Below are 115343 nucleotides of genomic sequence, written 5' to 3' on the forward strand. Positions count from 1 at the left end.
ACTTGTCCATGTCCTTTTTATAGCGCGCCCCAAAAACAACATTTTCAAAGCTCTATTGACTTAATTTCCTTTTCACTAAGGCCTGTCAACTTAGCAACATTGGCATAATCCATTCCTGTTGCCAGCAAATTACGAGCGACTAGCAGCTTACCTTCCATAATCCCTGCGGCTTTTGCACCCTCAACCATAGATACCTCATCATGCAAATATTTCTGTCTAGCCTCATACAACCGTCTGGCTTCAGAATCCTGACTCAAATATTGCAAAGTGTCCATGGCCTTTTCTAATCCGGGTTCATTCATCTTAAGCACCTCCCAATGTGATGTATCGGCACCTTTCAGAAACAACAGCCAATTGATTAGTCCGCCTTCAGATGGAACATTACGTTCATCTAGCTTCGGTAATTCCAAGAAATGCACCTCAATGTCATCAATTAAGGATATCCCTGTCCTGTCTTCCCGCAGGTGAAATACGTTATGATATTGCTCATTTTTCAAGAATGAATAATTCAGGATGTTGATCGTTACACATTTCTTCAACTCTAAATACTTCTCACCCTCACTGAGTTGACTGGCATACCTTTTGCTCCAATAAAAGAGTGTTCTTTTCTCTATGTCATACTTATTAAATAACTGCATCTCTATATCAATCAGCTTACCTTCAGAGGTCTTGGCATAAACATCAAAAATGGATTGTTTAATCGAGTGGATCATCTTTATCCGTATAAGGATTAATCAGAATAATCTCAGTCAGCGGTGGCTCGCCAGCTTCAGTAAAGATCCTGTTAAGAAAGGCCAGCAGCACATAAGCTTCTACGGTTATAGTCATATCCTCAATACCCCGCCGAATATTCCCTTCTCTCTTTTAAATTAACAATATCCTGACCCGTTGGGTTCTGAAAAACGCGAAGTCCAAACAGAGGGATAACCGCAAAAATGTGATCAAAGATATCCGACTGGACGGACTCATACACCCCCCAGGTCGTCTCATTGCTGAACGCATAAATTTCTAAAGGCAGTCCGCTGTCTCCTGGTGCTAACTGCCTGACAATGAGCGTCATATCCTTATGAATTTTGGGATGATTGCGCAGATATTCTTGGACATATTCCCGGAACACCCCGATATTCGTTAGTTGTCGCCCATTCACTTTGCTCTCCCTATTGATATGATGTTCCATATTATAGGCGTTAATTTCATCTAATCTGGTCAGGACATAATCGCTAAGATAGTGAACCTTTTGGAACTCCTCAATCATTTCTTTGGTACAGAAACATATGCTGCTTGTATCAATACAGACACTTCGTTTAATCCTTCTGCCCCCGGAGGCTTCCATCCCCCGCCAATTTTTAAAAGAGTCTGAGATCAGGGCATAGCTCGGAATCATGGTAATGGTTTTATCGAAATTCATCACCTTTACCGTATTCAGCGTAATATCAATTACATTGCCGTCGGCATTATATTTAGGCATTTCAATCCAGTCGCCTACACGAACCATATCGTTAGAAGATAATTGAATACCTGCTACCAAGCCCAATATCGAATCTTTGAAGACTAGCATCAGAACAGCGGATAACGCGCCCAGTCCACTAAGCAGAATCAGCGGATTCTGACCCATGAGGTTAGAAATCACCACAATCGCACCAATAATATACAGTATAATCTTCGCCACCTGAATGTAGCCTCTGATCGGTCTCATCTTGGACACTTCATACGTACGATAAATAGCATCGATAGCATCAAGCAAGGCATTAAACACCGTGATCGTTACAATAATCATATAAGCTAAGGCGAACTTTACAATGAAAGACTGATACAGCGGAAAAATAGGCGCAGCATAATAGATGATAAAGGCCGGAGCGAGATGCGACAGCTTGTGAAATACTTTTTTCTCCAAAAAGAAATTATCCCACGTATACCGGTTGTTATGAATGATATGGATGATGATCTTCAGTACGATTTTTTTGGCAACAAGATTAGCCACTATAGAGAGTAAAGCAATACATAAAACCATAATGATGTTCGAGAGATACACAACCATCTGCTCGCTCATTCCATATCCTGCTAGGTGCTCTTGTATAAAATTCATCATATCCTCCTGACTGGGTGCATAGTAGCCTACAATTATAGAGGATTGTTAGGGGTTATGCAAAAATAAAAATACTTGCAACGCTCAATTTAGTACTGTATAGTTCTAGTCATGACAAAGGTAAAAATAATGAATCAAAAACGTGTGATTGAAGTCGCGGCAGCCTTATTTTTAGAAAAGGGATTTGCTTATACAAGCATGGATGAATTAGTACGTGTAAGCAAAGTGTCCAAATCTAATATGTATTATCACTTCGCTGATAAGGAAGAGTTGTTAGCAGGGGTCGTGGATTATTGGATTGAAACGTATGAGCGTGCAATGGATGAAATCCTTTCTCAGAACCAATTATCAGTGGAAGAGCGTGTACAGATGTTTTTAAAGCATTTATCGCAGGGAGTTCAGTCAAGAGACTATAAGGGGAGCTGTCCGTTTATTACCCTTTATATTCAAACCCCGGCTCAAGCTACGCACATAAAGGAAAAAATAGGGCTCTTTTTTACAGGCTTACAAATGAAAATCTCTCTATTACTTAAGCAAGGAGCAGAAAAAGGCGAGTTTAGAGAAACAATTCATATTGACGAGGTAGCAGCACTTTTTATAACGAATCTGGAAGGAGCGCTGTTTCTGTCAGAGACATTGAAGGATGCAACGGTGATCACGAGAACCGCCAGCCACTTTTTCAACTTGCTTCGATAAGAAGCATTTTTTTTACACAAAATTAGTACCATTCAGTACTAAAAAGGAGCGCGGATAATATGAGAACCATATTTTTAACAGGTGGAACAGGTTTTATCGGGAGGCAACTTGTGGAGGAGCTTCTTAAAGAGGATGTTATGATTTTTCTTTTAGTGCGGTCGAAAAGTAAAGCAACACATGTCTTTCAGGAAAAAGGTATTTTAATCGAGGCAGCCATGCACTTTATTGAAGGTGATTTGACGAAAACAGATTTAGGTCTAAGTGACGAAGATAAGGAGATAGTACTACGCACGGATGTTATTATTCACGCAGGCGGACAAATGGATATTCAAGCGACAACGCAAGAAGCAACCTCTGTATTTTTAAACGGTGCCAAGCATATCAATGAATTCGCTAAACGTATCCACCAATTGAAAGGGTTGCAGCAATTTATTCATGTAGTTGGATATATGAGCCCCTTTGATGATACTAATAGCAAGGTTGCGATTGATGTGCTTCAAGAAGGGCATGACTATTTGAAAATAAAAAATCCGTATGAAAGAACAAAATTTTTAGCAGATCTGTATATTCGCCAGCAGGCATCCGCAGTAGGCTATCCGCTGTCTGTGATTAACCCGCCAACTGTAGTCGGCAGCAGTACAACAGGGAGTACGGAGCAATTAGCCGGCTTAGGCTTGCTTGTGGAGAGTATGCGCAGAGGGCTGATGCCAGTTATCCCTGGAGGCAAAGGATATAAATTACCGCTTATTTCAAACGATGCGCTTGCGAAGTTTATCGTTCAGGTTGTTAAGCGGGAGCCATCGTCTATTCAAACCTATACCCTTGTTCCAGACCAACCGCTGGACCCGGATATATCTGAATTATTAGGCGTTATGTCAGAAAGTATGAATATGGCTGCACCTACAATCTCTGTGCCGCTTCGCTTCATGAAGGCACTTATGAACAGCGGGATCAGTAAAATCACACAAATTCCATCGGATGGACTGAACTTTATTACAAATAGAACCTTTTCAAATGATTCATCGAAAAAAATCATGGGAGAAGATTGGTTTACTAAGACGAGTGTTATGAATTTTTTCCCGGCCGTAGTAGCAGATTTGGATTACCGCCTGATGTACCCAAATGACCAGCATAATCATGCATATGAACGAACCTTAATCGGAAACACTGTGATTTATCAAATACCAGGTGAGGGTAAGCCATTTATTTTATTCCACGGTTTGCTCAGTGATGGAGCCGATTTATTTCATTTAGGACTAGAGCTTCATGAAAAAACGGGGCGACCCGTATGGATTCCAGATCTTCCGGGTTTAGGACGTTCCCCTTTTAAGCGGGAGACAAATCTTATGGATCTCTATTTGAATCTAGTGAAGGAGTTATCAGGAAAAGCCACTCATGGCGCACATTGGATTGGCCATTCCTTCGGAGCGGTTATTCTGCTGGAAGCGTTAGCGCGAGAGTACCTAGATACGAAGAATACGATTACTTTACTTCAGCCGCCTGTTACGAAAAAAAATTCTAAATCGTTCAATACTCCTCAATTGTTGGACAAATGGGCATTGAAGTTAGCAACTGCTAATTCATTGGAACGTTATTTAATTGGTAGTGGTCTGTTTGAAAATACGGAAAGCCTTCCGAAACATTATATTGCCAAAGTACGCAGCAGCTTTACTTCGCCTAGAATTGTAAATACCACTCTTAAGCTCAACCGTTTTCTATCGAAAAATTATCAGTGTGATTTCACCAATGTACCGAGGCCTAATCTTCATATTATTTGGGGAGATCAAGATCGGCGCTATTCTGCTCCAGTACAGCTTGGTGAGGTTGATGTTGTTCCCTATGGTCATCATTTTCCTCTTAGCCATCCATGGGAAACGGCTGGTTATGTGTTAGCGGAACAGTTTATAAATCGAGAACCGGAACCGGTCCGTCCATCCAGTTCAGCTGGCTATCCATCATGAACTGAACCGTCCAATGATGCTCTGCCTGATACCAGTTATTAAATTCCACAATACTCTCGTACAGATTCTCGACGGCTTCAGGCGTTCGTTCTTCCAGTACCCGATGGATGTCCGCCAACAAATTCTCCGGCTTCTTTTGGGCCCCTTCCAGAACCTTTAAGAACCACTTATAAGAAGGAAACAGCGTTTCGTTGTGTACCAAAATCAGCCTACCTGCGAAAAAGGCATAGTGGGTCAAACAGTAGTCGATTAATAGACGATTGTTGCGTTTCAGTCCTTCGTAATAATACCATTTCCAGGTTTCGAATTGTGCATAGAACTTCTGCATGTTCTCTGCCTTTTTCTCCACCGGATATCGGGGAGCGTCTTGGACCAACTGTTCCAACCCCTCGATATTGGAATAGGTAACGAACGCATCCTGGAATGCGAACTTAGCAGGATCGCTGCCGGATTCGGCCACTTGCTTGATGTAGGAAGCGGATACAACTTTTCCGTCCACGTAACCGCCTTCATAAGAACAGGATTCCGTTTCGAAATACCCAAGATTATGGATGGAACAAGCTTTCTTGTAATCCTCTTCAGAAAGGACGATCATAATGTCGATATCAGAGGTTTCGCCAGCAAAGCCATGCGCCACGGAACCTCCGATGATGATCCCTTGTACGTCGGGTCTGGCTTTAAGCTTGTTGGTGATGGTATCAATGGCAGCTTGATGATGGGGATACATAATACATCCACTCCTTTAAATTAATATAAGCATTAATTAGTAAGCCAATACGTTAATCATAAGTAAATAATATTCCACTTTTGAAATTCCCGCAATCCCCCGTAAAGGGATATTTGGTATAGTTGGGTTAATAACTTGTTAGTGGGGGAGAACCTATGGATGAAGTCGTTCGGGTCATATATTCGCCAAGCGAAATATCATTCTCACCGCAGAGAAGGAAGTACACATGCATTCAAAACTCAAAGAGCCTTGGCACATACTGGAGGATCAAATTAAAGGAATGCTGGAGAACGAGAAATTCCCATCTTTTCCACGTTTGATAGAATAAAACAAAAAGACACCCCTAAAGGTGACTTTTATTGATACTCCATATGAAGCCGAGGCCCTCTAATCCCGACATATCGTTCTCGTGCTACAACCTCAGGACGGGAGGTGTGAATAAAACAATACTCTCTGTGAGGGTCTTCCTGGTGTAATTCACTATACCGTTTCAATGCTTTGGTAGAGTCCTCGTAGGAATCGATCACGGACATCTCTTCAATAAAACGCTGGCCCTTCTTAGAATAGGCCTGAGTCGCCTCAAGAACGACCCATTCATTCGGAAACCGCTCCTGAACTTCATCCCATCGCATCTTGGACACCTCCGGTTAAATAATTACTATTATTATAGCATATCGGTTGGTATCGTCTAAACCAGAGTTAGACCTCCACCCGATCTTTGGAGTATGTAATGCCACATCTTTTTAAGTAAAAGTAATAGTGGATACCTGTGTAACCCCACAATTGGGCTGACTGAAAACTATAATTATAAACAACCACAGAAATGAAAAAAGACACCAATTAAGGTGTCTTTCACTGATACTCCATATGGAGCCGAGGGGAGTCGAACCCCTGTCCGAAGATAACGGCACATAAGCTTCTACGAGTGTAGTTACAGTTTTGATGTCACCCTAGAAGCCCCCCGTAACCGGGTCCCCTTCGGGTCAGCCTGATTATCTTCTTCAGCTCACCCCAGGCGGAGATGAGACAGCGTATTCCACTATTTGTTAGCCCCTAGCCCTGTCACATGGACGATGCAGAGTAGAAGCACGCACACAGTTTCTTAGGCTGCGAAAGCGTAGTTGTTTTGTTGTTTGCCGTTTAATAGGCTTTAGCGTTGATGAAGCGGACGCGTCCCCACTACTCGCTACTCATGCTCGAACTATCCCCGTCGAATCCAAGAACGGCCCCTCATTATAAAGGGCGCTTCGGATTAACGGATCAATCACAAGCACAAATGCTGATCCGGTACACAGCGATCTGACTTAAGATGGCTGTTCAGAAGCAAAAAATCTACTTACCCAGTATAACACATTTATCAACACTTTAACACGCGGGTTAAAGGAATTGAAGGTTGAATCTGGAACCACTTGGTGCGGGTGCAGCAGTCCGTCTACCTGGCAACCTTTTGTTTGTCGCGCAGCACACGCTGGATATCACGCTGAGCGTCTCGCTTTGCGGCGGAATCCCGTTTGTCGTATTCCTTCTTACCTTTACCCAGACCAATCAGCAGCTTGGCATAGCCATTACGCACATAAATCTTAAGCGGCACAATGGTGAAGCCATCCCGTTTGGACGAGCCCAGCAGCTTGTGTATCTGCTCCTTATGCATAAGCAGCTTACGTGTGCGCGTAGGATCGGTAGGATTGGCGCGGTTTCCCTGTTCAAAAGGACTGATATGCATGTTGTGGATATGAATCTCACCATTGCGGATCGTAGCGAACGCATCCCCTATGTTGGCGCGGCCATTACGCAGAGATTTGATCTCAGTTCCTGTAAGAACCAAACCGGCTTCATACGTGTCCTCAATAAAATAATCATGGGAAGCTTTCTTGTTTTGGGCAAGCACTTTCCCGTCTGCCTTTTTACCCATGAGCGTCACTCCTTAAATCGAATCAAAAGATCTTTGGATCTGACTCCTGTCGGTTCAACCAGCAAATTAGGAATCAACTTATATTGTAACAAAGCAGGTATTGTTCGCGCAAGCAAGCTGCGGGCCATGGAAGGAGCTTCATGATGACTCCGCAGCTTACTAACAGCCTGCTTGATAATCGAAAAAATTATTCTATTATACGTTCAAAAATAAGATCCAGCACAGAAGCCTGTCCACCTGCCAGCAAAGGCATGGGGACAAGGCTGTGCAGCTTCCAACCATCGGCAGCGTACCGATCAATTACCTGCCTGTAATCCTCCTTTAATTTTCCGCTTATCGTTCCCACCAGAATTGATACATAATTATATTCATATTTGGACATTATTTAACCTCCCTGTAAGTTCAGCTTCCCTATTGGATCATTTGCTGCACAAGCACTTCTCCATAACCGAATTGATTGTCCCGGCCCGGATCACCGAGATCAACAGCTTTTTGTTCCATTAATTTAATAATTTTATTTTTTGGGGGATACTGATGATACTTATCATAATAATTTGAAATGAGCAGCCCGGCAGCAGCCGATACCTGAGGAGCAGCCAAACTTGTTCCGTAGGAAAGAGAAAAGCCTTGTGGTATATTTAATATACTGTCGAGCGGTGAATTCGGCAGCAGTCCGGGAAAACTGGTCAGCATCAGATCTGTTACATCGACCTCTCCCGTTGTATCAAAGTTGTCACCTAAATAACCGCCGTATGCCACAAAATCGATGTAAGATCCGAAATTGGAATAGGGAGCCAAACGATTGCTCTTCGTTACCGCACCCACACTAATAACATGTTCAAGCATACTGGGAACATGGATTTCATTATATTCACTATCTGAACTGTTGAGAAAACGATTTCCAGAAGAAGCCACAATCATAACTTGATTTTTGTTTGCATAATCTGCGGCACGCTGATAAGCATCTAATAGAATTTGTCCTGCATGATCCATTTGAATGTAACTGCCGGCACTGATATTAATAACTTGGTTTCCATCATTAGTGGCCCGTACTATAGCACTCAGCAGATCAAAGCTGTTTCCTCCGTCTGTATTCATAATTTTATAGGGGACAATACTAATCTTAGGAGCCAATAGATTTAATATTCCTGCAACCTGAGTGCCATGTCCGCTTTGGTCCTGGATATTGCCGTCCCCATCCACATAGTTCCAACCATTTACCGAATTGACCATTTCCCCAAATTGCTCATTGGACAAGTCCACACCGCTATCCAGAAGAGCAATACTAACCTCGGGATTCCCCTGTTGTATATTATAAGTGGCATAGTTATTTGTCTGTATTTCAGCATACCACAGATAAGCATTAAGCTCTTCTATGCCGTCTAAATCCCAATTACTTCTGTTCTGAAACATATTCGCATCTGAAGATTCTGGAAATTCTTTATACCAGGATAAATCTATAATATTCTCTGCTTTTCTCACACACTTCTCCAATTGTTCAACATCACCCTCCAACCGCAAAAAGCCGATCTCCTGAATTTTCTTCACTTCAATTTCACTGTTGGCAAGTAACGATTCAATCTTTTTCAACTGCTTCGGCTTCTCCAAGAGTACAAATATTACCTCTGACCTGTCCGCATTCTCATTAACAGCATGGGTCGATGCTATAGGCTGCAGCACAAGGAGTATGAACAGCAAGAGCATAATAATAGCCGTTTTTTTATTGATCATTCTCAAATGGTTATTCCCCTTTCGTCCGTCAGTGAATACGTATTCTCTTGAAATTTGGCATAAAACTCTCCATAGAATTGACTTGTCTCCAGCAGTTCATAATGCGTTCCACGAGCCACGGTTCTCCCGTCCTCCATCACTATAATCAGGTCTGAATCCATTATGGTCGTAAGCTTGTGGGCGATGACAATCCGTGTACACTTTAGCTTTCTTAGAAAATGATCTATCCGTTTTTCATTCTGATGATCCAACGAGCTAGTAGCTTCGTCCAGTAATATGACAGAAGGCTTGTTAAGCAGCGCCCTCGCCAGAGCAATCCGCTGCCGCTGTCCTCCAGATATATTCATTCCGAGCTCAGATACCATTGTGTTAAATCCCATAGGCATCCGGACAATATCCTCATAGATTTCAGCCATCCTTGTGACATTTTCGATCTCTTCCATTGTGACTTCTTCATTGTACAATGAGATATTGTCTTTAATGCTCCTATTGAACAGGGAAGCATCCTGAGGCACTACTCCAATCTGCTTACGAAGTGCGCTTAAGTTCAATTCACGGATATCTTTCCCGTCAAAGGAAATCGTGCCGTCCGAAGGCATATATAAACCAAGAATTAGTTTAGCCAAAGTACTTTTTCCAGCACCGGATTTTCCGACAATCGCTATTTTTTGTCCAGAGGTGATATCAAGATTGATGTCATTTACCACCAGCTCACTGTGCTGACTGTATCGAAATGATACTTTCTCCAAGCGGATATTTCCTTTGAATTCTACAATAACTTCCTTGTCGTCATCTGTATGTTCAAGCGGCTCCTCCAATACGTCCTGCACACGTTCTAGATAAGCTCCGGTCAGTAACAATGCATTAACTGTCTGCACAATAGAACCGCTCATACTAAAGAAATTGTTAGAGAGCGAATAGAATGCTATCAGCTCACCTAACGAAAGCTGGTTATCGAATAATTGCATGGCCCCGATCCATAGCACAACCAGAGGGGACATCATTTGCAGCGTGCCGGATATGGAGGAGATTATATTCACAAATCCTTCTTTATTCTTATAAGCATTAATTAGCTGATCAAGGAAAGAGGCCCAGCGGTTATATGTTTCCTTCTCAATGCCTGCTGTTTTGATTCCAAAGATGCCATATAGAAATTCAGTCTGATAACTCTGAAGTTGAGAGGTCTTCAGAATTTCGTCCTGGTTGACCTCTTTTAGGCGGCGTTTGGTAAGAATCAATACCAATACATTTAACAACGATAATCCGACTACCAGAACAGTAAGAAGAGGAGACTTATTCAACATGTAAATTGTAATAAAAGTAATCGCGCTGAAATCCAGCATTCCAAGCACAATCCGAGAAGATAACATCTCTCTGATCACCCGGAGACTGCTGGCCCGAAATAGTAAATCACCGAACGATCTTAATTGAAAGAACTGATAGGGAAGCCGCAAAATATGAGAAAAGAAATGCTGCATCATTCTTCTATCAAGCACATTATTTAGGACTATAATAAATTTCCCCCGAAAAAGCTGAACTCCCCCCTGCACTATCGTCAGTAAGATGACACCCAGCATAAAAACAGACAACAATTGAAAATTATTGGCCGTAATAATGTTATCAATGAGATACTGAACTAAAATGGGCATACCCAGAGTTCCTAGCTGATAGATCACAGCCATTACGATGACAAGCGCCACTTTTTTAGGGATCTCCAACAAGTATTTGATGAACTTTCCCCATACTGAACCTTTTTTTTGCGGGACGACTGCTTCTGTTGGTAGCATTTCTAATACAATGGAATTGAAGCTTTTTTGAAATTGCTCGTGGGATATAGTACGCCGGCCTATAGCCGGGTCTATGATCCTTACAGTGTTTTTACTTATCTTATCAACAACTACATAATGGTTCTCTTCCCAATGAACAATTACCGGCAATTGCAGTTTAACGAGTTGGCTCATTTCCACCCGGAATACTTTTGCCTCAAATCCTAGTCTAACGGCCATATTCCGCATCGTATACATTGTAATTCCATCACGGCCTATACCTGCCATATCCCTCAATTCTCTTAATGTCTTATGCACATTGTACTTTCCTGCGACCATAGAAATACAACATGCTCCGCATTCCGTCTGCAGCATTTGCTCAACAAATGGTGTCCTCTTTATGAACATACAGCTACCCGATGGTGCGGAATGTCCAACGAAAGAATGGATGGAATAACGGGATCAATAAACCGGAGCAAGCCTAAGGCAATTCCACTAAGTCCGGTAAATAAACCAAGCGATTCGATATCAGGGTGCATTCCGGTCATCCAATGTTGTTCAGGAATCCGGTTAACCCGTATCTGTTCCACCCGATTGAACGGTTGCAATCCGGGAACCAGACAGTGAACATCCATCATTACATTGCGGTTACCTAAATCACCATGACACATCGAGTGTCCGATCGCTTCCTCTTTTTCTTCTGAAAGATCTTTTAATAAACGTTCAATCATTAAAACCTCTGGTGGCACGTTAGGCAACAAAGCCCCGATATGAGCCCGGGCCAACAGAATGCCGTATGAGCCATGACACCAGTAATCGGAGGATAACTCGTGTTTGCTATGCCGCAGGTCCAGCCATTTCCGGCTATCTTCCACATAGAACTGATTCTCGATGCGCAGTAATTCAATGATTACACGCTCAATTTCAGGTATCGGAAGCACACTCTGGACATGCGCTAGAGAAAAGGCAAGCCCGCTAAGGCCATGTGCAAATCCAGCAGACCTTAGGCAGCTATCCTGAAGGACGGAATTGTCAAGCTCAACCAAAAACTGATCTGTTAAGCTCTGCAACGCCAACCGAACTTTTTCACTTGGATAAACACGATAAAGATTAGTTAACACTTTCAGCAGACCCGCGTGACCTCTAATGATATCAATATCCTTTTCCGACGGAAGAAGCTTCTCGATGTAGGGCAACAAATCTACCGCTCTTTTAAACAATGTCGTGTCATCCCACAAACAACCCAAGTAGGAATACACATATATGAAAGCACCAATACCAAAAAAAGCAGAGGTAGAGTCCATATTGGCCATCCAGAATTTTTCCTCATTTATGATCTCATTCAAGATGGATCTTCCGGCTTCCTCATACTTCTCCGATTTCAAGGTGCTTCCCAACTGGGCATAACAGATTGCCAGACCTCCTAATCCGTCGTATACCCCCGGTGGAAGAGGTGATAAATAGATATCATCTTCATCCCCGACACTGGTACTAATCCAGAACGGACCTCTCCCTTTGGTATCATACAGAGCAGTTGACAATATCCGGTCAGCTATAGCAACAACCTCTTCTCTTACTGATACGGAAGAGGGAGACTGTGTGGAAAGATCAGGTTTACCTTTCCATACATTATCAATGAGTGTGGCTATTGAAAGAGAGATGTATCTCTCTTGCTTTAGACGATCTGCTTGGCTGAAGGAACGAATGCGGTCCTTGGTCAGGGAAAGGCTGGTCTCTTTGTAAAAGTCATCAAACGCTTCCCCTGCTCCATTATACAAGTGCTTACTGCCAACACGGAAAGTAAAGTAAGGAACATCATGGTTGATTAAATCATCTATTTCAGAACGTACGAAGATATGCGCACGGTCGGACCATTCGGTAATAGACCACATGTAGTCAAATAGACTCTCCCGGTCGATTCCCCTTTGCAAATACTTAGGGTGAATACTGGATTCCAGGAATTTACCATACACATGAGTAGGCCTGAAGACATGCCGCACCTCATCGTTCTCAAAGAGGTCTAACAAAGACTCGAATTCCTTCTTATGAGTTGCAATCAAACCATACGTTTCACGAAATCCTTCGAGCAGGTCTTCTTTATAGTTGAAAATTTCAATTTCTTGTCCATTGATGCCCGGAACATTAAGCTTACTCTGTGTTAAGATTTCGGCTTCGGCAAACAACATCACATCTGTGCCAAAATTGTCTATAGAATATCCCTTATTCCTCTTGGACAGCTGCCCACCCTTTCCAGCAATTCCGCTTAGATCGTAGTCAAGTACCTGATCATGCTTGAATTTAACAGGCAACATCATAGAGGACAACACTGAATTCTTCAGCTCCAGCGCGGTCACATGAAGTTCTTTATGATCCTGGTATAAATCAATTGTATTGTCGAACAAAGTCTCCAAATCAATAAGGACCGGATATTCACCCGATGCAATTAAATTCTCATTATGGAAATCAACAGAGCGAAAAGCATACAGCAGAGCCACATTTATACCTTGTCTGTAAAAAAAACGCTTTATCTGTTCTTCTTCCGTACAATCGCTATATGGAATAAACTCCTGCCACCCATAGTGTTCACGGTCAAGCACCTTAGCTGTACGTAAAGGATATTTCACACCATTGTCATTCAGCCAGGCTACAACTTCAGCAAAATGAACGTCAACCGCAAGCGAACGTGGCTTATACACCAATTTGCCGGCAGAGGTCTCAACGATTTCTACACTATGTCCTTTCTTGTGAGAATCACCCAAATCGCCCTGGAGACTGAGCAATCGTGGATGATGCATTCCAAACTCAGCTTTAATAGATACATAATCTTGTAAATAACGACTTGCAAGCGTTTTGTGAATCTCTATCAACTGGAGAAGACGTTCACAAATAATTCGCCCCAATACCGGATATATTTCAAAAATTTCGGCATAATATTTGGAATCACCCAGACATTGCTCAACATAATAAACATATCGTTCCTCTCCGGTATTCCCTTCCAGTATTCCCCCTAACCTTGCTATATTCAGTTCCGCAATAAGCATCTTGGTTGACAGCTTATCTATGTCGCTATGAATAATGGCAATTACGCTTTCGATGTATTGATGGACATCCACCATATCCTCCAATTGAGGATGATTCTGTGCCAAAGCTTTAAAAAATACCTCCAAAGAATGTTGGATGAACAGTACAAATGGAGTGAAATATGTAATAAAGGACTTATGAGGCAGCTCATATTTGATATCGGATACTGATTTAGGATTGTAAGCTAGAATCTCCTGAAGAGTCAGCACCCATTCCGGAGAATGCTGATCTGATAGTTCCGGATAGTTCCGGATAGCAAGCTCATAGTTTTGTTTAGTCAGTTGGAGTGAATATAGTTTATTATTCAAAGCCTTTTCAGAAATATCGTACGCAATACCCTCTCCCTCGGTATGAGCCATATTCGTTGAAAACGGCACTAATTCATGCAAATAGGCGCTTTGTTTAAACGCGGGTGTGAACTCTGTCATCATTATCATCCCTTACCCTCGAATTAAATAGAAGACTGCCACAAAGACAAGCTTCACGGCAGCCGCGGTGCAAAATCCATAAGCATCGTACGCCCCTAAGTCTTACACTAAAAGGATAGTTAAAGAAATTATTTTAATTCCAATTAGCAGCGGCTAGTACATTTAGTAGTTGGGCAAAGGCTTGCCGAAACCGTAACTCCCGCCGTAATGCATGTCCAGGAAGAGGGGGTAAGCGGAGTTGTCTCCGGATTCACATCGCCCGTTCCCCCGGTCAGCATTTTCAATTCCTCTTCATTGATTACTCCTACCAAATCACTAGATTTCAAAAAATCATTGCGAACTTGTGAATTATTCATGAAATATATCATCCTTTCAAATTTTATTTCTAGAATAATATGTAAGATTAGGGGTTGACTATCCTTTATGAAGTAAAATATACTATATTTGGAATTCCAAGTCTACCAATTTTTTAAAAAAAATGTAAAAGGGAGATGTCGTTATGAATTTCAACAATGAAATGGTGTCTGCATGGAAAAATCCAATGGCCAGAAAAAATGTTAGTGCTGTTCTTCACCCCTCCGGTGATGTATTAGCAGAGTTGAAGGAAGAGGATCTTCAGAATATTGCCGGAGGATGGAACACTAATACCCTGACTACAAGTACTAGCATCCTTGTCAGTATGACGCTTGGCAACAACGGCTGGGTTTGTACAGCCACCAAAGAATGTATGCCTAGCTGTAATTAAACTAATCAAGAATAAGCTGCGGACGGTTTTTTAGAATGCCGTCCGCTTCTTGTCATTCTTGAAGAAATGCCTTACTCGTCTTCATTTCAAATACCTTACTAGGTGTGTGCCAACTATGAATAATAAATATTTTACTTATAGTGAAAGAGAACCAATAGCAGATACAGACAGCTGTCTAGCAGTCAAAGAGAAGACCGCCTATTGGCGGTCATTGTTTAACGACGATGATGCGTGGCTTAACAAATCTGTTTCTATTTTTACAGGTGATAGCGTAGAAGCACTCGCCCATTCTTCACTTGCTGTGTTGATTGAGGGGAATTCCGGTGATTTGCATCCATTTGAGCATTGGATGGCGATTGAGAAAAGCTTCTTTTCTACTTTTCAATCAGAATTAATGGATGTTTCGCCTTCCGACACTCTTATCTTCGATGCCTTACTAACACGCTTCGCTTATGTAGCCGATAAAGAATTCGCTTCACAAAAGGTATACTTACCTGCCTCAATCAAAGAAAAAACCTTGTACCATTTAAAAGAAACCCTGCTCGGTATAGCCTATCAAACCCTTATTCTTGAATTGAATGTATTACGGGTTCAAGAACAATTAGCCGGCGATACCCCCGAAGAAAGATATGCAAACTTCAATAACCTTTTCCTGAATGATGTTTCCTATATCCGTTCATTATTTGAAGAATATCCCGTCTTACTACGGCTCTTATGTACAAAAACAGCTTATTGGATCGAAAATGTTGCCCAACTCTTGCAGCGCCTTAAGCAGGACATTGAACAAATCAAAGATCTTTTCAACATTCTGGGGGAAATTATTGATCTTGATCTTGGACTCGGTGACTCTCATGACAAAGGAAAAATGGTGGCTATCCTTCGATTTGATAACAACAAAAAAATTGTATACAAGCCTAGAAGCCATGAAGTGGATATTAAGTTCCAAAACATCCTTAGCTGGATTAATTCCCGGCAGCCGCCAAGACAATTGGCCACTTACACTATACTGAACCGTGAAACCTATGGATGGTCAGAGTTCGTCAAGTACCAGGAATGTGACTCACTTGAACAACTAAATGACTATTACATACGTTTGGGTCAACTGCTGGCCGTATTATACAGTATTGATGCCGTTGATTTTCACCATGAGAATATTATTGCCTGTAAGGATCATCCGATTCTGATAGACTTGGAGTCCCTGTTTCACCAGACTAAGTATATTGAGGTCTCGCTGGATACAGCCCTTGCCAAAGCACGCCACATACTGACACGATCAGTGAATTCCACCGGGCTTCTCCCCTTCAACTCCTATTATGAGAAAAAAGACAGCAACAGAGTGTTAGACTTAAGCGGACTTAGCGGAAAGGAAGCTCAGGAAGCTCCATTCAAAGCCTATCAGATTAAGCAATCTTTTCGTGATGACATGCACTTAGCCAAAGATTCCTTTGATATACAAGGGGCGCAGAATGTCCCGAAAATACAGGGTAATCCTGTTGAAATTGTTGATTATCTGGATTCCATTATGGATGGCTTCAAGCAGGTATATCAGCTAATTGATAGCAACAAAGCATCTTACCTTTCGCTTCTGACTATGTTCGAGGGCTGCCCTGTTAGAACAATCATTCGGCCAACCGCTGTCTACGCCCAACTGCTGAATCGAAGTTACCATCCAGATTTCCTTAGAGATGCCATTGACCGGGAAGTCTTTATGAGCAGATTGGAGAAAGCTAACGATGATCACATCACGAACCGCGATGTCGTGAAGAACGAATTGTCTGACCTTTTGGATGGAGATATTCCATACTTTCTATCCGCTCCCTCCCACACCTACTTAGAACTGACCAATCAAATAAGGATCAATAATTATTTTGAAAAACCGGCTCTGGCAAGAGTCCATGATAAAATCCATTCTTTATCGAACACTGATCTAGGCGAACAGTTGCATGTTATACGCATGTCTATCCTTGCCTCTTTTAACGCAAAGCATCACATTGATTCGCTGGTTCTCAGCAAAGAGACCGGGTCATACACAGTCCAAGAAGCAGACCCTGAAAGCATCCTTAGTTGTTCCAAAAGAGTAGGGCAGTATGTCCTGGAGCAATCTATCACTATCGAAGGCGGTAAGGATGTCAGCTGGATCAGTACAATGATCAAAGGCATTGATGAAATATCCTGGACAATATCACCTGTTAACTTGGATTTTTACAATGGTGTAGCCGGCATTGGCTTTTATCTTAGCTATCTCGGAAACCTGATTCCTGAAGATAACAGATTTGAAGACTTTACAGCACGATGCGTGAATACCGTTACTGATGCACTACACGAGTTGCGAAATCAAAATATTGATTGGACATCCTATTTTGAAGTAGGCGGATTCACCGGAATTACAAGCTATCTCTATTTCCTTCAACATGCATCAGTGAACCAACAGCGCCCGGAATGGTTCCAGACAGCATTGGAATTTCTCCCGCTTATCAAGAAAGCGATAGCAGAAGATAACCAATATGATGTTACCGGGGGAACTGCCGGTGCCTTACTGGTACTACTCTCCCTATACGAACAGCAACAGGAACAGGAAATTCTTGAGCTTGCTGAACAATGTGTTCGGCATTTGCAGCGCAACGCAACTGTGATGTCCACTGGCCTGGCCTGGCGTGATCCCTATCACCAGAAGTTCTATACCGGATTTGCCCATGGGTCTTCCGGCATTTTGGCTGCGCTAGCCAAGTTCAACAGACTCATGGAAGACCGTTCAGTTCAACGTACAATTGGGGATGGCTTGCAGTTTGAGCGTAGCATGTATGTCCCAAATGAGAAGAACTGGAAATCAATTGGCCGGGATCAGCTTTCTGTTGCCTGGTGTCATGGCGCTCCCGGTATACTGCTGTCCCGTTACATTCTGCGTGAATGCGGGTATCACGACGCGATCCTCCAATCCGAAATTGAAGCGGGAATTGACACTACGCTCAGGTTGGGTATAGATAATAACCGTTCTTTCTGCCACGGAGACTTTGGACAACTTGAGATTCTAAATAACTTCTCCAAAGAGAACCCTGCGGTTAAAGCAGCGACATCTGATCTTTCTGCCAGACTGCTTGAATACTATAATAAACATAGACTGAATGGGGGAGTGTCCCGTGGTGTGGAGGCTGTAGGTCTAATGCTTGGCTGGAGCGGAGTAGGTTTTGGGCTGCTGCAAGAAGCCTTTCCCGGCAAGTTGCCGCAGATTCTTCATTTATCCCCACCGGTTGGTATCAGACTGCAGTAATCTTTAGAGCAAAGTGCGAAGAAGCCGTGAATCCCATACCAGCTTCTTCGTACTTTTTGTCTATTCACGGCAACTATCGCAGTTATGATGTAATATCTCTTTGGGTAAAGGACAGAAAGGATATACACATAAATGCTATAAAATAAGCCAGCACTACGATCAGCGAAAAAGAAAGAGTCATTCCTTCAATCACTGGTGTGCCATCCAGATAAGTGGAAAAGTCGTAGTTGGTAAAAATTAAGTATTTTGTCCAATCGAATTTTGTTGCAAAAAATTGTGTTAACGTTGTTCCAGTGAAGTAGAGCAGCAAGGAGACACTTACCGAAAGTATTGCATTTTTAAACAATACGGATATGGTAAAAGCTAAGGTGGTGATCATTATTATCGTAATGAGTGTAGCTAAATATTTTAGACAGAGATAGGATACCATTGACATCTGTACAATTTCCCCGCCTTGATAGGCCAGATAGGAATTGCTCCCCCCCGTTCCCAGCCACAAATATCCCAGCAATGCTGCAAATATCAGAAATGTTATGAACAACAAAATAATACTAATCACCGTGGACACATATTTTAGCAGAAGATAGCTGCTTCTATGGACGGGCGAAGTTATAACAAATTTGATAGTTCCCTTTGAATGTTCAGCAGAAATTGCATTAGCACCAAATACAATAGCGACCAAAGTAATGATAGTGGTAACCGGTCTTAACTGATCAATGAGTGTAAATGCATCATACCGGGTGGTGGGAGGAATATTCTGATCCAGCCGGTACTGGTTCACAGCGATCTGCTCGGACAGAAAACGGTACATGGGCATAGTTGGTGACAGAATAGCCATCTGCTTCTGATCAGCCTGTATTTGACTCTCGACTCCAGCTCTCCAGTTACCATCTCCAACAATACTCTTAGAGCTACTGAAGCCCACAAGGACCGCATAAGCCACGGTAATAACGAACAACAAAAAGGTAATCAACCAAGTATTACGGTTGCTGTAAAACCGATACATTTCATTCTGAAGTAATCGCATCAGCTCGCCCCCATATCCGCATTCAACAATTCTATAAAATCTTCCTCCAACGTTCTTTTTTCCTGTTTCATCTTGAGCACCTCTATATCATGATGTTTCAACATATGGATTACCCTCATGATTTGTTCTTCTGGCAAAAAGAACGATAGCTCAGAGGCTCCCTTGCTCTTCTCTACGGTGTAACCTTCTCTTGTCAGCAGCATCATAGCCTGATCCATTTGCAGCTCGTCGAAAGAAAGAGTATAACGAAAATTATTGTTCGTTCTCTCATTCATCTTAATTTCTAGTAATTCTCCGTGGTTCATAATTCCATAGTAGTCACACAACATTTCTACCTCGGACAATAAATGGCTGGATAAAAAAATCGTCTTCCCTTGCTTGTCTGCCAGCTCCCTGAGCATTCGCCTCAGATCAATAATACCTTGTGGGTCCAAACCGTTGGTTGGCTCATCTAAAATGACCAGATCGGGATTATGCAACAGTGAAACTGCCAAACCAAGGCGTTGCTTCATCCCCAATGAATACTTTTTGACTCTTTGATTTGCACTCTCGCTTAAACCAAATGCCTTCAATTGGCGTTCAATATCCGCTTTATCCGCACTTTTACGAAAGGCAGAGATGTACTTTAAATTTTGATAACCCGTCATTTCCTCATAAAACGAAGGATTTTCTATTACAGCCCCTGTCTTTTTAATCGCACTTTTGAACTCAGACCGAATGGAACTGCCTCCAATGCGAACATCTCCCGAGCTCATTTTCATCATCCCAACGATGATCTTAATTAAGGTGGTCTTTCCAGCCCCGTTAGGCCCAAGTAGTCCAAATATTTTTCCTTTAGGAACCGACAAACTTACATTTTTTATAATATCTTTATTGCCAATTCTTTTAGAGACTTGATCAATAATTAGAAAGTCCAAATTCATTCCTCCCTAGTACCTGCTGGCCAACACTGTTCAGTTCCGTCTCCACAAGCCTACCCAGATAAAAAGACCTATTATAAAAGATAATGAAAATAAGATTGTCACCATATTTCGATACAGCTCGTAGCCCGGGTCGATCCATGAGCTAATCAGGATAATTAGTGAAAAACTGGTGCTCAAGATGACAAACATACTCCTGAAAAACTTGTTGAGAATATAGATTCCCCGTTCATCCCGGATATTAGAAAAACAGAGCAGTAGTATCCCTATAAACGACAAAAAACCCAGTACTGCAAAAATAGAATTCACACGAGAAAAAACGTCCACATTAATCTCCCCCCACATAATCAAACACTTCGTAGATGCTTTTCTGAAAGACATCAGCAATGCGGAAAGCCAGCTTGAGGGATGGCATATATTTGTTCCTTTCAATCGAGATGACCGTCTGACGGCTAACCCGAAGGGCATCTGCCAACTGCTGCTGCGTCCAACCCCTCTCTGCGCGCAACTCAATAATATGATGTTTTAAATTCTGATCATCTACCCCCATATTTACCATCCTCTTGTATTAGTTTACATTTTTATCATAATACCATTTTTTTCAAATGTAAAGCTCCCTTTACAATTAATTTTGGACGATTTTAAAAAATTGCAAAACAAGGGGTGTCCCATAAGCCAGGAAATGGCTGGGACACCCCTTGCTTTGGAGTTGGATGGACGTTTGCGCTCGGTGAGGACGCTCCGCGAACGAAACGTTGTTACAATCGCTGTGCTCCAGTTTCTGGATGACGAAAAATACGTTTTACTGGAGCAGTACTTTGTGGATGCTTAAAACAAGCTGCAAATGACCAAAAACGCAGAGCAGCGATTCTCCAATAACGGGAGAATCGCTGCTTTTTTGAATTTTAAGCTTTTCAAGATAGAGGCCTGTCTCCGCTAGTATACTTTTGGGACAGTCCATTTTTTTCTAGTCCACGTTCTTTTTTCTTTTCTTACGCTTAGCTTTCTGCGCATCCGCGGCCTTATCAGTGCCCGGCGTCACGGAAGGTCCAATGAACACGCCGCCTTTCTTCTTCTTGCGGCTGCCCTTGCCCTCCGGCGCTGCGCCGCGCTCGCCTTGCCCCAGATCCTCGCGGCTGCGGAACCGTGTGCTCGCGTCTACGCCGCGCAGCTCACCGCCCGCCTGCTCAGACCCGCCACCGCTCGGCGCGCCGTAGCCGCCCTTGCCCGAGCCAAAACCGAAAGCGATGCCGCGTCCGCCGGCACCGCCACCGGCCTCCGCGCTGCGGCCTCTGCCGCCCTCGCGCGGAGCGCCAGACCCGCCGGCTTCGCCCCGGCGGTCCGCCTTCGCGCCGCCCGCTGCGCCAGCGGCGGCAAGACCACGCCGCGCTGCCGCTTCCGGCCCGCGGCCGCGCTTGCGGCCGCTGCCTGCTGCGCCGGCGATGTCCCACGCCGCCGCTCCGTCTGCGCGCGGCCCGTTCCCGGCGCCTGCCGCAGCGGCGCCGAGGCTTCCGCCCCCACCTGCTGCGGCAGGGGCACCGTTCTTTCCGGCCGCGCCGAAGCTGCCGCCCGAACCTGCGCCGCCCTTCTTCTTGCCGGCGCCGTTCTTGCCCCCGGCAGCAGCGCTGCCAGGCTTACCTTTACCGCCACGGCCCTTGCCGCCTCCAGCATTACCGGCGAACGGCTTGCTGAAGCCTCCGGCGCCCGGACGGCCGCCTTTGCTGCCCCGTCCACCGTAGCTCCGGTGATCTCCCGCCGCGCGCGGCTTCATATCGACCAGCTCGAAGTCGATGGTGTGGTCATCCATATTGACCTTGGCTACGCGGATCTTCACTTCATCGCCGATGCGGAAGACCTTGGAGGTACGCTCGCCGATCAGCGCCATATGAGCTTCATCGAAGTGGTAGTAATCATCCGTCAGCGCACTGAGGCGAATGAGACCTTCGACCGTATTGTCCAGCTCAATGAACATCCCGAAGCTGGTCACGCTGCTGATCATGGCTTCGAATTCCTCGCCAACCTTGTCCTGCATGAACTCCGCTTTCTTCAGCTGCTCGGTATCCCGCTCGGCTTCAACAGCCACACGCTCACGCTCCGAGGACTGCTGGGCAATATCCGGCATCCGGGAGGCCAGGTATTCGTGACGCTTCTCGCTTAGAGCTCCGCCATTCTCAAGGACCTCACGCATAACGCGGTGAATGACCAGATCGGGATAACGGCGGATCGGTGAGGTGAAGTGGGAATAGAATTCCGCTGCCAGTCCGAAGTGCCCGGTGCTCTCGGCATCATACTTCGCCTGCTTCATGGAGCGCAGCATCATCGTACTGATTACCGTCTGCTCCTTCGTTCCCTGAATCTGCTCCAGCAGATCCTGGAGCGCGCGCGGGTGAACCGAATTCCCCCTGCCCTTCACGTGGTAACCGAAGTTAGCCGCAAAAGCCATGAAGTTCTGCAGCTTCTCCGGGTCCGGGTCTTCATGAATCCGGTACAGGAACGGAACCTTCAGCCAGTGGAAATGTTCTGCCACCGTCTCATTAGCAACCAGCATGAACTCTTCAATAATCTGCTCTGCCACAGAGCGCTCACGTTTTACAATATCGATAGCCTTACCGGCCTCATCTACAATAATCTTGCTCTCTTCAAAATCGAAATCCACCGCCCCGCGCCGCATCCGGGCATCGCGCAGCTTCATCGCCAGCTCCTTCATCAGCCGGAAATCACTGATTAGCGGAGCATACCGCTCCAGCAGCCCAGGATCTTCATCCTCGACAATTTTCCGTACGTCAGAGTAGGTCATTCTCTCCTTCGTGCGGATAACACTGGTGAAGACATCGTGCTTCACGATCTTCATCTGCTCGTCGAATTCCATTTCACAGGACATCGTCAGACGGTCAACCTGCGGATTCAAGCTGCAGATACCGTTCGACAGCCGGTGCGGAAGCATCGGAATAACACGGTCCACCAGGTACACACTGCAACCGCGGTCATAGGCTTCCTTGTCCAGCTCAGAGCCTTCACGCACATAATAGCCTACGTCAGCAATATGAACGCCCAGCTTATAATGACCATTCTCCAGACGCTCTACGTTGACCGCATCATCCAGATCCTTAGCATCCGCGCCGTCAATCGTTACGATATTGAGCCCGCGCAGATCACGCCGCCCCTGCTCGATAATTTCTTCATCTGTGATCGAATCCGGCGCCTGCTCCGCTTCCGTCATCACCTCAGCCGGAAAAGCCTCCGGAAGCTGATGCTTACGGATTACCGACAGAATATCTACGCCGGGGTCATCCTTATGACCAAGGATTTCAATGATCTCGCCCTCAGCCGCAGCACGGCCCTCCGGATAGTTCACAATGCGGACAACCACCTTTTCCCCGTCAACCGCACCCTTGAAAGACTCCCTGGGGATGAAAATATCCCGGTTAATCCGCTTATCGTCAGGCAGCACGAAGCCATAGGTCTCCAGGCTCTGGAAGACACCCACCGTCTGCGACACGCCTCTGATCAGAATCCGTTCCACTTCGCCTTCCATGCGCCCGCCGGACGGGCTCTTCGAGGTAATACGGATCAAGACGATATCGCCGTTCATTGCACCCTTCAGATCGTTCGCGTGGATATACACGTCCGGGTGCTCCCGGTTATCGGGAATCAGAAAAGCAAAGCCCTTCGCATGAACCTGCAACCGTCCGCGCAGCAAATCCATCCGCTCAGGCACACCATAGCGGCTACCCCGGGTCAATATGATCCGGCCATCCTTTTCCAGTTCAATCAATAGAGCCTCAAAGGCTTTGAAATCGGCACTATCCTGGGTGGCGAAATGGCTCACCAGTTCTTCATAAGTTAGTGGTTTATAAGCGGTCTCCCGCATGAAATCAAGTAAGATTTCCTGTGTTATCATGTTCGTCATCTCAGCCTCCTGCAGCATTCCTATGCACTGGCACATATGTATGCCTTGTCCTATTGCACTGTAATCATTTCAAGTAAAATTTACCTTTATATACTTCATACCCTAGTATACACGAAATCAATCCCGGGCATCCCTGTTATGATGTTCACAATATTAAATCTGCATACAAAATAACCCCACAAAGTGGGGCTTTAGCTTCAATGATGACTCAGGTACTTTGCGGGGACCCCAAATCTATCAAAAAAGCCCCCGTCTATTCCATTAAGAACAGAGCGAAGGCTTACTGTAGACGAGTTATTCAACAACAATGGCAACAACAATTGACATGATGAAGAATCCAGCCGCCAGACCAACTGTTACACGCTGCAGCACAAGCTCCATACCGCGTGCCTTTGTTTTACCGAAGAGATGCTCAGCACCGCCGGAGATGGCACCGGAAAGACCTGCACTTTTCCCTTTTTGCAGAAGAACGACCGCAATCAGACCTACGGCAAAAATCAGAAGCACCACTTTCAAAAAGATATCCATTCACTTCCACCTCCTACGTCCAAGCATCACTATCTATGCTAAATTAGAATATCCGTTTCATAAACAGCATTTTTATTTTATCATAGCCGCTGATTGAATACAACCTTCCAGACGGCATTCCCGCCCCATCTCACTAGGAAAATCTCATTATTGCCATCTATCGCAGGTAGAAGCATCAAAAAAGCCTGCCGGAAACCGGCAGGCTCATGGTACCTATAGATTCAAAAGAAATTATCTTTTGAGGTTGTAGAAGGATTTCAGGCCGTTGTATTGAGCCAATTCGCCCAGCTCGTCTTCGATGCGAAGCAGTTGGTTGTATTTAGCCACACGGTCTGTACGGGAAGGAGCACCAGTCTTGATCTGGCCAGCGTTGGTTGCTACAGCGATGTCAGCGATAGTGCTGTCTTCGGACTCACCGGAACGGTGGGAGATTACAGCTGTGTAGCCGGCACGTTTCGCCATTTCAATCGCATCGAAGGTTTCAGTCAGTGTACCAATCTGGTTAACCTTAACCAGGATGGAGTTACCGATACCCTTTTCGATACCAGTTGCCAGACGCTCAGTGTTCGTAACGAACAGGTCGTCACCAACCAATTGGACTTTGTCGCCCAATTTTTCAGTAAGCAATTTCCAGCCATCCCAGTCATCTTCAGACATACCGTCTTCGATAGTGATGATTGGGTACTTCTCAACCCATGAAGCCAGCAGGTCAACATACTCAGCGGAAGTGTAAGATTTACCTTCGCCTGCAAGTGTGTATTTACCGTCTTTGTAGAACTCAGTGGAAGCAACGTCCATACCAAGGAATACGTCAACGCCTGGTTTGTAACCGGCTTTTTCGATCGCTTCGATGATTGTAGTGATTGCTTCTTCATTGGAACCCAGGTTCGGTGCGAAGCCGCCTTCGTCGCCCACAGCTGTGTTCAGGCCTTTGGATTGCAGTACGGATTTCAGGTTGTGGAAGATTTCTGCACCAGTACGCAGTGCTTCCTTGAAGCTTGGAGCGCCTACTGGAAGAACCATGAACTCTTGAACGTCGATGTTGTTATCGGCATGCTCACCACCGTTGATGATGTTCATCATTGGTACTGGAAGAGTCTTGGCGTTGAATCCGCCCAGGTATACATACAAAGGAATGTCCAGAGCAGTTGCAGCAGCGCGTGCTACGGCCATGGATACTGCCAGGATTGCGTTAGCGCCCAGCTTGCCTTTGTTAGGAGTTCCGTCCAAAGTGATCATCAGCTTGTCGATGCCCACTTGGTCAAGAGCATCCATACCGATTACTTCCGGAGCGATAATTTCGTTTACGTTCTCAACAGCTTTCAGAACGCCTTTACCCATGTAACGGGATTTGTCGCCGTCACGAAGCTCTACAGCTTCATGAGCGCCAGTGGAAGCGCCGGAAGGAACGATAGCGCGGCCTTTTGCGCCGGACTCCAGATATACGTCAACCTCTACAGTAGGGTTACCACGGGAGTCAAGGACTTCGCGTGCATACACATCAGAAATAATAGTCATGTAAGTTTAATCTCCTTTTATACAATGGTTTTGGGTTTACAAAAACAGTTGTCTTGCTTATTTGCGGCTGGCAATCATGGATTGTCCGGTCATTTCCGCAGGCTGCGGAAGTCCCATCAGATCCAGGATCGTCGGTGCCACATCTGCGAGAATACCAGCTTCACGCAGTACTACATCTTCAGTGGTAACGATGAACGGAACCGGGTTAGTGGTATGGGCTGTGAACGGACGTCCGTTCTCATCGAATACCATATCCGCATTCCCGTGGTCGGCAATGATAATAGCAACGCCGCCCTTGGCAACTACAGCATCCACAACCTTGCCTACGCATTCGTCCGTTACTTCAACCGCCTTGATTGTAGGCTCCAGCATGCCGGAGTGTCCTACCATATCAGGGTTAGCAAAGTTCAGGATAATGGCATCCTGTCTATCCGCTTCGATCTCCGCTACGCAGGCCGCCGCCACTTCGTAAGCGCTCATCTCTGGCTTCATATCATAGGTTGCCACTTTCGGCGAGTTGATCAGGATACGGGTCTCGCCCGGAAGCTCCTCATCGCGTCCGCCGCTGAAGAAGAAGGTCACATGCGGATACTTCTCCGTCTCTGCAATACGCAGCTGCTTCTTGTTCTGCTGAACCAGCACTTCACCGAGCGTGTTGTCCAGGTTCTTCGGGGAGTAAGCCACGAAGCCTTGAACCGTCTCACTGAAGGTAGTCAGGCATACGAAGTGCAGGCCTTGCGGGAACTTAGGACCACGGTCGAAGCCGCGGAAATCCGAGTTCGTGAACACTTGTGACAGCTGGATCGCACGGTCAGGACGGAAGTTAAGGAAAATGACAGAATCGCCGCTCTCCACTGTCGCTACCGGATTGTTCTGGCTGTCTACAATCACACTTGGCTCCACGAATTCATCGAACACAGAATTCTGGTAGGATGCAGTGATGGCCTGAAGGGCATCGGTATATTTAGGGCCTTCGCCATATACCATTGCACGATAAGCCTTCTCTACACGTTCCCAGCGTTTGTCACGGTCCATCGCGAAGTAGCGTCCGGATACCGTAGCTATCGTACCTACGCCAACCTCTTCAATCTTGCCGACCAGATCCTGAATGAACTTCTGTCCACTGTCAGGTGCTACGTCACGGCCATCCATGAAGGCATGAATATAGACTTCATGCAGATCTTCTTTTTTAGCCAGATCGAGCATGGCGAACAGGTGATTGATGTGGCTGTGTACGCCGCCATCGGATACCAGTGCATAGAGGTGAAGTTTTTTGCCGGTTGATTTGGCGCTTCTTACGGCAGCCACCAGCGTTTCGTTCTCGAAGAATTCCCCATCGCGTATCGACTTGTCGATACGGGTCAGGTCCTGGTATACAATACGGCCGGCACCAATGTTAAGGTGCCCTACTTCAGAGTTACCCATTTGGCCTTCCGGCAGACCTACAGCTTCGCCGCAAGCGGTAAGCGTAGTATTCGGATATTGCTTCAGGTAACGGTCGTAGTTCGGCTTGTTGGCTTGGGCAACAGCGTTGCCTTCATCCGTGTTACGCAGTCCGAAGCCGTCCATGATAATCAGTGCTACTGGTCTTGGAGCTGACATTCTTACTTCGCCCCCTCAACGAGTGAAACGAAGGAAGCAGGCTGCAGGCTGGCACCGCCGACTAGAGCGCCGTCGATGTCGCTTTGACTCATGTACTCCGTTACATTCTCAGGCTTCACGCTGCCGCCGTATTGGATACGTACTGCTTCAGCTGTTGCTTCATCGTACAGGCCTTTAACAAGGGTCCGGATATAAGCAATAACTTCGTTGGCATCCTGGGAAGTGGAGGATTTACCTGTACCAATCGCCCAGATTGGCTCGTAAGCGATAACTACGCTTGCTGCCTGCTCTGCGCTAAGACCGGCAAATGCCGCTTCAGTCTGAACCTTACATACGTCCTTAGTCTGGTCAGCTTCACGCTCTTCAAGCTTTTCGCCTACGCAGACAATTGGAGTAATGCCGTGACGGAATGCCGCATGCATTTTTTTGTTGACGATTTCGTCCGTCTCACCGAAATAAGCACGGCGTTCGGAGTGACCGATAATAACATACTCTACACCAAGATCCTTCAGCATTACGCCGCTGATCTCACCTGTATAAGCACCGTTATCTTCGAAGTGAAGGTTCTGTGCACCAATCTTGATGGTGGTGCCTTGTACCGCTGCAACCAGTGCAGGCAGGTTAGTGAATGGCGCGCAGATAACAGTCTCTACGCCTGCCACTTCCGCCTGGCCTTTGATTTCAGCAATGAAGCCTTCGGCTTCCGGAACGGTTTTGAACATTTTCCAGTTGCCTGCAATAATAGGTGTTCTACTCATAGTGATGTATTGCCTCCCTCTTCGGTATTACTTGTCGTTCAGTGCTTCTACACCTGGAAGAGCCTTGCCTTCCATGAACTCGAGCGATGCGCCGCCGCCAGTGGAGATGTGATCCATCTGGTCTGCGAGGTGGAATTTCTCAGCTGCTGCTGCGGAATCTCCGCCGCCGATAACTGTGTAGCCTTCAGTAGTTGCACAAGCCTGAGCTACGGCAATAGTACCTTCAGCAAATTTATCGATTTCAAATACGCCCATAGGTCCATTCCATACAACCAGCTTGGAGTTTTTGATAATATCGGCATAGATTTCACGAGTCTTAGGACCGATGTCCAGACCTTCCCAGTCCGCAGGAATCTCGGTTACATCTACAATCTTAGTGTTGGCATCTGCACCGAACTTGTCAGCGACTACAACGTCAACCGGAAGCACGAAGTTCTTGCCCAGCTTCTTGGCCTTCTCGATGAATCCAAGCGCTGCATCAATCTTATCGTTGTCTACCAGGGATTTACCGATTTCGAAACCTTGAGCCTTGGTGAACGTGTAAGAGAGGCCGCCGCCAATCAGTACATTGTCAGCCAGATTCAGCAGGTTGTCGATAACGTCAATCTTGTCTTTAACCTTGGAACCGCCGATGATGGCAGTGAAAGGACGTTCCGGGTTAGAAAGCGCCTTGCCGAGAACGGACAATTCCTTCTCCATCAGAAGACCGGATACTGCAGGCAGGAAGTGAGCGATTCCTTCTGTCGAAGCATGGGCACGGTGAGCTGCGCCGAATGCGTCATTGACGAACAGGTCAGCCAGTTCAGCGAACTGCTTAGCCAGTTCAGGATCATTCTTCTCTTCACCTTTGTAGAAACGGACATTCTCAAGCACAAGCACATCGCCATCGTTCAGTTCAGCGATTTTCGCTTTTACCGCTTCGCCAATGGCCTCATCAGCCTTGGCTACCGGTTTGCCGAGCAATTCAGACAAACGGACTGCAGCGGAAGTCAACCGCATGGAATCAACGAATTCGCCTTTAGGACGGCCCATATGGCTGGCCAGAATGACCTTTGCACCGTTCTCAATCAGGTATTTAATTGTTGGAAGGGTTTCGCGGATACGGGTATCATCAGTGATCTTGCCGTCTTCCACTGGCACATTGAAATCTACACGCACGAATACGCGTTTGCCTTTTACTTCTACATCACGGACACTTTTTTTGTTCATGATTAACATTTCCTCCACACCCAAAATTGGTTCCTTCACGAAGCCATTTCACACGAATCCAGTTCATTTAGAAAGAGCGGAAACAGACTTTCCTTGTTTCCGCTCTATTGTACTGCTTATATGAAATCGGTCTTATTTAGCAAGCTTAGCGAATTTCTCCAAAGTACGAACCAGCTGTGCAGTGTAGGACATTTCATTGTCATACCAAGCAACAGTTTTAACCAGCTGTTTGTCGCCAACAGTCAGTACTTTAGTCTGAGTTGCATCGAACAGGGAACCGAAAGTCATACCCTTGATGTCGGAAGATACGATTTCATCTTCAGTGTAGCCATAAGTTTCTGGGTCAGAAGCTTCTTTCATGGCTGCATTGATTTCTTCAACGGTTACGCTCTTATCCAGAACAGTAACCAGCTCAGTCAGGGAACCTGTAGCTACAGGCACACGTTGTGCTGCACCGTCAAGTTTGCCCTTCAGTTCTGGAATAACCAGGCCGATGGCTTTAGCAGCACCGGTAGTGTTAGGGATGATGTTCTCAGCAGCAGCGCGGGCGCGTCTGAAGTCGCCTTTTGCGTGTGGAGCATCAAGAGTATTCTGGTCACCTGTGTAAGCGTGGATAGTTGTCATCAGGCCTTCGATGATACCGAACTTGTCGTTCAGAACTTTGGCCATAGGAGCCAGGCAGTTCGTTGTGCAAGATGCACCGGAGATTACTGTTTCGGAACCGTCAAGGATGTCATCGTTAACGTTGTACACAACAGTTTTCATATCGCCTGTAGCTGGAGCGGAAATAACTACTTTCTTAGCTCCGCCTTTCAGGTGCTTCTCAGCGGCTTCTTTAGTTGTGAAGAAACCAGTACATTCCAGAACGATATCAACGCCAAGCTCTCCCCAAGGAAGTTCTTCAGGGTTGCGGTTCGCCAGAACCTTAACATCTTTACCGTTTACTTTGAAGAATCCGTCATGAACTTCAACGTCTCCCTGGAATTTACCTTGAGTTGTATCATATTTAAGCAAATGAGCAAGCATCTTAGCGTCAGTCAAGTCATTGATTGCTACCACTTCGATACCTTCTACATTTTGAATACGGCGGAATGCAAGGCGTCCAATACGTCCAAAACCGTTAATACCAACTTTTACACTCATTGAATAGTTCCTCCTAGAGTTCGTTTTATTTATTCAAGACAGGCCGTGAGGCTCGTCAAGACAACAATGTTAAGTATAATGCATAAACCCTTTGCGCGCGCCCCATTTAATGGAATCTATAGGACCTTTTGTAGCTGTGTGTCGATTTCCTTGCCGATTTCAACAGCCGCCGCCTCGTCGATGACGAGAATATCCTCTTGCCCGAACCGCAGCATCGCATGAATGGCCTTCGCCTTGCGTTTGCCGCCGGCAATACCGATAACGACTTCCGTACGGATAATGTCTTCCAGGCGCAGCCCCATGGTCCGCATCGTATGAACCACTTCGCCATTCTCATTGAAATAGTATCCGAAGGACTCGGCTACGGCTCCCTCGCTCTGAATCTCTGAGATCGTCCCGGAGTCCAGCTTGCGGCGGTGGGTCATTTCAATGGCGTCGCCTATTCCATGTACAATAATACGCGATCTGCGGATAATTTGTACAATCTCTCCAATATTGGAGTCCTGCGCAAGCGACTCATATGCGTCTCCGCTAAGCAGATCGGGCACATGCAGCAGACGGTAATTGGCGCCAATCCGTTTGGCCATGGTTGAAGCAATGGTGTTGGCCTGTATCTCCATGCTCTCTCCCAGTCCTCCACGCGCCGGAACAACCCAGGCGTTCTTATAGGAAAGGGATAGCGGCGGGGTCAGCTGATCGGCCATCTCGGCCAGTGTTGATCCACCTGTGACGGCAATCGTATCATCACTTCGCAGTACGCTGAGCAGTGCCTTGGAGCCTGCGCGCCCCAGCTCACGCTTGGTGAACGGCGATGTCTCACAATCGCCAGGTACCACAATTACTTTGGTGAGACCGTACGTTGTACGAATTTTCTCTTCCAGATCATCCAGGCCGAATAGGCTCTTGGCGACCGGCTCCAGCAGGTCAAGCAGTCTGCGACCGGCATCGCTAATGCGCATACCGACGCTCTCGATCTCAATGAGCCCCTGCGATTTCAGAAGATCCGTCTCGGCGCGCAGCACCCGCTCGGTCATATCAAGCGATGCGGCTAACGTCCTGCGCCCAATAATATCGGACAGCATGATCTGATGTAGAATCGTATACCGTCTCTTAAGGGTTTCCATGAGATCAGGCAGAAGCTGCTTTTGGATTTCCAATAGATTACGCATGCTTTCACTCCTGCAACTTCGTCTTTCTCTTATCCCTTGTTCGTGGTCTCAAAATGTCCCGGGTTAACTTTTTAAGTCCCACCCATATTCTACCCAAAACTGACGCCAAGTGCAAGTGTTCCGAGACTATAATTCTCAGCCAGCTTTCATCTTATACATGGGCTTGTCCGGCAGCCCGCTGGCAGGAGGCGCATCTCCGGCTCTATTAATGGAGACAGAGAAAACTATTTTTGCGCAGGATACCTAATACGCATTGCTTTTATCCGAGAAGTATATTATAATAATTTCTGTTGCGCCCGTGGTCCAATGGATATGACGTAGGCCTCCGAAGCCTGAGATCCAAGTTCGATTCTTGGCGGGCGCGCCATTTTTTTCAAGCTTGTACATAATTTAGTTCCGATTATATTATACTTAACCAATGAGCCGCTTGAGGGCTCTTTTTTTTGAAAGTAAGTTTGACTTTCTTTGACTTTTTGTTTGAATTTGTTTATCATGTGGTTAATACGGTAACAGTAAAAAATGAACACATTCGAAGCACCAATTTCAAGGAGGTTTTCCACGTGAGTTATATTCCTATGGTAGTAGAACAGAGCAACCGCGGTGAGCGCGCTTATGACATCTATTCCCGCCTGCTGAAGGACCGCATCATTTTCCTTGGAACGGAGGTTAATGACGTGGTTGCCAATTCCATCATCGCACAAATGCTCTTCCTGGCTGCCGAGGACCCGGATAAGGATATTCACCTGTATGTGAACAGCCCAGGCGGTTCCATCACAGCGGGTATGGCCATCTTCGATACAATGCAATACATTAAGCCGGATGTATCCACCATCTGTGTAGGTATGGCCGCTTCCATGGGAGCGTTCCTGCTGAACGCCGGCGCCAAGGGCAAGCGCTTCGCCCTGCCGAACAGCGAGATCATGATTCACCAGCCGCTAGGCGGTGCCCAGGGCCAGGCTTCGGATATCGAGATCCGCGCCCGCCGCATCATCAAGCTGCGTGAGAAGCTGAACCGCATCCTGTCCGAGCGTACAGGCCAGCCGCTGGAGAAGATCGAGAAGGATACTGACCGCGATTACTTCATGAGCGCTGCAGACGCTGCAGAATATGGTATCGTGGACAAGGTAATTGAGAAGACTTTGCCGACAGGCGTATAAGTAATCTATCCCAATGAATACACGAAGAGGCTGTAACAGACCGGTCCGGTCATGTTACAGCCTCTTTCTTCATGCTACCTTAAACCTCCGTACCCCAGGGCATCCAGTTTGCCTGCAATTACGCGGTAGCCTCTGCCATTCGGGTGAATATGGTCCAGGAACAGCAGCCCCCGCTCATTACCGGCAAATTCATGGTATACCGAAGCAAACCCTACGTTATTGCTGCTGTAGCCTGCTGCATAGCGGTTGAACTCCCGCACCCACTCTGTTGCTTCATTCACCTGTGGGTATGGATTATACAGGCCTACCATCCGGATGATGTAGGGGCTGCGGGAACCTGCTTTGAGCTGTGTCAGGCTACCCATGATGTCGCTGTAGTTACGCTTGCAGTCCCTAAGCGCCTGCTGAAGCAAGCCCTGGAATTCGCCGGGCCGGGGCCCGGCTGCCCGGGCTGCCTTAATCAAGTCATTGCCGCCAATGGACAGCGTAATGATCTGCGCATCCTTCACCGCTGCCCGGTAGACATTTGAGCTCCTCAGCCGTTGCTTCAGCCCCCCGGTGGTCAGACCGTTGACACCAAGATTCGCCGGCACCACCGGCGTGCCCAGCCTCCCTTCCGCCATCCGCCGGTAGACGGGGACGAAGCCGTTCCCGGGCAGCGCCCCGAAGCCGGTTGTAAGTGAATCCCCGATCGCTGTATAAGCATAGACCATAACCTTCCCCTCCCCGTATAAGCTGCTTGCCTTCTATAGCTTATGACTATCCGGGTGAAGTGGTAACGGCAGGGCAGGCTGATTAGGCCGTGGATGAAAGATGCCCTTGTGTCTCCCGGAGGAGATGCAAGGGCATCTGGATAATCCAGTTTATTATTTCAGCGCCGCGAACGGACTGCTTCCATCGGGCAGGAGTTCCTTGAAGCTGAAGTTAAATTCCGGGAAGCCCTCGGCATATGCCGTGTATTCGTATAACTGGAAGAAGAGCACCGCTTTGCCATCTTTCAGATAGAAGTACTTCTCGGTATTCAGTCCATTGAACCCGCCCAGATATCCTCCGTTAGCTTTGATCTCGGTGGCCAGCTTGGCATTGAGCTGTTTCTTGTAATTAGGGTTGGCACCGAACAGGTCGCCCAGCAACAGGCGTTTCCCGTCTTTGAGCGAGAAGGTGAACGCATTGCGGTAAGTCATCCCATGGGCACCGCCGGTATACCCGTATTGATTAGTGATTAGGCTGAGCACGCCATCCTGGTTATACGTGACCACATAACCGCCTTCGAATTCATACGGCCGGTCATCCTTGGACCGCTTGGAGATTTGATCTTCAGCATCCTTCGCATAGTTCAGAACGGTCTGCTTGATCAGATCATTGATCGCCTTCTCTGCTTCTGCACTTGCCAGGCCGCTGACCTGCGGATAATCCAGCCGGATAGGCGCATCCTTATGATCCTTCACATAGCTCACTGTTTTGATGGTTACCGCATTCTGCACTTTCTTCATAACATTCAGCCGTCCTGCTGCTGCGCTCCCGTCTACTTTGTAGCCCAAGTAATCGCTAAGCAGCTCAGAGGAAACATACAGCCGGTTATTCAGCTGCTTGCCTTCACCGACATAATAATTGTTCACCATAACAGAAATGCCATAATCATTGATCGTCAGCTTTGTCTGAGCAGCCCCTGTCCCGATGGTGTACGTCTTCGCTGCTTTATCATAAGAGAGCGGCATCCCCAGCGCATCGCGCAGGAAGGTTACCGGGACCCATACCTTTCCTTCCTGAAGCAGGCCCGCCTGGGCTGTGCTTTTACCGTTAACCTTCAGCACTACCGAGGAGGATTTGGCTTTGGCCTGAACAGCTGCCGGAGCGGCCTCCGTAATATCTGCATGAAGGATTCCTGTTCCGCCCAGCAGAATTCCTGCTGCGAGCATTCCCGCACCCCATCTGCGGATGTATTTCTTAGAGTTCGAATTCATTGTTATTTCCCCTTCCACCTGGTGGTATGATTAGTCATGATGTATGTTCCTCAGTATCACTGTTCCTATTATAGTAAAAGAAAGCGCGGGGGTTGTTACAATCGGCTTTACAGTTTCTTAAGGTTTTCCGTGATTATCTAAAGATCCTGTTACCTCAATTTAAACAAATTGAGAGCTTTCCATAGCGCATATGTGCATATATATACATTCATATAATTATAGAAAAGCGCCTGCCCCGCTATAACAGCAGAGCAAGCGCCTCATCCAAAACATTTATTTCAGTTCATACGTTACATTCAATTGGGTAACAACCTTGACCTGCCCGGGTTCAACGGAGCTTCCGGCAGCATTATCCATGGACATCTTTTGCATGGAAGCCGCTTCAGCGTAGACCACCGGGTTATTCCCGTCATCGCTCTGAACAACAGTGACTACCTGACCCAATCCGCGTTTGGCTGCTTTGGCAATAGCTGCTGCTTTGACATCTGCATTCTGCATAGCCTTCTCAATCGCCTGTGCTTCAAAGGCCGATGGATCTTCAATGGCAAACCGCACATTGCCGATGTTGTTCGCTCCAGCCGCCGAGGCAGCGTCCAGCAATTGTCCAACCTTTGTCAGATCCCGGTAAGCGACCTCCAGGGTATGCTGGGCGTTATAGCCTTTTACCTTCTGGCCGTCCTTCTCGCTGTAAGTGTAGTTAGGCTGAACGTAGAACTGGGTGCTCTGAATGTCCTTGTCCGCAATACCCCAAGTGGTCTTGAACAAGGCGGTCAGCTTGGAGACCTTCGCGGCTGTGCCTTTCTGTGCTTCCTGCGCGGTTTCGGCAGTTGTCGTTACCCCGATGGAGAGATACGCGATATCCGGTTTGATCGACAGCTCGCCTTTGCCCACCACGTTCACAATATTCTTCTGCACCTCATCAGCGTAAGCCGTTTCAGGACCCTTTAGCACTCCGCTCAACCCCATTCCTCCAATCATCAAGCTCCCTGCCAGCAGTACTGCTCCAATCGATTTACCCCATTTTCTCATGCTTGCCATCCCCTTTCGATTCGTTTAAGTGTTAGTATCCTCTAGACGGGACAGCATGGTAAAAGTTGCATGAGCGATGTACGATATTTATTTTTTATTTACTCCACGTCCCGATCCAGAAGCGGCGAATGACATCTCCGGTATGAAAAAAAGCCCCTCAGGGGCTTTTGGTAAGACCATGTAGCATTTATTGATTCTCGAGCTCTTCCTTGCTTACCAGACTGGTCAAAGCGGTTACAGCCTGTTCCGCGTCTGCACCGTCTGCGCTGATATGAATCTCTGTACCGGAACTGATCGCAAGGCTCATAATGCCCATGATACTCTTGGCGTTCACTTTTTTATCGTCTTTTTCCACGAAAATCTCCGACGAAAACTTATTAGCTTCTTGCACAAACAATGCTGCCGGCCGAGCATGGAGCCCCGTCTTCAACCGAACAACTACCGGGTGCTTTGTCATGAAACGCTTACCCCCTATTTGAGATCTGCCCAAAAATTTCACATTAATTTTATAATATTATATCATTATAACGCATACCGCACTAGAAAAAAAATAATCAGCCGCCGCGGACCTTGTCCGCCAGCTCATCAATTTTGCGCAAACGGTGGTTCACACCCGATTTACTGACCGTTCCGCCCAGCATATCCCCGACTTCCTTGAGGTTAATGTCCGGGTGCGCCAGTCTGATCTCGGCAACCTCCCGCAGCTTATCCGGCAAACTTTCCAGACCCACCTCGCGCTGCAGCAGCTTGATGTTCTCAATCTGGCGAACTGCCGCACTGATCGTCTTGTTCAGATTGGCCGTTTCGCAGTTCACAATCCGGTTGACCGAGTTACGCATATCGCGCATGATCCGCACATCCTCGAATTTGAACAGCGCCTGATGGGCGCCGATCAGACTGAGGAACTCGATGATCTTCTCGCCTTCCTTGATGTATAGGATGAAGCCTTTTTTGCGTTCTATGCAGCGGGCATTCAGGTGAAATTCACCAGCCAGCTCAACGAGCGCCTTGCAGTGCTCCTCATACATGGAAGAAATTTCCAAGTGGTACGAAGAGCCCTCCGGGTTATTAACCGAACCGCCGGCCATGAAGGCCCCGCGCAGATAGGCGCGCTTGCAGCAATTCTTTGCGACAATCTCCTCATCAATCCCATCCGTGAAAATAAAGCCTTCAGAGACTATCCGCAGATCCTTCAGTATCTCCTGGACCTGGTTCGGGATTCTTACAATATAGACGTTATTCTTCTTCAAACGCATTTTTTTACGCACGAGCAGCTCGATATGGACCTGGTAATATTTCTTAAGCAAAGAATATACCCGCCTTGCAATCGCGGCGTTCTCCGTCGAAATGTCGAGAACCACCTTTTTGCTCGAAAGCTGCACCGAACCGTTCATTCGGATCAGCGCTGACATTTCCGCTTTCTCGCAGCAGGGCGGGCTCTCGACCATCGTCAGCTCTTTTTTGGTAAGGGCCGCAAAAGACAAGGGGCTCACCTCTTTCATTTAACTCTTTCTGTCAATCCAATCCTTCACCAGCTGGAAAATATGGTGACTTAGCTTATCTGTATCATGCCGCAAATAGGTTTTAAATAATACCAGCTTGTCGGCAATCACCTTATACCCGTTGCCGTCTACAGCCTCACGGTCAAGCTGCACCGGACGGGCGCCCTTCTCGGCGTATTTGATCTGCACCTGCTCCGGGATCTCCCCGTCATTGACGATCACATAATCGAACAGATGCAGTCCGATATGGTCATATACGGCCTGAAGATGGTCATTAACCGTGTAATTATCCGTCTCACCCGGCTGAGTCATTACATTGCATACAAAAATCTTAATGGCCTCGGAAGCCACCACGGCTTCTGCCAGCTTAGGCACCAGCAGATTCGGCAAAATGCTGGTATACAGACTGCCCGGACCGAGCAGAATAGCATCTGCGTTGCGGATAGCCTCCAGCGCCTCCGGCAGCGGCTCCACATCCACAGGCTCCAGGAACACTCGCTTAATGACGCCGCCTGCCTCCGGGATTTTTGATTCGCCGGTAATCAGCGTCCCGTCCGCCATCTCGGCATGCAGAATTACCGCTTCTCCGGCCGCAGGCAGTACCCGGCCGCGAACGGCGAACAGCCGGCTCAGCTCCCGGACTGCTGTAACGAAGTCCCCGGAGATATCGGTCAGTGCAGCCAGAATCAGATTGCCCAGGCTATGCCCGGCTAAGCCTTCTCCGCTGCTGAAGCGGTACTTCATAATCTGCGCCATCAGAGGCTCAACGTCAGCCATAGCTGTAAGTACGTTGCGGATATCCCCGGGCGGCGGCATCTGCAGCTCACTGCGCAGAATCCCGGAGCTTCCCCCGTCATCTGCGACAGTTACGATCGCCGTGATATCCAGCGGCTTCTCTTTCAGCCCCCGGAGCATCACGGAGAGTCCGGTCCCGCCGCCCATCACGACGATCTTCGGACGCTGCGCTTGTTCTTCAGCCACTATTCATCCCTTCTCTCATCAATGCCGGTCGCGTTCGGAGTCCCGATGGCTGACAGCTACCGTTTCCGTCTCGCTAACCCCCAGCATTTTGCCCAGGTATTCGGCGATGGCTACTGAACGGTGCTTGCCGCCCGTACAGCCGATGCCGATAATAATCTGGGATTTGCCTTCCTTGCGGTATTGCGGAATAAGGAATTGAAGCATATCTAGCAGCTTGGTCAGGAATTCTTGCGTTTCAGGCCATTTCATTACATAGTCGTACACCTCGTTGTCTTGGCCTGTCTTGGGCCGCAGCTGGTCCACATAATGCGGATTAGGCAGGAAGCGGACGTCGAACACCAAGTCAGCATCAATCGGAATCCCATACTTGAATCCAAACGAAGTAATGTTAACCGAGAGGGTGCTTTTCCCGAGGTGGGAGAAGCGTGACACTATTTTTTCTTTGAGCTGGACCGGCTTCATGCTGCTGGTATCCAGACACAGGGTAGCTGAATTCTTCAACTCCTCCAACATCTGGCGCTCCATGCGGATGCCGTCCAGCGGCATGCCCTTGGGAGCAAGCGGATGATGCCTCCTGCTCTCCTTGTAACGCTGTACAAGCACTGAGTCTGTGGCGTCCAGGAAAAGGATCTCACACCCGATCGTTGACTCGTCCTTGATGTAGGCCAAAGACTCCGACAGGGCGGTGAAGAATTCCCGCCCCCTGAGATCGATGACCAGCGCCACCTTGGCGATTTTACCCTTGGACTGCTCAATCAGCTCTGCGAATTTCGGGATTAGCACAGGCGGAAGATTATCCACACAGAAGAATCCCAGATCCTCCAGGCTCTGCACGGCAATCGTCTTGCCCGCACCCGACATGCCTGTAATGATAATCAGGGTGGCATGGGCGGACAGGGTTTGCTCGAGGTCGGTCATTACAGCATCCCTCCCTATGTTTAGTATATGAATAATTCCGGTCTTTTAAGAACGCAGGAGCAGACCTGCCGCACCAATAATACCGGCGTCATTGCCAAGTGCTGCAGGTACAATCGTAACACCGGTCTGCAGAGGGGCTGGTGCCAGCTTAGCGAACACCCGGCGGACTTCATCGAACAGAATATCGCCTGCCTTGGAGACTCCGCCCCCGACGATGAATACTTCAGGGTTCAGAACCGCTGCAACAGAAGCCATCGATTTGCCCAGGTAGAAGGCCGCCCGGTTCACAATCCTCAGCGCAGCCTCATCGCCTGCCTTAGCGGCATCGAATACTTCCTTCGCAGCGATTTTTTCAACGGTGGACAAGGAGGTCCGGTCTCCGCGTGCTACAGCATCGTTCGCCATGCGGATAATGCCTGTCGCTGAGGAAACGGTTTCCAAACAGCCCATGTTCCCGCAGCCGCACTGGATCGCTTCCAGATCGGGCACCACGGAGATATGTCCCAGCTCACCGGCCAGGCCGGCAAAGCCCTGATACACCTTACCATTAATAATAATACCGCCGCCGACACCCGTACCGAGCGTGTAACAGACACAATTCTCTATGCCGCGCCCTGCACCGCTCCAGGCTTCGCCCAGTGCTGCCACGTTGGCATCATTGTCTATTTTGACTGGCTTGTTCAGACGACCCTCCAGAATGGAGCGGATCGGCACATCTCTAAATCCTATGTTGGGCGCAAGGATGATGATTCCTTCACGAATATTTGTAAATCCGGCCAGTCCCGCACCCACGCCAGCCAGCTGGTCCCAGGAGTACGGAGAGTCCTCCACAATCTGGCGTACATACTTCTCGATATTATCGATGACAGCATCGACGCCATCCGCAGTCCCTGTCGGACCTTCGTAAGTGTGCAGCAGGCTTCCCTCGGCATTACAGATTCCAACCTTAATCGTGGTACCACCTAAATCCACGCCAACGTAGATATGTTCAGACATGTTACAAGCCACCTTTTTCTATGCTAAAATAGTTAATCCTACGTACCCACTATAATAGAAGCCTCCCCTGCGGTCAAGGAAAGGCGATACACCCGGGGCAATGGACTAAGTGAAGCTGCACGGGGCGGTCAGTGGTAACTTCGGTGCAGGCGCAACCCGCATAGCAAAAAGACTTTCTCACCATTCAGGCAAGAAAGTCGGTTAAGGAGCTTCTAATGTACAGCACCGGATATAATACTGTTATTCCGACAAAATTCGCTTCTGGCCCTCAAGGGCACGGATCGGTGCGATATTCTGGGTGAATTCCAGCGTCCCCATATAACGGCCGTCTGCATCCCGCACGGCGAAGTAACGGATATAGATGAATTTATCTTTGATGTTAATCCAGAAATCCTCGGCATCCTTCACTCCGGCTTTGAAATCAGCCAGCAGCTTCTCAACAACATGCACGCTCTGCGGCGGATGGCAGTTCTGCACAGTGCGGCCGATGACAGCTTTCGTCCGGGCGAAGATCCGTTCCTTGCCATGCGAGAAGTAGCGGACGACATCGTTCTCATCAATAAAGGTGAGATCCACCGGCAGATGATTCATCAGCGTCTCGAGCTGGTGGAGCGACAGCAACCCGGTCTCGAACCGGATGAAGCCCTGCGGGGACAGGCCTTCCCCTTCTTCCGCCGGAACATCAGCGCCCTCAGGCTCCGCCGCACGTTCCGGTATCCATTCCTGGTCCGGCGCAGTCAGGCAGAAGCCGATTTCATCGCTTTCGCGGGCAATTTTGACCCACTCATCCTCAGTCAGCTTATCCAGCGCCATCGGGAGCAGAATATTCTCTTCCTTGAAGATCATCTCATTGACTTCCTTAATGATCTCCTCCAGTGCGGCTGTAATCTGCCCCCTGTCCCCCTTATAGGCACTAAGCGCCTTCTTGGCTTCCTTGATCATATTGCGGATTCCGTCATCGACTCCCCACATTACCTTCGTAGGACCGTAAATGCCGTACTTCTCGAGGTATGGGAACAGGAGATTCTCCTTGCGGCTGTAGTGCTTGTCGAGATCAAGCAGCAGACTCAGGTCCTCCAGCAGCTTGAAAATAATCTCATCACTGTCGTTCTTCTTGAACTTATCCGCATGCAGCTCCAGCCGGAAGTTGACCAGACGCTCGATCTCGCGGTTCTCCAGCTTGAATGTATGCACGGGATGACCGGGCTGCTCCTCAGGCTTAGAAGAACGGTGAATCTGTTCAATCGAGCCTTTGAAAATCGCCGTATGCACAGAGCAGAGGCGCTGTACTTCCTCTACCGGAATACCTTCCTCGGTCATCAGGGAGTGCTCCATGGCGGAGATTTCCTCCACCGTAACATCGCCTACCGCCTCTTCAAAACGCGCCTTAACCTCCTCCACGCTTTTGCCTGCATGCAGCTCCTTGATGATCTCTCTCAGCATAGCCTGACGGCGTGTCTGTTCCGGAATATCGACCTCGCGGTTATTAATCAGTTCGCTCATCGTAATCTCTCCTTCTATTCTATAATCTCGAAACCATGCTGCCAAAAGGCCAGCCGAACGGTTTCCAGCTCTATTTTTTTTAATTTCATTCCTTTGGACAGGGTCATGAATCTTCCTGCAGTCTGCAGCATTCCAGGCTTCGCAATATCACGGAATCCCAGCTCCACCATGATCTCCACCACTTCCGGGTGCCTGGTTACCAGCTCAAAGACCGGTTCATCCAGCTTCAACGCTTTGCTCATCCTTTTACACACCTCACTAATGAGAATTCTTCTCAACAACAGCTTAGCATAGGGTACAGGGGTGGATTGTGATTGTAATCACTAACTACAAAAAGACTATCCCTGCAAGCCATTCAGCTTGGGGGATAGCCTAAGAATGTTATGATTCCGCTGTATTAGCAGCTAAATTACAGTGATTAACTCCATCTATGGGAATTACGGATATCATGCGAAATCCGCATGCTGCAGAACTTAGGTCCGCACATCGAACAGAAATGCGCCTGCTTCGCCCCCTCCGCCGGAAGGGTCTCGTCATGATACGCGAGCGCCCTTTCAGGGTCGAGGGAGAGATGGAACTGGTCGCGCCAGCGGAACTCGAACCGCGCCTTGGACAGCGCATCGTCACGGTCCTGCGCTCCCGGATGCCCCTTCGCGAGGTCTGCGGCATGTGCAGCAATTTTGTAGGTAATAACGCCTTCGCGCACATCATTCTTGTCAGGCAGGCCTAAATGCTCCTTAGGGGTAACGTAACACAGCATCGCCGTTCCGAGCCCCCCGATCATCGCTGCTCCGATGGCCGAAGTGATGTGATCATAGCCGGGTGCAATATCCGTAGTCAGCGGCCCAAGCGTATAGAAAGGAGCTTCCCGGCAAATCTCAAGCTGCTTATCCATATTCTCCTTAATCTTGTGCAGCGGCACATGTCCCGGACCTTCGACCATGACCTGAACATCGTGCTTCCAGGCTAGTAGCGTCAGTTCTCCCAGCGTCTCCAGCTCGGCGAACTGAGCTTCGTCATTGGCATCGGCGATAGAGCCGGGACGCAGGCCATCCCCAAGTGAGAAGGCCACATCATACGTCTTCATGATCTCACATATATCTTCAAAGTGTGTGTACAGGAAGTTCTCCTGCTGATGGGCCAGGCACCAGGCGGCCATAATCGAACCGCCCCGGGATACGATGCCGGTCATTCTCCGGGCAGTGAGCGGAATATAGCGCCGCAGCACCCCTGCATGAATAGTAAAGTAATCCACCCCCTGCTCCGCCTGTTCAATCAGCGTGTCACGGTAGAGCTCCCAGGTTAAGTTCTCGGCTATGCCGTTCACCTTCTCCAGCGCCTGGTATAAGGGCACTGTACCAACCGGCACAGGAGAATTGCGGATAATCCACTCCCGGGTGGTATGGATCTTGGAGCCGGTGGATAGATCCATAATGGTGTCAGCCCCCCAGCGTGTCGCCCAGCGCATCTTCTCCACTTCATCTTCTATAGAAGAAGTGACCGCAGAATTTCCGATATTCGCATTGATCTTCACCAGGAAGTTACGGCCGATAATCATCGGCTCACTCTCCGGGTGATTGATATTGGCCGGAATAATGGCACGGCCCGCTGCCACTTCATCCCTTACGAACTCCGGCCGGATATTCTCCCGGATCGCAATATACTCCATTTCCGGTGTGATGATCCCTTGCCTTGCATAATGCAGCTGGGTCACATTACCGCCTGCATAGGCCCGCCGGGGATTCCTGCGCAGTCCTGGACAAGCTTCGGCGGAAGCCCCTTCTCTGCGGATTCCGTTATCCTCCGGCCGCACCGCCCTTCCGGTGTATTCCTCCGAATCACCACGCTCCGCGATCCAGCTTGAACGATGCGGCGGCAACCCCCTCCGAATATCCGTCGCCTCCGCAGCATCCGTATAAATACCGCTTGTGTCATAGACACGCAGCGGAGCATTCTCCTCTTCCCCGGCAACGCCTTCGGTTCTGCTGAGGCTGATCTCCCGCATCGGAACCCGGATATCCGGGCGTGTGCCCTCCACATACACTTTACGGCTTGCGGGGAATCCGGAAAGATCCACCTCTTCGTTTTTTACCATTCCTGTCATTTCAATCTCCTCCTCTTCGTTCTGTACATTCATCAGATAAGAGGTCACGCAGCAGATTGAGCTGAAGAATCTATAGATTCCTGCAAGTCAAAAAGCCGCTCCACCTGGAGCGGCTTTATTAAAGAAACAGCCAAATAAGACTGTATTCAAAAAAGGTCCGACTCCACTTTCCTACGCTGGTATGATCCAGATCAGGTTCAAGGGTCCGGAAATTCAATTTTCCCGTCTCAGCCTATTCAGGCTCCCCTAGTGGGTATCTTATCTAATTAAATACATTTTACCTGTGCGGGTAATTCTTGTAAACCCGTTATTTGTCCAGTGATTCGCTCCAGTCGTGCACCATGGTGCCTTCCAGGAACTTCTCGGCATCCATAGCGGCCATACAGCCGGTTCCCGCTGCCGATATCGCTTGACGGTAACGGGTATCCTGCACATCGCCGCAGGCGAATACACCCGGAATGTTGGTCTCGGTAGTACCCGGGTTCACCACGATATAGCCATTAGCATCCGTGTTGATCTGACCGCCCAAGAAGGCTGTGTTCGGCGTGTGTCCAATTGCTACGAACACACCGTCTGCCTCTACCAGCTCTGTCTGACCTGTCTCATTATTAAGCACCGTAAGGCCCTTCACACCGGTCTCTCCTACCGTTACTTCCACCGGTGTGCGGTTCAAGGCCCAGGTTACCTTGCTGTTATCACGCGCCCGGTCCTGCATGATCTTCGAGGCACGCAGCTCGGGACGGCGGTGAACCAGCGTTACGCTGGACGCAAAGCGGGTCAGGAAGCTGGCTTCCTCCATGGCAGAGTCTCCGCCGCCGACGACGACAATTTTTTTATTGCGGAAAAAGAAGCCGTCACAGGTCGCACAGGTGCTGACCCCGCGTCCCACATTCTCCTGCTCGCCCGGGATGCCCAGATATCTTGCAGAAGCCCCGGTTGAAATAATAACCGACTCTGCTTCCAGTACACCCATCCCGTCCACGGTTACCTTGAACGGGCGCTGTGAGAAGTCCACCGACTCCACCCAGCCGTTCTTGAATTCAGCGCCGAAGCGTTCCGCCTGCTTGCGCATATTGTCCATCAGGTCAGGACCCAGAATCCCTTCAGGGAAGCCTGGAAAGTTCTCCACTTCTGTCGTCGTTGTCAGCTGCCCCCCCGGCTGCAAGCCTTCAATTACCAGCGGGCTCAGGTTCGCACGCGCCAGATAAATCGCGGCAGTCAGCCCGGCCGGGCCTGTTCCGATTACAATCGTTTTGTACATTACATTGGCCTCCTTACAAGTAGGTGTGTGTCTTAGAACAACTATGGCTTCAAATACGGGTAGTGGACGGCGATAAGCCGCCGGTTCCGGGCAGTATCCCCTTCGGTCCGGGAGCAGCCGCAGGCTCCTGCTCTTCGCCCGGCAAACCGCCGGCTTCATTCAGGTTCTCCCCGATCAGCCGCTGAAGGCTGAACAATGCTGCCTCCTGCAGGCGGTCCTCCTGCAGGGGCTCCTGCTCCAGAACTCCGCGCAGCACCTCGGACATCTCCTCGTCCTCAATCCAGCGGAGCGCCTCGGTCACCTGAAGCTTCGTAGCGGAATCGCCGTAGCGCAGCGCCCAGAAGAACGAGGCGCGCAGCAGCGGATTATTCCGCACTTCTTCAGTGAACCTGCCCGTATTCCCCTTCCACTGCTTCAACTGCTCCTGGAAGGGCAGCTGATAATTATAGCTGACAGCAGGCATAGGGTGTCCTTCTGCCCGGGCCTGCTGGAGCTGGGACAGGAAGAACGCCGGGACAGCGGAAGCAGGGTCCAGCTTGGCTGCCTGTCTCCAGCAGCGCAGCGCCTCATCATGTCTTCCGCTATTGCTTGCCGCTGCCGCACAGTAATGATACAGGCCGGCGTCTGCGGCGACCTCCTCGTCCTTCAGCAGACGGCGGAAATGGCTGTAAGCAGCGGTATGCCGGCCCAGGATACCCATAGTTGTAGCCATTTTGAATACATGCTCCTGATGGAAGGGCACCGTTGCTTCAAGCATCCCCAGCAGCGTCTCAAGCTGCTCCTTGTCCCCTGCATACTGCAGGAAGATGGCCATATTGCACAGAGCGTGCAGATTGCCGGGGTCCTGCTTCAGCACCTCATTCAGACATTCCTTGGCCTTGGCGAACCGGCCCATATAGAAATGGGCGAGTGCCAGATTATTATGCGCAGCCAAAAAATCCGGGGTGCCCGCAGTGATCTCCTCCAACAGCTCTACAGCCTGAGGAAACTTGCCCTCCTCCAGCAGACTGCGCGCCCGGTCATGCTCTACGACTCCCTCACGGCTGCGGATACGCACCAGCGGAGCGGGCCGGTTCAGCTCATATTGCAGCAGCTCCATCAGTTCTTCGGATTCGGTCATGAACTCGCCGTTAGCATCCTCTTCCAAGTAAATGACCAGCGAACGCTCCGCCTCTTCAAAGCTTTCCATATTAGCGAAGTTATTAGCCATATAGAAATGGCATTCCGTCATAGCGGGGTCGATCTTCTCCAGAACATGGATAAGAATCTCGTTAGATGCGGTATAATTGCCCATCTCAGATAATATACCCGCCATATTGCAATGATTCACCGGATTATCCGGCTCATATTCGACAGCTTTGCGAAAATTTCTTAATGCCTTATCATATTGAAAGCGGTCCAGCGACCGAACGGCTCTTTCAAAGAAAAAATTGGCATCCAGAGTGACCGGAATGACATTACTGTTCTCCGCGACATTCTCTGAAGTTCTCTCAATCATGGAAGCAAGGCACCTCCCTTTTGTCAGCTTTCCTAGCCTTACACCTTACCTGATCGTTTCCATTTATGGTCTCGGCTGTCTTCTCCACACAGTATACCACATGTGGCAACGAGATTCTCAATCTCAAGAGAGTGCTGACGGGAGGGAAAAGCTCAAGTGGAAACGGCTTTGCTGTCCTTTCAGGGACGGCACCCGTTTAAGCGAAAAATAGAAGGATAGGTTATCATGTGCCTCATTCACAAAAAAAAGACGCGGGAGCTAAATCCCTGCGTCTCTAAACAGCTTATCTATGGAACCGCCCTCGATGATAATACGCGTGGCCTCAGCCAGCATGGGAGCTACCGAGAGCACCGCGAATCTGCTGGAATGCTCGTCCGGCAGGGCAATGGAATCGGTAATGACAATCTCGTCGATATTGGGATGATCCATCCGCTCAAGCGCATCCCCGGAGAACAGTCCGTGCGTAGCACAGACGATACTGTTCCGGGCGCCCCGCTCCTTCAGGCCCTCCACCACATTGACGATCGTGGTTCCGGTATCTATAAGATCCTCTATAATGATTGGCGTCCTGCCTTCCACATCACCAATGACATGCGTAATCACCGATTCATTATGCGCCGGACGCTTCTTAATCATGATGGCGAACGGCGAATCCAGCCGGCTGGCCAGCTTCTCCGCCATGGACGCTCGTCCCGCATCCGGGGAGACCACGACCAGATCGGTAAGCCCCTTCACCTTCAGATAACCGCTAATCAGATCAAGCGCGGTCAGATGATCGACCGGAATATTGAAGAATCCCTGTATGGCTGCGGCATGCAGATCAATGGTAATTACCCGCGTTGCACCGGCGGTGGTCAGCACATCGGCGACCATTTTGGCCGAGATCGGTTCACGCGGTGCAGATTTGCGCTCCTGCCGGGCGTACCCGTAATAAGGAACGATAATGTTCACCGTTCTGGCCGATGCGCGCTTGGCGGCATCAATCATGACCAGCAGCTCTACAAACAGCTCGTTAATCGGATGAGCCAGGGATTGCACCAAAAATACGTCGCAGTTCCGGATGCTCTCTTCATAATGCACATAAATCTCGCCGCTTTTGAAACGGGTCAGCTTAATCTGGCCAAGCGGCGCACCAAGGCGCTCCGCAATATCAGCGGCAAGCTTCGGATTCGACGAACCGGAAAAAATCCGTAATTGATGATGCATAGTACCCTCCTGGGATTATAAATTTATACGTTGAACGGAACAGATGTACGGCGGCGTCCTTCAAAGACGGCCAGTTCGCGGAAGCCGGTGCGCCAGAGCATGTCCCGGGCCTCTGTTAAGCCGTCTCCCAGCTTCATGGGATCATGCGCATCAGAGCCAACCGTGAGCGGAATGCCCAGCTCAAGCGCCTGAACAAGCACATGCTCTGCCGGGAACATCTCGGCGCACGGCTTGGTCAGCCCGGAAGCGTTCAGCTCCATTGCGATGCCGCTGCGGGCAATGACCTTCAGCGTATCCAGCTCAAGCTTCTTAGCCTCCGCCAGGTCCTCCGGCGTCCGGGGTCCGTAACCGAACCTTTTGATGACGTCCATATGTCCTATAATATCATATAATCCTGATAACGCCGACTTCTGTACAGCATCATAATAGCGGCGGTATACCGCCATTACATCCTGGCCTTCCCAGCCATGGGTCTGCCGGTGGTCGGTAATGTCCCATTCTCCCAGGAAATGCACCGAGCCAATCAGATAATCCCACGGATAGGGTGCCAAAAGCTCGCGGATCTGTTCCTCATATCCCTGAATATAATCCGCCTCCAGCCCCACCCGCAGCTCAATCTTGCCCCGGTAGCGCTCCTTCAGCGTCAGGCATTCCTCCACATATCGCGGAAGCTCCGCAAGAGGCATAGCCATCTCAGGGTAGTAGTGGTCCGGATCGACATGGATAAGCGGCAGATGATCCGACAGCCCGAGCTGCTCAAGCCCCAGAGCGATGCCCCGCTGCACATACTCCTCCAGCTTCCCGACCGCATGGCCGCAGCGTTCATGATGGGTATGATAATCGATGTGCATGCTGAAGTACCCTCCTAGTCCCGCCGCGGCCGTTCATGGCGGGCGCTCAGCTCTTCCAGAATCTCATCCAGCGGAAGCTTGCGCTCCTGCAGCAGCACCAGCAGGTGATAGATCAGATCGCTGACCTCCAGGCGCAGCTCGGCATTATCTTTGTTTTTGGCGGCAATGATCGTCTCGGAGGCTTCCTCACCGACCTTCTTCAGGATCTTGTCCACACCCTTGTCGAACAGATAGGTCGTATACGCCCCCTCAGGACGGTTCACCTCACGCTCGGCAATCACACGCTCCAGCTCCCCGAGTACCGCAAACCGGCCGCTCTCTGCTTCAGCGGCGTTCACGGCAGCCCCGGCAGTGTCAGTTACGGTTGCCGGTATATCGAGCGGAATGTCGCGGAAGAAGCAGCTGTTCTCCCCGGTATGGCAGGCCGGACCCTCCGGCACTACCTTCACCAGCAGCGTATCGCTGTCACAATCGTAATGGATCGAGGTGATCGCCTGCGTATTGCCGGACGTTCCCCCCTTATGCCACAGCTCGCTGCGTGAACGGCTCCAGAACCAGGTCTGGCCGCTCGTAAGTGAGCGCTGCAGTGACTCAGGATTCATATAGGCGAACATTAATACCTCCAGGGTGCGCGCATCCTGAATGACTGCAGGCAGCAGGCCTGCTTCATTCCAGCGGATGCCGGACACTGCCTCCTGCTGGCTTAGTGCGATATCCTTCTTGTCCTCGCTCATCGGATCTCTACTCCTCTTTGCTTCAGATCAGCCTTCAGATCATGAATAGCAATCTCTTTATAGTGAAAAATGGTTGCCGCAAGTCCGGCATCTGCCCGGCCTTCCGTAAATACATCATAGAAATGCTCAATTCTCCCGGCTCCGCCAGAAGCAATGACAGGAATACTCAGCAGGTCGCTGACCGCCGCCGTCAGCTTCAGGTCGAAGCCGTCCTTGGTCCCGTCCGCGTCCATACTTGTAAGCAGAATCTCGCCGGCCCCCAGCCGTTCAGCTTCCTTAGCCCAATTCAAGGCCCGGATACCCGTGGGCGTACGTCCGCCGTGCGTATACACTTCCCATTCGCCCCAAGCCTCATTATATTTGGCATCCATCGCCACTACAATGCACTGGGAGCCGAAGTGACGGGCCCCTTCCAGAATCAGCTGAGGGTTATTTACAGCAGCTGTGTTAATGCCGATCTTGTCCGCTCCGGCACGCAGAATCCGCTTCATATCATCAGGGGTTGAGATGCCCCCGCCCACCGTGAAGGGAATGGCAATCTCACCCGCCGTCTGCCGCACCACTTCAATCATGGTCGCCCTGCCTTCCACAGAAGCGGAAATATCGAGGAATACCAGCTCATCCGCTCCCTCGCGGTCGTATAGCGCCGCAAGCTCCACCGGATCTCCGGCATCGCGCAGATTCACAAAATTCACACCTTTTACCACACGCCCGTCCTTCACATCCAGACAGGGAATAATCCGTTTCGCCAACATGCCAAGACCCCTCCTTAGTGTAGACTTACCGCAATCCGGAGGATTGGCCCAGGGTCTGCAGCGCTTCAGCCAGATTAATATTGCCGGTATACAGCGCCTTGCCCACAATCGCCCCGCCGATCCCGCTGCCGCTGTGTACGTTCAGGCGCTGCAGATCATTAAGGCTGGTCACGCCGCCGGAGGCGATTACGCTGCGGCCGCTTGCCTTGGCCATAGACAGAATGCCTTCCACGTTCGGCCCCTGCATCATCCCGTCACGGGAGATATCGGTATAGATAAAAGTCTCAGCGCCCTTGGCAGCCAGCTCTCTAGCCAGGTCTTCCGCACGCACCTCCGAGGTATTAAGCCAGCCATGAGTTGCCACGTAGCCGTTACGCGCATCAATACCGATGGCAACTTTGTCGCCGTATTTGGCAAGAACCGCTTCTGTAAAAGTCTGATCATTAATGGCTGCCGTTCCGATAATCACCCGGCTGACGCCGAGGTTCAGCAGCTTCTCGACATCGGCAAGAGTACGGAGACCGCCGCCGACCTGTACAGGAACATTCGCATGTTTAGCAATAGCTCCAATAATGGCATCATTCACGGGGCAGCCTGCTTTGGCTCCGTCCAGATCCACCAGATGGATATACTGCCCGCCCTGCTCTTCCCATGACTTAGCCACCTCTACCGGACTGTCGTTGTAGATCGTCTCTTGGGCATAATCACCCTGCTGCAGCCGGACACACTTGCCGTCCCGGATATCAATCGCCGGATATAGGATAAAAGAAGACATGAATACTCCCCGCTTTCATTGCAAATTAGTGATTCAGGCAGCTAAGCTTGCTGTCCCCGGAGCTGCAGGAAATTACCCAGCAGCTTCATACCAAGCTCCCCGCTCTTCTCCGGGTGGAACTGCATGCCGTAGACATTATCACGCCCCACAATAGCCGTTACCGGATGTCCATAGTCTGTGACGGCCAGCAGATCGCTGTCCGCCGCGAGTGCATGATAGGAGTGCACGAAGTACACATGGCCCTCCGTCAGACCTGCCAGCAGCGGACTCTCCGGCTGGCGGAAGCTCAGCTTGTTCCAGCCCATATGCGGCACCTTATAGCCGTCCCGGGGGGCGAAGCGCACCACTGCGCCAGGCAGAAGCTCCAGCCCCTTATGCTCGCCATGCTCCTCGCTGCTGCTGAACAACAGCTGCATTCCGAGGCAGATGCCCAGCACCGGCTGGCCCGCTGACGCTGCGGCCCGGACGACATCGTCCATTCCGCTCTCCTGTAAGTGCTCCATCGCATCGCCAAAGGCACCGACTCCCGGCAGAATGACACTGTCTGCCGCCAGGATCTCGGCGGCATCCGAGGTTACAAGACTTGTATACCCCAGCCGCTCTACGGCCTTGCTGACACTGTGCAGGTTGCCCATGCCGTAATCGACGATTGCAACGGCCATACTACAGCACTCCCTTCGTTGAAGGCACACCCTTCACCCGGGGATCTACAATAGTCGCTTCGTCCAGTGCCCGTCCCAGCGCCTTGAAGATTGCTTCAATCATGTGATGAGTATTGGTGCCGTAATGAACGATGACATGCAGCGTAATTCTCGCCTCCAGCGCGAACTTCCACAGGAATTCATGTACCAGCTCTGTTGAGAAGCTGCCTACCTGCTGGGAAGGATACGCTGCCCGGTATTCGAAATGCGGCCGGTTGCTGATATCGATCACTACCTGGGCAAGCGCCTCATCCATAGGGACGAAGACACTGGCGTACCGCTTGATGCCTTTTTTATCGCCAAGCGCTTCCCGCAAAGCCTGCCCGAGACAGATACCGATATCTTCTACCGTATGGTGATCATCAATCTCGATATCTCCCCGCGCCTGTACAGAGAGGTCAAACTGTCCATGCTTCGTGAACAGATCCAGCATATGATTCAGGAACGGCACATCGGTCTCCAGTTCGGAGACCCCGCTGCCGTCCACGGCAAAGGTTAGCTTGATGTCCGTTTCATTGGTTGTACGGCTAAGTCCGGCCTTACGCAGCGCCAGTTCGTTGTTATTGTTCTCCATTTGTGTCTCCACCTTTCGCTTCGTTCGTAAGCCGGATTTCGATGGCGCGTGCATGGCCTTCCAGTCCTTCACGCCGGGCAAGCTCCATAATCGCCGCCCCGTCGCGCAGCAGCGCTTCCTTACTGTAATAGATCAGACTGGACTTCTTGATGAAGTCATCCACATCTACAGGCGAGGAGAAGCGCGCTGTGCCATTCGTCGGTATAATATGGTTCGGTCCGGCGAAGTAGTCGCCGACCGGCTCCGAGCTGTACGGCCCGAGGAAGATCGCACCGGCGTTCTCTATTGCGCCGGTCAGCCCCATCGGGTCGTTCACCACAATCTCCAGATGCTCCGGCGCGAGCCGGTTCACCACGGAGATGCCCTCCTCAAGCGAGTCTACGACGATAATCGCGCCGTAGTTCTCGACCGAGGCCCGCGCGATTTGCTCGCGCGGCAATGCCTGCAGCTGCCGCTCAACCTCGGCAGCCACCGCCTCCGCGAGACGCTGCGACGGCGTCACGAGGATCGCCGACGCCATCTCGTCGTGCTCGGCCTGCGAGAGCAGGTCGGCCGCGATGTAGGCGGCCTCGGCGGTATCGTCGGCGAGCACGACGATCTCGCTCGGTCCGGCGATGCTGTCGATGTCGACAGCGCCGTAGACCTCGCGCTTGGCCAGGGCCACGTAGATGTTCCCTGGCCCGCAGATCTTGTCGACCGGCACGATCGATTCCGTGCCGAAGGCGAGGGCGGCGATGGCCTGCGCGCCACCTACGCGGTAGATCTCGTGTACACCCGCTTCAGCGGCGGCCACGAGAATATAAGGATCAATGCCTTCAGAGCCGCCGGTCGAAGGCGGCGTCACCATCACAATCTCCGGCACCCCGGCGATCTGTGCCGGTATCACGTTCATCAGCACCGAGGACGGGTAGGCCGCCTTGCCGCCGGGAACATAGACGCCCACGCGCTTCAGCGGGCGGATGATCTGGCCGAGGATCGTGCCGTCCGGCTGCAGATCCATCCAGGAATTGCGTTTCTGCCGCGCATGGAACGCACGGATATTCACGGCTGCTGCGCGAATCGCCGTCACGAAGGACTCCTCTACCCGGCCGTAGGCGGCCTCAAGCTCCTCCGGCGTTACGCGCAGCTGCGCTGGCGTCAGTACAGCGCCGTCGAAGCGCTCCGTATACCGGAGCAGCGCCGCGTCGCCTTCCCGCTTGATATCGGCCACGATTTCACGTACGGCCTTGTTCTGCTCCGGCGTGCCGTATTCCACCTCACGCTGCAGTTTAAATTCCTTACTGGACTGGATCTTCACCGCCGCTTCCCCCTTGAGCTCTATAGTTTTGCTTATCTTATTTTACCTGCAATCCCGGTTCTGCAATCACAGCCTGCAGCCGGTCGCACAGCTGCTGAATCTCCGCATTCTTCATCCGGTAGCTCACCCGGTTCGCCACGAGGCGGCTGGTGATCTCGAAGATGCTCTTCATCTCCACCAGACCGTTATCCTTCAGCGTCTGGCCGGTCTCAACCATATCCACGATCCGGTCAGCCAGCCCGATCAGCGGTGCCAGCTCGATGGAGCCGTTCAGCTTCACAACCTCCACCTGCTGGCCTTGCTCACGGAAATACCGCGAAGCCACGTTCGGGTATTTGGTGGCTACCCGCTGCTGAATGCCCGGCTGCCAGTTCGGAAGCCCGATGATCGACATCCGGCAGCGGGCAATCCCGAGATCCAGCAGCTCGTACACATCACGGCTCTCCTCCAGCAGTACATCTTTGCCGACAATACCGATATCCGCCACTCCATACTCTACATAAGTCGGCACATCTACCGGCTTGGCCAGAATGAACTCCATTCCGGCCTCCGGCAATGAAATCACCAGCTTGCGCGACTCTTCTCCATCCGGAGGAATCGGCAGTCCCGCCTGGCGGAACAGCTCTGCCGCTTTATTGTAAATCCGGCCTTTCGGCATGGCTACCTTAAGAATCTGTGCCATCAATACCCGCCCCCGTTTCGTGTGTACTCATCATTTATAAATCACCTGCAGCAGCTCCGCTCACCCATGCTCGCTGACAAACGACACGAACGTGTAGATCTCGCCGTACAACTCGCCCTCTGCCTGAATAGTATCCGCATCCAGCCGCTTCACAGTCTTCAGCTCCTCCGGACCGGTTGCCAGCCGCGTGACCACAATATGCCCATCCGACCGCAGCCTCGCTGCTTCGGCAAGACCCTCTTGGCGCCGCAGTGCATCGTACTGGACCAGAACCGGCAGCTCTTCCTCTTCCGGCAGCCCGGAGACTCCATCCAAAATACGGTTGGTCTTCAGAGAGAAGCCGGTGGAGGGAATCGGACGCCCGAATTGTTGCAGCAGGTTGTCATACCGGCCGCCGCTGCATACCGGGAAGCCCAGCTCGGAAGCATACCCCTCGAAGGTCATGCCTGTATAGTAAGAGAAATCACCGATCATCGTCAGATCAATCAGCACATGCTGCGAGACACCGTAAGCCACCAGCACCTCCCATACCTTGCACAGATGCTCGATCGAAGCGCGCGCCACCGGATGGCTGCTCAGCTCCAGCGCCTGGCCGCAGATCTCCTTTCCGCCGCGCAGCCGCAGCAGTCCGTCCAGCTCCTGCTTCTGGGCAGTGGATAGCTCAAGACGCCGCAGCGTCTCGCGGAAGGCTACATAATCGCGGCTGAGCAGATGGCTCTTCAGCTCCTCCTGAGCCTGCGGCAAGCCGGATACCGCCTCCTGGAAGAGGCCGTCAAGGAAGCCGACATGCCCTATTGCAATTTTAAAAGACTTTACGCCCGCCGCCTGCAGGGAAGCAATCGCCAGCGCGACTACCTCTGCGTCAGCCTCCGGTGAATCATCACCGACAAGCTCCACACCGGTCTGAAAAAATTCCGCCTCACGCCCGGCCTCTTCTTCAATCGCCCGGAAGACGTTGGCATGGTAGGACAGACGCAGCGGCAGCGGCTCATCCTTCAATAGAGAGGAGACCACACGGGCTACAGGTGCCGTCATCTCTGAACGCAGCACCAGCGCCTGCCCACGGTTGTTAAGTAATTTATACAGCTTCTGATCGGATGTAGAGCTGGCTACACCGACTGTATCGTAATATTCAAGAGTAGGCGTAATCATCTGCCGGTAGCCCCAGCGGCTCATACAGTGAAGTACATCCTTCTCGATCTTGCGCAGCTTCGTTACCGCACGCGGGAGATAATCCCTTACGCCGGCAGGCTTTTCAAATCCCTTTGGTTTGGCCATCTTCATTGTTCACCTCATCGGATATGTTAAAGGGTATCATCAATTGCTTTATCATGGTAAAGTGGTAGCAAAGTAAAGTAGTGGCAATATCGTATCACGGACTATCCTTTTGCGTCAACAATTCGCTTGAATTCCAGAGTTCCTTTTGCCACCGGGATAAGCGGCGAATATAATAGGTTAATATGATTGTACTTTATTTTCTCCATGAAGTATTCCCGGTATCTAATTCAGAAGCAGAAAGAAGGACTGACGGCTTGAGTACATCCTATATGATTGGCGTTGATATTGGAACCACCAGCACGAAGGCTGTCCTCTTTGAGGAGAACGGAACAATTGTCGCTCAGAGCAATCAGGGCTATCCGCTGCATCAGCCCTCCCCCTCTGTCGCAGAACAGGACCCGGAGCAGATTCTCGAAGCCGTAATTCGTACTATAGCAGCAGTCATGCAGGAGAGCCTTGCCGCACCTGAAGCCATTCTTCTGGTCTCCTTCAGCTCCGCTATGCATAGCGTCATCGCTGTGGATCCTGCGGGTAAGCCGCTGACCGCCTGCATCACCTGGGCCGATAACCGGAGCAGCCGCTGTGCCCGGCGGTTGAAGGATGAACTGAACGGACATGAGCTGTACCTGCGGACAGGAACGCCCATACACCCTATGTCTCCAATCACCAAGCTGATGTGGCTGGGCGAGGAGCAGCCCGAGCTGTTCCGTCAGACCTACAAGTTCATCTCCATCAAAGAATATATCTTCTTCCGGCTGTTCGGCGAATATGTGATTGACCATTCCATCGCCTCTGCCACCGGCATGTTCAATCTGGAGAAGCTCGACTGGGACGAGGAGGCACTCCAGATTGCCGGTGTTACTCCGGAGCGCCTATCCCGTCCGGTCCCGACCACCCATATCCTGCAGGGATTGCTTCCAGATCTTACCGGAAAGCTCGGTCTCCTCACGGACACTCCGTTTGTCGTAGGTGCCAGTGATGGTGTTCTGTCCAACCTGGGCGTAGGAGCCATGGAGCCGGGGGTAATCGCTGCAACGATAGGCACAAGCGGTGCCATCCGTACTGTAGTTGACCATCCGCTGACCGATCCCAAAGGACGGATCTTCTGCTACGCCTTGACAGACAAGCATTGGGTAATCGGCGGCCCCGTGAATAACGGGGGAATGCTCTTCCGCTGGGTGCGTGATGAGTTCGCCGCCTCTGAAGTAGAGACCGCGAAGCGCCTGGGTATTGATCCCTACGAAGTATTAACCAGGATCGCTGAGCAAGTGCCGCCCGGCAGCAACGGACTGCTCTTCCACCCGTATCTAACCGGAGAACGCGCACCGCTGTGGAATCCCGATGCCCGCGGCTCCTTCTTCGGGCTAAGCATGAATCACCGCAAGGAGCATATGATCCGTGCGGTGCTGGAAGGTGTCATCTTCAATATGTACACCGTATTACTGGCCATGGAGGAATGCATCGGCGAGCCTGTTAGAATCCTGGCTACTGGCGGCTTCGCCCGCTCGGCGCTATGGCGGCAGATGATGGCCGATATTTTCGATCAGGAGGTGGTGGTCCCGGAGAGCTTCGAGAGCTCTTGCCTCGGCGCAGTTGTACTGGGATTATACGCCATCCGCCGGATCGATTCCTTGGATGCTGTCTTCAGCATGATTGGCTCCACTCACCGGCATGAGCCGGTTACTGTCCACGCCAAAGCCTACAAACAGCTGCTGCCCATCTTCATCTCGGTATCCCGCAGTCTGGCGGATCAGTATCAGGCAATCGCCGACTTCCAGCGCGAGCAGGCCGGGGAACAACCCGGCTAACCTGCTCTCCAGAACCGCCTGCGTACAGCAAAGCGCCGGACAGCCGCATCTGCGGCCAGCCGGCGCTTTCAATATATTACTAAGCCAAAGTCTACACTGTCGCCTTTGACGCTGCTGCCGGCTTCTGCGGTGCAGAGCCGAACACCATCCATGCCGGTTTCACATAACGGAAGGCAAGCGCAACCACCACCCAGGAGCCTAGGAGGGCCACCAGCCAGCCGCCCGCTATTGCTGCCGTATAAGCCAGCGATCCGCCGTGGAACGGCAGCTTACGGTACATGAACAGCAGCAGAGGATGGAGCAGATAGATACCGAAAGAGCACGCCCCGGCCGAGAGCAGCAGTCTCGTCAGCACGCTGCGTCCTGCACCGTACAGCATGAAGGATAGCTGGAACAGTACCAGACAAGAGAGCAAGGCATGCAGGTTCGAGAACCCTTCGTACCATAGACTATTGATTACTGTTTTTTTCGTATAGTTGTTATACCACAATATAACATGCCCAATCCCGGCTGCGGCCCATAAGAGCCATAGTACCACCCAACTGGTCCCTTTACCGGAACGCCAGCCTTCGCGGGAGGGAACCAGCCACTTTTTCAGAGAGCTGTAGTAGATCGCAATCGCCGCACCAAGCAGGAAATACGAGAAATACGTAATGGCCAGACTACCCTTGGACAGCTGCCAATACCCGTGATTCACCATATATTTGTTAAGCAGCACGAAGCCCCACTGTAACGCAAGCCCGATGACTGGTGCCCAGGCCGCGAGATGCCGGACTTTCTGCAGACACCAGAGTATCAGCGGGAACAGTAGATAGAACTGGATAATGATGATGATATAGTAGAGATGCGTATACGCCGTACCCGTCCATAGATACTTGAAGAACTTCCCGCCCATCTCCTGAAGAGGCATCCCCCAGGTATGACCGGCCGTCATTTTCAGTCCAAAATACAGCACCGTAAACACAAGATAAGGCACAATAATGTAGATCAGCCTGCGGCTGTAGAATTTGGCCAGCACCTTACCGCCCAGCGGACGGTCAATATAATTGTAGAACAGGACGAACCCGCTTAAGAATATAAAAGAAGGCACCGCAAACTGGCTGAACTTGTTTATGAACAAAAACGGAGGGAACATGGAAGTGCCCAGTGTCTCAGCCAACGTGCGTGAAGTGGCATGAATGGCGATCACCGCAAAAATAGCGATTGCCCGAAAAATATCAAGCTGTGGTATTCTTTCCTTTTGAGCCATTATGATTCCTCCTGTTTACGCAGCTCGCGGAGCGGATTCCCGCCAACGAACGAACCGGCAGCAACATCCTTGTGAACCACCGATCCCGCCGCAACCGTAGCCCCATCCCCAATCGTAACCCCAGGGAGAATAGTCGTGTTAGCCCCAATCATTACATTCTCGCCGATAATAACTTCACCGAGCCGGTACTCCTTAATGAGATACTCATGGGCCAGGATTGTAGTGTTATAGCCGATAACCGTATTCTCCCCAATAGAGATCTTCTCCGGAAAAAAAACATCCACCATCGCCATAAGTCCAAACGCAGTATGCTTACCTATCTTCATCCCGAGCACCCGGCGGTAAATCCAGTTCTTAAGCGGCAGAATCGGGCAATAACGGGCAATCTGGATAAAAATAAAATTGCGTACACCCTTCCATGGGCTGACCGTACGGTAAATATGCCAGAGCGAATTATGCCCCTCCACGGGATAACGGGTTATCTTTCTCACGGCTGCATAGTCTCCTGCTCCACAATTGAGTACAAGTCCTTCATCTCCTGGATGATGTAATCCGGCTCATAGGTGCGCAGCACAGCCTCACCCTTAAGCGACCAGGCTACCCCTGCTACACGCACACCTGCTGCCTTGGCAGACTGAATATCGACAGCACTATCCCCCACCATCAGTGTCTTGGCCGGATCAACACCCAAATTGGCTACTGCCGTGAGCACCGGCTCCGGATGCGGCTTCGGATGAGTCACATCATTCACCGTAACAATCGTCTCCATATATTTCAACAGATCGAACATTTCCAGTGACTTCAAAGTGTTAGGACGGATCTTCGTGGTCACAATCCCAAGCTTGATTCCTCGGCGCTGAAGCTCCTCCATCGTCTCATTCACATGGGGAAAAGCTTGGACCAGCTCATCATGATGCGCATTGTTGTACGAACGGTAGGACCGTTCCAGCACGCCTATATCCTTCGGCTCCAGGCCGGAGAATGCGCCTAGCTGCTGCTGAAGTGTAGTTCCCATCAGGGGGATGATCTGTTCCCGGGTCAGCGCCGGCAGGTTATTCTCCTTCAGCGCATGCATGAACGAATCGATGATTAGCTCGTTAGTATTCACAATCGTTCCATCCAGATCAAATAACACGCATTCTATCATTGATTGTATTACTCCTTTGTTTCCTTATCTTCAGAGGGATCTTCCACTGGCTGAACAGGCTGAGAAGGTTTCTGAGGCGTATTAGCTGCACTCTCTGGAACCACTGCATCCGCTGCTGCCGGTTTGGTGCTGATGATCGGGTCCAGGTAATGCGCCTTCGGCTGACCGCTTACCCGCCGTACAATAATCAGCGCAATAGCAGCCACAATAATGAGTAGCGCGAGCAGCTGAGAGATACGGATATTCCCGTAAGCCGGGTCAAGATAACCTTGCTCGAAGCCCATCCACTTCATTGGACTCCACAGCCCGTTAATGAAGGCTTCCAGTCCGCTGCTGCCGTTAAAGGCAAGGCTGTCCGTACGCAGAGCTTCAATGAAGAAGCGGCCGATGGAGTACCAGATGAAATAAGACATGAAGATTTCTCCGGCACGTACGAACTTCTGGCGGCGCAGCACCATGAGGAGCAGAATGCCCAGCAGACTCCAGAGTGATTCGTACAGGAAGGTCGGATGGTGAAAAGCATCCCCTATGTACATTTGATTAACGATAAAGTCCGGCAAATGCAGCTTATCCCGCAGGAACGATTCCTCTACCACGCCGCCATAGGCTTCCTGGTTGATGAAGTTCCCCCAACGGCCGATCATCTGGCCGGCAAGCAGTCCGGGAGCACAGATATCCACGATACGCCAGAACGGGTAGCCTTTATAGCGGAAATAAATAATCCCGCAGATAATCGCGCCGATCAGTGCGCCATAAATCGCAATACCGCCATTCCAAACCTTGAAGATATCGAGCAGGTTATCCTTATAGTCATCCCACTTGAAGGCTACGAAGTATAGCCGCGCCCCAATAATAGCCGATGGCAAGCCCAGCAGCAGCATATCCATGAAGAACTCCTGTGGAATGTTGAAGCGTTTGCCTTCTTGAATACATAGGAATAGCCCGGTAAGTGCACCAAGACCCAGAATCAGGCCATACCAGTGAACCGGCAGTGATCCAATCGAGAAGACAATCGGGTCAATCGCTAGTGAATAAAACATGCTCTCACACTCCTAATCGAGATCATCCATATCTTCTGAGATGGTGGCGGTAAGTTTATTCGTAAATTGAAGCGCGGCATTGAAGCCCATTTGCTTGAGCCGGTAATTCATCGCCGCCACCTCGATAATGACAGCGAGGTTACGTCCCGGACGGACAGGGATGGTAACCAGCGGCACATCGGTATCAATAATCCGTGTCGTCTCCTCATCCAGTCCCAGACGGTCATACTGCTTGTCCTGCTGCCAGGCTTCCAGTCTGACCACCAGGGTAATCCGCTTGTGATTACGGATAGCACCTGCCCCAAAGAGCGTCATAACATTAATAATCCCGACACCACGGATCTCCAGCAGGTGACGGATCAATTCCGGTGCGGTACCATGAAGCTGATTATCCGAAGTCTGGCGGATTTCCACCGCATCATCGGCAATCAGGCGATGACCGCGTTTAACCAGTTCCAGCGCGGTTTCACTTTTACCAATACCGCTGGTGCCTGTAATCAGCATCCCTACTCCATACACATCACAGAGAACACCGTGAATTGTTGCTGTCGGTGCGAGTCTACCCTCAAGGAAGCTGGTCAGTCTGCTGGAGAAAATGGTCGTCGCCATCGAGCTGCGCAGTACAGGAAGTCCCTTCTCGTTGCTGATGTCTACAAGCTCCTGAGGTACATCCAGCGCACGGGTAATGACGATACACGGGGTATTGTCGTTACAGATACCGCGTACCCGGCTTTTCCGTTCTTCCTCTGAGAGCATAGAGAAGAAAGCCAGCTCTGTTTTGCCTAGTAGCTGCACACGTTCTTCCGGATAATATTCGAAATAACCGGCCATTTCCAGCCCGGGACGGTTCAAATCATCCACAGTGATCGGTCTCTTCAGACCTTCATGTCCGGATACTACCTCTAATTGAAAATGCTGCACCAATTCCGATACTTTTACCTTCTTAGCCATATATGTCCGTCCTTTCGTCACCAGCGGCTTATGCCGCTTCCCCGCATACCGGTTACATCTTTATCCATTCCAGCTACAGGTAATTCTCCTGCTATCTTAATGGATTATGCCAGTGAATGCAATCTTAACCCCAGCGGTTATCGTTCCACTTCACCATGATCATTACAAGAAAAAGCCGCCTAACCAGGCGGCTTTCTTCATTATAAACTATATTCACCCTGCAGAGATCTTATCCCAGCAGAACGTTAAGTTCCGATTCTTTATCGAAGATGTGGACTTTGTTCATGTCGATGGCCAATCTAGGCTTGCTGCCTTCACGGGTAGTGGAACGTCCATCTACACGCGCAATTACAGTGTTATTGCCAAGACCGCTCAAGTAGAGGAGCATTTCATGACCAAGGTTTTCCGTAACATCAACCATCGAAGTGAAGATTGTGTTAGGGGAAGCCTCCAGGAACACTGGCTCTTCATGAATGTCTTCTGGACGAACGCCCATGATTACATCTTTACCGATGAAGCCTTTGTTACGCAGGATTGTAGCTTTGCCCCCTGGAACTTCAACATCAAGGTTCTCTGCACGGAAACGGACAGCGCCGTTTAATTCGGAAAGAGTACCGTTGATAAAGTTCATGGTAGGGGAACCGATAAATCCGGCTACGAACAGGTTCGTAGGCTCATTGTACAGTTCTTCAGGGGAAGCTGCCTGCTGGATGATACCATCGTACATAACTACGATACGGTCACCCATCGTCATGGCTTCTGTCTGGTCATGCGTTACATAGATACAAGTGGTTTCAAGACGCTTAACCAGCTTAGTGATTTCAGCACGCATTTGACCACGAAGTTTAGCATCCAAGTTGGAAAGAGGCTCATCCATCAAGAAGACTTGTGGATCACGGACGATAGCGCGGCCTAGAGCGACACGTTGACGTTGACCACCGGACAGTGCCTTAGGTTTACGATCCAGCAAGTGCTCGATATCCAGGATTTTTGCTGCTTCGCGTACTTTCTTGTCGATTTCTTCTTTCTTCACTTTGCGCAGTTTCAGACCAAAAGCCATGTTCTGATATACACTCATGTGCGGATACAAGGCGTAGGATTGGAATACCATCGCGATATCACGGTCTTTAGGAGCAACGTCATTCACAACACGGTCACCAATGTACATTTTACCTTCAGAGATTTCTTCCAGACCAGCGATCATACGAAGGGTTGTGGATTTACCGCAACCGGAAGGACCAACCAGTACGAGGAATTCCTTATCTTTAATATCAAGATTGATATCGATTACTGTTGCTTTATCGGAACCCGGGTATTTTTTGAAAATATGCTCTAAACGTACGCCTGCCATTGTATTTCCCCCTCGAGTCTATTATTGGAATAGAAAATCAAACGCTTTCTTGTACACTTATCTTACCCCAGAGCCGGCCTCATGGCTATTTGCAAGGTTCACAAAAAACCTATTTTCTTTTCGTCACTTTATACAATAACATAGCAAGCTTCACAATAGCGGCATCTCCAAAGCTGCGGACATCGGCCCCCGTCTCCTGCTTGATCTTGTCCAGCCTGTAGAGCAGCGTGTTACGGTGAATGTACAGTTTTTTGGCGGTTTCACTAACATTGCAGTCCATTTCAAAAAAAGTCTCCAGCGTCAGCAGCATTTCCTTATCCGCCAGTACCGCCGTGTAATCACCGATCTGGCCCAGTAGCTGTCTTCGCCGGTCATCCGGAATACTGTTAACCAGCCGCTCCATGTGCAGCTCCCACGGCAGATGAATATAATCCCCTACCTGGAAGATGCGTCCAAGAAGAATCGTCTCCCGCAGCAAGGCTACTGCTCCTGTCAGACCTTTAACCGGGATAATGGCAGGAGAGACCGCGAGATGAAAGACGCCAACCCACTCGCTGGCAATCAACTCATGCAACCCCATAGAAGTCTGTGACAGCAAATCCTCAGCACTCTCTTCCTCATCCTCTTTATCATCTCCTCCTGTGAGGAGTTCCTTACGGGCTAAAATTAACCATTCCTTATCCTGCAGGGGAACCAGCAATACATCATTCTCGAAATAACTGCGCAGCAGCTTCATTAAGGAGCGATACGTCATTTGCGGATTATGAACATTCTCGCTTACCAGCATGAAGGGAATCATATCCCCGAACAGCCGGCCCTTCAGTGAGATTTCATCCGGGATCTCCGCATCATCCTTCTCCTGCTCCAGTTGAGCGTTCAGCCATCCGCTAAGCTGCCGTGCCTCCATCTCTCCTTCTTCCTTGAAGCCAGTTGCCTTAAGTGCTGCCGCAAAATTGCGCCCGGCATAATTCACCAGCTCCAGCTCCAGCGGTGACAGCCCTTCTGTCTCCACCCATACTGCTGTAACACGGCCATCATTCTCATACAGGGGAAGCCACAGATAACCCTCATGAATGACCGGCAGTTCCTGATTCTTATCCGTACCTATGCCAAAAAGTGAAGCGGAATGCTGCCTGCCCAGCTGCTTGATTCCGGTCCTCTTTCCGGTGAGTTGCTCCAATTTTTGACGCAAACCCTCACTATCCATCATCACCATTCTCCACCACTTTTGCTTTTTTCGCTTATTTTATCATATTTTGCTGTAAAATGCGGAATTTGCGCTTACGAGCATACTTGAATCATGAATCAAAATACAAAAAAAGCCACCACCCTAAAGTGATGACCGTTTGACTTAAGATGAGCCATGAAGGACTCGAACCTTCGACACCCTGATTAAAAGTCAGGTGCTCTACCAACTGAGCTAATGGCTCCTAAAAAGGGATGGAGGCTGATGGATTCGAACCACCGAACACGTACGTGAGCAGATTTACAGTCTGATGCGTTTGGCCACTTCGCTAAGCCTCCATATATGGTGGCGCGGGAGGGAATCGAACCCCCGACACAAGGATTTTCAGTCCTTTGCTCTACCGACTGAGCTACCGAGCCATGAAAAAAAGCCTAAAAACAAAAAAATGGCGGAACCGACGGGATTCGAACCCGCGATCTCCTGCGTGACAGGCAGGCATGTTAGGCCAACTACACCACGGTTCCACAATTTGCTCTTAAAAATGGTGCCGGCGAGAGGACTTGAACCCCCAACCTACTGATTACAAGTCAGTTGCTCTACCAGTTGAGCTACACCGGCACGGTGTAAGGTATTAGAACTTCAAAGAATAAAAATGGTGGAGGCTGAGGGGTTCGAACCCCCGACCCTCTGCTTGTAAGGCAGATGCTCTCCCAGCTGAGCTAAGCCTCCGGGTATGTATGGTAGCGGCAGAGGGGATCGAACCCCCGACCTCACGGGTATGAACCGTACGCTCTAGCCAGCTGAGCTACGCCGCCACACTACAAGTATTGGATTTATAATGGCGGAGAGAGAGGGATTCGAACCCTCGCACCGCTTACGCAGTCTAACCCCTTAGCAGAGGGTCCCCTTATAGCCACTTGGGTATCTCTCCAAATTAATGGTAGCCATGTAAATCCGCACAGGAATTTAATTCCTGAAAACTGAATCCGAAACGAATCTGCGTTGTAGATTTTGGATAAGCCCTCGACCGATTAGTATTGGTCAGCTCCATGCATTGCTGCACTTCCACCTCCAACCTATCTACCTCGTCGTCTTCAAGGGGTCTTACATACTGGGAAATCTCATCTTGAGGGGGGCTTCACGCTTAGATGCTTTCAGCGCTTATCCCGTCCGTACGTAGCTACTCAGCCATGCTCCTGGCGGAACAACTGATGCACCAGCGGTACGTCCATCCCGGTCCTCTCGTACTAAGGACAGCTCCTCTCAAATTTCCTGCGCCCACGACAGATAGGGACCGAACTGTCTCACGACGTTCTGAACCCAGCTCGCGTACCGCTTTAATGGGCGAACAGCCCAACCCTTGGGACCTACTTCAGCCCCAGGATGCGATGAGCCGACATCGAGGTGCCAAACCTCCCCGTCGATGTGGACTCTTGGGGGAGATAAGCCTGTTATCCCCAGGGTAGCTTTTATCCGTTGAGCGATGGCCCTTCCATGCGGTACCACCGGATCACTAAGTCCGACTTTCGTCCCTGCTCGACTTGTAGGTCTCGCAGTCAAGCTCCCTTATGCCTTTGCACTCTGCGAATGATTTCCAACCATTCTGAGGGAACCTTTGAACGCCTCCGTTACTCTTTAGGAGGCGACCGCCCCAGTCAAACTGCCCGCCTGACACGGTCCCCGTACCCGATGAGGGCACTAGGTTAGAACCTAGATACGATCAGGGTGGTATCCCAACGGCGCCTCCGCAGAAGCTTGCGCTCCTGCCTCCACGGCTCCCACCTATCCTGTACAGATCGTACCCAAATTCAATATCAAGCTGCAGTAAAGCTCCATGGGGTCTTTCCGTCTTGTCGCGGGTAACCTGCATCTTCACAGGTATTAAAATTTCACCGGATCTCTCGTTGAGACAGCGCCCAAGTCGTTACGCCATTCGTGCGGGTCAGAATTTACCTGACAAGGAATTTCGCTACCTTAGGACCGTTATAGTTACGGCCGCCGTTTACTGGGGCTTCGGTTCACAGCTTCGGATTGCTCCTAACCGCTCCCCTTAACCTTCCAGCACCGGGCAGGCGTCAGCCCGTATACTTCGCCTTGCGGCTTCGCACAGACCTGTGTTTTTGCTAAACAGTCGCTTGGGCCTTTTCACTGCGGCCCCCTCGGGCTATTCACCCTACCGAGGCACCCCTTCTCCCGAAGTTACGGGGTCATTTTGCCGAGTTCCTTAACGAGAGTTCTTCCGCGCGCCTTAGAATTCTCTTCTCGCCTACCTGTGTCGGTTTGCGGTACGGGCACCTTCTCCTGACTAGAGGCTTTTCTTGGCAGTGTGAGATCATGACCTTCGCTACTGTAATTTTCGCTCCCCATCACAGCCCAGCCTGTGCGGTGTGCGGATTTGCCTACACACCAGCCTCACTGCTTAGACGGACATCCATCAGTCCGCGTCACTACCCTCCTGCGTCACCCCATCGCTCATAGCGGATTACGGTGGTACAGTAATTTCAAACTGTTGTCCTTCGACTACGCCTTTCGGCCTCGCCTTAGGTCCCGACTTACCCTGAGCGGACGAGCCTTCCTCAGGAAACCTTGGGCTTTCGGCGGATCAGATTCTCACTGATCTTTTCGTTACTCATACCGGCATTCTCACTTGTATGCTGTCCAGCGCTCCTTACGGTACACCTTCAACCCACATACAACGCTCCCCTACCCCAGATGCAACGCATCTAGCCATAGCTTCGGTGGTGTGTTTAGCCCCGTTACATTTTCGGCGCAGAGTCACTCGACCAGTGAGCTATTACGCACTCTTTCAATGGTGGCTGCTTCTAAGCCAACATCCTGGTTGTCTGTGCAACTCCACATCCTTTCCCACTTAACACACACTTGGGGACCTTAGCTGATGGTCTGGGCTGTTTCCCTTTTGACAATGGATCTTAGCACTCACTGTCTGACTCCCGGCAAGAAGTTAATGGCATTCGGAGTTTGACTGAGCTTGGTAACCCTTGCGGGCCCCGCACCCAATCAGTGCTCTACCTCCACCACTCCATTCACCGAGGCTAGCCCTAAAGCTATTTCGGGGAGAACCAGCTATCTCCGAGTTCGATTGGAATTTCTCCGCTACCCCCACCTCATCCCCGCATTTTTCAACATGCGTGGGTTCGGGCCTCCAGTGCGTGTTACCGCACCTTCACCCTGGACAGGGGTAGATCACACGGTTTCGGGTCTACGTCCACATACTTAGTCGCCCTATTCAGACTCGCTTTCGCTGCGGCTCCGGCTTCTCACCTTAACCTTGCATGTTAAACGTAACTCGCCGGTTCATTCTACAAAAGGCACGCCATCACCCATAGAAAGGGCTCTGACTTTTTGTAAGCACACGGTTTCAGGTTCTATTTCACTCCCCTTCCGGGGTGCTTTTCACCTTTCCCTCACGGTACTGTTTCACTATCGGTCGCCAGGTAGTATTTAGCCTTAGCAGATGGTCCTGCTGGATTCATACGGGGTTTCACGTGCCCCGCACTACTCGGGATCCGTCTCGGAGAGAACACAGTTTAGGCTACAGGGCTTTTACCTCTATCGCGGGCCTTTCCAGACCTCTTCGCCTACCATATTCCTTTGTAACTCCATGTGAGACGTCCCACAACCCCAAGAGGCAAGCCCCTTGGTTTAGGCTGTTCCGCGTTCGCTCGCCGCTACTGACGGAATCACTATTGTTTTCTCTTCCTCAGGGTACTTAGATGTTTCAGTTCCCCTGGTCTGCCTCTGCGTATCCTATGTATTCAGATACGAGTAACTGCGAATTACCACAGCTGGGTTTCCCCATTCGGACACCCCCGGATCAAAGCTTGCTTACAGCTCCCCGAGGCAGTTTCGTTGTTCGCCACGTCCTTCGTCGGCTCCTGGCGCCTAGGCATCCTCCGTGTGCTCTTAATAGCTTAACCAACGTTCCGGTGTTTTGCTTGTTTGCACAATCAAAAACCTTCACTTAGCATCACTAAAATATTGAAACTTGTTTACACAAGTTCAGCTTAAAGGAATGTTCTAAAACGCAAATTCGTTTCGGTATCCAGTTTTCAAGGATCAAGTTCTTGCATATACTCTTGTAAATAATGATTGGTGGAGCCAAGCGGGATCGAACCGCTGACCTCCTGCTTGCAAGGCAGGCGCTCTCCCAGCTGAGCTATGGCCCCATATAATCACCCCAAAAAGCGAGGTGTAGCTTCGAGGTTAATCCCGATTACTGTCTGGGGACCCCGGTACTTGCTATTCAATTCAAGATTGTTATATGGTGGGCCTTGGTGGACTCGAACCACCGACCTCACCCTTATCAGAGGTGCGCTCTAACCAACTGAGCTAAAAGCCCATATAACAAAACTTACAGTTGTGAAGCAATCAATGAATTGATTGTTCGCTTGGCGGCGTCCTACTCTCCCAGGACCCTTCGGTCCAAGTACCATCGGCGCTGGAGGGCTTAACGGTCGTGTTCGGGATGGGTACGTGTGGAACCCCTCCGCTATCGCCACCAAACGCATACGAAAGAGACTTGCTCTTTCAAAACTGAACACGAGTGAGTGTCCGAACCCGAAAGTTCTATTGTGGAAGCGAAGCTTCCGATTTGAATGTCTTCATTGCAGAAGACGATTCTCCATAGAAAGGAGGTGATCCAGCCGCACCTTCCGATACGGCTACCTTGTTACGACTTCACCCCAATCATCTACCCCACCTTCGGCGGCTGGCTCCCTTGCGGGTTACCCCACCGACTTCGGGTGTTGTAAACTCTCGTGGTGTGACGGGCGGTGTGTACAAGACCCGGGAACGTATTCACCGCGGCATGCTGATCCGCGATTACTAGCAATTCCGACTTCATGCAGGCGAGTTGCAGCCTGCAATCCGAACTGAGACCGGCTTTGCTGGGATTGGCTCCACCTCGCGGCTTCGCTTCCCGTTGTACCGGCCATTGTAGTACGTGTGTAGCCCAGGTCATAAGGGGCATGATGATTTGACGTCATCCCCACCTTCCTCCGGTTTGTCACCGGCAGTCACTCTAGAGTGCCCAGCTCAACCTGCTGGCAACTAAAGTCAAGGGTTGCGCTCGTTGCGGGACTTAACCCAACATCTCACGACACGAGCTGACGACAACCATGCACCACCTGTCTCAACTTTCCCCGAAGGGCACCTGATGCATCTCTGCTTCGTTAGTTGGATGTCAAGACCTGGTAAGGTTCTTCGCGTTGCTTCGAATTAAACCACATACTCCACTGCTTGTGCGGGTCCCCGTCAATTCCTTTGAGTTTCAGTCTTGCGACCGTACTCCCCAGGCGGAGTGCTTACTGTGTTAACTTCGGCACCAAGGGTATCGAAACCCCTAACACCTAGCACTCATCGTTTACGGCGTGGACTACCAGGGTATCTAATCCTGTTTGCTCCCCACGCTTTCGCGCCTCAGCGTCAGTTACAGCCCAGAAAGTCGCCTTCGCCACTGGTGTTCCTCCACATATCTACGCATTTCACCGCTACACGTGGAATTCCACTTTCCTCTTCTGTACTCAAGTCACCCAGTTTCCAGTGCGACCTCAGGTTGAGCCCAAGGTTTAAACACCAGACTTAAATAACCGCCTGCGCGCGCTTTACGCCCAATAATTCCGGACAACGCTTGCCCCCTACGTATTACCGCGGCTGCTGGCACGTAGTTAGCCGGGGCTTTCTTCTCAGGTACCGTCACTCCGGCAGCAGTTACTCTACCGGACGTTCTTCCCTGGCAACAGAGCTTTACGATCCGAAAACCTTCATCACTCACGCGGCATTGCTCCGTCAGGCTTGCGCCCATTGCGGAAGATTCCCTACTGCTGCCTCCCGTAGGAGTCTGGGCCGTGTCTCAGTCCCAGTGTGGCCGTTCACCCTCTCAGGTCGGCTACGCATCGTCGCCTTGGTGGGCCGTTACCCCACCAACTAGCTAATGCGCCGCAGGCCCATCCCCAAGCAGCAGATTGCTCCGCCTTTCATTCTCTCCTCAGGAGAAAAAAGAAATTATCCGGTATTAGCTACCGTTTCCGGTAGTTATCCCAGGCTTGAGGGCAGGTTGCCTACGTGTTACTCACCCGTCCGCCGCTAAATCTGAAAGGAAGCAAGCTTCCTCTCAGACTCCGCTCGACTTGCATGTATTAGGCATGCCGCCAGCGTTCGTCCTGAGCCAGGATCAAACTCTCCAAATTGGTATTTAGAAAGAGCGATTGCTCATTTTGAAACATCTGACGAGAATTGTTATATTCTCTAATTTGGATCTCACCGAAGTGATTTCCCACTCACTCGTTGTTCAGTTTTCAAAGATCAATGTCTCATCTCTTGTCGTTGATGTTTTTCTCAGCAGCGACCTTTATAATATATCACAGCACCCTTGTTTCAGTCAAGCGTTTTTTTAATTTCTTTTTTCGCTTTAGCTTCCAGCAAGTGATCCGAAGATCTCCTGTCCAAAGGGCCGAGAGTTAATATATCATGAATCAGGAGCCTTCGTCAACCTCTAAAACAAAGTTAATTTCAATCCCAATAACAGCGCCACTCCCGGCAGACCAAGAATGGTTACAGCACCTATGGTTGTAGGGTTAAGCGGTATGTGCAGATCACTTACAACTCCCGAGAAATTAACGATATAAATTCCGAGCGCCGCTAATATAAGATGGGTCCCAAATACGCTCATCCATGCCCACCCCAATCTTTTCCTAAATACAATCAGGACCAGCAGCGCTGCAGATATAATCAGCACACCCAGTGCAACAGTTCTTAGCATCGTTCTCCTCCTCGCTTACTTAGTCTGTTCATACTTGCAGTTGGCTCCGGTTAAGCCCCAGCCGCTTGGCATCCTTAAGGTGTATCTGATATTTGCGCTCAGCCGCCTCCAGGATATAGATCGCATAGTCAATCTGATCCTGGCCCAGAGCCTCATCAAACATAAGGTAAGCCCGCTCCCATTCAGACTGCGCTTTACGCACCTCTTGGTACACCGTGCCCCATTCCTCTTCCGTCTCCGCTGCCTTTGCCTTATCCGTATTCCCGCTCAGCCACTTGGTAATCCACCAACCCATCGCAATCCCTCCTAAGATATATGAATAACTGCAGTTGCAACCGGCGATTCACACCCGTTAATCTCATACATATCGGAGTAGGGACAAACTTAGAACCGGGAGAGGAAGGTTAACAGAACTTTTAGTAGAATATCAGCGGCTCTTCAGGAAACAAAAAAAGGAGCCCGAGGGCTCCCTACACTTATAATACAACAGCACGACACTCAGAACAGCTCACGACGGCCTTCCAGCGCCTTCGACAGGGTTACCTCGTCCGCATACTCAAGATCGCCGCCTACAGGCAAGCCATGGGCTATCCTGGTGATCTTGATCTCAAAGGGACGGACAAGACGCGAGATATACATGGCGGTGGCTTCCCCTTCAATGTTGGGGTTGGTCGCCATAATCAGCTCCTTCACCCGCTCATCGCTGAGTCTGGTCAGCAGCTCCTTCAGCCTTATATCGTCCGGCCCTATGCCTTCCATAGGCGAGATTGCACCCTGGAGGACATGATAATAGCCGTCAAATTCCTTAGTTCGTTCGATAGCGACCAGATCCTTCGAGTCCTGAACCACACAGATTACCGAAGCATCGCGGGTTTTGTCCTGGCAGATCCGGCACGGGTCGGTATCCGTTATGTTGCAGCAGACCGAACAGTAATGAAGATTGCGCTTGACGCTGACCAGGGCTTTGGCGAAATCAATCACCTCGTCCTCCTTCATGTTCAGCACATGAAAGGCCAGCCGGGCAGCTGTCTTCGGGCCAATCCCGGGCAAACGTGTAAAAGCTTCTATCAGCTTGGCTAGCGGTTCTGGATAATACAAAGTATCGGTTCTCCTTTGGCAGGGAGTGGAGTAAGCCTAGAACAAGCCAGGAATCTTCATTCCGCCTGTGAATTTACCCATATCGTTGTTCGCCAACTCTTCTGCCTGGGTAAGAGCATCATTAACAGCAGTGATCACCAGATCCTGCAGCATTTCGATATCCTCCGGATCAACAACCTCCGGTTTGATCTGAATGGACAGCAATTTCTTGTGTCCGTTCACCTGAACGGTAACCACGCCGCCGCCGGAAGAACCCTCAATCGTCTTGCTGCCTAGCTCTTCCTGGGCTTTGAGCATCTGCTCCTGCATCTTCTTAACCTGCTTCATCATTTGGTTCATATTATTCATACATCATCTCTCCTTTTGGGATGCGCACTTCTGCGCTGATAGCTGAATCCTTATTCTTTTATGACAACAAGGTCTTCTCCAAAGAGCTGGATCGCCTCATCAATCCATGGTTCGGACTTGCCTTCGCCGCTCTCGTGCTCATGCTCCAGACGCAACTCCTCTGTTCCGGCCGAAGCCGCAGATTTCGTCGCTGCTTCATTCCAGTCGCGCATCATCATAGTAACCAGCCGGTACGGCTTACCCAGCTTGGCATTCATTACATTCTCGATGACCTGACGGTTCGCAGGCTTCTCTGTGGTATCCCGGTGAATGGTATTCTTGAAGGCAACCAGCACAGCATCTTCCATCACCGCCACCGGCTCACCGTCCACAAACCAAGCATGTACCGTGACCTTCTCTTCCTTCACACCCTGAAGAACAAGACTCCACTGCTTAAAGACCGCACTAAAATCAGGACTGTCCTTACCCGCAATAAACTTATCCAGTTGCGGGGGAAGCTTAGAGGCCGAGGATACGCGCGGAGCGCTTGGCGGGGCAGTGCGCTGCGCTGCCTGCTCACGCCCGCCGCCGGCAACCCCGCCGGCTTGAATAGCCTGCTCCAGCTTCTTCTCCAGCGCGGCAATCTGCGCTCTGAGCTGATCCAGCTCACCGGACTGTACCTGCGGAGAACCATTAGCGGCTGCAGACGCGGCCGTACTCACTGCCGGATCGCCTGCAGACGGAGCAGCAGCATCCTGCGGACCGCTGCACAGCTTCATCAATGCTACCTCAAATATTGTCTGCGGATGTGTAGCATACTTCATCTCTCCCAGATAACGGCTCAACGTCTCCACAATCAGGAATAACCGGTCGCGGGAAAAGGCCTTAGCCATATCGCGGAAATCAGCCGGATTCAGCACGCGGTCGGTTAGCTGATCCGCCCCAGGCACCATCTTGATCATCAGTAAATCACGGAAATAATACAGAAGATTCTCCAGGCATTTATCTGCGCTCTTACCCTCATGCATCATCTGCTCCACAAGCTCCAGCAGCTGCCCCATATCACTCTCAAGAATAGCGTTCGCCAGACGCGCGAACTGCTCGGAGGGGATGCCCCCGGTCATGCCCAGCACCTGCTGATAGGTCACATTCCCGTCAGTGAAGGAAGAGATCTGATCCAGAATGCTAAGCGCGTCCCGCATCCCGCCGTCAGACAGGCGGGCGATATACTGGAGAGCATCTGCATCTGCTGTAATGCCTTCCTTCTGGCAAATCTCAGTCAGGCGGCCCGTCTGTTCCTCCAGCGAGACCCGGCGGAAGTCAAACCGCTGGCAACGCGAGATGATCGTAGCCGGCAGCTTGTGCGGCTCGGTGGTCGCCAGTATAAACATCACATGCTGCGGAGGCTCTTCGAGCGTCTTCAGCAGGGCATTAAATGCCTCTGTTGTCAGCATATGCACTTCATCAATAATATACACTTTACGGCGTACTTCGGTAGGTGCATATTTCACCTTATCCCGCAGATCGCGAATCTCTTCAACACCCCTGTTGGATGCCGCATCTATCTCCTGAACGTCCATGATGTTGCCTGACGTAATCCGCAGACAGGACGGACACTCATTGCAGGGCTCAGGACCTGGGCCCCGCTCACAATTGACTGCCTTGGCCAATACCTTGGCCGCGCTCGTCTTACCGGTCCCCCGCGGTCCGCTGAACAGATAGGCATGCGAAACACGCTGTTCACGGATCGCATTCTGCAGCGTCTGGATAATATGCTGCTGCCCTACCATATCTTGAAACGACTGCGGCCGCCAGGCACGGTACAGCGCGATATGTTCCACTATGCATTACCCTCTCTCAGGCTGCCGCTTTCCGGCATTTGTCGCTAATTTATTATACTATATTCCCAAGTCTTTGACCAAGCAGAAGCAGCCCACCATCCGATAAGGAAGGATAACAGCCAGAGCGGGAATAATATCTCACTACCTAGTATACCTAGAAAAACAAAAAGCGTCTTTGCTTGTAGCAAAGACGCTATCATCATCCTTATTTAAACCGTGCACCTGTTATTGATGGCTGCGATCCAAGCGGTAACCCTACAAAACTGCTCGGGCTAGGCCACCCTCCGGCACAAGAGCAAACTCGCTTATGGCTGCTTCCTTCCGGACCTGACCAGGTTCACAAGCACTCATTGCGGAGGACCCAACCGTCAACACAGCCCATAGGAACCAAGGCCTCACATCGACAGCACCTCTAACAGGAATTCAACCTCGCTACAGCGGATTGCGAGTTACAGGGCACCGCTACCTCCCCGTCTAGCACGGCGAAGATAAGTATAGCTTACAGACAGGCAAAAATCAACTATGCAATATTAGATACCATATTTCTTCTTGAATCTGTCCACACGGCCGCCGGCATCCAGGAACTTCTGCTTACCGGTGAAGAACGGGTGACAGCTTGAGCAAATTTCGACCCGAAGCTCCTGTACTGTCGAGCCGGCTTCAAAAGTGTTGCCGCAAGCGCAGGTTACCTTCGTTACATTGTACTTGGGTTGAATGGTTGTTTGCATATAAAATCTCACCTCTCACGCCCTAAGCCTCATGCGGGCCTAGAGTTATATGATTACGCAAGCTACATTCTAGCATGTGATGCCCAGGCTCTGCAATAGGCCAGCCGTTCTTAAAAAACCTAAAGCCTAAAGCTGCACTCTGCGCCGCTTGGCACGGGCCAGCTCAGCAGGGGGAACATGGGTGAAGGAACCAATTACAACCTCCGGGAGCTCCTCACGGAAGATCTCGAGCATGGTCTTCATGCCAAGGATCTCGCCCCGTGCAGGGGGAATAAGCTCCAGATAGCTCTCCGGGTCAATATTGAGATTACGCATCTGAATGAGCTTAAGATCTGTACGTCTGACGAACTCCACCATCGCTTCAATTTCTTCCTCACGGTCTGTAACCCCCGGGAAAATCAAATAGTTAATGGAGGTATATACACCTTGGGAGACAGCGTACTTCAGCGACTTCTCCACGTTAGCCAGCGTATATCCGCGAGGCTTGTAATAGGCGTTATAATGGTCATCCAGCGCGCTGATGGTACTAACCCGCATCAGATCAAGACCGGCATCGACAATGCCGCGGATATGATCGCTTAAGCCCGCATTGGTGTTGATATTGATATAGCCCATATCGGTAATGGACCGGACTTCACGGATAGATTCAATAATCAGCTTCGCCTGCGTAGAAGGCTCACCTTCACAGCCCTGTCCAAAGCTGACAATGGATTCCGGTGTCTTCAGGTGCTCCAGCATCACTTGCGATACTTCGTTCACTGCAGGGCGGAAGTTCATCCGTGTCTGCGGGGACACAAATCCGCTGTCATCGGGCTGTTCAGAGATACAACCGAAGCAACCGGCGTTGCAGGAGTACGAGACCGGAACAGCGCCTTCCCAGCGGCCAAGGAAGGTATTGGACGAGGTTAAGCATTCATATTCCAGCGCGCAGTTGGACAAGTGATTATACAGACGGTTCTCCGGGTACTTGGCAGTCAGTTCGCCCACACCAGTCTTCACATCGTCCCGGTCGCAGTTAAGCGGGTTCCATTGCTCCGGATCATCAGTAAGATCAGCCGCCACATAGAAACCGCCGTCCTTCCATACTACAGCGGAATATCCGAAGAGCGGAAGCTTGTAGGTCTTGTCTGTCTTGACGTAACCGGGAAGGCACAGACGGGTGTATCCCTGCGGCAGCAAGGCTCCGACAGCCTGCGAACCTGCCGGCAGGGGCAGCATCTCACCGGTCTCCGGATTCATCCCAATCGCCCGGGTGCTCGGGAGCCCGACCAGCGTGGCCCCCTCAGGCAGCGGAACCAGCTCTTCCTCCAGTATCTCAACGATCATATCGCCACTGCGGGCCAGGCCATACAGCTCGGGATGATCATATACGTTTCCTTGTTCGTCGGCATATACCAAATACATGTTATTCTCCTCTTGTTATCTATTCTCAGGTAGTCGGCACAGTAGGCGCCTTGGGACGTGTGGTGCGGCGGGCGGACGAGCCGCTGTTCGAGGTACCGCCTTTGCTGGCCGTACCGCTTGCTGACGAGGAATCCTTGCCTCCAGCCACATCGAAGGAGGCCAGGAACTCCGCATTCGTCTTGCTGTCACGCAGCTTCTTCAGGAATCCTTCTACGAAGTCATAGGATTCATTCATATTTTTACGGATCGACCAGATTGTATCCAGCTCTTCCTTGCTAAGCAATACTTCTTCACGGCGCGTACCCGAACGGCGGATATCAATTGCCGGGAAGATCCGGCGTTCAGCCAGCTTCCGGTCCAGATGGAGCTCCATATTCCCTGTACCCTTGAATTCCTCATAAATAATGTCATCCATCCGTGATCCGGTATCAATCAGTGCGGTGGCAAGAATAGTTAAGCTGCCGCCTTCCTCCACGTTACGTGCGGAACCGAAGAACCGTTTTGGCCGATGGAACGCGGCAGGATCAATCCCTCCGCTAAGTGTCCGGCCGGATGGCGGAACTACGAGATTGTAGGCACGGGCAAGACGGGTAATGCTGTCCAGCAGAATGACAACATCCTTCTTGTGCTCTACCAGGCGCAGCGCACGCTGGAGTACAAGCTCTGCCACTTTGATATGATTCTCCGGCAGCTCGTCAAATGTCGAAGCCACTACCTCACCTTTAACCGAACGCTGCATATCTGTTACTTCCTCGGGACGTTCATCGATCAGCAGAACAAACAGTGCAATCTCGGGATTGTTCGTAGAGATACTGTTGGCAATTTCTTTGAGGAGGAGCGTCTTCCCTGCTTTGGGAGGTGCCACAATCAAACCGCGCTGCCCCAGACCTACAGGAGCAAGCAAATCCATGATACGGGTCGACAAATGGGTTGGGGATGTTTCGAGCGGCAGCTTATCTTGCGGATAAAGCGGCGTAAGCGCCGGAAAATGTAACCGTTCAGCTGCAGTTGCCGGGTTCTCGCCATTGACGGCATTCACCTGCAAGAGTCCGAAATAGCGTTCGTTCTCCTTCGGCGTCCGGCATTTCCCGGAGACCAGGTCACCGCTTCTAAGGTCGAACTTGCGGATCTGCGATGCGGAGATATAGATATCCTCTGCACTCGGCAAGTAGTTAATCGGCCGAAGGAAGCCATAGCCTTCCGGCAGAATCTCAAGCACACCTTCCATAAACATTAGACCGCTCTGCTCTGCCTGTGCTCTAAGAATAGCGAAGATTAACTCCCGCTTCTTAAGCGTTCCGTAATAAGGAATCTGGTATTTCTTGGCAAGCTTATACAGATCGGTAAGCTTCATTTCTTCCAGATCGGAAATTTGAAGATCCATGTGCTATAACCACCTATTCAATTTGTGTATGATGAGTTCTAAACTATGAGTCTATGAAAATGCTTATTAGGATAGGATTACCCGAATTGGAAGGAGATATGCACTGAGCAGCCAATTTCCGCCCTTGCCAATCCGGGTATTCTCCTTATTCGTTCTCGCGCCAGACATCGGCTCCCAAACTGCGAAGATTACTTACGAGGTTGTCATAACCGCGGTCAATATACTCTACACCTGTCACTTCGGTGATGCCTTCTTCAACAGTCAGACCGGCAATCACCAGGGCTGCGCCTGCACGGAGATCAGCAGCCTTCACTTTGGCTGCATTCAGCGGACCGCCTTCAATGATTGCAGAACGTCCTTCTACACGAATCTTAGCGCCCATGCGAACCAATTCAGGAACATGCTTGAACCGGTTGCTGTAGACGAAATCGCTCAGGACGCTAACGCCTTCAGCCTGAGTCAGCATACTCGTCATTGGAGATTGCAGATCAGTTGCGAAACCGGGATAGATCAGCGCCTTGACATCCGCGTGCTGGTACTTGGCCTTGCCGATCACCCGGATACTCTCATCCAGTTCTTCTATATCTACTCCCATTTCCAGCAGCTTGGCAGTGAGCGCCTCCAGATGCTTGGGAATCACGTTATCAATTAAGACATTACCCCGCGTAGCCGCAGCGGCAATCATGTATGTTCCAGCCTGAATACGGTCAGGAATGATCGAATGGCGGCAGCCGTGCATTTCACTTACGCCTTCAATCCGGATCGTTTCGGTACCGGCGCCCTTAATAACAGCGCCCATGGAGTTGAGCAGGGTAGCTACATCTATAATCTCAGGCTCTTTAGCCGCATTTTCAATAATTGTAGAGCCTTTGGCACGGGAGGCCGCGAGCATAATATTAATGGTGGCACCGACACTGGATACATCCAGATAGATCTTGGCACCGCGCAGTTCTTTAGCATACAGGTGAATCGAGCCATGGTCATTGGTAACAGTCGCACCAAGCGCCTCAAAGCCTTTGATATGCTGGTCAATCGGACGGGGCTCAAAATTACAGCCGCCGGGTAATCCAATGGTCGCTTCCTTAAACCGGCCCAAAAGTGCGCCCATCATATAATAAGAGGCCCGGAGCTTCTTCACCGGTCCGTTAGGCATAGGAATGGATACGATACGGGAGGGATTAATTCTCATTTGGCTGCCTGTCCAAGACACGCTCGCGCCAAGCTCCTCCAGAATTTCGGAGTAAACGGCTACATCGCTAAGTGCAGGCAAATTATCCAGCACAACTTCAGACTCCGCCAAAATTGCTGCAGGAATAAGCGCAATGGCGCTATTCTTTGCTCCGCTGATGGTAACAACGCCCTCTAGCGGACGTCCGCCGCCAATCATTAATTTTTCCATAAATTTATCTGGTTCCCCCTACGTGTATTGCAGCTTGTTGTGGCAATACCAGTTGTGGCTTAAGGTGACATAAGGACTGGTGATTAGAAGAAGAAACGGCTGCGCCGTCCTTACCTGAAGGACGGCACCCGTTTCTGAGGAAAACGAAATGGCTTGTGCGGAAAAACGTTATGCGGCAGGGTAATACTTAGGCTTTGTTACTGGATCCGAATTCGCGGATTTTGCCGATAACAGTCTGCTTGATAGCATCGCGGCCTGGTGCGATGAATGTACGCGGATCGTAAGCATCCGGCTTAGCAGCAAGAACTTCGCGGACAACCTTAGCGAACGCGATTTGGTTCTCAGTGTTAACGTTAATCTTGGAAGTACCCAGGGAGATGGATTTCTGAATGTCATGTACCGGGATACCAGTACCGCCGTGAAGTACAAGCGGAAGGTTAACCGCATCGCGGATTTCTTCCATTTCCTTGAATCCAAGGTTTGGTTCGCCCAGGTAAGGACCGTGTACGGAACCCAGTGCAGGAGCCAGAGTGTCGATGCCTGTTTCTTTAACGATGCGTACGCATTCGTTAAGGTCAGCGTATTGGATGCCGCCGATAACGTCATCTTCCTGTCCGCCTACAGTACCAACTTCTGCTTCTACAGAAACACCTTTAGCGTGAGCATAGTCAACGACTTTTTTAGTCATTTCAATGTTCTCGTCGATTGGGTGGTGGGAGCCGTCGATCATTACGGAAGTGAAGCCGGCATCGATAGCATCTTTACATTTGTCAAAGCTTGAACCGTGGTCCAAGTGGATGGCTACAGGAACGGTGATTTTCATGTCATGAATAAGACCTTCAACCATCTTAACTACTGTGTAAAAGCCGCCCATGTGACGAGCTGCGCCTTCGGATACGCCAAGGATTACCGGTGACTTCTCTTCTTCTGCTGCACCAAGAATCGCTTGCGTCCACTCCAGGTTATTGATGTTGAACTGGCCAACTGCATATTTTCCTTCAAGTGCTTTGGTCAACATGTCTGTCATAGATACTAATGGCATGGTTTCAATCCTCCTAAAATATTGGGTTGCTTATATAAGCCGACATCACATACAGGCCTATTATAGCACATCCTGTGTTAAATACTAAATAGGATACACAAAAAAATGTCCCGGTGGGACGATATTCAGCCAACCCTTTGCCGGCGGATCATTTGCTCATTTTAGCGTATCCATAACAGGATGTCCCCAAACTATAATTTCTAAGCTAGCTGCATTGATCTACTGATTTGTTGTGCAGGTGCATATTGACGGCAACACGCATCTCATCGATATCGAACGGCTTGGTAAAATGCATCAGGGCCCCCAGCTTCGTCGCTTCCTTAATCATGTCCAGCTCTCCGTAGGCCGTCATCATAATGACCTTGATCGCCGGATTAAGCTCCTTCAGATGCTTGAGAATCTCGAGTCCGTCCATCCCCGGAATTTTCATATCCAACAAAACCATATCCGGCGATTCGTTCCTGACAATGTCCAGTGCCAGTTTCCCGTTAGCTGCCTGAAAGGTGGCATAACCTTCACTATTGAATACTTCCATGAGAAGAATCCGGATTCCATTCTGATCGTCGACGATTAACACTTTCTTCTTTTCCATACGATACCCTCCCAGAGTTTAAGGCAGATTGTCCATACCGCGCCCTCTCAACAGCTAACGGCCCCGCTTCAACTTAGTCTATACGAAACCTATTATTCGTGGTTTGCAGCCAAAATCCTGCTAATTGGCTAAAATGCGTAAATCTATGCCATATAAAGGAGGATTTCCGGTGAAAAAGCGGGAATACAGTCCCCTTGCCTTCCGGGAGCTATTGTGCAAAGGAGATGTTTTCAAAAAAGAAGCCCCCGTACCGGGAGCTCCCACAGGCCTGTCCGGCCTAGTCATTCTATAGTTACATTTGCTCGGAATGTGTAAGCGAGGCTTTGACAAATTCACGGAACAGCGGCTGCGGACGGTTCGGACGGGAGGTGAATTCCGGGTGGAATTGCACCGACAGGAACCACGGGTGACCCGGCAGCTCGACAATCTCCACCAGACGTCCGTCAGGGGAGGTTCCGGAAATAACCAGACCTGCCTTCTCCATCTCATCACGGTAAGCATTGTTGAACTCATACCGGTGACGGTGACGCTCATAGACCAGCTCATCGTCATAGCAGGACATAGCCAGGGAATCCGGCAAAAGCTTGCAAGGGTACAGGCCGAGGCGCATCGTGCCGCCCATATCTTCGATATCCTTCTGCTCTGGCAGAAGGTCAATCAGCGGATGCGGAGTCGCAGGATCGATCTCGGAGCTGTTCGCTCCTGCCAGTCCCAGCATGGAACGGCCGTACTCGATGACCGACACCTGCATTCCCAGGCAAATGCCGAAGAACGGAATGGATTGCTCCCGTGCATAGCGGATGGCTGAGATCTTGCCTTCGATTCCCCGGTCGCCGAAGCCGCCTGGAACCAGAATGCCGCCGATGCCGCCCAGCAGCTCGTCCACATTCTCATCTGTCACCAGCTCTGCATCGACCCACCGGAGCTTCACTTCGGCATTGGAGGCAAATCCGGCATGGGACAGGGATTCCACTACACTCAGATAAGCATCATGCAGCGCCACGTACTTGCCGACGATAGCAATCTCAACGGTACGCTCCAGCTTCTGAATCCGCTCCAGCATGCTCTCCCATTCACGCATATCCGGCGCAGGAGTAGTCAGCTTCAAGTGGTTGACGACAATCTCATCCAGACCCTCGTCGCGCAGATTCAGCGGCACCTCATAGAGAGTCGAGGCATCGCGGCATTCCACAACGGCGTTCGCATCGATATCACAGAACAGAGCCAGCTTGGCTTTCATATCGTCGGTGAGCGGATATTCCGTACGGCATACGATCACATTGGGCTGAATCCCGATGCTGCGCAGCTCCTTGACACTGTGCTGGGTCGGCTTTGTTTTTACTTCTCCGGCTGCTTTGATATAAGGAATCAGGGTCACGTGAATGTACATGACATTCTCCCGGCCGATGTCGCTCTTGATCTGACGGATGGCTTCCATGAACGGCAGACTCTCGATGTCGCCTACGGTACCGCCGATTTCGGTAATGACTACATCAGAGCCGGTCTCACGGCCCGCACGGAAGACGCGTTCCTTGATTTCGTTCGTAATATGCGGGATAACCTGTACGGTTCCCCCCAAATATTCCCCGCGGCGTTCTTTGCTGATGACCGAGGAATAGATTTTGCCTGTGGTTACGTTGCTGTTCTTGGACAGGTTAATGTCAATAAACCGCTCGTAATGCCCAAGGTCGAGGTCGGTCTCCGCCCCGTCATCGGTCACGAATACTTCCCCGTGCTGATAAGGACTCATTGTTCCCGGGTCCACGTTAATGTAAGGATCGAATTTCTGGATCGTTACCTTGAGACCTCTGTTCTTGAGCAGTCTGCCCAGCGAAGCAGCGGTAATGCCTTTGCCAAGGGAAGACACAACGCCACCCGTTACGAAAATATACTTTGTCACTGTAAAACCCTCCTAAATAAAGTCCAGAAATTCAGGGGACGCTTGCCCCTTATCGTATCCCTTTTTTCCATCATCCAACCGGGGAACCCGAAAGTTGCTTCCACCCGCCAAAATACAAGGCCGTCAGCCTGGAAATCGCGGAAAACCGCAGCTTCTTGGCATACAAATGAAGCGAAGCCTATTCCTTCTTATCTTGTAAAAAAACAAAAAAGTGACACCCGTAGACCCGGGGCACTTTTTATTTTAGAAAACAATATTAACTTTCATTATAAGCCCATGCAATAGTTTACTCTGAGCGTCCCGCCCCTGTCAAGGGAGGAATTGCGCCGCTGCACAGACTGTTCTAATATTTATCTTCCTCGTCCTCATCGTCGGCATCGTCTTCTTCGCCGTCTTCGGAATCTTCATCATCCGATTCGTCTTCGTCAATGTCGTCTTCATCGATGACTACATCTTCGTCAACTTCCTCTTCGCTGTCGTCGTCGGAATAGAGGTCGTCGCGATCTTCGTCAATCGCATCGAAATCCTCTTCCTCAGCAGCATAATTCTCTTCTTCATCGGTAAAGTCGTCATCTTCCAGATCGTCGTCTTCATCGTTGATGATCCGCACACGCTTGGTGTTGCCGACAGGGTCGTCGGAGCGTTCGAGCGGGTACCAGCGCTTCAATCCCCACAGATTGGTTCCGACACAGGCAAAACGTCCGTCAATATTAATCTCGGTATATAGCTGGGCGATCGTATCTTGGCTCTCTTGATCGGTCAACCCGCGCAGCTTGGCAACCTCCACCATCAGATCACGGTAGTAGTAAGGCGTATTGGCTGCCTTAAGCACCAGGAAGGCCAGGTCTACCATCGGCATTTCTTTTACTTTCTCAGGGTCCAGCTTTAAATTGAGTGGCGTACTCACTAAAGGACACTTCCTCTCACGCATTGTTCACATTCAATCATGCTTCATTCATGATATCCATTAACAAAACTAAGTAAAACCTATTTGCGGGTAAATTGCAAGTCTATTGCAGCAAGATCAGGGAAACAGATTCTGCGGTCCTGCCGCTGGAAGAAGGCTTGTCCGCCTGGACAGGGCAATAAATGGGATGAGCATGATGAGACTTATATTCCCAAAAAGGCGGAGGGGTTACCCCTCCGCGCATGACTGTATCCACGCCAAGGATCGGCTCCTTACGGGATGTTGCAGGGCGCCTCGCGGTTCCCTCTGTTTATTTTATGTAAACTCCAGCCTTTTGACACGATGGGCAGCCCATTTCGTTAAAAAAGGGCAAGTTCCCATTCGGACGCCATCCCCCTTTCATACAATATGGCAGCACGGCACCGAGGAGGGGACGGCGTAACCTATGGATTATTACGGATTTTGGCAGATGCTGCTTGAAGAAATGAAGGCTGCCTCCAAAAGTGCACCACGGCACATTGTGACCTTCAACGACCCCCGCATGTATGCCGGCGCATTGTCGCAGTGGAAATCTCTGAAGAATAAAAAGCCTGGCCTGAGGCAGGTACAGGTCTCTACGCTGATCCGGGCTTTTTTCGTGCCCGCCGCCGGAGCAGAGCGGCTGATGGACCGTTATGCGGATTCCCTCTGTATAGAAGAAGACCACCGGATTAAGGTTCACTCGCCCTTGGCGGACAAGAGCGGTTCCGCCCTGATGCCCTGGGGGATCAGGGCCATCCGCGCTCCACAGGCCTGGTCCAGATCGACCGGCGTTCATGTCAAGATCGGCGTCATTGATACAGGCGTCGATTTCCGGCATCCTGATCTCAGGCATTCTCTGGCCTCCGGGATCAACCTGCTGAACCGCGGCATGATGCCACTGGATGACAACGGCCACGGCACGCATATTGCCGGCACCCTGGCGGCAGCCGGGGGCGCGCGCAACATGATGGGTGTAGCCCCCCGGGCGCTGCTCTATCCGGTCAAGGCCTTCGACCACAACGGCTCCGCTTATGTATCGGACATTGTCCTTGGCATCGATTGGTGCGTGCAGAACAAAATCGATATCATTAATATGAGCTTCGGGATGAGGAACCGGAGCAAGGCTCTGCATGATGTGGTGATCAAGGCCTACCGGGCCGGGATCGCCATCATCGCTTCCTCCGGCAACGACGGCAAGCGCGGCGGGGATTACCCCGCGCGCTATCCGGAGACTATTGCCGTAGGCGCCCTTGACAGAAGGCAGCGCGTCGCAGCCTTCAGCAACCGCGGACCGTACATCGATGTGTACGGCCCGGGCGAGGGCATCCCCTCCTGCTGGCTGCGGGAGGGGTACAAGGAAATGAGCGGCACCTCCATGGCGACCTCCCATGTCACCGGTGCCGCGGCCCTGCTGCTCGCGCTGCGGCCGGGGCTGTCGCCCCGCGAGCTGAAGCTGCTCTTGCGCCGCACCGCTTCGCCGGTGCGGCTGCGCAAGGGCCAGCGCCGCTCGTCGCTGGGCGGCGGCGCGGCCGATGCGCTGCGGCTGCTGCGCGTAGGCATCCGGGCCCGGCGCGGCAGTGGCAGCAGCGCCGCTGGCGGCAGCGGAGCCGGTGGCAGCGGCGGCGCTGCCGGCGGAAGCAGCAGCGGGGCGAAGGCCGCTGCTATGGTTAAGGCGTAAGGGCTAGAGTCTGATACCGGCTCCCTCGACAAACAAGTGGAAAAATGCATCTTAATTCGCTACTTTTCGAACAATAGACGTAAGCAAGTGGATAAACGGCATCTAATTTTGTTCGAATTCGCTAAGGTGGGCAAAATGTACTGGAATAGGTGCTATTTATCCACCTGCTGTTACCGCAGGATTCATCCGTTCATCAGCAAGTGGAGAAAATCCATCTATCTCCGGTCAACCTGTCATCCAAGCCTGTTCCGCCGTACATTTCCGGTGGAATAGGCGGCATGGCGCAAGTGAAAACGGCTTTGCTGTACTTGTAAAGGACGGTACCGTTTCAGCCAGAAATAGAAAAACGCCGCCCCCATAAAACAGGGGCGGCGCTTTCCAATTATAGCTACATCCGGTCCGGTGCGGTAACACCAACCAGCCGCAGGACGTTGGCAATGGCCGTCCGTGCAGCGCCCAGCAGGGCAAGGCGGGCTACCGTCTGAGCGGCATCCTCAGTAATTACGCGCTCTGCCTTGTAGTAGCTGTGGAACAACGAAGCCAGGTCGTATACATAGCGGACCAGGCGGTGCGGCGCATAGCCTTCGGCCGCAACGGTAATCTCCGCAGGAAGTTCACCGATTTTGCGGAGCAGATCATATTCATGGGCGGCAGTCAGCTTGCTGTAATCAATCTGGGCTGCATCGGGCACTACAATCCCTTGCTCCTCCGCTTGGCGGAATATGCTGCAAATCCGCGCATGTGCGTACTGTACATAGAATACGGGGTTCTCATTGGATGTCGAAATTGCCAGATCCATGTCAAAGTCCAGGTGCGAATCCATGCTGCGCATAGTGAAGAAGTAACGGATCGCGTCGATTCCGACTTCCTCCATCAGGTCTTCCATCGTCACGGCTTTGCCGGTACGCTTGGACATCTTGACCTTCTCGCCGTCCTGGAACAGGCTGACCATCTGGGCGATCAGCACTACGAGCTTCTCGGGATCATTGCCGAGCGCCGCCATAGCCGCCTTCATCCGTGGAATATAGCCGTGGTGGTCGGCTCCCCAGATGTTGATCATCGTGTCGTAGCCGCGGCCGTATTTGTCACTGTGATAGGCGATATCGGGTGTGAGGTACGTATACGTGCCATCGTTCTTGATCAGCACGCGGTCTTTATCATCACCGTATTTGGTAGTCGCAAGCCAGGTGGCGCCTTCCTTCTCATAGACTTCTCCGCGCTCACGGAGCTCATCCAGTGAACGCAGCACTTCTCCGTTCTCATAGAGGGAGGTTTCACTGAACCAGATATCGAAGTTGACCCGGAACCGGCCGAGGTCGCGTTTGATTTTGTCGAGCTCCTTGGCAAGCCCGTAGGTACGGAAGAATGCCGCCCGGTCGCCCGGTGTCATAGCGAGCAGAGAATCGCCCTTCTCCGCCACCAGCTCCTTGGCAAAGCCCTTGATATCCTCTCCATGATAACCGTCCTCCGGCATCTCGGCCGGCTGGCCCAGTTCCTGCAGGTAACGGGTCTCGATGGATTTGCACAGATTGGCGACCTGGTTCCCGGCATCGTTAATGTAGTATTCCCGGGTTACGTTGTAGCCGGCATAATCCAGCACGTTGCACAGGGCATCCCCGACAGCAGCACCACGGGCATGTCCCAGATGAAGGCTGCCGGTAGGGTTCGCGCTGACGAACTCCATTTCTACACGCTTGCCCTGGCCAATGTTCACACGGCCATAACCGTCACCCTGCTCGGCCACAAGTGCGATCACGGGGTACAGATAGCTTTTGGACAAAGTGAAGTTAATGAAGCCCGGTCCGGCAATCTCCGCCTTCTCAATAGAAGCACGGCCCGTATCCAGGTGTTCGATAATGGCCTCGGCGATCTGCCGGGGATTACGCTTAGCGATCTTGGTCAGCTGCATAGCAGCATTCGTAGCCATATCTCCATGAGCCTTGTCCTTCGGCACTTCCAGCACAATGGCCGGCAGCTCTTCGCGGGACACCAGACCTGCGGCTACAACCGCATCGGCGATGGCCTCCTTCACCCGTTCATGGGCAAGCTGGAGCGGATTTAAAGATTGTGTCATGATTGTGGTTCCTCCTGTATATTCAAACTTATAGCGAACTGTCCTGATATTTCCCCGTATACGTAGAGATCATATTCCCATGAAACGGCAAGCGATCTTCCTTCGCGCTTGATGTCCAGTGTCTTCGTGTCTGTGGTGAGATTGAACTGTGTATAAGGCGAGCGGTAGAATCCGGGCAGCGGTTGCCCCGGCTCAAAGGACTGCTCCGACTGGACTGCGCCATGGCGGATTAGCTTGATTCTGCCCTCTGAAATCTTCAGTGTGTTGCGTACCCTGGCCGATGTGCCTTCGGGTCCGGTCTGCTGCTCTTCATAAATGATGTACAGCGACTGCCCCTTGGCAATAGCCTCTCCCGCAGCATGCACCACACTGCGCTCTGTACCCTGCACACTCTCCAGCGTTACCGAAACGCCGTATTTGCCTTGTGGTCCTTCAGTCATCACATGTTCCCCGCTTATTCGTACTTGTAATCATAGAGGTCATATTCGCTTTCCCATTGTACACTATATCCAGATCAGGAGGGCAATTCAATCGCTTTTTCATCTGCCCTGGCCCTCACAGCGGCAATAACGCCACATTCTCCCTGCCGCGAAGCTGGCTGATCATCGATGTCCAGGCTTCCGGCTTGTCCTCCAGCACGGCGTAATAACGGGTCAGGAAATCGGCCACCAGCGGTGCCGCGATGCTCTCCAGCTCCTCATCTCCGGGCATGAAGCAGAGGTCCAAACCGGACACCGCCTCGCCATCCCCCTGCCAGGAAGGGTGGACATAGGGAATATCTATTCTTTTATAGCCCAAATGCGACAGAACTTCACGGCGGACGTACGGGTCCATCGGCTTAATTCCGCCAAAATCATACCCCACACGGTACGGATCATAGATCTCAGCGAACATCCCCAGCAGCTCCGTATGATTCTCAGCCGCCAGCTTCTCCAGATCTTTCAAGCGTTGACGCGCCAGAAGACGGCCAATGCCCAGCCCTTCCCGGCCAATAATGGTGAAATCGGTCATCGCTACATTCCAGTCGGCATAATACCGGTATTCCGTAGTACCTACAACCTTCCCTTCATGCACCGCAGCGAACACGCGTATTCCCGGATCGGCAAGCGGCTCCTTCCACAGGCTGTACTCCAGCACTTCCTCAGGCGGAAATACATCCGACAGCAGCTGATGCACCTCTCTGAACAACGGGTCTGTGATATCTGTAATTCTTCTATATTCCATAATCAAGAAATCTCCTCCAGGTGATAGGCTGTATTCATTTATTTAAAAGGATTCCGCCATTCCATCAGCGCTGCGTAATTTCCTGATTCCTCGTCCTCCAGATAACCCGTGACCACACTAACCGGAGACCGGCCGCACCGCAGCAGAAAAGTAATCACCGGATCAGACCAGCTACCGGCGACAACCCCGGCCAGATACTCTTCCGCTGTCATCTGACCGGCCACCCGGTGATAGCCCGGCATCCGGCCCGCTCCCAGCAGCCGCTCCAGCTTCAGTTCCACGACCACATGGTATAACGACTGGACCAGCTCCTTGCCCAGACCCAGCTTGCGGTATTTGGGACGGACACACAAATCTGCTATGTACAGCGTATTCCCGCCCGGCTGATGCGAAGTAAGGTATCCGTCTGCCGTAACCTCTGACCACGTATGATGAAGCGCCGGCGCCTCCGGGCCGAAATTCATCAGGAATCCGGTAACCGATCCGGCCAGCTCCCCGTCTGCCTCTACACATAAGGCCCCTTCCGGAAAAAGCGTCACGTGATTCTGCAGTTGCTCCCGGTTCCACCACAGCTCCGCAGGATAAGGCGGCGGGAACGCCTCGGACTGAATCGTAATCAGCTCGGTGAAATCAGCTTCCGTATAGGAACGAATCACCGCAGGGACCGGCGTCTTGCCGTCCAGAGCGTAAAACTTCTTATAATACATCCGTTAGTCTCCCCCTTACGTCCAGTCGGTGTACAGATCGGTGCGGCGGTCACGCCACGTGGTTACAGCTCCGTGTTCCCGGACGCGGTACAGCAGCTCCAGATCCAGATCGGCGGTGATGATCATATCGTTGTTGATCTCTCCTTCGGCCAGCAGACCCTGTGGAGGGAACGGAATATCATTGGGTGTGATAATCGCCGCCTGGCCGAAGTTGGCCCGCATCAGATCAACAGTAGGCAGTGAGCCTACGGTGCCGGTCAGCACCACGTAGACTTGATTCTCGATAGCCCGGGCGTGGCTCGTATACCTTACCCGGTGGAAGCCGTGGCGGTCATCCGTGCAGGACGGGCAGAAGATCACATCTGCTCCCTTGGCCCGGGCCATGCGCACAATCTCGGGGAATTCAATGTCATAGCAGGTCAGCATGGCAATGGTCCCATGGTCTGTCTGGAATACCTGAAGCTCCTCACCCGCCCCCATATTCCAGCCCTCTACCTCGGCAGGGGTAATATGCAGCTTGGCCTGTTCGGCAATTCTTCCATCCGGGTAAAAAAGATGGGCTACATTATACAGCTTGCCGCCGCGCCGCAGCACATGGGTCCCCCCAATAATATGTACCGCATACTTTCCAGCGTACCCGGAGAACATCTCCAGGTAACGGTCTGTGAACTGCGGCAGATCCTCTATCCCCAGCGCCTCCCCGTCCTCGCCTCCGATCGACATCAGCTGTGTCGTAAGAAATTCAGGGAAGAGGATAAATTCGGCGCCGTACTCTCCGGCCGTCTTGATATAGTGCTCACACTCGGCAGCAAACTCCCCGAAGGAAGAGATGGTATGCAGATGATATTGTACAGCAGATACGCGAAAAGCCATGGCGGCAGTCCTCCCGGGCATGATAGTTACATGCATTTTCATAAGTATCTAAAATTTTACCATAACCGTTCATAAAATCACACATGGCGCAGCGGGCGTATCCCCCCGGTTCTCCGCCTGGTTCGACAAGATCCGCTTTCTCTGCCAATGGTGAATATCTCTTCTCATCCTTTCCCATAATGAGGAATACAAGCAGCGGCAACCCTCATGGTGCCATCCTGTGTAACTGCTTGAATTCGAAGGAGCCTGATACCATGACGCGCGATTCCAGCACACCCAAAGTCCGCAAACGCCGCCTCCGCCTGCTCTTTCGGCTGCTGGTTGTCTCCACCCTGCTGTTCCTGCTGGCCGCCGGCGCTCTGCTTGGATACCTATATCAGAAGCCGCTCCCCCCGCTTGGGGATGATGTCCGCTCCAGACTGCTTGACGCCAGGGGCAATGTGATGACCACCTTCACTACAGACGGCCGCAGCCGAGAGCCTGTTGAGCTTAACCGGATCTCCCCGCTGCTCATCAAGGCCACGCTGGCTGTGGAGGACCGGAAATTCTATAATCATATCGGCTTTGATCTGAAAGGCATGGGGAGAGCTGTCCTCGCCAATCTGGAGGCGGGCAGACGCACGCAAGGGGCCAGCACCTTAACCCAGCAGCTCGCACGCAATCTGTACCTGACCCATGAGAAGACCTGGACCCGCAAGGCCAAGGAAGCGCTATATACCCTGCAGCTGGAAATGAAATACTCTAAGGATGAAATCCTGAATATGTATTTAAATGAAATCTACTATGGTCACGGCGCTTATGGAATCGAGGCTGCGGCCCGGATGTATTTCGGCAAAGCTGCCGCAGATCTGGATCTGGCAGAGAGCGCCCTCCTGGCCGGAGTGCCCAAGGGACCCACCTATTATTCTCCATATAATCATCTGGACAGCGCCTTGAAGCGTCAAGGCATCATCCTGGCCGCTATGGTCGATACGGGGGATATTACGGAGTCGCAGGCACAGGAGGCAGCTAAGGAGCAGTTGAAGCTAAGCCCGCAGGGTCAAAAGGATACCACGGTGGCTGCACCCTATTTCCGAGATTATGTGCGCAGTCTTGTGATCGACAGCCTGCATATCAGCAGTGACGAGCTGGACCGGGGCGGGCTGAATGTCTATACGACACTTGACCCGGATATGCAGCAGGCTGCGGAAGCGGCGGTAGATCAGGGCATGGACCACAGCAGCGAGCTGGAGACGGCCCTCGTCTCTGTTGACCCCCGCACCGGCTATGTGAAGGCTATGGTCGGGGGCACGAATTACCGGACCAGTTCCTTCAACCATGCGCTGGCGAAGACGCGCCAGCCCGGCTCTTCCTTTAAGCCGATTATGTATTTGGCGGCGCTGTCGACCAAAGAAATGACAGGCTTATCCGTCTTCAACAGTCAGCCGACGCTGTTCCATTATGATAACAACCGAAAGACGTACCAGCCCCGGAATTTCGGGGATAAATATCTGGGAGAGATTAATATGCGGCAGGCCATTGCCGCGTCTGACAATATCTATGCAGTGAATACCATTATGAAGATCGGGGCAGATAAGGTCGCCGCTATGGCGGCCGCCATGGGGATTAACAGCCCGCTGCAGAGCGTTCCTTCGCTGGCGCTGGGAACCTCCCCTGTCAGCCCGCTGGAGATGGCCTCAGCCTTCGCAGTGATTGCCAGTGGCGGAGTGAAGCAGCCGGTCACGGCGGTCCTGAAGATCACCGATGCGGGCGGACATCTTCTATATGAAGCTCCGCAGCCAGAAGGTCAGCCCGTGGTTGAGCCGGCAGCGGCTTACGTGTTAACCCGGCTGATGGAGGGGGTCTTCGAGAGCGGAGGCACCGGGAACCGGGTGGCCCCGATGATCAAGCGTCCAGTCGCCGGCAAGACCGGCACTACAGATACCGACGGATGGATGGTAGGCTTCACGCCTGAGCTCTCAACCGCCGTATGGGTCGGATACGATAAGGGCCGTGATATTGCGACCACCGACGGCAGACGGGCAGCACCTATCTTCGCCGGATTCACGGAAAAAGCGCTGGAGAATGTGCCGCCGAAGATTTTCCCCATTCCCGATGGCGTAGTCAGCGTATATATTGACCCGCTGTCCGGCATGCTGGCTACAGCAGACTGTCCGGAGAAAAAGCTGGAGACCTTCATCAGCGGCACAGAGCCTACCAGATATTGTGACCAGCATAGCTCTGGTGAACCCGGTGCTTCAGGCAGCACCGCTCCTCCGGGTCCTGCCGATCCGGTCAAGGAAGAGCATTCCCTATGGAATAATATCAAGCGCTGGTGGATGAACTAACCTGGGATTGCCGCTCCCCGCTGTCTGCGTTACGATGGGGAGACCGGCAGAGGCGTAAGCCCGCCTAACTCCGCCGCAGGAAGGTGTGTCATCCATTCATGAAGCCGAATCACTCCGCCGGCCTTGAGCTGAAAGCGCCACGGCTGCTGCAGCCTGAGCTCTACAAGCTCGCGGCCGTTGAAGCAGCGCCGCGTCTTCTTGGCCAGCATCTGGTCCGCCGCACGGAAGACGGGGACATCCGCTGCCGCATTGTGGAGACTGAGAGCTACGGAGGCGCCGAGGATAAAGGCAGCCATGCGTATGGCTGCCGCCGGACCGCCCGGACAGAGGTCATGTTCAGCGCCGGAGGCGCAGTATATATATACCTGATCTATGGCATGTACCATTGCCTGAATGTCGTAACTGCCGCACAGGACGAACCGCATGCCGTCCTGATCCGGGCAGTAGAACCGCTTACGGAGAGGGATGCCGAGCTTATGGCGGCATACAGGGGAGTTGCTGTCAGGAAGCCCTCGGACCTCTCCGGCGGGCCGGGCAAGCTGTGCCGGGCGCTGCGGATTGACAAGAGCCTTAACAATACCAGGTTCGATCTGCGGGAAGGCCCGCTGAGCATCGAGCAGGGGGATGATCCGGAGTCCCTGGATATTGCCCAGGCCCCGCGCATCAATATTCCTTATGCAGAAGAGTATGCTGGGCGCCCCTGGCGCTTCTATCTGCGGGGCAATCCTTATGTCTCGGTCAGCGATCCGCAGGCACAGCCCCACAGGCTGGTCTAAAGGCCTATACCGCTGTTTCGGCTGTGGTATATTGGGTATTAATAAGAGAACCCTAATCAGCCTCTCCCTTGGGACTTCCCAGGCGGAGAGGTTTTTCTTCTATATTTTGATCTCTGCACTCTCAGGCGCCAAAAAATGATAAACATTCCTATAAAATGACAATAAATCCCCCTATTTGTATACGCTTCCCCCGTTCTCTAAACTTACAATTACTGCTATAATCATATATATCTACAAAAAATATTAAGATGTAAATGAGGGACATGGGATGAAAGATACAGGCATGATCCGAAGCTTAGACAGTCTCGGAAGAATTGTGGTTCCCGTAGAAATCCGCATGACACGCAATATTGACATTGGGGATCCTATCGAATTTTTTATACTGGATGAGGATATCATCGTCCTCCGAAAGTACACCTCCACAGAATGCACCTTTTGCAGAAGTCTTGATCATGTGACCTACTATAAGGATCAGTTCATTTGCAATACCTGTCTGAAGGAGCTAAGTGACCCCGATCGCGGATCAGAACCCATCCATGCCTCCCCAAGTTCAGCAGAAGAACATCCCGAGCCAGCCCGCGGGGGACGGAGAAGCAAGACCGAAGAAATGAGTCTGCGTCTTATGAAAGCGATCGAAGATCATCCTTATGCCAACCAGAAGGAGCTTGCCGAGGTTCTCGGCATCAGCCAAGCCAGAGTCAGCCAGCTCAAGCGCAAGCTGAACACTTCCGGCAGAACAGATCCGCAGTAACGTTATCCATTCATCCCTGCTTAGACATCAGATAAGGCTTGGCCCCGCGGGGGCCAAGCCTTATTTTTTGTTCAACTACACGTATTAGTCCGACAGCGCGGCCTTCAGCTCCTCAGGCGAAGCGGCCCACCACTCTTCATTATGGGCCATCAGCAGGGATTTCAGCGCTGCCCGCTCAGCACTTCCAAGTCCATCCAGAATAAGCTTGCGCTTCAAGGCCGCATCCAGCTTATTGACATGATCCGCAAGAATCTTCCAGCCACGGCGCGCTTCGGTGTCAATCCACATCTCACAGGCGGTAATTCCGCCGTAGAACTGTCCCTCCGGGGTACGGTCAACGGCGACCCATACGACCCATACCTGTCTTCCCGCCGGAACATCCTCACGGTTCATAGAGAATTTAATTCCCTTCTCCACTTTGCTCTTGGCATGCATGGCACCGATATCAATAACGGCGATGCCCTGATCAATAATAACAGGCGATACATTGTTCAGATCAATCGAGCCTGCACCGAAGCCTTTATGCTTGGCTCTGGCGTTCACAATATTCAAGGCAATTTGTTTTTTGCCCTCCGGTTGTACGTTATCCACATGTGCACATCCTTTCCATTCACTAATTATTTAATTTTAGCTAATAATGCGGCGATTGCAAACATATACATCCCCTAGATGCTTGTCACGGGAGGAATCATAGTATGAAGCCACATTCATTAAGGTATACCCTCATCTTCGCAGTTCTGGCTGTCCTCACATTGCTTGGAGGCGGAATATGGTTTCTGTCAGGGCATAGCCCTGCCGTATGGACTGCCTCTGTTCCAAAAGAGGCCAAGTCCCCCGCCATTGTCCCCCGGCAGCAGCCCGTGCAGTCCGATCTTTCAGATACGATCTACACATCGGAGACAGAGGCTTTAAGCCAGCGTGTGGTTGAATATCACATGGATGTGGAGCTCCTGCCCGATAAGGAGACCCTGGTCGCCTCCGAGACACTGACCTGGACCCATCCGGGCGCAAAGCCGGTTCAGGAGCTCTACTTTCATCTGTATCCCAATGCATTCGCATCCGCCAGCACCACCTTCATGAAGGAGTCCGGGGGTACGCTTCGCGGTGACACCATGCCTGCAGGAGGTTACGGGAGCATTACCCTGACAGATTTGCGGACCTCCGAAGGCGTCTCGCTGATGCAGCGCACACAATATGTGCAACCGGACGACGGCAATGTCAATGACAGAACACTGCTCAAGGTCCATCTGCCGCAGCCGGTGAACGGCGGTGAGAGCGTGACGGTAAGGCTTAAATTTGAGGTCAAGCTGCCCAAAATTTTCGCCCGGATGGGAACCGCTGACGACTTCGTGATGGCCGGCCAGTGGTTTCCGAAGCTTAGCGTCTATGAGCCTGCCGGCAGAAGAGGACTCAAGGAAGAAGGCTGGAACCTGCATCAATACCACGGCAACTCCGAGTTCTACAGTGATTTTGGGATTTACAATGTATCCATTTCTGTCCCGCCCGAGTATAAGGTCGCCGCAACCGGGTTTCCGGTGAGGGACGCCAAGATTGTAAAGGGGCGCAAGGTTTATCAGTTCTATGCAGATGACGTCCACGATTTCGCCTGGGCGGCATCGCCTGATTTCGTGGTTGCCGAGAAGGCATTCTCCGCGCCGCAGGTGCCTGGAGTGAAGATTAAGCTCTATCTGGACCCGCTGCACAAGCATCTCCAGGAGCGCTATTTCCAGGCGGCTGAGGCTGCACTGATGGCATTCAGCAAGTGGTACGGTCCTTATCCTTATTCCACCTTATCGATTGTTGTCCCGCCGGAGTCCGGCAACGGGGCGGGAGGAATGGAGTATCCGACCCTGATTACCGCCTTCGGCGCCACGGACACTACACCAGGCACCTCCCTGGAGCGCACGATCATCCACGAGATCGGGCACCAATATTTCTACGGCCTGGTGGCCAGCAATGAATTCGAAGAAGCCTGGCTTGATGAGAGCTTCACCTCGTATGCCGAAGACCGGATGATGGAACAGGAATACGGTGTGGTCTCAAGCCTGCCGCTGCAGTCCAGCCTGGTCTCCTCTTCACAGCCGCTTAAGCTGGAGGCCTGGAAATACACCGGTGATGATGCCTACACGCGCAATGTATACATCCGGGGCAAGCTGGTGCTGAAGGATATCGAACGCATCGCCGGGACCAAGAATATGGATGCCATCCTCGCCGCCTATGCCCGCAAATACCGCTTCCAGCATCCGACCACCGCTGATTTCCAGAAGGTTGTAGAGAAAGTGACCAAGCAATCCTGGCAGACTTATTTTGAACGGTATGTCTATAGCGGAGGTGCACCCGACTTCGCAGTTGACGATATCAGGCTTACGGTCGGACAGGACAACAGTGACGGCGGGGGCAGCCGCTATAACGCTGTGGTAGATGTAAGTAATAAGGGCAGCCTGTACCCCGATGTTCCCGTGAAATTCACCTTCGCAGACGGGTACACTGTTCAGCAATACTGGAATGGCGAGGGTAAGGCTACCTCCTTTGAGTTAGCATATAAAGCGCCGCTGGTCTCCGCAGAGATCGATCCGGGGCATTCCATTCTGCTGGAGAGCAGGCATCTAAATAATTTCAGAATGGCGGAGCTTGAGCCGCGTACACTCTCCCGCTGGACGCTTAGTGCTTCAACTCTGCTTGAAACCCTGCTCGGAACTCTTGTCTGGTGAGGTGAAGGAATGGTGAAAAGTTCAATTGCCCGCGGTTGGATCAGCATGAAAGAGCAGTTCTATATACTGATTCTGCTATTTATCTACCGGCTGTTCTGGGGATATTTCCTGTACAAATTCATTAAAAGCGCGGTTGTCCCTGTCCTGCTCCGCTACCCGGATGCGAATGCCGGCGGCAGCGGAATAGGCAGGCTGCTGTATTATATCGAAGGGCAGACCGCGCTGCGCACCGACCCTGCCGTTCAGCACTGGCTGTGGATGCTGCTGGCGCTGACAGTGCTAAGGCTGCTGGTGACTCCCTTTATCCGCGCAGGGCTGCTGCACGAGCTTCACCAGGAGCGCGACGGAGCGCGGGGACTGTTCTTTTTTCCCGGAATGAGAAAATATGGGCTGCCGGTGCTGGTGTTCAGCCTCATCGAATGGGCGCTAACCCTCCTGCCGCTCTATTGGCTGCTTCCGCGTATGTACCGTCATCTGCTCAGCGGCGTTCTCGATGTTCAGCTCCTGCTCAAGCTGGTGCCTTATGTTCTGGGCTGGCTGCTCTATCTCTTCCTTGTGCGCAAGCTTCTTCTCTATATGCAGTTCGGCTATACCGCAGGTACCGGCATGTTCTCTTCGCTGCTGATCTGCCTGAAGGTGCTGATGCCTTCCATAGGTATATCCATCATTCTGGGGGCGGGAAGCCTGGCCGTAATTCTGCTCTGCAGCGCCTCTGCTCTGTTCTATCCCGGATTGCCGGCCCTTATGCTCCGCCAGGCAGCTCCGCTGCCCTCCACGCTGTTCGATATGTGGGGAATCGCTGCCCAGTACCACCTTTGGTCCAATAAATCATTTCCACAATAATAAGCTGCTGAAGCGGCATACTAAAGAGAGTCACAGCCCCTCTATCCGGGAGCAGGACTCTTTTTTGCTTGAACCGGAGGACAAAAGCATTTGCAAAAGGATAAATCCTCTGATACAATGATGGCTGTACTAGTAGTAACAAACTTGTAATCTTTCAAGCAAAATCTTCCGTAACTATTGCAATTTAATCAATGCCGATAAGTAACTGTTCTGGTGCATAAAACGCCGAATTCCCTGCACCGGGAAGTGGGGGAACCATATTTTGGGTGAATTGATCTCGCTTTAGAGGGGTCATAGGGGAACCTTCTACCGAATCCTTAAGCTAACCTCGCAGGCCCTGGAAGGAGTACATCTTTTGATTAGTCAGAATTTCAAGAAAAAATGCACCGCAGCAGCGCTGGGTCTTGTGATGGTATTCACACTCGGAGCGGGCAGTGCCTTCGCGGATTCCAAGATGGATACTGTGATTTCAAAAACTATTGGAACGTCGTATAAAACCGGGGGCACAACCACCAGCGGCTTCGACTGTTCCGGATTTACCAAGTATGTGTTCAAGAATGTCGGGCTTACCTTGCCCCGTACCTCCAAAGCACAGTTCAAAGTTGGAACAAGTGTATCCAAGAGCAATCTGCGTTCCGGTGATCTCGTGTTCTTCAATACCCTGGGTAACGGAGTGTCCCATGTCGGTATTTATGTTGGAAACGGGAAGTTCGCACAGTCCTCGAGTTCACGTGGTGTTACCATCAGTTCGATGAGCCAGTCCTACTGGGCCAACCGCTACGTTGGCGCCAAACGAGTAATGAGCACAACAGCCTACCAAGCTGTCGCTTACGATTGACCCCTTGAAGCATACCCCGAATATTTCAGCCTCTAACAACTAAATGTAACTTATACGAGCCCGGGATGATTATTGCCGTAATCATTTCCGGGTTTTTCCTTTTCCTTATTCTACCTTTTACCCGAATCTGCAGCCTTGAAACAGCATTTTCTTGCAAAAACAAAGAAAAAATCATATAAAATAATCCCTGCGCATAGATATGAGTCTTTCGAAAGGACTATAACTCTAAAAAACAGCAAAAAAGATGCATTAATATGTTATAAGTGATTGCCAAGCGCCTTAGTCTTTGTTACAATTATCGCAGTGAGCTTTTAGTAACATTTTTGTAATTATTGAATCGCTTTTAACAAAGGTTTTGTCATGTATTGAATGAACCGCTAATCCTAATCAACAGTCGTGCCGAGTTCCCTAATGAATTAGGGAAACGGGGGAACCACTTTGGGTGAATTGACCTCCTATTCTAAGAGGGGTCATAGGGGACCTTCAACCGAACCCTTAAGCTAACCTCGTAGGCATTGGAAGGGGTATTTACTTTTGAAGAAGAAGCTAGCAGCCGCAGTACTAAGCTTGTCCATTATCTTCACCATCGGAGCAGGAAGCGCTTTCGCGGATTCCAAAATGGATAAAGTGATCGACAAAGCCATCGGAACCAAATACGTGTCCGGCGGTACATCTACTAACGGGTTTGATTGCTCCGGATTTACAATGTATGTTTTTGATAAAGTCGGCATTAACCTGCCACATCAATCCGGCTCCCAGTATCAGATGGGCTCTGCTGTATCCCGTGACGAGATGAGACCGGGCGATCTTGTATTCTTCAATACAAGCGGTAAGGGCGTATCCCATGTCGGTATTTATGTTGGTGACGGCGAATTCGCCCATGCCTCTTCCTCGCGTGGTGTAACCATCAGTTCGCTGAGTGACAGCTATTACGTCAACCGCTACGTTGGCGCCAAACGAATCATGAGTACAGATGCCTACAAGACTGTTGCTTCGGATTCCCAAGACAACGATGATGTACAATAATTCTTTGTAACCTACGCTCTTTTCCGAGATTTTTGCCGAAATCTTGGAGAAGGGCTTTTTTTGTCTATAAAATTACTTACCCGTCTCTATATTTGTAAAACACCGATTCTGCACATTTGGAAAATAATTATTGACGTTTGTCAAGTTTCTGCATTTCCGCAAGGAATTTGCGTCGAAACTGGCTGTTTTTGTATATAATTAATAGAAGAAATGAATTTATGTCCCCTGAAAGGAGGCCTCCCCTAATGATTAGCTCCCCGCTAACCTTTTATGTGGTGCCTATGGAGCCGCAGCATGCCGCTGAGATCTGTGAGTGGAGCTACAAGCCGCCGTATAATATTTACGGCTGGATGTCCTGGGAGCAGATGCAGGCGCTGGGCGTGGAGTTCGGAGACCCGCAGCTGCGAAGTAGGCAATATGTATCGGTTGTGAATGGAGAGGGGGATCTGTGCGGCTTCGCCCAGCTCTTTCCGATGGAGGGGGTAGTCCGGCTTGGAGTCGGAATGCGGCCTGAGCTGTGCGGCCATGGAATGGGGCATCTGTTCATGAAGGCTATTGTGCAGGCAGCACGGTCGCGTTACCCGGAGCGTGAGATCGACCTGGAGGTGCTGACCTGGAACCAGCGCGCCATCCGCGCTTACCAGAAATGCGGGTTCACTATAACGGATACCTATGAACGCCGCACCCCGACCGGCAACAAGCCTTTTTATTGCATGGTCTATGAGGAATAGCACCGGAAACAGATTGTTTTTCAAAAAAATGGATCATTTGTGTTCATTTTTTTGACACACATACTATGATAACGCTTCACCATCCGCTATAATGGAGTCAGCAGCTTACATGGAGGGACGGATGCAGATGCAGAAATGGATCATGAGCGGTTTGTTTTTTGCCGCCTGTGCCTTTGCAGTAATCTTAATGTTTACCTTACCAGGTAAATCCGAGGTAGCCGAACAGAACAAGCCGACCATGCCGGAAGTTGTACTGGACGCTGCGGCCGCAGAAGCCACAGTGAAGGCCAATTGTATCTCCTGCCACGGTGACCAGCTTCAGGGCGGGGCGGGACCCAGCCTGCAGCAGGAAGGCGCTTCGCATGACGCAGCTCAGATCTACAGCATAGTCACCAAGGGCCGCGGACAGATGCCTTCCTTCAAAGACAGGCTGGCCCCTGAAGAGATTGCGAATGTAGCCCTATGGCTGGCAGAGAAGAAATAATCCGCAACCTGTACTCACACCATGCTCTTCATTCTAAATGTATAATGCCCGTGACGAGGATAACGAATGATCCTTGCACGGGCATTTTTATTGAACAGATATTCCTGTTGTCTCCATAGGGGCCTTGTCCTCTAGCGGGTCTTCTCGAATGCCTCATTAAATTCATGCGCCTGGCGGAGATTAAGCTTCTCCACATCTGCAGCCAGCCGCAGAACAACCGTTTTGTAATCAATGGTGATATGCGGGTGATGGTCAAAAGCCTCCGAGATTGTCGCTACCTCATCTACAAAAGCAATTCCCTTCATATATTCACTGAACATATATTTGCGCACCAGCCTATCCCTCTCCAGCTTCCAGCCCTCAAGCTTGCCGATCTGCTCCTGCAGTTGTTCCTCAGTTAATTGCAATTCGTTTCCTCCCTTGCTAAGTTAACGGTTCTTTAAGCCTGCTCTTTCCTTCAAATAAAACATCCCTCAGCTTCTGAAAGTCAAGGGATGTGCCAGGCCAAAGATTTTTGATTAAATGTATTCTGACATCCCGGCAATTAGTACTCCACTTCCAATTTTAACATGGCCGGATGCCCGGGACAAACCTGCTGCCGCATTTTTCCCTGCTTTATACAAGAACGACCGAAGCCAGATCCTCATCGCCCAGCAGAATATTAATGCGGTGTGTTTCTTTATCGTACATTACAACTCCGCTGCCCACCTGAATGACCGGCTCATTGCCCAAGGCGTAGAACAGGTCTTCCGCAAGCGCCTCCCAGACCTCCTGCCTCGATTCCTCCGGCAGATTCGTCCACTCTTCAGGCTCCATTTCAAAAAAAATGTACCCGTCTGCAATCCGTCCAACGGCTCCTGTCAGTTCAACCAGAATTTCACCGTAATCTCTGCCATGCTTAACTCCCACATCAATCACTCCGTTTTCTTTGCTGATGAATAATAACCTACCTTATCTATTATAGCCGAAAAAATCACTTCACAAAAAAGGGAATGATGTCGATAAAGAAGAATATACGTGATTTGGTTACGAACAGAGTGTTCTCCCGCGGTTCAAGGACGAATTACGCGGTTAGTCGATCACTTCTTAATTCTCATGGACGAGGTGCATAAATGGAAATCTCAACAATTCTAGGCCTGGTGTTTGGTCTGATCGCAGTAATCTGGGGGATGATACTCAAGCATGCTCCACTTGCAAGCTTGAACAACCCCGCTGCCTATGTCATTATCTTTCTTGGCACGGCTGCCTCTATCTTCATGGCCTTTCCGATGTCGGAAGTCAAGAATTTCCCTAAGCTGTTGAAGATCCTGTTTACAAAGAAAAAGATGGTCGGTAAGCCCGAACTGATTACCATGTTCATGGAATGGGCTTCCATTACCCGCCGCGAAGGGCTGCTTGCTCTGGAGTCCAATGTCGATGAGATTGAAGATAACTTCCTCCGAAACGGCATGCGGATGATTATTGACGGCAATGATCAGGAGTTCGTCCGTGATGTATTAATGGAAGATATCCATGCCACTGAAGACAGACATAAAGCCGGGGCCTTGATCTTCTCCCAGGCCGGGATGTACGCACCTACGCTGGGGGTACTCGGGGCTGTTATCGGGCTGATTGCCGCCTTGGGGGATATGAGTAACATGGACGTCCTGGCCCATGCAATTGCCGGTGCCTTCATTGCAACCCTGCTTGGGATATTCACCGGTTATGTTATGTGGCACCCTATGGCGAACAAGCTGAAGCGGATATCCAAACGCGAGATTGAAGTCCGCCTGATGATGGTGGAGGGCCTGCTCTCCATTCAGTCCGGGGTGTCTACCATTGCCATTAACCAGAAGCTGTCCGTCTTCCTGACTCCGTCCGAGCGTGCCAAGCTGAGCGAGAAGGAGGGGGCTTCCAGTGAGCAAAAAGACTAGGCATGAGGAACATGAAGAGCATGCCGATGAATCCTGGCTGCTTCCCTATTCCGATCTAATGACCCTGCTGGTTGCTCTATTCCTTGTAATGTATGCCATGAGCGCAACGGACGCCGTGAAATTCCAGCAAATGGCTGAAGCCTTCAATTCAGCGCTCAGCGGCGGTGGCGGTGTCCTGGAGTACCGGTCGGATTCCCCGACCAATACCCAGTTGGACCAGGGCAAGCAGGATAAAATGAACAGTGTGATTGCCAAGAACACCGGCACCTCCGATCTGTCCAAGCTCCGTGCTAAGGAGCAGGAGGATCTGGAGAAGCTGAAGAAGCAGTTCGACCAGTACATCAAGAACAACGGAATGACCGACTTGCTTAGCACCAAGCTGAATCAGTCCCAGCTGATGATCACGATTAGCGACAATGCCCTCTTCGCTTCGGGACAGGCTGTAGTGAAAGATGAATCCCGCCAGTTGGCCAAGTCGATCTCAACGATGCTGCAGCAATTCCCTGATTATGAAGTATTGGTGCAGGGGCATACCGATAATGTTCCGATCTCCAACAGCACGTACTCCTCGAACTGGGATCTTAGTGTAGATCGTGCCCTTGAGTTCATGAAGATTCTGCTGCTGAATCCCAACCTGGACCCGACGAAGTTCAGCCCGACCGGCTCTGGCGAATATCATCCCATCGCTAGCAATGCTACGGCTGCCGGGCGGGCCAAGAACCGCCGGGTAGAAGTATCCATCCTACGTAAATATAAGGACGCTGCTGCGGAGACAACGGATGTCTCTAATGTAACAGCTCCCTGATAGTAAGGAAACCAATAAGAGCTGCTTCGAACGGCCCTACCAGGGTCTATCGGAGCAGCTCTTATTATAAGTATGGGCATTATAATCTTATTGCAGCTGATAGTTCAGCATAGCCCCCAGCTCTTGCTTCTCTTCCTGGGACAGCTCCCGCCATTCTCCGGTCTTCAGTGCGCCAAGGCGGATATTCATTACCCGGATGCGCTGCAGCCGCCGGACTTCATAACCGAAGGCGCTGCACATGCGGCGAATTTGCCGGTTCTTGCCCTCAGTCAGCACGATACGGAATACCCGCTCACTAATACGCGTAATTTCACAGGGAAGTGTCTTACTGCCCAGAATTTTCACGCCGGTGGACATACCGGTCAGAAAAGAAGGCGTAACGGGTCGATCTACAGTGACCACATATTCCTTCTCATGCTTGCCTTCTGCGCGCAATATTTTGTTAACAATGTCACCGTCATTGGTCAGCAGAATCAATCCCTCTGAATCCTTGTCGAGCCGCCCGATCGGGAAAATCCGCTCCTCATGCCCTATGAAATCGACAATATTGCCTTGAATATGCGCTTCTGTAGTAGAGGTAATGCCAACTGGCTTATGAAGCGCGATATACACGATCCTGCTGCCCGTCTGAAGCGGCTGGCCGTCAATCAGCACTTTATCCCCGGCTTCAGCCTGGCTGCCCAGCATAGCGGGCTCACCGTTGATGGTGACCCGCCCTCCCTCGACTAGCTTGTCTGCTTCACGGCGTGAACAATAGCCTGTCTCACTGATGAATTTATTGATTCTCATGTTCGTTTTCACTCCGTTCTATATTCATGCCGGCCGGAGGTGCTTGCTCCTTCGCTTCAGGCAGCTTGATGATTACCTGTGCTCCCCGGCCATACTCGCTTCTAATCTCCAGGCTGCCCTTATGGGCCTGAATGATCCGCTGGCTGACCATGAGGCCAAGCCCGGTTCCTGACTCTTTATTCGTGAAGAACGGCTCCCCCAGCTTGGGCAGCATATCCTCAGGGACGCCTCCGCCCTCATCTGTAATCACAATAACGACAGCATCCGCCTGCTCCTGCTGCTCCACGGTAATCGTTCCCCCGTCTGGCATCGCTTCTATGGCATTTTTGATCACATTGATAAATACCTGCTTCAGCTGATTCTCTTCACAGTGCACCATGGCGGGTACTCCCGAGAAATGCGTGGTGAATTCAATGCCGAACAGGTGGGCCTGGCTGTCCAGCAGCGAGATGACATCGCCGACAATATGCCGCAGATCCCTCTGCTGGAAATGAACCGCCTGCGGCTTCGCCAGAATCAGGAACTCACTGACAATCATATTGATCCGGTCCAGCTCCGAGAGCATCAGATCAATATGCAGCGGAACGAGAACCTTCTTCTCCTGCTGAAGCTGCAGGAAGCCCCGCAGGGTGGTCAAGGGATTACGGATCTCATGGGCAACGCCTGCCGCAAGCTGGCCGACTGTAGTCAGCTTCTCCGAGCGTCTGAGCAGCTCCTCGATCCGGTTGCGCTCGGTCATGTCACGGGATACATGGACAACCGACTGCGGCTGGCCCTCTTCATCCCGGATAACCGAGCTGCTGACGCTGACCTCTACCAGGGAGCCGTCACGCTTCAGCCTGACGGTCTCCACAGGCGGCAGAGACACCCCGTCTTTAAGCTGCTGCAATCGTGTGCTCTCCTGCTGCTGCACAGTGGCCGGAACCAGATACGGCGGCTTGACCAGAGCATCCTCAGCGCCCCATCCATAGAGGTCCTCGAAGGCTCTGTTCGTACTGATGATCCTCCCCTCCATATCTACCGTGTGGATGGCATCCGAAGTGCCGTTAATCACCGACTCCAGATGCTCCTTGACGGCACGGTTCTCCTCCAGTGTCTGCCCCAGCCGGTTCGTGTGCTGCAGCAGATGTGAGGTCATCGCATTGATGCGCTGGGCCAATTGTCCAAGCTCATCACGGCTGGATACATTAAGCGGGGGCTCGAACTTGCCCTTGGCCACATCATTGACCTTAGCCAGTATATCCTGAATCGGGCGTGTAACAACACCGGCCAGGACATAACTCGCCAGAAGAAAGATAATCAGCAGCAGCACCGAGGTGGTAATATTATTGAACAGCTGCTCCCTAATGACTGAGGAGATCGCCTGGTAGTCCATAACTACACTGATTACATAATCCGCCGCTCCCGGACGCTCAATCGGAATGAAGCTTTTGAGCACTCTTTTACCCAATGCCTTCGTATCCAGCGTTACCGGCTCTCCCTTGTTCAATGCTTCACGGATCGCCGCCTTGTCCTCTGCAATATTGCCGTATGAATAGGTGCCGTACTGGATAGGGCGGTTCCGCAGCTTCGTGTTCTTGGGATCTGTGCCGTCAGGCAGCATGCTTGAGGCTCCGAAGGTCTTCGGATTAATTCCCGTAATCTCCAGAATTCCGGGATTTACTGCTTTGGATTCCTGGATGATCTCATCAGGACTCATAATTTTAACATAATCGCTTACCGCTGTACTCCGCACGAACGGATCTATGATATAATTGCGGGCCCCGTCATAATAATAGCCCCATTTATCAATATACTCCGGATTGGAGGTTGAATATTCAAACGGCCCGGACCAGAAATTCTCCAGGGACTGCCCCTGATCGACAGATACCCGCTGGCCTGCAAACAGCTCCAGAAAAGCCACATACCAAAAACCCATGCCTCTGGTCGAAAGTCCGATCTCTGCAGGATCTGAAGATTTGGCTACGATAATATCATCCGCAGTCTTCACCAGCAGCGAGATATTCGACACCCCCAGCTTGGTGGATAGCGCCTTCAATTGTTGATTAGTAATATTCCTGATATCCGGGTCCAGCTCATAGGACGCCAGAATGGCGGTCAACCGCAGGTTCTGGGCAATTTTATCCTGCACGTAATTCGAGCTGTACCCGCTCTGCTCCACCGATACGGCCACCTGCTTCGCAGTAATCTTCATGTTGCTTACGCTCTCATTACGCAGATTATTCCGGGCAGCATAAAGATTGAGTGTAAGATTAAGCATCAAGATTAAGAGCACCGAGCCAAAAATAATCGCTGATAGTTTCGTTTTTATGGACAAGCGTATTGTTCACCTCTTATCCGCTGGTAAATCCTAGCGGGCATTCAACATAATCATACCTTTTGCCCTTCCATTTGAAAAGGCCTTTCCCCACAGCCGGGTGCTGGCAGATATTGAATTATTGGGGCAGTTTCTCTACAATAGGTAAGAAACCATCCACAGGTTATGCACATATAAACATTTTGCCAAATCGCGATGTGCACAATTTTGTGTATAAGTCGGTCGTTATCCACAGAGTTGTCCACAATTTGTTAAGAACGAATATTTGTTCGTTGTACAATGGGCATAGAAGAAGGGAAGATGCATTTGAATACCAGGCTTGAAGAACTGCCGGCGGAGGAGCGGGCCATTCATGAACATTGGATGTCAGAAGCGATAGGAGAAGCCCGCAAGGCCGAGGCCTTGGGGGAAGTACCGATTGGTGCCGTAGTCGTCCACGAAGGCCAAATTATAGGCCGCGGGTATAATCTGCGTGAGACGACGCTTGACTCCACTGCCCATGCGGAGATGGTGGCGATCCGGGAAGCCAGTACAGCCCTGGGCTCCTGGCGTTTGCTCGATTGCCGGCTCTATGTTACCCTGGAGCCTTGTCCTATGTGTGCAGGAGCGATGGTACAGTCCAGGCTGCCGCTTACCGTGTATGGCACTCCCGACCCCAAGGCCGGCTGCGCAGGGACCTTGATGAACCTGCTGGAGGAGTCACGCTTTAACCACCGCACAGAGGTCATACAGGGCGTGCTGCAGGAGGAATGCGCGGAGCTGCTGACCTCCTTCTTCCGCAAGCTGCGGAAGCGGCCTGCGAAGCTCTAGAACGCCGCTTAACACTTATTTTTTGCTCATAAGGAGAATGCCAGATGTCGTACAAGCTGTATAACAACGCACAGGGGATCTATCTCTCGCTGCTGGAGCTTACGGATGCCGAAGAGCTGCTTAGCCTCCGTCTGCGTAACCGAACCGCGCACCAGCAATTTGAGCCCCTGCGCAGTGAAGACTACTTCACCCTGGAGAGCCAGCGGCAGCTGATTAACCAGCGTATCCTGGATGCGCAGCAGGACAGCGCGTATATGTTCGGGATTTATCTGCTCAGCGGGGAGCTGATCGGCCAGATTACGATCTCTAACGTAGTGAGGGGAGTCGGACAATTCTGCGATATCGGCTATCTCATCGATCATGAGCAGCAGGGGCAAGGCTATACCAGTGCCGCCGTACACCTGATCCTCGGGTATGCCTTCCGCTCTCTGGGGCTTCACCGGGTACAGGCTGCCATCCTGCCCCATAATAACGGTTCCCGCAGAGTGCTGGAGAAGAACGGCTTCCAGGCCGAAGGACTCGCGCGCCGTTTCATCCGGATCAACGGTGAATGGCAGGATCACCGCACCTACGCCATTCTGGCTGAGGAGTTCCTGCCAGAGGAACAGCCATCCCCTTAACCTTCATATGTGCACAAAAACCCGTACGAGCGGAATTCGCTCATACGGGTCTTTGGCGTGCGGATTTATGGTATTAATAAGTACTCGTACCTGTGCTTCCGAACTGTTGCTGCAGCTCTTCCAGGGTAATTACATCTTCGCCCTGCGGAATACCAATCTTGAAGGTCTGTTTCTCATTGATCTTGCTGTATTGGTTGCTTGCATTCATAGATAAGGTAACATTCTCACCCTTGTCAGGATCATTAACTTTGATGTTCATGAGCATATCCTGGTATACCGGATAATCATCTTTGTTGACTGCGGTATTCAGATGGAACTGGTTAATAGTGAGATACTTGTTCAGATCAGCCAGGCTCTTGTCGAACTCTGCACGGGCTTCACTGGATTGAAGCTGTTCCTTGGCTTCGGCCAGCTTGGCAGGCTCAACCTGCAGCAGATCCTTGTATTCTTCTTTGCCCAGAATATCAATAATCTTCGGCATTGCGTTATTCACCAGAATAGTGAGCGCCTCTTTGACATTATCGTTGGTGACCTGGAATTGAACAACCTGCTTGGCTTCAACGCCTTCCGGCAGGCCGGCATCCTTCGGTTTGATATTATTGAAGTACTTGGCTTCATCGTATTCGCCAAGTAAGGTATTCATCACTTCATTCGACAGCTTCTGTACCTTCTGCGCATCCATTTGTGCAGGATTGAATTCAGCGCCCTGCTCTTCTGCCAGCTGCTTCAGATCCAGCTCGACGAATTTGTTCACGATGGTCTCAGGAATCGGCAGGAACGGAATCGAAGGTATTTTGACATACAGCTTCTGTCCGGTCATGACCATTGGAACCGTGAAGGACATAGCCATGTCCCCCTTCAGATTCAGAACGGTTGTCATTTCGGTCTGCATCGGCTCTGCCTGGTAGACACCATCGATGGTGAGCTCGGCGTTCTTAAGCATGCTGAGCATCTGACCCGTTGAAGCATCCGCTTCATTGGTGCCGGTGTCTATCGACAGATCATTAATAACTAATTTCGTCTTCATTTCGTAAGATGTCATAGCTGTAGCTTTGGCTGCAGCTGAAGTCAGAGCCTCCTTAGGCTCCTCTTTCTTTGCACACCCCGGCAGAATTACTGCAGCAGTTAACAGTAACGCAGCAGCGGATAACCCCCACTTTTTGTTCATTATTTTTCTCCTCTCCCATGTAAAAAAATTCTTTCCCCTCCCTAATGATAAACCATTTGGCAATTATGAGAAACATTTCTCTTCATTTTCATTTAAAATTGTGCTTAACCTTGCGGATTATGATGGTCCACATGGTTGGCCTGCTTCACCTTTTTAGACCCGGATAACGGCGCTGGACCTGAAGAATGGCGCTCTTTGCGGGGTCCCTGATTGTCCTGCTGTACGCCGGGTACAGGCATGCTCTTGGGTTTGCTCATTAGGGTTAGCCTCCTACGGATTGGTTAAGCCCTGAAGGGCTTGGGCACATTCATGAATCTGTCTCGTATACTGCTGCGCCAACAGCTGAACAGCATCTAACTGCTCATCTGCATGCACTCCAGCCTGTTCGGCGTCAAGCAAATCTACGGCAACCTCTCGGCTATCCACATAGGTGCAGCGGAAATCCAGAGAATACCCCTGCCGTCCCGCTGCATTGAAATGGATAAGCAGACTGTTCTGGTTGGCCGCATCCCCCTGTACACTGAAACTGTCCCCATTGTCCATCAGTTCCGGCAGCCTCTCCTGCCACGCAGACACCAGACTCTGCTGATCTACTTGCAATTGTCGGTCCATCTTTATTATCAGCCTCCTTCTCTAATACATTGCGGAGAAAGCCGGCTTTTTATTCCCGCTGGAACAGCTTCTGTGAAAAAGAGGCCTTAGCAAGTGGAAACGGCATTGCCGTCCTTTACAAGGACGGTACCGTTTCGGCGAGAAATAGAAGGATAATTTATAGCGTGAGACATATAAATTCTTATATTTCAAACAAAAAAACCGCCCTCCTGAGAGAACGGCTTCTATCTGTATTTATTTAGATGTAAAGGAAATGGCGGAGAGGATGGGATTCGAACCCATGTGGGCTTGCACCCTAACGGTTTTCAAGACCGCCCCGTTATGACCGCTTCGGTACCTCTCCAATGCAATGAAATTTCACATGCATTAGGAATTATACCACGCTCAACAAATAATATGCAACTATTATTATTGAGCTGTTTTGGCGGAAATGGATTTCACATTACGCATATACGGCTGCAGGCATTCCGGAATCAGCACACTTCCGTCCTCCTGCTGGTAATTCTCCAGGATAGCTGCTACCGTACGTCCTACAGCCAGCGCAGAGCCATTCAGCGTATGCACGAATTCAGGCTTCGCCTTCGGCTCCTTGCGGTAACGGATATTGGCCCGGCGCGCCTGGAAGTCCTCGGTGTTGGAGCATGAGGAGATCTCGCGATACATGCCGCTCTCAGGCAGCCACACCTCAAGGTCATACGTCTTGGCAGAGGTGAAGCCCATATCTGCCGTACAGAGCAGCAAAACGCGGTAAGGCAGCCCCAGAAGCTGCAGCACGCGCTCAGCGTCGGCGGTCATCTTCTCCAGCTCCTCATAGGAGCTCTCCGGGCTGGCCAGCTTCACCAGCTCCACCTTATTGAACTGATGCTGGCGGATCAGACCACGGGTATCGCGTCCGGCAGAACCGGCTTCCGAGCGGAAGCAAGAGCTGTAGGCCACATGATACTTCGGCAGATCGCCAGCCGTCATGATCTCTTCACGGTAATAGTTGGTCACAGGCACTTCCGCCGTAGGAATCAGATAATACTCTGTATCCCGCAGCTTGAACAGATCCTCTTCGAATTTGGGCAGCTGTCCCGTTCCATAGAGGCTGTCCTTATTAACAATATAAGGCGGCAGCATCTCTTCATAGTTATGTTCCCCGCTGTGCAGGTCCATCATGAAATTAATCAGGGCACGCTCCAGTCTGGCACCCAGTCCCTTGTAGAAGACAAACCGTGAACCCGTAACCTTCGCCGCTGCCTCAAAATCAATGATATCCAGCTGCTGTGCCAGCTCCCAGTGGGATTTCGGAGTGAATCCGAGCTCTGTAGGCTCTGACCAGCGGCGCACTTCGACATTGTCTGCCTCGGAGGTGCCAACAGGCACCGATTCATGCGGAATATTCGGGATGCTCATCGTCAGCTCGTCAATTTTGACCTCAAGCTCACGCACCTCATCATCCAATTCCTTAATCCGGTCAGATACCGTGCGCATTTCTGCGATCAGATCATCCGCCGGTTCACCATTCTTCTTCTTCTTGGCTACGTCTCCGGATACAGTGTTCCGGCGGTTCTTGAGCCCTTCCGTTTCCTGAAGCAGCTCACGGCGGCGCTGATCCAGCGCCGGGAAGCCGGCAATCAAATCCAGCGACTTTCCTCTTTTATTCAGTGCCTCTTCTACTCTTGCATAATCGCTGCGCAATACTTTAACATCTAACACAAAGTTTCCCTCCTGAAAACAGCCCAAACTCTTTCAAAATGCTGTTTTGTTTGCAGCTTTGAAAGAGTCAAAGTGTCCTTATATGCGGTTCTATAGATTGGCTGCAATACTGTCCTCTACCATGTCGGCAAAATATTGATGCAGCCTGTAATCATCAGTCAATTCCGGGTGAAACGAGCAGGCCAGCAGATTGCCTTGGCGCGCTGTTACAATCTCATCCTTATAGAGAGTAAGCACCTCAACATCAGGACCCACCTCGTCAATAAGCGGAGCGCGGATAAATACCGCCCGCACAGGCTCAGCAATCCCCTTAACCTCCAGATCACATTCAAAGCTTTCCCGCTGGCGGCCAAAGGCATTCCTGGCCACGGTAATATCCATCAGCTCCAGATGACCGGCTTCATCTCCGGCAATCCGCTTCGCCAGCACGATCATGCCGGCGCATGTACCAAAAATAGGCTTACCTTGACCCGCGAACTCACGGATTGCTTCAATAAAGCCATATTTGCGCATCAATTTGCCAATCGTCGTACTCTCACCGCCGGGAATGATCAGACCATCTACCCCGTCTAGCTCCTCTATACGCTTAATAGGCAGGCCCTGCGCTCCGGTCTTCTCAATGCTGACAATATGCTCTGTAACAGCGCCTTGAAGCGCCAACACTCCAATTCTCATCCGGAAGCCTTCTCTCTATTAACGGCCGCGTTCCGACATGCGCTCAGCCGGGGACAACGTGGCGATATCAATCCCCTTCATCGGAGTGCCCAGATTTTTAGACACTTCAGCGATCAGCTTGTAGTCCGTGAAGTGGGTTGTCGCTTCGACGATGGCACGGGCGAACTTCTCAGGATTGTCCGATTTGAAAATTCCCGAGCCGACAAACACCCCGTCAGCACCCAGATGCATCATGAGCGCGGCATCGGCAGGCGTAGCTACACCACCGGCAGCGAAGTTAACGACAGGCAGCTTGCCCAGCTCGTGAACCTCCAGCAGCAGCTCATACGGAACACCCAGCGTCTTCGCTTCATGATATAGCTCATCAAGGGAGAGGCCGGTCACCTTACGGATCTGGCTGTTGATATGGCGCATATGGCGGACAGCTTCCACGATGTTGCCGGTACCCGGCTCACCCTTAGTGCGGATCATGGAGGCTCCTTCGCTAATCCGGCGCAGCGCTTCCCCCAGATCCTTGGCTCCGCATACAAAAGGAACCGTGAATTCGCGTTTATTGATATGGAACACTTCATCGGCAGGAGTTAGTACTTCGCTCTCATCGAGATAGTCTACACCCAGAGATTCGAGAACTTTGGCTTCCACATAGTGGCCGATCCGCGCTTTGGCCATGACAGGGATACTCACTACCTTGATAACCTCTTCTACAATAGTAGGATCAGCCATACGTGCGACACCACCCGCTGCGCGGATATCGGAAGGTACACGCTCCAGGGCCATTACGGCTACTGCGCCTGCGGCCTCAGCAATTTTCGCCTGCTCTGCATTCATGACGTCCATAATGACGCCGCCTTTTTGCATTTCTGCCATGCCTCTTTTGACTCGCGAAGTTCCTGTTTCCATATCTACGCCTCCCGTTAGATCTAACCTAATCTAACATTTAATTCTACCGTAAGGCTGTAATATATACAACCTATTTACTGGGATTTTGTCGTGAAGCTAGTACCTGCGCACCTGTTAAGGTTAGAACAGATTTTTAATTCCTTTGAACAGATCACCGAAAAAATCACCTATGGCTCTCAGCAGCAGCTTGAACCAGCCCGCCTTCTCCGCTTCCTCGGCAGTAATCAGGTTCACCGTCTTCTCTTGCGTCTGATTCATTCCTTCAATCTTATAGGAGTACGTGACCTTACCTACCTTGCTGGCTCCGGCAATCGGTGCGACCAGCGTAGCCGGATCATTCGTGACCACAGTGGTCTTGATCTGCGGCGATACAGTACCCTTAGGAACCATGAACGTTACACCAGCATCTGTTACTACGGATACCTCTTTATTCTTGCCCTTCAGCACAGGCACAGTCTCAGTGCCGGCAATCACGGCCTTAGGCGCAACTACCTGCTTAATCTCGAAATTATTGAAGCCAAAATCCAGCACCTTCTTCGTTTCGGTGAAACGGTGGGCCTCGGAGTCCGCTCCCATAACTACGCTGATTAGACGCATGCCGTCACGCACCGCAGTACCCGTGAAGCAGTTGCCGGCTTTAGACGTATGCCCAGTTTTCAATCCATCAAGACCCGGGTAAGCATAGGCCTTGAAATTAGGGATATTCTTGTTGGCTTCCAGCATCCAGTTGTAGTTAATCATCGGCTTCGAATCACGCTCGCGGAATTTATACGACTGAATTGTCGTAAAATCTGTAAAATCCGGATGATCGGTGACAATATATTTGGCCAGAATCGCCGCATCCATCGCAGACATTACTGTTTCGCCTTTACCCTCCGGGCGGAATTTCTTCGGCATATCGGCACGGTCAAGCCCGGTAGAGTTAATGAAAAAAGCCGTCTTCATCCCCATTTTCTTGGCCGTTTCGTTCATCATTGTGACAAATTCCTGCTCGGAACCTGCGACCAGCTCCGCCAAAGCTACCGTAGCATCATTGGCTGAACCAACCGCCATGGCTATGTAGAGTTCTTTTACCGTATGTTCGTCATGCTCAGCCAGGAAGATCCGCGACCCGGTCTGATTCGCCGCATTCTCCTGAATAGCAACTTTCTGGTCCCAGGAGATCTTGCCGCTATTTACAGCTTCAGTTACAAGATATTCTGTCATCATCTTCGTCATACTCGCCGGAGGCATCGCCTGGTCTGCATTAAGTGAGAGCAGAACCTCCCCTGTAGTAGGCTCAATCAGCACTGCAGATTTCACATTCAGTCCCAGAGATTCCACGCTTGGAATCTTCGCTGCTGCCGTTTTGGCAGGGGTAGCCGCCGCTTTGGTTCCCCCCTCGGTTGTAGCCGGTTTATTCACTGCCTCTGCCATCGCAGAAGCCGCAGGAAATGCTAGCATATTTAGAAGCAGACCCGCTGCCACTGTCTTAATCACAATTTGTTTACTGCTTAGTTTCTGCTTGTACTTCAATGATTACTACTCTCCTTTAATCCTCAGATCAGTGCTTGTTCTATTCTAACACAGGGGTACCTGCAAAAAAAGACAGGCAGGACTAAATTAGTCCTGCCTGTCAACAAAATAGGCGATTCTTCCCGGCTTATAGGGAATAGTTCGGAGCTTCCTTGGTAATCTGTACATCATGAGGATGACTCTCACGCAGGCCTGCCCCAGTGATACGGATGAACGAGGTGTCATTGCGCAGCTCTTCTAATGTCTTCGTTCCGCAATAGCCCATACCGGAGCGCAGTCCGCCGATCAATTGGTGAACCGTGTCAGACAATGGCCCTTTAAAGGCTACACGGCCCTCAATGCCTTCCGGTACCAGCTTCTTATCATCATCC

101 protein-coding genes, 12 tRNA genes, 3 rRNA genes, 2 other RNA genes, 1 pseudogene and 3 riboswitches (1 of these 122 running past the window's edge) are annotated in these 115343 nt (G+C 50.8%); of the genes and pseudogenes, 21 read left to right on the top strand and 98 right to left on the bottom strand.

All coding sequences use genetic code 11. The features are described from left to right. Positions 1-44: 44 nt before the first annotated feature. Positions 45-804, bottom strand: a pseudogene (locus tag MKX42_RS00005) (Rpn family recombination-promoting nuclease/putative transposase); the annotation flags it as partial. Positions 805-832: 28 nt separating this feature from the next. Beyond that, positions 833-2086, bottom strand: a complete 1254-nt coding sequence (locus MKX42_RS00010; protein WP_340750286.1) for a mechanosensitive ion channel family protein — start codon at positions 2084-2086, stop codon at positions 833-835. A gap of 129 nt (positions 2087-2215) precedes the next feature. Here MKX42_RS00010 and MKX42_RS00015 point away from each other — a divergent pair, with 129 nt between their 5' ends. Next, positions 2216-2782 (top strand): TetR/AcrR family transcriptional regulator, encoded by a 567-nt coding sequence (locus MKX42_RS00015; RefSeq protein ID WP_340750288.1) that lies wholly within the window; start codon positions 2216-2218, stop codon positions 2780-2782. Positions 2783-2841: 59 nt separating this feature from the next. Continuing rightward, entirely contained in the window at positions 2842-4743 is a 1902-nt protein-coding gene (locus tag MKX42_RS00020; protein ID WP_340750290.1) for an alpha/beta fold hydrolase, read from the top strand. Here MKX42_RS00020 and MKX42_RS00025 read toward each other — a convergent pair. From MKX42_RS00025 to MKX42_RS00065, 9 genes are all read right to left on the bottom strand, one after another. Further along, positions 4685-5470 (bottom strand): nucleotidyltransferase domain-containing protein, encoded by a 786-nt coding sequence (locus MKX42_RS00025; protein ID WP_340750292.1) that lies wholly within the window; start codon positions 5468-5470, stop codon positions 4685-4687. The genes MKX42_RS00020 and MKX42_RS00025 overlap by 59 nt on opposite strands. Positions 5471-5826: 356 nt before the next feature. Beyond that, positions 5827-6102, bottom strand: a complete 276-nt coding sequence (locus tag MKX42_RS00030; RefSeq protein ID WP_340750294.1) for a hypothetical protein — start codon at positions 6100-6102, stop codon at positions 5827-5829. Between the two features lie 233 nt (positions 6103-6335). Continuing rightward, positions 6336-6700, bottom strand: a transfer-messenger RNA (tmRNA) gene (gene ssrA, locus MKX42_RS00035). Between the two features lie 202 nt (positions 6701-6902). Beyond that, positions 6903-7382: an SsrA-binding protein SmpB gene (smpB, locus tag MKX42_RS00040; RefSeq protein ID WP_036690100.1), complete on the bottom strand. Its 480-nt coding sequence runs from the start codon at positions 7380-7382 to the stop codon at positions 6903-6905. A 187-nt stretch (positions 7383-7569) separates the two neighbouring features. Further along, positions 7570-7764 carry a DUF4177 domain-containing protein gene (locus MKX42_RS00045; RefSeq protein WP_340750296.1) on the bottom strand — a complete coding sequence of 65 codons (195 nt, stop codon included), beginning with the start codon at positions 7762-7764 and terminating at the stop codon, positions 7570-7572. A 29-nt stretch (positions 7765-7793) separates the two neighbouring features. After that, positions 7794-9113, bottom strand: coding sequence for a S8 family peptidase (locus MKX42_RS00050; protein ID WP_340757583.1), 1320 nt, complete (start codon positions 9111-9113; stop codon positions 7794-7796). Positions 9114-9115: 2 nt separating this feature from the next. Further along, positions 9116-11287: a peptidase domain-containing ABC transporter gene (locus tag MKX42_RS00055; RefSeq protein WP_340750298.1), complete on the bottom strand. Its 2172-nt coding sequence runs from the start codon at positions 11285-11287 to the stop codon at positions 9116-9118. Further along, complete coding sequence (locus tag MKX42_RS00060) at positions 11278-14391, bottom strand: type 2 lanthipeptide synthetase LanM family protein (protein WP_340750300.1); 3114 nt, start codon at positions 14389-14391, stop codon at positions 11278-11280. Before MKX42_RS00060 ends, MKX42_RS00055 begins: the two co-directional genes overlap by 10 nt. A gap of 140 nt (positions 14392-14531) precedes the next feature. Continuing rightward, entirely contained in the window at positions 14532-14753 is a 222-nt protein-coding gene (locus MKX42_RS00065; protein ID WP_445669352.1) for a class II lanthipeptide, LchA2/BrtA2 family, read from the bottom strand. Positions 14754-14887: 134 nt separating this feature from the next. On the opposite strand from MKX42_RS00065, the gene MKX42_RS00070 reads away from it, so the two are divergent. Next, entirely contained in the window at positions 14888-15133 is a 246-nt protein-coding gene (locus MKX42_RS00070; RefSeq protein ID WP_340750304.1) for a plantaricin C family lantibiotic, read from the top strand. Between the two features lie 115 nt (positions 15134-15248). Beyond that, complete coding sequence (locus tag MKX42_RS00075) at positions 15249-18401, top strand: type 2 lanthipeptide synthetase LanM family protein (protein WP_340750306.1); 3153 nt, start codon at positions 15249-15251, stop codon at positions 18399-18401. Positions 18402-18483: 82 nt separating this feature from the next. Here the strand turns inward: MKX42_RS00075 and MKX42_RS00080 are convergent, their stop codons facing one another. The 11 genes from MKX42_RS00080 to MKX42_RS00130 form a co-directional block, all read right to left on the bottom strand. After that, positions 18484-19428: an ABC transporter permease gene (locus MKX42_RS00080; RefSeq protein WP_340750308.1), complete on the bottom strand. Its 945-nt coding sequence runs from the start codon at positions 19426-19428 to the stop codon at positions 18484-18486. Next, positions 19428-20345 (bottom strand): ABC transporter ATP-binding protein, encoded by a 918-nt coding sequence (locus tag MKX42_RS00085; protein ID WP_340750310.1) that lies wholly within the window; start codon positions 20343-20345, stop codon positions 19428-19430. Before MKX42_RS00085 ends, MKX42_RS00080 begins: the two co-directional genes overlap by 1 nt. Positions 20346-20676: 331 nt before the next feature. Next, positions 20677-20898 carry a helix-turn-helix transcriptional regulator gene (locus MKX42_RS00090; RefSeq protein WP_340750312.1) on the bottom strand — a complete coding sequence of 74 codons (222 nt, stop codon included), beginning with the start codon at positions 20896-20898 and terminating at the stop codon, positions 20677-20679. Between the two features lie 417 nt (positions 20899-21315). After that, positions 21316-24249 (bottom strand): ribonuclease R, encoded by a 2934-nt coding sequence (rnr, locus tag MKX42_RS00095; RefSeq protein WP_340757584.1) that lies wholly within the window; start codon positions 24247-24249, stop codon positions 21316-21318. Positions 24250-24552: 303 nt separating this feature from the next. After that, a complete protein-coding gene (secG, locus tag MKX42_RS00100) occupies positions 24553-24786 on the bottom strand; it encodes a preprotein translocase subunit SecG (RefSeq protein ID WP_036690096.1) in 234 nt (77 codons plus the stop codon). A gap of 231 nt (positions 24787-25017) precedes the next feature. Continuing rightward, positions 25018-26304: a phosphopyruvate hydratase gene (eno, locus tag MKX42_RS00105; RefSeq protein WP_036726271.1), complete on the bottom strand. Its 1287-nt coding sequence runs from the start codon at positions 26302-26304 to the stop codon at positions 25018-25020. Between the two features lie 57 nt (positions 26305-26361). Then, on the bottom strand, positions 26362-27906 hold the full coding sequence (gene gpmI, locus MKX42_RS00110) for a 2,3-bisphosphoglycerate-independent phosphoglycerate mutase (protein WP_340750314.1): 1545 nt from the start codon (positions 27904-27906) through the stop codon (positions 26362-26364). A gap of 2 nt (positions 27907-27908) precedes the next feature. After that, positions 27909-28664 carry a triose-phosphate isomerase gene (tpiA, locus tag MKX42_RS00115; RefSeq protein WP_036690091.1) on the bottom strand — a complete coding sequence of 252 codons (756 nt, stop codon included), beginning with the start codon at positions 28662-28664 and terminating at the stop codon, positions 27909-27911. Between the two features lie 27 nt (positions 28665-28691). After that, positions 28692-29873, bottom strand: coding sequence for a phosphoglycerate kinase (locus tag MKX42_RS00120; RefSeq protein ID WP_036690089.1), 1182 nt, complete (start codon positions 29871-29873; stop codon positions 28692-28694). Between the two features lie 132 nt (positions 29874-30005). Beyond that, positions 30006-31016, bottom strand: coding sequence for a type I glyceraldehyde-3-phosphate dehydrogenase (gene gap, locus MKX42_RS00125; RefSeq protein ID WP_036690087.1), 1011 nt, complete (start codon positions 31014-31016; stop codon positions 30006-30008). Positions 31017-31132: 116 nt separating this feature from the next. After that, positions 31133-32185 carry a sugar-binding transcriptional regulator gene (locus tag MKX42_RS00130; protein WP_340750316.1) on the bottom strand — a complete coding sequence of 351 codons (1053 nt, stop codon included), beginning with the start codon at positions 32183-32185 and terminating at the stop codon, positions 31133-31135. A 292-nt stretch (positions 32186-32477) separates the two neighbouring features. Between MKX42_RS00130 and MKX42_RS00135 the strand changes: the two genes are divergently transcribed. Both MKX42_RS00135 and clpP read left to right on the top strand, forming a co-directional pair. Then, a tRNA-Arg gene (locus MKX42_RS00135) sits at positions 32478-32552 on the top strand. A 193-nt stretch (positions 32553-32745) separates the two neighbouring features. Continuing rightward, on the top strand, positions 32746-33342 hold the full coding sequence (clpP, locus tag MKX42_RS00140; protein WP_036690083.1) for an ATP-dependent Clp endopeptidase proteolytic subunit ClpP: 597 nt from the start codon (positions 32746-32748) through the stop codon (positions 33340-33342). Between the two features lie 74 nt (positions 33343-33416). Here the strand turns inward: clpP and MKX42_RS00145 are convergent, their stop codons facing one another. The 23 genes from MKX42_RS00145 to MKX42_RS00255 all read right to left on the bottom strand — a co-directional run bounded on the left by MKX42_RS00145 (position 33417) and on the right by MKX42_RS00255 (position 55951). Next, the gene (locus MKX42_RS00145; RefSeq protein WP_340750318.1) at positions 33417-34055 is read right to left on the bottom strand and encodes a GDSL-type esterase/lipase family protein; all 639 of its coding nucleotides are present in this window, start codon (positions 34053-34055) and stop codon (positions 33417-33419) included. A 153-nt stretch (positions 34056-34208) separates the two neighbouring features. Continuing rightward, positions 34209-35306, bottom strand: coding sequence for a PdaC/SigV domain-containing protein (locus tag MKX42_RS00150; RefSeq protein WP_340750320.1), 1098 nt, complete (start codon positions 35304-35306; stop codon positions 34209-34211). Between the two features lie 273 nt (positions 35307-35579). Then, positions 35580-36335 carry an SIMPL domain-containing protein gene (locus MKX42_RS00155; RefSeq protein WP_340750322.1) on the bottom strand — a complete coding sequence of 252 codons (756 nt, stop codon included), beginning with the start codon at positions 36333-36335 and terminating at the stop codon, positions 35580-35582. Positions 36336-36522: 187 nt separating this feature from the next. After that, positions 36523-36792 carry an HPr family phosphocarrier protein gene (locus MKX42_RS00160; RefSeq protein ID WP_036690075.1) on the bottom strand — a complete coding sequence of 90 codons (270 nt, stop codon included), beginning with the start codon at positions 36790-36792 and terminating at the stop codon, positions 36523-36525. Positions 36793-36889: 97 nt separating this feature from the next. Further along, the gene (gene whiA / locus MKX42_RS00165; protein WP_340750324.1) at positions 36890-37819 is read right to left on the bottom strand and encodes a DNA-binding protein WhiA; all 930 of its coding nucleotides are present in this window, start codon (positions 37817-37819) and stop codon (positions 36890-36892) included. A gap of 18 nt (positions 37820-37837) precedes the next feature. Further along, on the bottom strand, positions 37838-38779 hold the full coding sequence (locus tag MKX42_RS00170; protein ID WP_200869550.1) for a gluconeogenesis factor YvcK family protein: 942 nt from the start codon (positions 38777-38779) through the stop codon (positions 37838-37840). A gap of 57 nt (positions 38780-38836) precedes the next feature. Continuing rightward, entirely contained in the window at positions 38837-39736 is a 900-nt protein-coding gene (gene rapZ, locus MKX42_RS00175) for an RNase adapter RapZ (RefSeq protein ID WP_340750326.1), read from the bottom strand. A gap of 45 nt (positions 39737-39781) precedes the next feature. Continuing rightward, on the bottom strand, positions 39782-40732 hold the full coding sequence (locus tag MKX42_RS00180; RefSeq protein WP_036690067.1) for an ROK family glucokinase: 951 nt from the start codon (positions 40730-40732) through the stop codon (positions 39782-39784). Between the two features lie 240 nt (positions 40733-40972). Continuing rightward, the gene (locus MKX42_RS00185; protein ID WP_340750328.1) at positions 40973-42235 is read right to left on the bottom strand and encodes a DUF438 domain-containing protein; all 1263 of its coding nucleotides are present in this window, start codon (positions 42233-42235) and stop codon (positions 40973-40975) included. A 14-nt stretch (positions 42236-42249) separates the two neighbouring features. Then, positions 42250-42477 (bottom strand): DUF1858 domain-containing protein, encoded by a 228-nt coding sequence (locus tag MKX42_RS00190; RefSeq protein ID WP_340750330.1) that lies wholly within the window; start codon positions 42475-42477, stop codon positions 42250-42252. Between the two features lie 176 nt (positions 42478-42653). Further along, positions 42654-44339, bottom strand: coding sequence for a phosphomethylpyrimidine synthase ThiC (gene thiC, locus MKX42_RS00195; RefSeq protein ID WP_340750332.1), 1686 nt, complete (start codon positions 44337-44339; stop codon positions 42654-42656). A 151-nt stretch (positions 44340-44490) separates the two neighbouring features. After that, positions 44491-44597: riboswitch (TPP riboswitch) on the bottom strand. Between the two features lie 49 nt (positions 44598-44646). Beyond that, positions 44647-45600 (bottom strand): thioredoxin-disulfide reductase, encoded by a 954-nt coding sequence (gene trxB / locus MKX42_RS00200; RefSeq protein ID WP_340750335.1) that lies wholly within the window; start codon positions 45598-45600, stop codon positions 44647-44649. Positions 45601-45649: 49 nt separating this feature from the next. Then, the gene (locus MKX42_RS00205; RefSeq protein WP_340750336.1) at positions 45650-47098 is read right to left on the bottom strand and encodes a tetratricopeptide repeat protein; all 1449 of its coding nucleotides are present in this window, start codon (positions 47096-47098) and stop codon (positions 45650-45652) included. Positions 47099-47356: 258 nt separating this feature from the next. Next, complete coding sequence (locus MKX42_RS00210) at positions 47357-48304, bottom strand: ribose-phosphate diphosphokinase (protein WP_036726251.1); 948 nt, start codon at positions 48302-48304, stop codon at positions 47357-47359. Between the two features lie 23 nt (positions 48305-48327). Then, complete coding sequence (hisJ, locus tag MKX42_RS00215; protein WP_340750339.1) at positions 48328-49155, bottom strand: histidinol-phosphatase HisJ; 828 nt, start codon at positions 49153-49155, stop codon at positions 48328-48330. 14 nt (positions 49156-49169) lie between these two features. Further along, the gene (gene hisIE / locus MKX42_RS00220) at positions 49170-49889 is read right to left on the bottom strand and encodes a bifunctional phosphoribosyl-AMP cyclohydrolase/phosphoribosyl-ATP diphosphatase HisIE (protein WP_340750341.1); all 720 of its coding nucleotides are present in this window, start codon (positions 49887-49889) and stop codon (positions 49170-49172) included. After that, positions 49886-50644: an imidazole glycerol phosphate synthase subunit HisF gene (hisF, locus tag MKX42_RS00225; protein WP_036726247.1), complete on the bottom strand. Its 759-nt coding sequence runs from the start codon at positions 50642-50644 to the stop codon at positions 49886-49888. The genes hisIE and hisF overlap by 4 nt, the downstream gene beginning before the upstream one ends. A gap of 25 nt (positions 50645-50669) precedes the next feature. Next, positions 50670-51419, bottom strand: coding sequence for a 1-(5-phosphoribosyl)-5-[(5-phosphoribosylamino)methylideneamino]imidazole-4-carboxamide isomerase (hisA, locus tag MKX42_RS00230; RefSeq protein ID WP_340750344.1), 750 nt, complete (start codon positions 51417-51419; stop codon positions 50670-50672). Positions 51420-51460: 41 nt separating this feature from the next. Then, positions 51461-52081 carry an imidazole glycerol phosphate synthase subunit HisH gene (gene hisH, locus MKX42_RS00235; RefSeq protein ID WP_340750346.1) on the bottom strand — a complete coding sequence of 207 codons (621 nt, stop codon included), beginning with the start codon at positions 52079-52081 and terminating at the stop codon, positions 51461-51463. A 1-nt stretch (position 52082) separates the two neighbouring features. Then, positions 52083-52694, bottom strand: coding sequence for an imidazoleglycerol-phosphate dehydratase HisB (gene hisB / locus MKX42_RS00240; RefSeq protein WP_340750349.1), 612 nt, complete (start codon positions 52692-52694; stop codon positions 52083-52085). Next, positions 52681-53991 carry a histidinol dehydrogenase gene (gene hisD / locus MKX42_RS00245; RefSeq protein ID WP_036726241.1) on the bottom strand — a complete coding sequence of 437 codons (1311 nt, stop codon included), beginning with the start codon at positions 53989-53991 and terminating at the stop codon, positions 52681-52683. Before hisD ends, hisB begins: the two co-directional genes overlap by 14 nt. A 37-nt stretch (positions 53992-54028) precedes the next feature. After that, a complete protein-coding gene (gene hisG, locus MKX42_RS00250) occupies positions 54029-54673 on the bottom strand; it encodes an ATP phosphoribosyltransferase (RefSeq protein ID WP_340750351.1) in 645 nt (214 codons plus the stop codon). A gap of 60 nt (positions 54674-54733) precedes the next feature. Then, positions 54734-55951: an ATP phosphoribosyltransferase regulatory subunit gene (locus tag MKX42_RS00255; protein WP_340750353.1), complete on the bottom strand. Its 1218-nt coding sequence runs from the start codon at positions 55949-55951 to the stop codon at positions 54734-54736. Between the two features lie 269 nt (positions 55952-56220). Between MKX42_RS00255 and gntK the strand changes: the two genes are divergently transcribed. After that, positions 56221-57759: a gluconokinase gene (gene gntK, locus MKX42_RS00260; protein ID WP_445669353.1), complete on the top strand. Its 1539-nt coding sequence runs from the start codon at positions 56221-56223 to the stop codon at positions 57757-57759. A 91-nt stretch (positions 57760-57850) separates the two neighbouring features. Here gntK and MKX42_RS00265 read toward each other — a convergent pair whose 3' ends face one another. From MKX42_RS00265 to rpoE, 34 genes are all read right to left on the bottom strand, one after another. Next, positions 57851-59008, bottom strand: a complete 1158-nt coding sequence (locus tag MKX42_RS00265; protein ID WP_340750357.1) for an acyltransferase — start codon at positions 59006-59008, stop codon at positions 57851-57853. Then, a complete protein-coding gene (locus MKX42_RS00270) occupies positions 59008-59499 on the bottom strand; it encodes an acyltransferase (RefSeq protein WP_036726237.1) in 492 nt (163 codons plus the stop codon). Before MKX42_RS00270 ends, MKX42_RS00265 begins: the two co-directional genes overlap by 1 nt. Further along, the gene (gene ppaX / locus MKX42_RS00275) at positions 59496-60155 is read right to left on the bottom strand and encodes a pyrophosphatase PpaX (protein ID WP_340750359.1); all 660 of its coding nucleotides are present in this window, start codon (positions 60153-60155) and stop codon (positions 59496-59498) included. Before ppaX ends, MKX42_RS00270 begins: the two co-directional genes overlap by 4 nt. An 8-nt stretch (positions 60156-60163) precedes the next feature. Continuing rightward, the gene (lgt, locus tag MKX42_RS00280) at positions 60164-61195 is read right to left on the bottom strand and encodes a prolipoprotein diacylglyceryl transferase (protein WP_340750361.1); all 1032 of its coding nucleotides are present in this window, start codon (positions 61193-61195) and stop codon (positions 60164-60166) included. A gap of 12 nt (positions 61196-61207) precedes the next feature. After that, positions 61208-62146, bottom strand: a complete 939-nt coding sequence (gene hprK, locus MKX42_RS00285) for an HPr(Ser) kinase/phosphatase (protein WP_036726232.1) — start codon at positions 62144-62146, stop codon at positions 61208-61210. Positions 62147-62375: 229 nt separating this feature from the next. After that, positions 62376-63497 (bottom strand): ABC transporter ATP-binding protein, encoded by a 1122-nt coding sequence (locus MKX42_RS00290; protein WP_340750364.1) that lies wholly within the window; start codon positions 63495-63497, stop codon positions 62376-62378. A gap of 109 nt (positions 63498-63606) precedes the next feature. Next, positions 63607-64707 carry a PucR family transcriptional regulator gene (locus tag MKX42_RS00295; protein WP_340750365.1) on the bottom strand — a complete coding sequence of 367 codons (1101 nt, stop codon included), beginning with the start codon at positions 64705-64707 and terminating at the stop codon, positions 63607-63609. A 147-nt stretch (positions 64708-64854) separates the two neighbouring features. Further along, positions 64855-64927: transfer RNA gene (locus MKX42_RS00300), tRNA-Lys, on the bottom strand. Between the two features lie 11 nt (positions 64928-64938). After that, positions 64939-65021: transfer RNA gene (locus MKX42_RS00305), tRNA-Tyr, on the bottom strand. A gap of 5 nt (positions 65022-65026) precedes the next feature. Further along, positions 65027-65102: transfer RNA gene (locus MKX42_RS00310), tRNA-Phe, on the bottom strand. 27 nt (positions 65103-65129) lie between these two features. Beyond that, a tRNA-Asp gene (locus MKX42_RS00315) sits at positions 65130-65207 on the bottom strand. Between the two features lie 18 nt (positions 65208-65225). Beyond that, positions 65226-65301, bottom strand: a tRNA-Thr gene (locus tag MKX42_RS00320). 35 nt (positions 65302-65336) lie between these two features. Then, positions 65337-65412 (bottom strand) — tRNA-Val (locus tag MKX42_RS00325). A gap of 9 nt (positions 65413-65421) precedes the next feature. Beyond that, positions 65422-65498 (bottom strand) — tRNA-Met (locus MKX42_RS00330). A gap of 24 nt (positions 65499-65522) precedes the next feature. Then, a tRNA-Ser gene (locus tag MKX42_RS00335) sits at positions 65523-65614 on the bottom strand. 80 nt (positions 65615-65694) lie between these two features. Continuing rightward, a 23S ribosomal RNA gene (locus MKX42_RS00340) occupies positions 65695-68621 on the bottom strand. Between the two features lie 173 nt (positions 68622-68794). Further along, positions 68795-68870, bottom strand: a tRNA-Ala gene (locus tag MKX42_RS00345). Between the two features lie 96 nt (positions 68871-68966). Then, a tRNA-Ile gene (locus MKX42_RS00350) sits at positions 68967-69043 on the bottom strand. Positions 69044-69090: 47 nt separating this feature from the next. Then, positions 69091-69207: ribosomal RNA gene (gene rrf / locus MKX42_RS00355) — 5S ribosomal RNA — on the bottom strand. A gap of 124 nt (positions 69208-69331) precedes the next feature. Beyond that, positions 69332-70892: ribosomal RNA gene (locus MKX42_RS00360) — 16S ribosomal RNA — on the bottom strand. The 16S, 23S and 5S rRNA genes sit together here with 10 tRNA genes alongside, the layout of an rRNA operon. Positions 70893-71197: 305 nt before the next feature. Next, positions 71198-71464, bottom strand: coding sequence for a pro-sigmaK processing inhibitor BofA family protein (locus MKX42_RS00365; protein ID WP_340750368.1), 267 nt, complete (start codon positions 71462-71464; stop codon positions 71198-71200). A gap of 28 nt (positions 71465-71492) precedes the next feature. Then, positions 71493-71759, bottom strand: coding sequence for a DUF2508 family protein (locus MKX42_RS00370; protein ID WP_340750370.1), 267 nt, complete (start codon positions 71757-71759; stop codon positions 71493-71495). A gap of 203 nt (positions 71760-71962) precedes the next feature. After that, on the bottom strand, positions 71963-72562 hold the full coding sequence (gene recR / locus MKX42_RS00375) for a recombination mediator RecR (protein ID WP_036698882.1): 600 nt from the start codon (positions 72560-72562) through the stop codon (positions 71963-71965). Positions 72563-72598: 36 nt separating this feature from the next. Next, entirely contained in the window at positions 72599-72910 is a 312-nt protein-coding gene (locus MKX42_RS00380; RefSeq protein ID WP_036698884.1) for a YbaB/EbfC family nucleoid-associated protein, read from the bottom strand. 50 nt (positions 72911-72960) lie between these two features. Further along, the gene (dnaX, locus tag MKX42_RS00385; protein WP_340750371.1) at positions 72961-74730 is read right to left on the bottom strand and encodes a DNA polymerase III subunit gamma/tau; all 1770 of its coding nucleotides are present in this window, start codon (positions 74728-74730) and stop codon (positions 72961-72963) included. A gap of 214 nt (positions 74731-74944) precedes the next feature. After that, positions 74945-75213: signal recognition particle sRNA large type (gene ffs, locus MKX42_RS00390), an RNA gene on the bottom strand. A gap of 47 nt (positions 75214-75260) precedes the next feature. Next, positions 75261-75458, bottom strand: coding sequence for a 50S ribosomal protein L31 (gene rpmE / locus MKX42_RS00395; RefSeq protein WP_036698887.1), 198 nt, complete (start codon positions 75456-75458; stop codon positions 75261-75263). Positions 75459-75584: 126 nt separating this feature from the next. Next, entirely contained in the window at positions 75585-76862 is a 1278-nt protein-coding gene (locus MKX42_RS00400; RefSeq protein WP_340750373.1) for a radical SAM protein, read from the bottom strand. Between the two features lie 25 nt (positions 76863-76887). Further along, the gene (gene rho, locus MKX42_RS00405) at positions 76888-78246 is read right to left on the bottom strand and encodes a transcription termination factor Rho (RefSeq protein WP_036724456.1); all 1359 of its coding nucleotides are present in this window, start codon (positions 78244-78246) and stop codon (positions 76888-76890) included. 145 nt (positions 78247-78391) lie between these two features. Further along, positions 78392-79645, bottom strand: a complete 1254-nt coding sequence (locus tag MKX42_RS00410; RefSeq protein WP_340750375.1) for a UDP-N-acetylglucosamine 1-carboxyvinyltransferase — start codon at positions 79643-79645, stop codon at positions 78392-78394. Between the two features lie 187 nt (positions 79646-79832). Further along, entirely contained in the window at positions 79833-80687 is an 855-nt protein-coding gene (gene fba, locus MKX42_RS00415; RefSeq protein WP_340750377.1) for a class II fructose-1,6-bisphosphate aldolase, read from the bottom strand. Positions 80688-80892: 205 nt separating this feature from the next. Then, positions 80893-81279, bottom strand: coding sequence for a response regulator (locus MKX42_RS00420; RefSeq protein WP_036698896.1), 387 nt, complete (start codon positions 81277-81279; stop codon positions 80893-80895). Positions 81280-81571: 292 nt separating this feature from the next. Next, a complete protein-coding gene (locus MKX42_RS00425) occupies positions 81572-83179 on the bottom strand; it encodes a CTP synthase (RefSeq protein ID WP_036724451.1) in 1608 nt (535 codons plus the stop codon). 343 nt (positions 83180-83522) lie between these two features. Beyond that, a complete protein-coding gene (gene rpoE / locus MKX42_RS00430) occupies positions 83523-84086 on the bottom strand; it encodes a DNA-directed RNA polymerase subunit delta (RefSeq protein WP_339312211.1) in 564 nt (187 codons plus the stop codon). A 445-nt stretch (positions 84087-84531) separates the two neighbouring features. On the opposite strand from rpoE, the gene MKX42_RS00435 reads away from it, so the two are divergent. After that, positions 84532-85785: a S8 family peptidase gene (locus MKX42_RS00435; RefSeq protein ID WP_340750379.1), complete on the top strand. Its 1254-nt coding sequence runs from the start codon at positions 84532-84534 to the stop codon at positions 85783-85785. Positions 85786-86173: 388 nt separating this feature from the next. On the opposite strand, the gene argS is transcribed toward MKX42_RS00435, so the two are convergent. The 5 genes from argS to MKX42_RS00460 all read right to left on the bottom strand — a co-directional run bounded on the left by argS (position 86174) and on the right by MKX42_RS00460 (position 90663). Continuing rightward, the gene (gene argS / locus MKX42_RS00440; protein ID WP_340750381.1) at positions 86174-87859 is read right to left on the bottom strand and encodes an arginine--tRNA ligase; all 1686 of its coding nucleotides are present in this window, start codon (positions 87857-87859) and stop codon (positions 86174-86176) included. Continuing rightward, entirely contained in the window at positions 87856-88299 is a 444-nt protein-coding gene (locus MKX42_RS00445) for a DUF1934 domain-containing protein (protein WP_340750383.1), read from the bottom strand. The genes argS and MKX42_RS00445 overlap by 4 nt, the downstream gene beginning before the upstream one ends. Positions 88300-88414: 115 nt before the next feature. Next, positions 88415-89083, bottom strand: coding sequence for a GNAT family N-acetyltransferase (locus tag MKX42_RS00450; protein WP_340750385.1), 669 nt, complete (start codon positions 89081-89083; stop codon positions 88415-88417). A gap of 38 nt (positions 89084-89121) precedes the next feature. Continuing rightward, positions 89122-89790 carry a GNAT family N-acetyltransferase gene (locus MKX42_RS00455; protein WP_340750387.1) on the bottom strand — a complete coding sequence of 223 codons (669 nt, stop codon included), beginning with the start codon at positions 89788-89790 and terminating at the stop codon, positions 89122-89124. A 15-nt stretch (positions 89791-89805) separates the two neighbouring features. Continuing rightward, the gene (locus tag MKX42_RS00460; RefSeq protein ID WP_340750389.1) at positions 89806-90663 is read right to left on the bottom strand and encodes a carbon-nitrogen hydrolase family protein; all 858 of its coding nucleotides are present in this window, start codon (positions 90661-90663) and stop codon (positions 89806-89808) included. A gap of 254 nt (positions 90664-90917) precedes the next feature. Between MKX42_RS00460 and MKX42_RS00465 the strand changes: the two genes are divergently transcribed. The 3 genes from MKX42_RS00465 (at position 90918) to MKX42_RS00475 (ending at position 94517) form a co-directional block, all read left to right on the top strand. After that, entirely contained in the window at positions 90918-92990 is a 2073-nt protein-coding gene (locus MKX42_RS00465) for a transglycosylase domain-containing protein (protein WP_340750391.1), read from the top strand. Positions 92991-93088: 98 nt separating this feature from the next. Continuing rightward, a complete protein-coding gene (locus MKX42_RS00470) occupies positions 93089-93766 on the top strand; it encodes a DNA-3-methyladenine glycosylase (RefSeq protein ID WP_340750392.1) in 678 nt (225 codons plus the stop codon). 268 nt (positions 93767-94034) lie between these two features. Beyond that, positions 94035-94517, top strand: coding sequence for an AbrB/MazE/SpoVT family DNA-binding domain-containing protein (locus MKX42_RS00475; RefSeq protein WP_340750394.1), 483 nt, complete (start codon positions 94035-94037; stop codon positions 94515-94517). A gap of 84 nt (positions 94518-94601) precedes the next feature. On the opposite strand, the gene MKX42_RS00480 is transcribed toward MKX42_RS00475, so the two are convergent. After that, on the bottom strand, positions 94602-95108 hold the full coding sequence (locus MKX42_RS00480) for a YwhD family protein (RefSeq protein ID WP_340750396.1): 507 nt from the start codon (positions 95106-95108) through the stop codon (positions 94602-94604). A 104-nt stretch (positions 95109-95212) separates the two neighbouring features. Here MKX42_RS00480 and MKX42_RS00485 point away from each other — a divergent pair, with 104 nt between their 5' ends. The 6 genes from MKX42_RS00485 to MKX42_RS00510 all read left to right on the top strand — a co-directional run bounded on the left by MKX42_RS00485 (position 95213) and on the right by MKX42_RS00510 (position 101150). Next, a complete protein-coding gene (locus tag MKX42_RS00485; protein WP_340750398.1) occupies positions 95213-97228 on the top strand; it encodes a M1 family aminopeptidase in 2016 nt (671 codons plus the stop codon). A 9-nt stretch (positions 97229-97237) separates the two neighbouring features. Next, a complete protein-coding gene (locus MKX42_RS00490) occupies positions 97238-98071 on the top strand; it encodes a hypothetical protein (protein WP_340750400.1) in 834 nt (277 codons plus the stop codon). Between the two features lie 213 nt (positions 98072-98284). After that, a riboswitch (cyclic di-AMP (ydaO/yuaA leader) is annotated at positions 98285-98423 on the top strand. Between the two features lie 57 nt (positions 98424-98480). Then, complete coding sequence (locus MKX42_RS00495) at positions 98481-98909, top strand: C40 family peptidase (protein WP_051477954.1); 429 nt, start codon at positions 98481-98483, stop codon at positions 98907-98909. 387 nt (positions 98910-99296) lie between these two features. Next, positions 99297-99439, top strand: a riboswitch (cyclic di-AMP (ydaO/yuaA leader). 4 nt (positions 99440-99443) lie between these two features. After that, positions 99444-99935 (top strand): C40 family peptidase, encoded by a 492-nt coding sequence (locus MKX42_RS00500; RefSeq protein WP_340750402.1) that lies wholly within the window; start codon positions 99444-99446, stop codon positions 99933-99935. Between the two features lie 245 nt (positions 99936-100180). Beyond that, positions 100181-100666 carry a GNAT family N-acetyltransferase gene (locus MKX42_RS00505; RefSeq protein WP_340750404.1) on the top strand — a complete coding sequence of 162 codons (486 nt, stop codon included), beginning with the start codon at positions 100181-100183 and terminating at the stop codon, positions 100664-100666. 127 nt (positions 100667-100793) lie between these two features. Continuing rightward, complete coding sequence (locus MKX42_RS00510) at positions 100794-101150, top strand: c-type cytochrome (RefSeq protein WP_340750406.1); 357 nt, start codon at positions 100794-100796, stop codon at positions 101148-101150. A gap of 131 nt (positions 101151-101281) precedes the next feature. Here the strand turns inward: MKX42_RS00510 and MKX42_RS00515 are convergent, their stop codons facing one another. Both MKX42_RS00515 and MKX42_RS00520 read right to left on the bottom strand, forming a co-directional pair. Further along, the gene (locus tag MKX42_RS00515) at positions 101282-101557 is read right to left on the bottom strand and encodes a 4a-hydroxytetrahydrobiopterin dehydratase (RefSeq protein WP_340750408.1); all 276 of its coding nucleotides are present in this window, start codon (positions 101555-101557) and stop codon (positions 101282-101284) included. A 208-nt stretch (positions 101558-101765) separates the two neighbouring features. Continuing rightward, positions 101766-102059, bottom strand: coding sequence for a hypothetical protein (locus MKX42_RS00520; protein WP_036698940.1), 294 nt, complete (start codon positions 102057-102059; stop codon positions 101766-101768). Positions 102060-102262: 203 nt separating this feature from the next. On the opposite strand from MKX42_RS00520, the gene motA reads away from it, so the two are divergent. After that, on the top strand, positions 102263-103063 hold the full coding sequence (gene motA, locus MKX42_RS00525) for a flagellar motor stator protein MotA (protein ID WP_036724422.1): 801 nt from the start codon (positions 102263-102265) through the stop codon (positions 103061-103063). Then, positions 103047-103868 (top strand): flagellar motor protein MotB, encoded by an 822-nt coding sequence (gene motB, locus MKX42_RS00530; RefSeq protein ID WP_340750409.1) that lies wholly within the window; start codon positions 103047-103049, stop codon positions 103866-103868. Before motA ends, motB begins: the two co-directional genes overlap by 17 nt. An 87-nt stretch (positions 103869-103955) precedes the next feature. Here motB and MKX42_RS00535 read toward each other — a convergent pair whose 3' ends face one another. After that, positions 103956-104657 carry a pseudouridine synthase gene (locus MKX42_RS00535; RefSeq protein ID WP_340750411.1) on the bottom strand — a complete coding sequence of 234 codons (702 nt, stop codon included), beginning with the start codon at positions 104655-104657 and terminating at the stop codon, positions 103956-103958. Further along, positions 104644-106851, bottom strand: a complete 2208-nt coding sequence (locus MKX42_RS00540; RefSeq protein WP_340750413.1) for an ATP-binding protein — start codon at positions 106849-106851, stop codon at positions 104644-104646. Before MKX42_RS00540 ends, MKX42_RS00535 begins: the two co-directional genes overlap by 14 nt. Before the next feature lie 429 nt (positions 106852-107280). Here MKX42_RS00540 and tadA point away from each other — a divergent pair, with 429 nt between their 5' ends. Both tadA and MKX42_RS00550 read left to right on the top strand, forming a co-directional pair. Further along, complete coding sequence (tadA, locus tag MKX42_RS00545) at positions 107281-107784, top strand: tRNA adenosine(34) deaminase TadA (RefSeq protein ID WP_340750415.1); 504 nt, start codon at positions 107281-107283, stop codon at positions 107782-107784. 44 nt (positions 107785-107828) lie between these two features. Then, on the top strand, positions 107829-108404 hold the full coding sequence (locus MKX42_RS00550; protein ID WP_340750417.1) for a GNAT family N-acetyltransferase: 576 nt from the start codon (positions 107829-107831) through the stop codon (positions 108402-108404). A 73-nt stretch (positions 108405-108477) separates the two neighbouring features. Here the strand turns inward: MKX42_RS00550 and MKX42_RS00555 are convergent, their stop codons facing one another. From MKX42_RS00555 to guaB, 9 genes are all read right to left on the bottom strand, one after another. Beyond that, entirely contained in the window at positions 108478-109572 is a 1095-nt protein-coding gene (locus MKX42_RS00555) for a DUF6612 family protein (protein ID WP_340750419.1), read from the bottom strand. Positions 109573-109676: 104 nt separating this feature from the next. Continuing rightward, positions 109677-109829, bottom strand: coding sequence for a small acid-soluble spore protein P (locus tag MKX42_RS00560; protein ID WP_340750421.1), 153 nt, complete (start codon positions 109827-109829; stop codon positions 109677-109679). Positions 109830-109842: 13 nt separating this feature from the next. Continuing rightward, the gene (locus MKX42_RS00565) at positions 109843-110184 is read right to left on the bottom strand and encodes a hypothetical protein (RefSeq protein WP_036698930.1); all 342 of its coding nucleotides are present in this window, start codon (positions 110182-110184) and stop codon (positions 109843-109845) included. 254 nt (positions 110185-110438) lie between these two features. After that, positions 110439-110527 (bottom strand) — tRNA-Ser (locus MKX42_RS00570). A gap of 65 nt (positions 110528-110592) precedes the next feature. Beyond that, complete coding sequence (gene serS, locus MKX42_RS00575; RefSeq protein WP_340750422.1) at positions 110593-111882, bottom strand: serine--tRNA ligase; 1290 nt, start codon at positions 111880-111882, stop codon at positions 110593-110595. A 90-nt stretch (positions 111883-111972) separates the two neighbouring features. Continuing rightward, positions 111973-112557 (bottom strand): pyridoxal 5'-phosphate synthase glutaminase subunit PdxT, encoded by a 585-nt coding sequence (gene pdxT / locus MKX42_RS00580; RefSeq protein ID WP_340750424.1) that lies wholly within the window; start codon positions 112555-112557, stop codon positions 111973-111975. Positions 112558-112575: 18 nt separating this feature from the next. After that, positions 112576-113457, bottom strand: coding sequence for a pyridoxal 5'-phosphate synthase lyase subunit PdxS (gene pdxS, locus MKX42_RS00585; RefSeq protein WP_340750426.1), 882 nt, complete (start codon positions 113455-113457; stop codon positions 112576-112578). 120 nt (positions 113458-113577) lie between these two features. Continuing rightward, positions 113578-114972, bottom strand: a complete 1395-nt coding sequence (locus MKX42_RS00590) for a D-alanyl-D-alanine carboxypeptidase family protein (RefSeq protein WP_340750428.1) — start codon at positions 114970-114972, stop codon at positions 113578-113580. 127 nt (positions 114973-115099) lie between these two features. Continuing rightward, on the bottom strand, positions 115100-115343 hold the 3' portion of the coding sequence (guaB, locus tag MKX42_RS00595; protein WP_076162086.1) for an IMP dehydrogenase. 1214 nt of this gene lie beyond the right edge of the window; 244 of the gene's 1458 nt are visible here — the last part of the coding sequence; the start codon falls outside the window, past its right edge; the stop codon is at positions 115100-115102.

It is taken from the genome of Paenibacillus sp. FSL R7-0204 (genome assembly GCF_038002225.1).
Taxonomy (GTDB): domain Bacteria; phylum Bacillota; class Bacilli; order Paenibacillales; family Paenibacillaceae; genus Paenibacillus_AQ.

Excerpts from the sequence above, each read along its gene's own strand:
- MKX42_RS00010 (WP_340750286.1), bottom strand. The coding sequence starts at position 2,086 with ATGAATTTTATACAAGAGCACCTAGCAGGATATGGAATGAGCGAGCAG.
- MKX42_RS00015 (WP_340750288.1), top strand. The coding sequence starts at position 2,216 with ATGAATCAAAAACGTGTGATTGAAGTCGCGGCAGCCTTATTTTTAGAA.
- MKX42_RS00020 (WP_340750290.1), top strand. The coding sequence starts at position 2,842 with ATGAGAACCATATTTTTAACAGGTGGAACAGGTTTTATCGGGAGGCAA.
- MKX42_RS00025 (WP_340750292.1), bottom strand. The coding sequence starts at position 5,470 with ATGTATCCCCATCATCAAGCTGCCATTGATACCATCACCAACAAGCTT.
- MKX42_RS00030 (WP_340750294.1), bottom strand. The coding sequence starts at position 6,102 with ATGCGATGGGATGAAGTTCAGGAGCGGTTTCCGAATGAATGGGTCGTT.
- smpB (WP_036690100.1), bottom strand. The coding sequence starts at position 7,382 with ATGGGTAAAAAGGCAGACGGGAAAGTGCTTGCCCAAAACAAGAAAGCT.
- MKX42_RS00045 (WP_340750296.1), bottom strand. The coding sequence starts at position 7,764 with ATGTCCAAATATGAATATAATTATGTATCAATTCTGGTGGGAACGATA.
- MKX42_RS00050 (WP_340757583.1), bottom strand. The coding sequence starts at position 9,113 with ATGATCAATAAAAAAACGGCTATTATTATGCTCTTGCTGTTCATACTC.
- MKX42_RS00055 (WP_340750298.1), bottom strand. The coding sequence starts at position 11,287 with ATGTTCATAAAGAGGACACCATTTGTTGAGCAAATGCTGCAGACGGAA.
- MKX42_RS00060 (WP_340750300.1), bottom strand. The coding sequence starts at position 14,391 with ATGATGACAGAGTTCACACCCGCGTTTAAACAAAGCGCCTATTTGCAT.
- MKX42_RS00070 (WP_340750304.1), top strand. The coding sequence starts at position 14,888 with ATGAATTTCAACAATGAAATGGTGTCTGCATGGAAAAATCCAATGGCC.
- MKX42_RS00075 (WP_340750306.1), top strand. The coding sequence starts at position 15,249 with ATGAATAATAAATATTTTACTTATAGTGAAAGAGAACCAATAGCAGAT.
- MKX42_RS00080 (WP_340750308.1), bottom strand. The coding sequence starts at position 19,428 with ATGCGATTACTTCAGAATGAAATGTATCGGTTTTACAGCAACCGTAAT.
- MKX42_RS00090 (WP_340750312.1), bottom strand. The coding sequence starts at position 20,898 with ATGGGGGTAGATGATCAGAATTTAAAACATCATATTATTGAGTTGCGC.
- rnr (WP_340757584.1), bottom strand. The coding sequence starts at position 24,249 with ATGATAACACAGGAAATCTTACTTGATTTCATGCGGGAGACCGCTTAT.
- secG (WP_036690096.1), bottom strand. The coding sequence starts at position 24,786 with ATGGATATCTTTTTGAAAGTGGTGCTTCTGATTTTTGCCGTAGGTCTG.
- eno (WP_036726271.1), bottom strand. The coding sequence starts at position 26,304 with ATGACTATTATTTCTGATGTGTATGCACGCGAAGTCCTTGACTCCCGT.
- gpmI (WP_340750314.1), bottom strand. The coding sequence starts at position 27,906 with ATGTCAGCTCCAAGACCAGTAGCACTGATTATCATGGACGGCTTCGGA.
- tpiA (WP_036690091.1), bottom strand. The coding sequence starts at position 28,664 with ATGAGTAGAACACCTATTATTGCAGGCAACTGGAAAATGTTCAAAACC.
- MKX42_RS00120 (WP_036690089.1), bottom strand. The coding sequence starts at position 29,873 with ATGAACAAAAAAAGTGTCCGTGATGTAGAAGTAAAAGGCAAACGCGTA.
- gap (WP_036690087.1), bottom strand. The coding sequence starts at position 31,016 with ATGAGTGTAAAAGTTGGTATTAACGGTTTTGGACGTATTGGACGCCTT.
- MKX42_RS00130 (WP_340750316.1), bottom strand. The coding sequence starts at position 32,185 with ATGCGTAATCTATTGGAAATCCAAAAGCAGCTTCTGCCTGATCTCATG.
- MKX42_RS00145 (WP_340750318.1), bottom strand. The coding sequence starts at position 34,055 with ATGGTCTATGCTTATACAGCGATCGGGGATTCACTTACAACCGGCTTC.
- MKX42_RS00150 (WP_340750320.1), bottom strand. The coding sequence starts at position 35,306 with ATGAATTCGAACTCTAAGAAATACATCCGCAGATGGGGTGCGGGAATG.
- MKX42_RS00155 (WP_340750322.1), bottom strand. The coding sequence starts at position 36,335 with ATGAGAAAATGGGGTAAATCGATTGGAGCAGTACTGCTGGCAGGGAGC.
- MKX42_RS00160 (WP_036690075.1), bottom strand. The coding sequence starts at position 36,792 with ATGACAAAGCACCCGGTAGTTGTTCGGTTGAAGACGGGGCTCCATGCT.
- MKX42_RS00170 (WP_200869550.1), bottom strand. The coding sequence starts at position 38,779 with ATGGGCGGCGGGACCGGACTCTCCGTGATGCTCCGGGGGCTGAAAGAG.
- rapZ (WP_340750326.1), bottom strand. The coding sequence starts at position 39,736 with ATGACCGACCTCGAGCAAACCCTGTCCGCCCATGCCACCCTGATTATC.
- MKX42_RS00180 (WP_036690067.1), bottom strand. The coding sequence starts at position 40,732 with ATGTCTGAACATATCTACGTTGGCGTGGATTTAGGTGGTACCACGATT.
- MKX42_RS00185 (WP_340750328.1), bottom strand. The coding sequence starts at position 42,235 with ATGAGCGAACTGATTAATAACCGCGAGGTCGATATTCCGGAACAGACA.
- MKX42_RS00190 (WP_340750330.1), bottom strand. The coding sequence starts at position 42,477 with ATGAGCAAAGCGTTGAAGCTGGATGAACCGGTCTTTGAGCTGGTAACC.
- thiC (WP_340750332.1), bottom strand. The coding sequence starts at position 44,339 with ATGACAGGAATGGTAAAAAACGAAGAGGTGGATCTTTCCGGATTCCCC.
- trxB (WP_340750335.1), bottom strand. The coding sequence starts at position 45,600 with ATGTACAAAACGATTGTAATCGGAACAGGCCCGGCCGGGCTGACTGCC.
- MKX42_RS00205 (WP_340750336.1), bottom strand. The coding sequence starts at position 47,098 with ATGATTGAGAGAACTTCAGAGAATGTCGCGGAGAACAGTAATGTCATT.
- MKX42_RS00210 (WP_036726251.1), bottom strand. The coding sequence starts at position 48,304 with ATGCATCATCAATTACGGATTTTTTCCGGTTCGTCGAATCCGAAGCTT.
- hisJ (WP_340750339.1), bottom strand. The coding sequence starts at position 49,155 with ATGCACATCGATTATCATACCCATCATGAACGCTGCGGCCATGCGGTC.
- hisIE (WP_340750341.1), bottom strand. The coding sequence starts at position 49,889 with ATGAGCGAGGACAAGAAGGATATCGCACTAAGCCAGCAGGAGGCAGTG.
- hisF (WP_036726247.1), bottom strand. The coding sequence starts at position 50,644 with ATGTTGGCGAAACGGATTATTCCCTGTCTGGATGTGAAGGACGGGCGT.
- hisA (WP_340750344.1), bottom strand. The coding sequence starts at position 51,419 with ATGTCTTCTTTTATCCTATATCCGGCGATTGATATCCGGGACGGCAAG.
- hisH (WP_340750346.1), bottom strand. The coding sequence starts at position 52,081 with ATGGCCGTTGCAATCGTCGATTACGGCATGGGCAACCTGCACAGTGTC.
- hisB (WP_340750349.1), bottom strand. The coding sequence starts at position 52,694 with ATGGAGAACAATAACAACGAACTGGCGCTGCGTAAGGCCGGACTTAGC.
- hisG (WP_340750351.1), bottom strand. The coding sequence starts at position 54,673 with ATGGCACAGATTCTTAAGGTAGCCATGCCGAAAGGCCGGATTTACAAT.
- MKX42_RS00255 (WP_340750353.1), bottom strand. The coding sequence starts at position 55,951 with ATGGCCAAACCAAAGGGATTTGAAAAGCCTGCCGGCGTAAGGGATTAT.
- gntK (WP_445669353.1), top strand. The coding sequence starts at position 56,221 with ATGATTGGCGTTGATATTGGAACCACCAGCACGAAGGCTGTCCTCTTT.
- MKX42_RS00265 (WP_340750357.1), bottom strand. The coding sequence starts at position 59,008 with ATGGCTCAAAAGGAAAGAATACCACAGCTTGATATTTTTCGGGCAATC.
- ppaX (WP_340750359.1), bottom strand. The coding sequence starts at position 60,155 with ATGATAGAATGCGTGTTATTTGATCTGGATGGAACGATTGTGAATACT.
- lgt (WP_340750361.1), bottom strand. The coding sequence starts at position 61,195 with ATGTTTTATTCACTAGCGATTGACCCGATTGTCTTCTCGATTGGATCA.
- hprK (WP_036726232.1), bottom strand. The coding sequence starts at position 62,146 with ATGGCTAAGAAGGTAAAAGTATCGGAATTGGTGCAGCATTTTCAATTA.
- MKX42_RS00290 (WP_340750364.1), bottom strand. The coding sequence starts at position 63,497 with ATGGCAGGCGTACGTTTAGAGCATATTTTCAAAAAATACCCGGGTTCC.
- MKX42_RS00295 (WP_340750365.1), bottom strand. The coding sequence starts at position 64,707 with ATGATGGATAGTGAGGGTTTGCGTCAAAAATTGGAGCAACTCACCGGA.
- MKX42_RS00365 (WP_340750368.1), bottom strand. The coding sequence starts at position 71,464 with ATGCTAAGAACTGTTGCACTGGGTGTGCTGATTATATCTGCAGCGCTG.
- MKX42_RS00370 (WP_340750370.1), bottom strand. The coding sequence starts at position 71,759 with ATGGGTTGGTGGATTACCAAGTGGCTGAGCGGGAATACGGATAAGGCA.
- MKX42_RS00380 (WP_036698884.1), bottom strand. The coding sequence starts at position 72,910 with ATGAATAATATGAACCAAATGATGAAGCAGGTTAAGAAGATGCAGGAG.
- rpmE (WP_036698887.1), bottom strand. The coding sequence starts at position 75,458 with ATGCAAACAACCATTCAACCCAAGTACAATGTAACGAAGGTAACCTGC.
- MKX42_RS00400 (WP_340750373.1), bottom strand. The coding sequence starts at position 76,862 with ATGTATTTGGTATATGCCGACGAACAAGGAAACGTATATGATCATCCC.
- rho (WP_036724456.1), bottom strand. The coding sequence starts at position 78,246 with ATGGATCTTCAAATTTCCGATCTGGAAGAAATGAAGCTTACCGATCTG.
- MKX42_RS00410 (WP_340750375.1), bottom strand. The coding sequence starts at position 79,645 with ATGGAAAAATTAATGATTGGCGGCGGACGTCCGCTAGAGGGCGTTGTT.
- fba (WP_340750377.1), bottom strand. The coding sequence starts at position 80,687 with ATGCCATTAGTATCTATGACAGACATGTTGACCAAAGCACTTGAAGGA.
- MKX42_RS00420 (WP_036698896.1), bottom strand. The coding sequence starts at position 81,279 with ATGGAAAAGAAGAAAGTGTTAATCGTCGACGATCAGAATGGAATCCGG.
- MKX42_RS00435 (WP_340750379.1), top strand. The coding sequence starts at position 84,532 with ATGGATTATTACGGATTTTGGCAGATGCTGCTTGAAGAAATGAAGGCT.
- argS (WP_340750381.1), bottom strand. The coding sequence starts at position 87,859 with ATGACACAATCTTTAAATCCGCTCCAGCTTGCCCATGAACGGGTGAAG.
- MKX42_RS00445 (WP_340750383.1), bottom strand. The coding sequence starts at position 88,299 with ATGACTGAAGGACCACAAGGCAAATACGGCGTTTCGGTAACGCTGGAG.
- MKX42_RS00450 (WP_340750385.1), bottom strand. The coding sequence starts at position 89,083 with ATGGAATATAGAAGAATTACAGATATCACAGACCCGTTGTTCAGAGAG.
- MKX42_RS00455 (WP_340750387.1), bottom strand. The coding sequence starts at position 89,790 with ATGTATTATAAGAAGTTTTACGCTCTGGACGGCAAGACGCCGGTCCCT.
- MKX42_RS00460 (WP_340750389.1), bottom strand. The coding sequence starts at position 90,663 with ATGGCTTTTCGCGTATCTGCTGTACAATATCATCTGCATACCATCTCT.
- MKX42_RS00465 (WP_340750391.1), top strand. The coding sequence starts at position 90,918 with ATGACGCGCGATTCCAGCACACCCAAAGTCCGCAAACGCCGCCTCCGC.
- MKX42_RS00470 (WP_340750392.1), top strand. The coding sequence starts at position 93,089 with ATGAAGCCGAATCACTCCGCCGGCCTTGAGCTGAAAGCGCCACGGCTG.
- MKX42_RS00475 (WP_340750394.1), top strand. The coding sequence starts at position 94,035 with ATGAAAGATACAGGCATGATCCGAAGCTTAGACAGTCTCGGAAGAATT.
- MKX42_RS00485 (WP_340750398.1), top strand. The coding sequence starts at position 95,213 with ATGAAGCCACATTCATTAAGGTATACCCTCATCTTCGCAGTTCTGGCT.
- MKX42_RS00490 (WP_340750400.1), top strand. The coding sequence starts at position 97,238 with ATGGTGAAAAGTTCAATTGCCCGCGGTTGGATCAGCATGAAAGAGCAG.
- MKX42_RS00495 (WP_051477954.1), top strand. The coding sequence starts at position 98,481 with ATGGTATTCACACTCGGAGCGGGCAGTGCCTTCGCGGATTCCAAGATG.
- MKX42_RS00505 (WP_340750404.1), top strand. The coding sequence starts at position 100,181 with ATGATTAGCTCCCCGCTAACCTTTTATGTGGTGCCTATGGAGCCGCAG.
- MKX42_RS00510 (WP_340750406.1), top strand. The coding sequence starts at position 100,794 with ATGCAGAAATGGATCATGAGCGGTTTGTTTTTTGCCGCCTGTGCCTTT.
- motA (WP_036724422.1), top strand. The coding sequence starts at position 102,263 with ATGGAAATCTCAACAATTCTAGGCCTGGTGTTTGGTCTGATCGCAGTA.
- MKX42_RS00535 (WP_340750411.1), bottom strand. The coding sequence starts at position 104,657 with ATGAGAATCAATAAATTCATCAGTGAGACAGGCTATTGTTCACGCCGT.
- MKX42_RS00540 (WP_340750413.1), bottom strand. The coding sequence starts at position 106,851 with ATGAAGATTACTGCGAAGCAGGTGGCCGTATCGGTGGAGCAGAGCGGG.
- MKX42_RS00550 (WP_340750417.1), top strand. The coding sequence starts at position 107,829 with ATGTCGTACAAGCTGTATAACAACGCACAGGGGATCTATCTCTCGCTG.
- MKX42_RS00555 (WP_340750419.1), bottom strand. The coding sequence starts at position 109,572 with ATGAACAAAAAGTGGGGGTTATCCGCTGCTGCGTTACTGTTAACTGCT.
- MKX42_RS00560 (WP_340750421.1), bottom strand. The coding sequence starts at position 109,829 with ATGAGCAAACCCAAGAGCATGCCTGTACCCGGCGTACAGCAGGACAAT.
- MKX42_RS00565 (WP_036698930.1), bottom strand. The coding sequence starts at position 110,184 with ATGGACCGACAATTGCAAGTAGATCAGCAGAGTCTGGTGTCTGCGTGG.
- pdxT (WP_340750424.1), bottom strand. The coding sequence starts at position 112,557 with ATGAGAATTGGAGTGTTGGCGCTTCAAGGCGCTGTTACAGAGCATATT.
- pdxS (WP_340750426.1), bottom strand. The coding sequence starts at position 113,457 with ATGGAAACAGGAACTTCGCGAGTCAAAAGAGGCATGGCAGAAATGCAA.